Origin of the sequence: Staphylothermus marinus F1 (genome assembly GCF_000015945.1) — an archaeon.
GTDB classification, from domain to species: Archaea; Thermoproteota; Thermoprotei_A; order Sulfolobales; family Desulfurococcaceae; genus Staphylothermus; species Staphylothermus marinus.
In genome coordinates, this window is sequence record NC_009033.1 from 691,183 (window position 1) to 806,525 (window position 115,343).

At 36.3% G+C, this 115,343-nt stretch carries 131 protein-coding genes, 6 tRNA genes and 1 pseudogene (2 of these 138 only partly in view); 90 read left to right on the forward strand and 48 right to left on the reverse strand.

All coding sequences use genetic code 11. From position 1 onward, the window contains the following. Nucleotides 1-285, forward strand: the final stretch of a protein-coding gene (locus SMAR_RS03485) for a PLP-dependent cysteine synthase family protein (RefSeq protein WP_011838976.1). 663 nt of this gene lie to the left of the window's left edge; the window shows 285 of its 948 coding nt (coding positions 664-948); the start codon falls outside the window, past its left edge; the stop codon is at nt 283-285. A gap of 10 nt (nt 286-295) precedes the next feature. Here the strand turns inward: SMAR_RS03485 and SMAR_RS03490 are convergent, their stop codons facing one another. The 4 genes from SMAR_RS03490 to SMAR_RS03505 all read right to left on the reverse strand — a co-directional run bounded on the left by SMAR_RS03490 (nt 296) and on the right by SMAR_RS03505 (nt 2,593). Continuing rightward, a complete protein-coding gene (locus SMAR_RS03490; RefSeq protein ID WP_011838977.1) occupies nt 296-673 on the reverse strand; it encodes a transcriptional regulator in 378 nt (125 codons plus the stop codon). 147 nt (nt 674-820) lie between these two features. Continuing rightward, a complete protein-coding gene (locus tag SMAR_RS03495) occupies nt 821-1,051 on the reverse strand; it encodes a hypothetical protein (protein WP_052833810.1) in 231 nt (76 codons plus the stop codon). After that, nucleotides 1,044-2,300, reverse strand: coding sequence for an aminotransferase class V-fold PLP-dependent enzyme (locus SMAR_RS03500; RefSeq protein ID WP_011838978.1), 1,257 nt, complete (start codon nt 2,298-2,300; stop codon nt 1,044-1,046). Before SMAR_RS03500 ends, SMAR_RS03495 begins: the two co-directional genes overlap by 8 nt. Before the next feature lie 183 nt (nt 2,301-2,483). After that, a tRNA-His gene (locus SMAR_RS03505) sits at nt 2,484-2,593 on the reverse strand. 152 nt (nt 2,594-2,745) lie between these two features. Here SMAR_RS03505 and SMAR_RS03510 point away from each other — a divergent pair. Further along, nucleotides 2,746-3,384: a pyroglutamyl-peptidase I family protein gene (locus SMAR_RS03510; protein WP_425277386.1), complete on the forward strand. Its 639-nt coding sequence runs from the start codon at nt 2,746-2,748 to the stop codon at nt 3,382-3,384. A 4-nt stretch (nt 3,385-3,388) separates the two neighbouring features. Here the strand turns inward: SMAR_RS03510 and SMAR_RS03515 are convergent, their stop codons facing one another. The 6 genes from SMAR_RS03515 to SMAR_RS03540 form a co-directional block, all read right to left on the reverse strand. After that, complete coding sequence (locus SMAR_RS03515) at nt 3,389-4,108, reverse strand: glycerophosphodiester phosphodiesterase (RefSeq protein ID WP_011838980.1); 720 nt, start codon at nt 4,106-4,108, stop codon at nt 3,389-3,391. 113 nt (nt 4,109-4,221) lie between these two features. Then, entirely contained in the window at nt 4,222-4,383 is a 162-nt protein-coding gene (locus SMAR_RS03520; RefSeq protein WP_011838981.1) for a 50S ribosomal protein L40e, read from the reverse strand. Between the two features lie 70 nt (nt 4,384-4,453). Then, nucleotides 4,454-5,653, reverse strand: coding sequence for a sodium:solute symporter family protein (locus SMAR_RS03525; protein WP_244372500.1), 1,200 nt, complete (start codon nt 5,651-5,653; stop codon nt 4,454-4,456). Nucleotides 5,654-5,664: 11 nt separating this feature from the next. Further along, a complete protein-coding gene (locus tag SMAR_RS03530; protein WP_011838983.1) occupies nt 5,665-5,907 on the reverse strand; it encodes a hypothetical protein in 243 nt (80 codons plus the stop codon). Nucleotide 5,908: 1 nt separating this feature from the next. Next, nucleotides 5,909-6,103, reverse strand: coding sequence for a hypothetical protein (locus SMAR_RS03535; protein WP_052833811.1), 195 nt, complete (start codon nt 6,101-6,103; stop codon nt 5,909-5,911). Between the two features lie 114 nt (nt 6,104-6,217). Continuing rightward, nucleotides 6,218-6,769, reverse strand: a complete 552-nt coding sequence (locus SMAR_RS03540) for a nucleotidyltransferase (RefSeq protein WP_011838985.1) — start codon at nt 6,767-6,769, stop codon at nt 6,218-6,220. Nucleotides 6,770-7,108: 339 nt separating this feature from the next. On the opposite strand from SMAR_RS03540, the gene SMAR_RS03545 reads away from it, so the two are divergent. The 5 genes from SMAR_RS03545 to SMAR_RS03565 all read left to right on the forward strand — a co-directional run bounded on the left by SMAR_RS03545 (nt 7,109) and on the right by SMAR_RS03565 (nt 13,144). Next, entirely contained in the window at nt 7,109-8,155 is a 1,047-nt protein-coding gene (locus tag SMAR_RS03545) for a radical SAM protein (protein WP_011838986.1), read from the forward strand. A gap of 89 nt (nt 8,156-8,244) precedes the next feature. Next, entirely contained in the window at nt 8,245-9,540 is a 1,296-nt protein-coding gene (locus SMAR_RS03550) for a BMP family lipoprotein (RefSeq protein ID WP_244372482.1), read from the forward strand. A 139-nt stretch (nt 9,541-9,679) separates the two neighbouring features. Further along, complete coding sequence (locus tag SMAR_RS03555; RefSeq protein WP_011838988.1) at nt 9,680-11,191, forward strand: ABC transporter ATP-binding protein; 1,512 nt, start codon at nt 9,680-9,682, stop codon at nt 11,189-11,191. Next, entirely contained in the window at nt 11,184-12,221 is a 1,038-nt protein-coding gene (locus tag SMAR_RS03560) for an ABC transporter permease (RefSeq protein ID WP_011838989.1), read from the forward strand. The genes SMAR_RS03555 and SMAR_RS03560 overlap by 8 nt, the downstream gene beginning before the upstream one ends. Then, nucleotides 12,218-13,144: an ABC transporter permease gene (locus tag SMAR_RS03565; protein ID WP_011838990.1), complete on the forward strand. Its 927-nt coding sequence runs from the start codon at nt 12,218-12,220 to the stop codon at nt 13,142-13,144. The genes SMAR_RS03560 and SMAR_RS03565 overlap by 4 nt, the downstream gene beginning before the upstream one ends. A 10-nt stretch (nt 13,145-13,154) precedes the next feature. On the opposite strand, the gene SMAR_RS03570 is transcribed toward SMAR_RS03565, so the two are convergent. Further along, nucleotides 13,155-14,156 carry an MDR/zinc-dependent alcohol dehydrogenase-like family protein gene (locus SMAR_RS03570; protein WP_011838991.1) on the reverse strand — a complete coding sequence of 334 codons (1,002 nt, stop codon included), beginning with the start codon at nt 14,154-14,156 and terminating at the stop codon, nt 13,155-13,157. An 84-nt stretch (nt 14,157-14,240) separates the two neighbouring features. Between SMAR_RS03570 and SMAR_RS03575 the strand changes: the two genes are divergently transcribed. The 3 genes from SMAR_RS03575 to SMAR_RS03585 all read left to right on the forward strand — a co-directional run bounded on the left by SMAR_RS03575 (nt 14,241) and on the right by SMAR_RS03585 (nt 17,604). Further along, the gene (locus tag SMAR_RS03575) at nt 14,241-14,957 is read left to right on the forward strand and encodes a purine-nucleoside phosphorylase (RefSeq protein ID WP_011838992.1); all 717 of its coding nucleotides are present in this window, start codon (nt 14,241-14,243) and stop codon (nt 14,955-14,957) included. A gap of 163 nt (nt 14,958-15,120) precedes the next feature. Next, complete coding sequence (locus SMAR_RS03580) at nt 15,121-16,359, forward strand: MFS transporter (protein ID WP_011838993.1); 1,239 nt, start codon at nt 15,121-15,123, stop codon at nt 16,357-16,359. Between the two features lie 84 nt (nt 16,360-16,443). Beyond that, nucleotides 16,444-17,604, forward strand: a complete 1,161-nt coding sequence (locus SMAR_RS03585) for a M20/M25/M40 family metallo-hydrolase (RefSeq protein ID WP_011838994.1) — start codon at nt 16,444-16,446, stop codon at nt 17,602-17,604. On the opposite strand, the gene SMAR_RS03590 is transcribed toward SMAR_RS03585, so the two are convergent. Both SMAR_RS03590 and SMAR_RS03595 read right to left on the reverse strand, forming a co-directional pair. Next, a complete protein-coding gene (locus SMAR_RS03590; RefSeq protein WP_011838995.1) occupies nt 17,585-18,439 on the reverse strand; it encodes a DMT family transporter in 855 nt (284 codons plus the stop codon). The two genes, SMAR_RS03585 and SMAR_RS03590, sit on opposite strands and share 20 nt — an antisense overlap. A gap of 10 nt (nt 18,440-18,449) precedes the next feature. After that, nucleotides 18,450-19,097 (reverse strand): glycerophosphodiester phosphodiesterase, encoded by a 648-nt coding sequence (locus SMAR_RS03595; RefSeq protein ID WP_011838996.1) that lies wholly within the window; start codon nt 19,095-19,097, stop codon nt 18,450-18,452. Nucleotides 19,098-19,239: 142 nt separating this feature from the next. On the opposite strand from SMAR_RS03595, the gene SMAR_RS03600 reads away from it, so the two are divergent. The 7 genes and pseudogenes from SMAR_RS03600 (at nt 19,240) to SMAR_RS03625 (ending at nt 24,366) form a co-directional block, all read left to right on the forward strand. Then, nucleotides 19,240-19,641 (forward strand): hypothetical protein, encoded by a 402-nt coding sequence (locus SMAR_RS03600; protein WP_011838997.1) that lies wholly within the window; start codon nt 19,240-19,242, stop codon nt 19,639-19,641. A gap of 130 nt (nt 19,642-19,771) precedes the next feature. Continuing rightward, nucleotides 19,772-19,909: pseudogene (locus SMAR_RS08735) on the forward strand (P-loop NTPase); the annotation flags it as partial. 33 nt (nt 19,910-19,942) lie between these two features. After that, nucleotides 19,943-20,566, forward strand: coding sequence for a 4Fe-4S binding protein (locus tag SMAR_RS03605; protein ID WP_244372484.1), 624 nt, complete (start codon nt 19,943-19,945; stop codon nt 20,564-20,566). Then, on the forward strand, nt 20,563-21,552 hold the full coding sequence (locus SMAR_RS03610) for a P-loop NTPase (protein ID WP_011838998.1): 990 nt from the start codon (nt 20,563-20,565) through the stop codon (nt 21,550-21,552). The genes SMAR_RS03605 and SMAR_RS03610 overlap by 4 nt, the downstream gene beginning before the upstream one ends. Nucleotides 21,553-21,569: 17 nt before the next feature. Next, a complete protein-coding gene (locus SMAR_RS03615; protein WP_011838999.1) occupies nt 21,570-21,899 on the forward strand; it encodes a NifB/NifX family molybdenum-iron cluster-binding protein in 330 nt (109 codons plus the stop codon). A gap of 123 nt (nt 21,900-22,022) precedes the next feature. Then, nucleotides 22,023-23,405, forward strand: a complete 1,383-nt coding sequence (locus tag SMAR_RS03620) for an alpha-glucosidase/alpha-galactosidase (protein ID WP_011839000.1) — start codon at nt 22,023-22,025, stop codon at nt 23,403-23,405. A gap of 16 nt (nt 23,406-23,421) precedes the next feature. Next, nucleotides 23,422-24,366, forward strand: a complete 945-nt coding sequence (locus SMAR_RS03625; protein ID WP_011839001.1) for a GNAT family N-acetyltransferase — start codon at nt 23,422-23,424, stop codon at nt 24,364-24,366. Here SMAR_RS03625 and SMAR_RS03630 read toward each other — a convergent pair. From SMAR_RS03630 to SMAR_RS03640, 3 genes are read right to left on the reverse strand one after another with little or no spacing between them, the layout of a single operon-like run. Beyond that, nucleotides 24,363-25,553, reverse strand: coding sequence for a protein O-GlcNAcase (locus tag SMAR_RS03630; RefSeq protein ID WP_011839002.1), 1,191 nt, complete (start codon nt 25,551-25,553; stop codon nt 24,363-24,365). The genes SMAR_RS03625 and SMAR_RS03630 overlap by 4 nt on opposite strands. Nucleotides 25,554-25,561: 8 nt before the next feature. Continuing rightward, nucleotides 25,562-26,377 (reverse strand): PIG-L deacetylase family protein, encoded by an 816-nt coding sequence (locus SMAR_RS03635; protein ID WP_011839003.1) that lies wholly within the window; start codon nt 26,375-26,377, stop codon nt 25,562-25,564. A 28-nt stretch (nt 26,378-26,405) separates the two neighbouring features. Beyond that, a complete protein-coding gene (locus SMAR_RS03640; protein ID WP_011839004.1) occupies nt 26,406-27,695 on the reverse strand; it encodes an MFS transporter in 1,290 nt (429 codons plus the stop codon). Between the two features lie 157 nt (nt 27,696-27,852). Between SMAR_RS03640 and SMAR_RS03645 the strand changes: the two genes are divergently transcribed. Continuing rightward, nucleotides 27,853-27,930, forward strand: a tRNA-Val gene (locus SMAR_RS03645). A gap of 276 nt (nt 27,931-28,206) precedes the next feature. On the opposite strand, the gene SMAR_RS03650 is transcribed toward SMAR_RS03645, so the two are convergent. Then, nucleotides 28,207-29,190 carry a hypothetical protein gene (locus SMAR_RS03650; RefSeq protein ID WP_011839005.1) on the reverse strand — a complete coding sequence of 328 codons (984 nt, stop codon included), beginning with the start codon at nt 29,188-29,190 and terminating at the stop codon, nt 28,207-28,209. A gap of 606 nt (nt 29,191-29,796) precedes the next feature. Between SMAR_RS03650 and SMAR_RS03655 the strand changes: the two genes are divergently transcribed. Further along, nucleotides 29,797-30,294 carry a transcription elongation factor gene (locus SMAR_RS03655; RefSeq protein WP_011839006.1) on the forward strand — a complete coding sequence of 166 codons (498 nt, stop codon included), beginning with the start codon at nt 29,797-29,799 and terminating at the stop codon, nt 30,292-30,294. On the opposite strand, the gene truD is transcribed toward SMAR_RS03655, so the two are convergent. Then, on the reverse strand, nt 30,281-31,408 hold the full coding sequence (gene truD, locus SMAR_RS03660; RefSeq protein ID WP_148676742.1) for a tRNA pseudouridine(13) synthase TruD: 1,128 nt from the start codon (nt 31,406-31,408) through the stop codon (nt 30,281-30,283). The two genes, SMAR_RS03655 and truD, sit on opposite strands and share 14 nt — an antisense overlap. After that, the gene (gene pth2, locus SMAR_RS03665) at nt 31,399-31,710 is read right to left on the reverse strand and encodes a peptidyl-tRNA hydrolase Pth2 (protein WP_052833920.1); all 312 of its coding nucleotides are present in this window, start codon (nt 31,708-31,710) and stop codon (nt 31,399-31,401) included. The genes truD and pth2 overlap by 10 nt, the downstream gene beginning before the upstream one ends. A 155-nt stretch (nt 31,711-31,865) precedes the next feature. Here pth2 and SMAR_RS08400 point away from each other — a divergent pair, with 155 nt between their 5' ends. From SMAR_RS08400 to fen, 6 genes are all read left to right on the forward strand, one after another. Then, the gene (locus tag SMAR_RS08400; protein WP_212577000.1) at nt 31,866-32,081 is read left to right on the forward strand and encodes a zinc finger domain-containing protein; all 216 of its coding nucleotides are present in this window, start codon (nt 31,866-31,868) and stop codon (nt 32,079-32,081) included. A 12-nt stretch (nt 32,082-32,093) separates the two neighbouring features. Then, a complete protein-coding gene (locus SMAR_RS03670) occupies nt 32,094-32,366 on the forward strand; it encodes an elongation factor 1-beta (RefSeq protein WP_011839010.1) in 273 nt (90 codons plus the stop codon). A 36-nt stretch (nt 32,367-32,402) separates the two neighbouring features. Then, nucleotides 32,403-32,555: a hypothetical protein gene (locus SMAR_RS08545; RefSeq protein ID WP_169696937.1), complete on the forward strand. Its 153-nt coding sequence runs from the start codon at nt 32,403-32,405 to the stop codon at nt 32,553-32,555. A gap of 2 nt (nt 32,556-32,557) precedes the next feature. Continuing rightward, nucleotides 32,558-34,774 (forward strand): CDC48 family AAA ATPase, encoded by a 2,217-nt coding sequence (locus SMAR_RS03675; protein WP_011839011.1) that lies wholly within the window; start codon nt 32,558-32,560, stop codon nt 34,772-34,774. A 76-nt stretch (nt 34,775-34,850) separates the two neighbouring features. Further along, nucleotides 34,851-35,102, forward strand: a complete 252-nt coding sequence (locus SMAR_RS03680; RefSeq protein ID WP_011839012.1) for a hypothetical protein — start codon at nt 34,851-34,853, stop codon at nt 35,100-35,102. A 44-nt stretch (nt 35,103-35,146) separates the two neighbouring features. After that, on the forward strand, nt 35,147-36,199 hold the full coding sequence (fen, locus tag SMAR_RS03685; RefSeq protein ID WP_011839013.1) for a flap endonuclease-1: 1,053 nt from the start codon (nt 35,147-35,149) through the stop codon (nt 36,197-36,199). A 12-nt stretch (nt 36,200-36,211) separates the two neighbouring features. On the opposite strand, the gene SMAR_RS03690 is transcribed toward fen, so the two are convergent. Then, nucleotides 36,212-36,889 (reverse strand): protein-L-isoaspartate O-methyltransferase, encoded by a 678-nt coding sequence (locus SMAR_RS03690; protein WP_011839014.1) that lies wholly within the window; start codon nt 36,887-36,889, stop codon nt 36,212-36,214. A 75-nt stretch (nt 36,890-36,964) separates the two neighbouring features. Here SMAR_RS03690 and SMAR_RS03695 point away from each other — a divergent pair, with 75 nt between their 5' ends. After that, nucleotides 36,965-37,435 carry a DUF371 domain-containing protein gene (locus SMAR_RS03695; protein ID WP_011839015.1) on the forward strand — a complete coding sequence of 157 codons (471 nt, stop codon included), beginning with the start codon at nt 36,965-36,967 and terminating at the stop codon, nt 37,433-37,435. Here SMAR_RS03695 and SMAR_RS03700 read toward each other — a convergent pair. Then, nucleotides 37,382-38,368: a class I SAM-dependent methyltransferase gene (locus SMAR_RS03700; protein WP_011839016.1), complete on the reverse strand. Its 987-nt coding sequence runs from the start codon at nt 38,366-38,368 to the stop codon at nt 37,382-37,384. The genes SMAR_RS03695 and SMAR_RS03700 overlap by 54 nt on opposite strands. Nucleotides 38,369-38,452: 84 nt before the next feature. On the opposite strand from SMAR_RS03700, the gene SMAR_RS03705 reads away from it, so the two are divergent. Both SMAR_RS03705 and SMAR_RS03710 read left to right on the forward strand, forming a co-directional pair. Beyond that, nucleotides 38,453-39,283: an NAD(+)/NADH kinase gene (locus tag SMAR_RS03705; RefSeq protein WP_244372486.1), complete on the forward strand. Its 831-nt coding sequence runs from the start codon at nt 38,453-38,455 to the stop codon at nt 39,281-39,283. Then, nucleotides 39,249-39,803 (forward strand): NOB1 family endonuclease, encoded by a 555-nt coding sequence (locus SMAR_RS03710; RefSeq protein ID WP_244372488.1) that lies wholly within the window; start codon nt 39,249-39,251, stop codon nt 39,801-39,803. The genes SMAR_RS03705 and SMAR_RS03710 overlap by 35 nt, the downstream gene beginning before the upstream one ends. 1 nt (nt 39,804) lies before the next feature. Here SMAR_RS03710 and SMAR_RS03715 read toward each other — a convergent pair whose 3' ends face one another. Together SMAR_RS03715 and SMAR_RS03720 are read right to left on the reverse strand one after the other, a co-directional pair. After that, nucleotides 39,805-40,959, reverse strand: a complete 1,155-nt coding sequence (locus SMAR_RS03715; protein ID WP_011839019.1) for an RsmB/NOP family class I SAM-dependent RNA methyltransferase — start codon at nt 40,957-40,959, stop codon at nt 39,805-39,807. After that, a complete protein-coding gene (locus tag SMAR_RS03720; RefSeq protein ID WP_011839020.1) occupies nt 40,956-41,606 on the reverse strand; it encodes a class I SAM-dependent methyltransferase in 651 nt (216 codons plus the stop codon). Before SMAR_RS03720 ends, SMAR_RS03715 begins: the two co-directional genes overlap by 4 nt. A 103-nt stretch (nt 41,607-41,709) precedes the next feature. Between SMAR_RS03720 and SMAR_RS03725 the strand changes: the two genes are divergently transcribed. Together SMAR_RS03725 and SMAR_RS03730 are read left to right on the forward strand one after the other, a co-directional pair. Next, nucleotides 41,710-42,030 (forward strand): hypothetical protein, encoded by a 321-nt coding sequence (locus SMAR_RS03725; protein WP_011839021.1) that lies wholly within the window; start codon nt 41,710-41,712, stop codon nt 42,028-42,030. Nucleotides 42,031-42,069: 39 nt separating this feature from the next. Next, complete coding sequence (locus tag SMAR_RS03730; RefSeq protein ID WP_011839022.1) at nt 42,070-42,303, forward strand: DUF2283 domain-containing protein; 234 nt, start codon at nt 42,070-42,072, stop codon at nt 42,301-42,303. Nucleotides 42,304-42,308: 5 nt separating this feature from the next. Here SMAR_RS03730 and SMAR_RS03735 read toward each other — a convergent pair whose 3' ends face one another. Then, complete coding sequence (locus tag SMAR_RS03735; protein WP_052833812.1) at nt 42,309-42,617, reverse strand: hypothetical protein; 309 nt, start codon at nt 42,615-42,617, stop codon at nt 42,309-42,311. 25 nt (nt 42,618-42,642) lie between these two features. Next, nucleotides 42,643-42,942 (reverse strand): NifB/NifX family molybdenum-iron cluster-binding protein, encoded by a 300-nt coding sequence (locus SMAR_RS03740; RefSeq protein WP_011839024.1) that lies wholly within the window; start codon nt 42,940-42,942, stop codon nt 42,643-42,645. 77 nt (nt 42,943-43,019) lie between these two features. Here SMAR_RS03740 and SMAR_RS03745 point away from each other — a divergent pair, with 77 nt between their 5' ends. From SMAR_RS03745 to SMAR_RS03775, 7 genes are all read left to right on the forward strand, one after another. Continuing rightward, a complete protein-coding gene (locus SMAR_RS03745) occupies nt 43,020-43,883 on the forward strand; it encodes an N-glycosylase/DNA lyase (RefSeq protein ID WP_148676743.1) in 864 nt (287 codons plus the stop codon). Between the two features lie 54 nt (nt 43,884-43,937). Further along, entirely contained in the window at nt 43,938-44,627 is a 690-nt protein-coding gene (locus SMAR_RS03750; protein ID WP_011839026.1) for a creatininase family protein, read from the forward strand. Between the two features lie 25 nt (nt 44,628-44,652). Beyond that, nucleotides 44,653-45,099, forward strand: coding sequence for a hypothetical protein (locus tag SMAR_RS03755; protein WP_052833813.1), 447 nt, complete (start codon nt 44,653-44,655; stop codon nt 45,097-45,099). 218 nt (nt 45,100-45,317) lie between these two features. Next, entirely contained in the window at nt 45,318-46,871 is a 1,554-nt protein-coding gene (locus SMAR_RS03760) for a GNAT family N-acetyltransferase (protein ID WP_244372490.1), read from the forward strand. Nucleotides 46,872-46,972: 101 nt separating this feature from the next. Further along, complete coding sequence (locus SMAR_RS03765; RefSeq protein ID WP_011839027.1) at nt 46,973-47,596, forward strand: Maf family protein; 624 nt, start codon at nt 46,973-46,975, stop codon at nt 47,594-47,596. Further along, nucleotides 47,568-48,707 carry a radical SAM protein gene (locus SMAR_RS03770; RefSeq protein ID WP_052833814.1) on the forward strand — a complete coding sequence of 380 codons (1,140 nt, stop codon included), beginning with the start codon at nt 47,568-47,570 and terminating at the stop codon, nt 48,705-48,707. The genes SMAR_RS03765 and SMAR_RS03770 overlap by 29 nt, the downstream gene beginning before the upstream one ends. Nucleotides 48,708-48,734: 27 nt before the next feature. Further along, entirely contained in the window at nt 48,735-49,166 is a 432-nt protein-coding gene (locus SMAR_RS03775; protein ID WP_011839029.1) for a hypothetical protein, read from the forward strand. Here the strand turns inward: SMAR_RS03775 and SMAR_RS03780 are convergent. After that, nucleotides 49,139-50,488, reverse strand: a complete 1,350-nt coding sequence (locus tag SMAR_RS03780; protein WP_052833815.1) for a glycerate kinase type-2 family protein — start codon at nt 50,486-50,488, stop codon at nt 49,139-49,141. The two genes, SMAR_RS03775 and SMAR_RS03780, sit on opposite strands and share 28 nt — an antisense overlap. Before the next feature lie 105 nt (nt 50,489-50,593). Between SMAR_RS03780 and SMAR_RS03785 the strand changes: the two genes are divergently transcribed. Further along, nucleotides 50,594-53,041 (forward strand): valine--tRNA ligase, encoded by a 2,448-nt coding sequence (locus SMAR_RS03785; RefSeq protein WP_011839031.1) that lies wholly within the window; start codon nt 50,594-50,596, stop codon nt 53,039-53,041. A 28-nt stretch (nt 53,042-53,069) separates the two neighbouring features. On the opposite strand, the gene SMAR_RS03790 is transcribed toward SMAR_RS03785, so the two are convergent. Further along, nucleotides 53,070-53,756, reverse strand: coding sequence for a PHP domain-containing protein (locus SMAR_RS03790; protein WP_011839032.1), 687 nt, complete (start codon nt 53,754-53,756; stop codon nt 53,070-53,072). Nucleotides 53,757-53,785: 29 nt separating this feature from the next. On the opposite strand from SMAR_RS03790, the gene SMAR_RS03795 reads away from it, so the two are divergent. Then, complete coding sequence (locus SMAR_RS03795) at nt 53,786-53,974, forward strand: 4Fe-4S binding protein (protein ID WP_052833816.1); 189 nt, start codon at nt 53,786-53,788, stop codon at nt 53,972-53,974. 3 nt (nt 53,975-53,977) lie between these two features. On the opposite strand, the gene SMAR_RS03800 is transcribed toward SMAR_RS03795, so the two are convergent. Next, nucleotides 53,978-54,217, reverse strand: a complete 240-nt coding sequence (locus SMAR_RS03800) for a hypothetical protein (RefSeq protein WP_011839033.1) — start codon at nt 54,215-54,217, stop codon at nt 53,978-53,980. Between the two features lie 89 nt (nt 54,218-54,306). Here SMAR_RS03800 and SMAR_RS03805 point away from each other — a divergent pair, with 89 nt between their 5' ends. Beyond that, entirely contained in the window at nt 54,307-55,050 is a 744-nt protein-coding gene (locus SMAR_RS03805) for a metallophosphoesterase family protein (protein WP_011839034.1), read from the forward strand. A gap of 7 nt (nt 55,051-55,057) precedes the next feature. After that, nucleotides 55,058-55,846, forward strand: a complete 789-nt coding sequence (locus SMAR_RS03810; RefSeq protein WP_011839035.1) for a rhomboid family intramembrane serine protease — start codon at nt 55,058-55,060, stop codon at nt 55,844-55,846. 5 nt (nt 55,847-55,851) lie between these two features. Here SMAR_RS03810 and SMAR_RS03815 read toward each other — a convergent pair whose 3' ends face one another. Then, nucleotides 55,852-56,724 (reverse strand): hypothetical protein, encoded by an 873-nt coding sequence (locus SMAR_RS03815; protein ID WP_011839036.1) that lies wholly within the window; start codon nt 56,722-56,724, stop codon nt 55,852-55,854. A gap of 84 nt (nt 56,725-56,808) precedes the next feature. On the opposite strand from SMAR_RS03815, the gene SMAR_RS03820 reads away from it, so the two are divergent. Further along, entirely contained in the window at nt 56,809-57,426 is a 618-nt protein-coding gene (locus SMAR_RS03820) for a DUF1614 domain-containing protein (protein WP_011839037.1), read from the forward strand. Nucleotides 57,427-57,503: 77 nt separating this feature from the next. Here SMAR_RS03820 and SMAR_RS03825 read toward each other — a convergent pair whose 3' ends face one another. The 6 genes from SMAR_RS03825 to SMAR_RS03850 are packed head-to-tail and all read right to left on the reverse strand — an operon-like array spanning nt 57,504 to nt 61,789. Continuing rightward, nucleotides 57,504-58,394, reverse strand: a complete 891-nt coding sequence (locus tag SMAR_RS03825) for an ATP-grasp domain-containing protein (RefSeq protein ID WP_052833817.1) — start codon at nt 58,392-58,394, stop codon at nt 57,504-57,506. 21 nt (nt 58,395-58,415) lie between these two features. Continuing rightward, nucleotides 58,416-58,763 carry a hypothetical protein gene (locus SMAR_RS03830; protein WP_011839039.1) on the reverse strand — a complete coding sequence of 116 codons (348 nt, stop codon included), beginning with the start codon at nt 58,761-58,763 and terminating at the stop codon, nt 58,416-58,418. A 19-nt stretch (nt 58,764-58,782) separates the two neighbouring features. After that, a complete protein-coding gene (locus SMAR_RS03835) occupies nt 58,783-59,700 on the reverse strand; it encodes a hypothetical protein (RefSeq protein ID WP_052833818.1) in 918 nt (305 codons plus the stop codon). Further along, the gene (locus tag SMAR_RS03840; RefSeq protein WP_011839041.1) at nt 59,667-60,491 is read right to left on the reverse strand and encodes an S-methyl-5'-thioadenosine phosphorylase; all 825 of its coding nucleotides are present in this window, start codon (nt 60,489-60,491) and stop codon (nt 59,667-59,669) included. Before SMAR_RS03840 ends, SMAR_RS03835 begins: the two co-directional genes overlap by 34 nt. Nucleotides 60,492-60,502: 11 nt before the next feature. Next, a complete protein-coding gene (locus SMAR_RS03845) occupies nt 60,503-61,189 on the reverse strand; it encodes a phosphoribosyltransferase (protein WP_011839042.1) in 687 nt (228 codons plus the stop codon). A gap of 48 nt (nt 61,190-61,237) precedes the next feature. Then, nucleotides 61,238-61,789, reverse strand: a complete 552-nt coding sequence (locus SMAR_RS03850; RefSeq protein WP_011839043.1) for a flavin reductase family protein — start codon at nt 61,787-61,789, stop codon at nt 61,238-61,240. 448 nt (nt 61,790-62,237) lie between these two features. Between SMAR_RS03850 and SMAR_RS08550 the strand changes: the two genes are divergently transcribed. Continuing rightward, the gene (locus SMAR_RS08550; RefSeq protein WP_169696938.1) at nt 62,238-62,411 is read left to right on the forward strand and encodes a hypothetical protein; all 174 of its coding nucleotides are present in this window, start codon (nt 62,238-62,240) and stop codon (nt 62,409-62,411) included. Between the two features lie 582 nt (nt 62,412-62,993). Here the strand turns inward: SMAR_RS08550 and SMAR_RS03855 are convergent. Together SMAR_RS03855 and SMAR_RS03860 are read right to left on the reverse strand one after the other, a co-directional pair. Continuing rightward, complete coding sequence (locus SMAR_RS03855) at nt 62,994-63,272, reverse strand: hypothetical protein (protein WP_011839045.1); 279 nt, start codon at nt 63,270-63,272, stop codon at nt 62,994-62,996. 41 nt (nt 63,273-63,313) lie between these two features. Further along, a complete protein-coding gene (locus tag SMAR_RS03860; protein WP_011839046.1) occupies nt 63,314-63,883 on the reverse strand; it encodes a hypothetical protein in 570 nt (189 codons plus the stop codon). A gap of 160 nt (nt 63,884-64,043) precedes the next feature. Here SMAR_RS03860 and SMAR_RS03865 point away from each other — a divergent pair, with 160 nt between their 5' ends. From SMAR_RS03865 to SMAR_RS03945, 18 genes are all read left to right on the forward strand, one after another. After that, nucleotides 64,044-64,373: a YbjQ family protein gene (locus SMAR_RS03865; RefSeq protein WP_011839047.1), complete on the forward strand. Its 330-nt coding sequence runs from the start codon at nt 64,044-64,046 to the stop codon at nt 64,371-64,373. Between the two features lie 23 nt (nt 64,374-64,396). Continuing rightward, entirely contained in the window at nt 64,397-65,062 is a 666-nt protein-coding gene (locus SMAR_RS03870) for a hypothetical protein (RefSeq protein WP_011839048.1), read from the forward strand. After that, complete coding sequence (locus SMAR_RS03875) at nt 65,055-65,507, forward strand: hypothetical protein (RefSeq protein ID WP_011839049.1); 453 nt, start codon at nt 65,055-65,057, stop codon at nt 65,505-65,507. The genes SMAR_RS03870 and SMAR_RS03875 overlap by 8 nt, the downstream gene beginning before the upstream one ends. A 20-nt stretch (nt 65,508-65,527) precedes the next feature. After that, nucleotides 65,528-65,920, forward strand: a complete 393-nt coding sequence (locus tag SMAR_RS03880) for a PadR family transcriptional regulator (RefSeq protein ID WP_011839050.1) — start codon at nt 65,528-65,530, stop codon at nt 65,918-65,920. After that, nucleotides 65,883-66,446 carry a DUF1648 domain-containing protein gene (locus SMAR_RS03885; RefSeq protein ID WP_148676746.1) on the forward strand — a complete coding sequence of 188 codons (564 nt, stop codon included), beginning with the start codon at nt 65,883-65,885 and terminating at the stop codon, nt 66,444-66,446. The genes SMAR_RS03880 and SMAR_RS03885 overlap by 38 nt, the downstream gene beginning before the upstream one ends. Before the next feature lie 188 nt (nt 66,447-66,634). Further along, nucleotides 66,635-67,066, forward strand: a complete 432-nt coding sequence (gene mntA, locus SMAR_RS03890; protein ID WP_011839052.1) for a type VII toxin-antitoxin system MntA family adenylyltransferase antitoxin — start codon at nt 66,635-66,637, stop codon at nt 67,064-67,066. Next, complete coding sequence (locus SMAR_RS03895; protein WP_052833819.1) at nt 67,038-67,274, forward strand: HepT-like ribonuclease domain-containing protein; 237 nt, start codon at nt 67,038-67,040, stop codon at nt 67,272-67,274. The genes mntA and SMAR_RS03895 overlap by 29 nt, the downstream gene beginning before the upstream one ends. A gap of 10 nt (nt 67,275-67,284) precedes the next feature. Next, nucleotides 67,285-67,467 carry a HepT-like ribonuclease domain-containing protein gene (locus tag SMAR_RS08740; RefSeq protein ID WP_425277388.1) on the forward strand — a complete coding sequence of 61 codons (183 nt, stop codon included), beginning with the start codon at nt 67,285-67,287 and terminating at the stop codon, nt 67,465-67,467. A 648-nt stretch (nt 67,468-68,115) separates the two neighbouring features. Next, entirely contained in the window at nt 68,116-69,834 is a 1,719-nt protein-coding gene (locus SMAR_RS03900) for a class I SAM-dependent DNA methyltransferase (protein ID WP_011839053.1), read from the forward strand. A gap of 7 nt (nt 69,835-69,841) precedes the next feature. Beyond that, entirely contained in the window at nt 69,842-71,233 is a 1,392-nt protein-coding gene (locus SMAR_RS03905) for a restriction endonuclease subunit S (protein ID WP_011839054.1), read from the forward strand. 16 nt (nt 71,234-71,249) lie between these two features. Further along, nucleotides 71,250-74,279, forward strand: a complete 3,030-nt coding sequence (locus tag SMAR_RS03910; RefSeq protein ID WP_244372502.1) for a type I restriction endonuclease subunit R — start codon at nt 71,250-71,252, stop codon at nt 74,277-74,279. Next, entirely contained in the window at nt 74,263-74,820 is a 558-nt protein-coding gene (locus SMAR_RS03915; protein ID WP_011839056.1) for a M48 metallopeptidase family protein, read from the forward strand. Before SMAR_RS03910 ends, SMAR_RS03915 begins: the two co-directional genes overlap by 17 nt. A 147-nt stretch (nt 74,821-74,967) precedes the next feature. Next, a complete protein-coding gene (locus SMAR_RS03920) occupies nt 74,968-75,216 on the forward strand; it encodes a hypothetical protein (RefSeq protein WP_011839057.1) in 249 nt (82 codons plus the stop codon). Between the two features lie 339 nt (nt 75,217-75,555). After that, nucleotides 75,556-75,975 carry a ferritin-like domain-containing protein gene (locus SMAR_RS03925; protein ID WP_011839058.1) on the forward strand — a complete coding sequence of 140 codons (420 nt, stop codon included), beginning with the start codon at nt 75,556-75,558 and terminating at the stop codon, nt 75,973-75,975. A gap of 220 nt (nt 75,976-76,195) precedes the next feature. Further along, nucleotides 76,196-76,283: transfer RNA gene (locus tag SMAR_RS03930), tRNA-Leu, on the forward strand. 432 nt (nt 76,284-76,715) lie between these two features. Continuing rightward, on the forward strand, nt 76,716-77,936 hold the full coding sequence (locus SMAR_RS03935) for an IS200/IS605 family accessory protein TnpB-related protein (protein WP_052833822.1): 1,221 nt from the start codon (nt 76,716-76,718) through the stop codon (nt 77,934-77,936). 270 nt (nt 77,937-78,206) lie between these two features. Further along, the gene (locus SMAR_RS03940; protein ID WP_011839060.1) at nt 78,207-78,617 is read left to right on the forward strand and encodes a HEPN domain-containing protein; all 411 of its coding nucleotides are present in this window, start codon (nt 78,207-78,209) and stop codon (nt 78,615-78,617) included. Next, a complete protein-coding gene (locus SMAR_RS03945) occupies nt 78,598-79,005 on the forward strand; it encodes a nucleotidyltransferase domain-containing protein (protein ID WP_052833823.1) in 408 nt (135 codons plus the stop codon). The genes SMAR_RS03940 and SMAR_RS03945 overlap by 20 nt, the downstream gene beginning before the upstream one ends. Before the next feature lie 142 nt (nt 79,006-79,147). On the opposite strand, the gene SMAR_RS03950 is transcribed toward SMAR_RS03945, so the two are convergent. Next, nucleotides 79,148-80,023, reverse strand: coding sequence for a hypothetical protein (locus SMAR_RS03950; RefSeq protein ID WP_011839062.1), 876 nt, complete (start codon nt 80,021-80,023; stop codon nt 79,148-79,150). 355 nt (nt 80,024-80,378) lie between these two features. Here SMAR_RS03950 and SMAR_RS03955 point away from each other — a divergent pair, with 355 nt between their 5' ends. The 11 genes from SMAR_RS03955 to SMAR_RS04005 all read left to right on the forward strand — a co-directional run bounded on the left by SMAR_RS03955 (nt 80,379) and on the right by SMAR_RS04005 (nt 88,239). Then, nucleotides 80,379-80,588, forward strand: a complete 210-nt coding sequence (locus tag SMAR_RS03955; protein WP_148676749.1) for a hypothetical protein — start codon at nt 80,379-80,381, stop codon at nt 80,586-80,588. Between the two features lie 296 nt (nt 80,589-80,884). Next, nucleotides 80,885-81,223 (forward strand): hypothetical protein, encoded by a 339-nt coding sequence (locus tag SMAR_RS03960; RefSeq protein ID WP_011839063.1) that lies wholly within the window; start codon nt 80,885-80,887, stop codon nt 81,221-81,223. A 110-nt stretch (nt 81,224-81,333) separates the two neighbouring features. Continuing rightward, nucleotides 81,334-82,659 (forward strand): signal recognition particle protein Srp54, encoded by a 1,326-nt coding sequence (locus SMAR_RS03965; RefSeq protein WP_011839064.1) that lies wholly within the window; start codon nt 81,334-81,336, stop codon nt 82,657-82,659. Further along, nucleotides 82,656-83,231, forward strand: coding sequence for an RNA methyltransferase (locus SMAR_RS03970; protein WP_011839065.1), 576 nt, complete (start codon nt 82,656-82,658; stop codon nt 83,229-83,231). Before SMAR_RS03965 ends, SMAR_RS03970 begins: the two co-directional genes overlap by 4 nt. Then, a complete protein-coding gene (locus SMAR_RS03975; protein ID WP_052833825.1) occupies nt 83,197-84,510 on the forward strand; it encodes a tRNA pseudouridine(54/55) synthase Pus10 in 1,314 nt (437 codons plus the stop codon). The genes SMAR_RS03970 and SMAR_RS03975 overlap by 35 nt, the downstream gene beginning before the upstream one ends. Nucleotides 84,511-84,633: 123 nt before the next feature. Then, on the forward strand, nt 84,634-84,933 hold the full coding sequence (locus SMAR_RS03980) for a 50S ribosomal protein L21e (protein ID WP_011839067.1): 300 nt from the start codon (nt 84,634-84,636) through the stop codon (nt 84,931-84,933). Nucleotides 84,934-84,982: 49 nt separating this feature from the next. Then, a complete protein-coding gene (locus tag SMAR_RS03985) occupies nt 84,983-85,345 on the forward strand; it encodes an RNA polymerase Rpb4 family protein (protein ID WP_011839068.1) in 363 nt (120 codons plus the stop codon). A gap of 124 nt (nt 85,346-85,469) precedes the next feature. Then, entirely contained in the window at nt 85,470-86,111 is a 642-nt protein-coding gene (locus SMAR_RS03990) for a DUF655 domain-containing protein (RefSeq protein WP_011839069.1), read from the forward strand. A 33-nt stretch (nt 86,112-86,144) separates the two neighbouring features. Beyond that, nucleotides 86,145-86,951, forward strand: coding sequence for a 16S rRNA (adenine(1518)-N(6)/adenine(1519)-N(6))-dimethyltransferase RsmA (gene rsmA, locus SMAR_RS03995; RefSeq protein ID WP_011839070.1), 807 nt, complete (start codon nt 86,145-86,147; stop codon nt 86,949-86,951). 47 nt (nt 86,952-86,998) lie between these two features. Next, nucleotides 86,999-87,559 carry a methyltransferase gene (locus tag SMAR_RS04000; RefSeq protein WP_011839071.1) on the forward strand — a complete coding sequence of 187 codons (561 nt, stop codon included), beginning with the start codon at nt 86,999-87,001 and terminating at the stop codon, nt 87,557-87,559. Beyond that, entirely contained in the window at nt 87,544-88,239 is a 696-nt protein-coding gene (locus tag SMAR_RS04005; protein ID WP_011839072.1) for an RNA methyltransferase, read from the forward strand. Before SMAR_RS04000 ends, SMAR_RS04005 begins: the two co-directional genes overlap by 16 nt. 5 nt (nt 88,240-88,244) lie before the next feature. Here SMAR_RS04005 and pyrH read toward each other — a convergent pair whose 3' ends face one another. After that, the gene (gene pyrH / locus SMAR_RS04010; RefSeq protein WP_011839073.1) at nt 88,245-88,919 is read right to left on the reverse strand and encodes a UMP kinase; all 675 of its coding nucleotides are present in this window, start codon (nt 88,917-88,919) and stop codon (nt 88,245-88,247) included. Nucleotides 88,920-89,036: 117 nt separating this feature from the next. On the opposite strand from pyrH, the gene glmS reads away from it, so the two are divergent. Beyond that, nucleotides 89,037-90,875: a glutamine--fructose-6-phosphate transaminase (isomerizing) gene (glmS, locus tag SMAR_RS04015; protein WP_011839074.1), complete on the forward strand. Its 1,839-nt coding sequence runs from the start codon at nt 89,037-89,039 to the stop codon at nt 90,873-90,875. Between the two features lie 65 nt (nt 90,876-90,940). Further along, nucleotides 90,941-92,158, forward strand: a complete 1,218-nt coding sequence (locus SMAR_RS04020) for a nucleotidyltransferase family protein (RefSeq protein ID WP_011839075.1) — start codon at nt 90,941-90,943, stop codon at nt 92,156-92,158. Between the two features lie 824 nt (nt 92,159-92,982). Here SMAR_RS04020 and SMAR_RS04025 read toward each other — a convergent pair. From SMAR_RS04025 to SMAR_RS04035, 3 genes are read right to left on the reverse strand one after another with little or no spacing between them, the layout of a single operon-like run. Then, a complete protein-coding gene (locus tag SMAR_RS04025) occupies nt 92,983-93,831 on the reverse strand; it encodes a mechanosensitive ion channel family protein (protein WP_011839076.1) in 849 nt (282 codons plus the stop codon). Beyond that, entirely contained in the window at nt 93,832-94,026 is a 195-nt protein-coding gene (locus tag SMAR_RS04030; RefSeq protein ID WP_052833826.1) for a hypothetical protein, read from the reverse strand. A gap of 55 nt (nt 94,027-94,081) precedes the next feature. Continuing rightward, nucleotides 94,082-94,555, reverse strand: coding sequence for a DUF432 domain-containing protein (locus SMAR_RS04035; RefSeq protein ID WP_011839078.1), 474 nt, complete (start codon nt 94,553-94,555; stop codon nt 94,082-94,084). Nucleotides 94,556-94,676: 121 nt separating this feature from the next. Here SMAR_RS04035 and SMAR_RS04040 point away from each other — a divergent pair, with 121 nt between their 5' ends. After that, nucleotides 94,677-94,892 carry a MoaD/ThiS family protein gene (locus tag SMAR_RS04040; protein ID WP_011839079.1) on the forward strand — a complete coding sequence of 72 codons (216 nt, stop codon included), beginning with the start codon at nt 94,677-94,679 and terminating at the stop codon, nt 94,890-94,892. Nucleotides 94,893-94,911: 19 nt separating this feature from the next. Continuing rightward, nucleotides 94,912-95,181, forward strand: coding sequence for a MoaD/ThiS family protein (locus SMAR_RS04045; protein ID WP_011839080.1), 270 nt, complete (start codon nt 94,912-94,914; stop codon nt 95,179-95,181). Between the two features lie 6 nt (nt 95,182-95,187). Here the strand turns inward: SMAR_RS04045 and SMAR_RS04050 are convergent, their stop codons facing one another. From SMAR_RS04050 to SMAR_RS04060, 3 genes are read right to left on the reverse strand one after another with little or no spacing between them, the layout of a single operon-like run. Beyond that, complete coding sequence (locus SMAR_RS04050; RefSeq protein WP_011839081.1) at nt 95,188-95,928, reverse strand: HesA/MoeB/ThiF family protein; 741 nt, start codon at nt 95,926-95,928, stop codon at nt 95,188-95,190. Between the two features lie 57 nt (nt 95,929-95,985). Beyond that, nucleotides 95,986-96,786 carry a GTPase gene (locus SMAR_RS04055; protein WP_011839082.1) on the reverse strand — a complete coding sequence of 267 codons (801 nt, stop codon included), beginning with the start codon at nt 96,784-96,786 and terminating at the stop codon, nt 95,986-95,988. A 2-nt stretch (nt 96,787-96,788) separates the two neighbouring features. Beyond that, a complete protein-coding gene (locus SMAR_RS04060) occupies nt 96,789-97,373 on the reverse strand; it encodes an adenylate kinase family protein (protein WP_011839083.1) in 585 nt (194 codons plus the stop codon). Between the two features lie 60 nt (nt 97,374-97,433). Here SMAR_RS04060 and SMAR_RS04065 point away from each other — a divergent pair, with 60 nt between their 5' ends. Further along, nucleotides 97,434-98,456, forward strand: a complete 1,023-nt coding sequence (locus SMAR_RS04065) for a DUF1152 domain-containing protein (protein WP_011839084.1) — start codon at nt 97,434-97,436, stop codon at nt 98,454-98,456. 16 nt (nt 98,457-98,472) lie between these two features. On the opposite strand, the gene SMAR_RS04070 is transcribed toward SMAR_RS04065, so the two are convergent. Further along, complete coding sequence (locus tag SMAR_RS04070) at nt 98,473-99,729, reverse strand: phosphoadenosine phosphosulfate reductase domain-containing protein (RefSeq protein WP_011839085.1); 1,257 nt, start codon at nt 99,727-99,729, stop codon at nt 98,473-98,475. A gap of 164 nt (nt 99,730-99,893) precedes the next feature. Between SMAR_RS04070 and SMAR_RS04075 the strand changes: the two genes are divergently transcribed. The 4 genes from SMAR_RS04075 to SMAR_RS04090 all read left to right on the forward strand — a co-directional run bounded on the left by SMAR_RS04075 (nt 99,894) and on the right by SMAR_RS04090 (nt 102,419). Beyond that, nucleotides 99,894-100,211: a hypothetical protein gene (locus tag SMAR_RS04075; protein WP_011839086.1), complete on the forward strand. Its 318-nt coding sequence runs from the start codon at nt 99,894-99,896 to the stop codon at nt 100,209-100,211. 121 nt (nt 100,212-100,332) lie between these two features. Next, on the forward strand, nt 100,333-102,027 hold the full coding sequence (tes, locus tag SMAR_RS04080) for a tetraether lipid synthase Tes (RefSeq protein WP_011839087.1): 1,695 nt from the start codon (nt 100,333-100,335) through the stop codon (nt 102,025-102,027). A 106-nt stretch (nt 102,028-102,133) separates the two neighbouring features. Then, nucleotides 102,134-102,235, forward strand: a tRNA-Gln gene (locus tag SMAR_RS04085). Nucleotides 102,236-102,345: 110 nt separating this feature from the next. Further along, a tRNA-Lys gene (locus SMAR_RS04090) sits at nt 102,346-102,419 on the forward strand. Between the two features lie 3 nt (nt 102,420-102,422). Here the strand turns inward: SMAR_RS04090 and SMAR_RS04095 are convergent. Next, nucleotides 102,423-102,998, reverse strand: a complete 576-nt coding sequence (locus SMAR_RS04095; protein ID WP_011839088.1) for an endonuclease dU — start codon at nt 102,996-102,998, stop codon at nt 102,423-102,425. After that, entirely contained in the window at nt 102,995-104,176 is a 1,182-nt protein-coding gene (locus SMAR_RS04100) for a Cdc6/Cdc18 family protein (protein WP_011839089.1), read from the reverse strand. The genes SMAR_RS04095 and SMAR_RS04100 overlap by 4 nt, the downstream gene beginning before the upstream one ends. Before the next feature lie 138 nt (nt 104,177-104,314). Here SMAR_RS04100 and SMAR_RS04105 point away from each other — a divergent pair, with 138 nt between their 5' ends. From SMAR_RS04105 to SMAR_RS04145, 9 genes are all read left to right on the forward strand, one after another. Further along, nucleotides 104,315-104,983, forward strand: coding sequence for an HAD family hydrolase (locus SMAR_RS04105; protein ID WP_011839090.1), 669 nt, complete (start codon nt 104,315-104,317; stop codon nt 104,981-104,983). A gap of 15 nt (nt 104,984-104,998) precedes the next feature. Beyond that, nucleotides 104,999-105,925, forward strand: coding sequence for a hypothetical protein (locus SMAR_RS04110; protein WP_011839091.1), 927 nt, complete (start codon nt 104,999-105,001; stop codon nt 105,923-105,925). Next, nucleotides 105,913-107,028, forward strand: a complete 1,116-nt coding sequence (gene menC / locus SMAR_RS04115) for an o-succinylbenzoate synthase (RefSeq protein ID WP_011839092.1) — start codon at nt 105,913-105,915, stop codon at nt 107,026-107,028. Before SMAR_RS04110 ends, menC begins: the two co-directional genes overlap by 13 nt. Nucleotides 107,029-107,088: 60 nt before the next feature. Next, nucleotides 107,089-107,165 (forward strand) — tRNA-Ala (locus tag SMAR_RS04120). Between the two features lie 219 nt (nt 107,166-107,384). After that, nucleotides 107,385-107,660, forward strand: a complete 276-nt coding sequence (locus SMAR_RS04125; RefSeq protein WP_011839093.1) for a DNA-directed RNA polymerase subunit H — start codon at nt 107,385-107,387, stop codon at nt 107,658-107,660. 7 nt (nt 107,661-107,667) lie between these two features. Next, on the forward strand, nt 107,668-111,138 hold the full coding sequence (locus tag SMAR_RS04130) for a DNA-directed RNA polymerase subunit B (RefSeq protein WP_011839094.1): 3,471 nt from the start codon (nt 107,668-107,670) through the stop codon (nt 111,136-111,138). Between the two features lie 85 nt (nt 111,139-111,223). After that, complete coding sequence (locus SMAR_RS04135; RefSeq protein ID WP_425277389.1) at nt 111,224-113,812, forward strand: DNA-directed RNA polymerase subunit A'; 2,589 nt, start codon at nt 111,224-111,226, stop codon at nt 113,810-113,812. Then, nucleotides 113,809-115,074, forward strand: coding sequence for a DNA-directed RNA polymerase subunit A'' (gene rpoA2 / locus SMAR_RS04140; protein WP_011839096.1), 1,266 nt, complete (start codon nt 113,809-113,811; stop codon nt 115,072-115,074). The genes SMAR_RS04135 and rpoA2 overlap by 4 nt, the downstream gene beginning before the upstream one ends. Before the next feature lie 7 nt (nt 115,075-115,081). Next, a protein-coding gene (locus SMAR_RS04145) for a 50S ribosomal protein L30e (RefSeq protein ID WP_011839097.1) crosses the window boundary here: on the forward strand, nt 115,082-115,343 show its 5' portion. Its footprint extends 62 nt past the window's final position; the window shows 262 of its 324 coding nt (coding positions 1-262); it begins with the start codon at nt 115,082-115,084; its stop codon lies off the right edge, out of view.

Here is a 115,343-nt window from a genome sequence, read left to right on the forward strand (position 1 = left end):
ATACCCGGTATAAAGAGGCTAGAAACAAATCCCAAATGGTATTCCAAAGACAAAGTAGATAGAGTTATTGAAATTACAAAGGAGGAAGCAGTTAAACAAGTACTAAAAATAGCTAGAAAAGATGGATTACTTCTTGGATTAAGTAGTGGAGCCGTAGCTGCAGCCTATGAACATATAAGACAAGAATATGATAGAGGAGTATTTATACTGGTGTTTCCCGATGATTCCTTTAAATACCTTGAGATCTTTGGAGACTACCTAAGGATGCATCCAAATAATGTTTAATAAACTATCATCATCCCTGGAAAATACATTCTGGATAAATAATGTCCTTAGGATTTATCCCTAGTAAGTTGAGTATGCTTTCAATCCCCTTCATCCTTAGTTCTGTACATAAATCACAGGGAGTAATATTAGTACATTTCCTCTTTACTAAGCAATCAACCTCTTTTTTTACAATATCTCTAATTAAGGGATCCCTCTCAAGAACAACAATATATTTTGGCCTCCTTCTCCCACTGATATAATAATTTAAAAAAGGCTGGCTAACACCAAGAAGCTTAGAGATCCCCAGTTGCGTATACCCATATTTCTCAAGAAGTTCCTTAGCAATTAATATTCTAATAGCTGGGAGAATTCTCTTAACATAGACTTCGCAATAAGAATACTTCAAAATATCACCAAATAAATTGTAGTAGATAACACTGTTATAAACATCATGGTTTATACGAACTATTGCTTTATCAACAAAGATCTTGTATAAAGTAGTTTTTATTCAGTGTCTCTAGTTATGTTTAATAAAAATGATGACAGTTTGTTCCTATGTATTTTTTGTGACATAGACTTCATAGTATTCTCCATGATCTTCATAATCCTTTATAGAATATCCAAGCTTTCTCAATAAAATCTCTAGAACTACTCTAGGGGCATCACTATGTTTTACAATAATTTTTAATTCACTATATCCTTCCCTTAACTTCTTATTTATAATAACTAGAGGTCGTTCTGTACACCCAGGTCCCCGATCCCTTAGATCAAGTACTTCAACCATATATCTTCACCATAAGCTCCTTTAATGAAGTAACTAGTTTTTCTATATCCTCCATGGTATTGTATATGTAATAGCTTGCTCTAACACTACCATCTAGCAAACCAAGGTATTCATGGAGAGGTTCGGCGCAATGGAATCCTGCTCTAACACAAATATTCTTCGACGCCAACCATGTTGCTACTACTTCAGGTTTTACATTATCTCTGAAAGTAAATGCTACAAGCCCTGTTCTTTTGGTAGGGTCAAGTGGGCCAATAATCCTGATGCGATCTCCAAAGGCTTCCTGTAATTCCTTAATAAGAGTCCTAGATAATATGATCTCATGACTTCTTATGTTATTATATCCTATTTTATTAACGTATTCAAGAGCGGCTTTTAATCCTACGGCTCCAGCTACATTGGGGGTGCCTGCTTCAAATTTCCATGGTAGGTCATTGTATTTTACTTTAGTTTCCATGGTATCCCTGTTGATCAAAGTAACATTCTTTACCATATCCCCGCCCAGCATTACTGGGATCATGTTTTCGAGTAAATCTCTTCTACCCCATATTACACCAATACCCATTGGCCCAAGGATCTTGTGGGCACTAAATACTGTAAAATCAATTCCTAGGTCCCGAACATCTAGTCTTAAGTGTGGTATGCTTTGGGCAGCATCCAATACTGTTATTATATTATTCTTTCTTGCTAGACTAGTTATTTTCTTTACACTGTTTATTACTCCTGTAACATTTGATGCATGGGTAAATGCAATAACCTTTGTTCTTTCAGTTATTAAGTTTTCTATATGCTTTACTAGAACACCTTCTCTCTCACTAACTTTAGCTATCTTAACTTTTATCCCATAGGTCTTGCTCAACCTAAGCCATGGAAGAAGATTACTATGGTGCTCCATAATAGTTGTTATTACTTCATCACCTGGTTTAAGAAAACTAAATGCTAGAGAATATGCTATTATGTTTAATGCCTCACTAGCATTTCTTGTATATATTACTTCATCCCAGGAACTAGCATTAAGGAATTTGGCAACATACTCCTTGGTGTCCTCATATAATTCTGTACTTTTCTCACTTAATTCGTACAGTCCCCTGTGTATGTTAGCATTATATTCTCTATAATAATCGGTAATGGCGTTTATGACATAATAGGGTTTCTGTGTAGTAGCAGCATTATCTAGGTATACTATATTATATCTATGTAACAAAGGAAAATCATTCCTTATTAGATAGGGGTCAAGCGATGTAGTCACCTATAACACCGTTATAGATAATACTATATTAGCCTAAATTAAATTTTATGTCGATGCCGTTCCTTCAGCCCTCCTCAAATGTGAGCATATAGTGTTCTCGCTAACGAATAATTGAACCAAGCCCTCCACCATCTAATCGGTTTTTATATAAATAAAGAGGAGGGCCCCCAAACTAATTTTAAGGGCCCGGGCCGGGATTTGAACCCGGGACCTCCGGGTTTCTGTCTTTTCCCCTCTTTTATCATTGGGGGTTTGTCCACAGCCCGGCGCTCTACCGGCTGAGCTACCCGGGCCACTTATAATGGTTGCCGGGCTGTGGTTTTGTGGCCTGGGTTCTTCATCGCGTTTTTGCTCTTAGTCCGGGCCCTTTGCTGTATTCTATTATTTGTTTAGGGGTGTTTTTATAGTTTAGTATGTTTTTGACTTGTTTATGTGGTGGGGGGTGGTGTTTGGTTTGGGTGGTTGTTGGTTTATTGTTTCTGGTTTTGATTGGTATCGTGGGAGGGGTGGTTGGGTTTTGTATTATCCTAATCCTTCTGGTGTTGTTGCTTCTCTGCTTGATGGAGTGGTTGTTGGGGATTGTAGTGTTCGTGGTGTTGTTTTGGATGTTGATTATTCTAGTATAGTGAGGCTTAACAGGGTCTTAGAGGAGCTTAGGCCTGTTGGTGTTGTTGGGCTTGGTCTTCACCCTCTTGCTAGTGTTCCGTTGTTGGAGGCTTCTGCTGTTAATATTTGTTTCGAAAACCATGATGGTGAGAAAACTGTTTCTAAGCTATATAGTGATTCGCCTCTGAGTATTAGTGTTCAAATAGAATTGTTTGATTTATTAAAGTATTTGTGGAGTAGGGGATACGATGTTGCACCATCAAATACTACTGGGCTTTATTTATGTAATGCTGTAGCATATACAATCTATAGGTATGCTTCTAGGAATAATTCTAAAGCATTATTCATACATATACCACCAGTTGGTATATTAAAGCATAGACTTAGTAGAACATATGTGAATATGTGGAGTATTGATTTGTTGAAGCAACTAGTAGTTGATGTTTTAAAGTATATGGTTAAAATAAGTGATAAGTGAATAGTTAGCTAGATAGTTTCTTCCTAATATTTATTAAGAGGTCTGGGTAATCACTAGCAATACCATCCACTTCTCTCCTAATCATTTCATAAACTAGTTTCTCATTATTAACTGTCCAAACAACTACTTTGAGCTTAAGCTTATGTGCTAGCTGATTAGCTTTTAATGATGCTATATTATAGCGTGGAAGCACAATATTTGCTCTGAGTTTTTTAGCATCAAATAATCTACCGGGAGGCTTAAAATATATTAGTCCAGTAACAATGTTTGGAATCAATTGTTTAGCTTTTACAAGTGCTTCATCATGAAAGCTAATGATTGCTACATTATTTACCATGTTATATTTATTGATGAGCTCCACTACTCTACGAGTAATATTTGGCTCCTTTATCTCAACAAATAAGCCAACACGATCCTTAACAAGCTCTAAAACTTCGCTCAGTAAAGGTATGTGTTCACTATCAAGCCTCAAATTATTTCTTATCCATGAATAATCCAGTTCATTAATAGATTTATTTATTCCAAATAATCTCTTAAGATCGGGGTCGTGGAAAACAATTATTTCCCCATCCCTCGTAGCCCTAACATCTACCTCAACTATTTCAACACCCAAACCAATAACATACTCTATTGATTTCAAAGTATTCTCAGGATACCTACCAGCAGCTCCTCTATGACCAATAACTGCGAAAGGCTTAATATTTAAGAGATCAATTATACTCAAAACAAGTTCCTCGAAAAAGTTTTATCTACGATATAATCTGTACTTGCTGAGTAAAATATCTTCACATAAATAAAACATAGGATAAGCTAGCTAGAAGGATTTATAGAATGATTCTACTTTAGTTTAAAGCCTTTCTTAGGCCTCAAATTCTTACTCTTACATCTCCTACACTTTGTGGCTGTGGGCGGGTTTAATGCTCCACATTTACGGCAAACCTTCTTGTTTAGAACTCTATTATATACTATTTGTAGTTTTACCGGGTCCGTTATAGGCATTATTATCTCCTCCCCAAACTATTCCCTATTATTACTTTCCCAATTATGTTGTGGCTCGTTTATTGCTTTATTATTGTTTACCCTTTATAAGTTTCTTGATTAAAAGCATTATGCTCAATACTAGTAGGTTTGCAAGTAATCCCCAGAGTCCCTCATATATGTTCCATATTCTCCCATAATAATATTTCACATATCCAACCACTATCATTCCAGCAGACATTGCTGTTACAGCAGTATATTTATCTATTAATCCAGGCTTCTTCAACGCTATAATGTATTCTGGGAAAAACTGTACTATTCCAGCATATCCTACAAGTAATAAATAAATTAATGCTCCGGGAGCATATATTGCTAGTATAAGGCTTATCAACGCGATCAAGCATGTGAATAATCTAGCATATATTAGTAGTTGTTTCTCGTTTTTGGCGAATACAATATTCTTTGAAAACAACGCACCAGATACGTGGAGAATTGCTGCAGCAGTAGATATTGAAGCAGCCAATGCTCCAGCACCAATTAATCCAACTATGAATGGGTTAAAGAGGGTTCTAGCTACAAGCATGAAGCTTTGATCAGCATATTCCTTTACATGTATAGGAACATTTAGTAATCCCTTAGCAACTAAGCCCACAGCAGTTAAGCCAACAAGAATAGCTGGTATTTGGCTCAACTGGTAGATCCCAACTAAAACCATGTTTCTCTTAACAGTTTCCTCATCTCTAGCGCCGAAAATGTTTTGAACACGGTTAGGCCAAAGCCAGAAAGCCATTGGTGCAATAAGGATTATCGAGTATAGAAAGTATAGATCACTAGTTGTAGGATATAAGTGAAACTTAGCACTTGGAGGTGGATTATAGCTTGTTAAGGTATTGAATAACTTGTCTATTCCGCCGAAAGCAACTATTGGCGAAACAATTCCTATAAACCATATTGCTATAAGCATTATTGCTCCTTGCAACGCATTAATGCTTGCAACACTGACTAGTCCACCTATGATCACAAATATTGCTAGTAATGTGAAAGCCACTACTTTAGCTGTTAAAGGATCTATGTATCCATAACCTGAAACCTCAATAATATAACCCATCCCCTGGATTTGGAGCTGAACATATGGTATACTCCACAAAGCACCCGTTAAAGCAACAAATCCAGCAACAAAACGTGAATTATAGAGGTCTCTGAAGGCATCAGCAAGAGTTAACCAACCCCTCTCCTTAGCATCGCGCCAAAGCCGTGGTATTAGCCAGAACCCTATGAGATAACTAATCATACCATACAATGTTATAGCCCAAACACTAAAACCCTCACGCCAGCTAGTCCTGGAAGACCTAGGAAAGTATATGAACTATAAATATTTGCTCCAAGACTAAGCCATAATATTATTAATCCAAGTCTTCTCCCAGCAACAAACCATTCAGACGCTTTTCCCCTAACTCTTCTCCTAGTAGCTATGTAGCCGTATCCAAAAGTTATCGCTAACCATCCAGAAATTATTGATAAAGAAATTATTTCCTCAACCCCCAAGCTAGGCTCGCCTCTCTCGACTTATAAGATACGCTGTGATCAAAAGTATGAATACGAAGATCACCCAGAACAACATATATAACCATGCAATAACAGGGTTGCCTGAAACACTAGAATACTCCATTATCAAAGGTAATAATAAGCCGGGAATGTAAGCGAGTATTAGTAGAATAACTGGGTTCTTATGAGAACTCATTGTTTCACCAATGATAAAATTAGAAAAACCCATGGATAATAAATATATGTATTGATGAGGTTTTCCGGCGGAACTGAGCATTCCGAAGCGATGATGTACTCTTCGCTGACCCGATCAGAAACTTATTCCGATCGATGATAATCTTTCGCGAATCAACGATTGTTCCTCTTCAGGGAATGCCTCAATAGATTTCTCGAGAAGCCTCTTATCAAGACTGCCCAGTTTCTTATAGTATTCTGAAAGCTTATCAAGATCAACACCTTGCCGTGCTTTCAGAACAAAGTAGTGCTCGGGTCTAAGAACCCTCACTTTTACACCTTTAACATTAATTGTTCTAGCTTGGCCAAGTATTTCCTCAGGTATCTCTATATCCATGAAGTTCTCGTATAGCTCCACAATAATTTCTTTCTCACCGACACGAGCAATGATCCTAGGTGTTCCTAGCTCAGTTGTCGAAATACCCCAGTTCTCCTTCTCAACTATTTCACGGTAGAAATCCTCCTCCACCAAGGGGCTAGGCTCATAAACAAATAGATCAACATCTCCCGTGAACAATTTAATTCTAAGAGCAAGCTGTACAACAGTATCACCTATAACAACAAACTTCACCCCATAACTACTAAGTTTGCCGAGAACAACTGCTAGATCCTCAAGAGTATAAGTCAACCATACCACCTCCGCTCCTATTTTTATAAATGCACATAATACTATTTTTGATGAACTACTCATTTGTTAGTATATTTTAACTATTTTGAATCTTTGGAAACCCTCGTTGTCTAAATATATTTTGGCTACTAAGCTCACATTACGCTGTCTACGAATATTCTATTGTTGAGCATTCTGTGTGATTTTAAATAGTTGATATAAGGTCTCGATTGCTTCCTTAGTATAAAGAGGTTAAAAATTCCTAGTTTAAGAATGGGTAGTTGCTTAAAATAATATTTACAATTATAAATCAAAATATATTGGTTGTGGGGAAAACTAGAGGATTAGAAATGTGATAATATGGTTTATGAGAAAGAATATGTTAAGCCTAGCCCGTTTTATGAAGTATATGATGAGAAAAAGAAGATTATTAGGTGCACGGTATGTGAGAGAAGATGCGTATTAGCGCCTGGATTAACGGGTATTTGTTGGAATCATAAAAATATTGGTGGTAAACTATATAATATAGCGTATGGATTGCTCAGTGCTGTTGAGCCTAGACCTATAGAGATCAAGCCATTATTTCACTACTACCCTAATAGTATAGCATTAACGTTTTCTGGTTGGGGATGCAATTTTCGTTGCCCATGGTGTCAGAATTACCACATTAGTTGGAGTAAGCCAGACCCAGATAAATCAATCTATATGGAGCCGAGAAAACTAGTTGAGCTAGCTAAGAAACTAAAAAATCACGGGTTATGTGCAAGTTTTAATGAACCAACTATTCATTTAGAATATCTCCTCGACGTAGGCGAATATGCTGTTAAACAAGGATTATATTTGACCATGGTAACAAATGGGTATATGACTCTTAAAACAATTAAATACTTGTTAAGACACGGCTACACAGGGTTCAGCATTGATATCAAAGGTTGCCCCTATACATATAAAAAGTATCTATCAGCTAACCCGCTCATAATATATAGGAATACAAAAACAATACTGGATCACGGCGGTCATGCGGAAATGGTTTACCTAGTTGTTCCGAAAGCTAATGATTGGAGAGAATGTTATGAATGGATAATTGATAATCACCTTAAATATCTAGGGGAAAATGTTCCATTACATATTAACAGGTATTATCCAGCAAACAAATACTATGAACCCCCGACGAATATATCCAAACTAGTAGAGATCAAGCGTGAAGCGGAGAAAGCTGGAATAGATTACGTGTATATAGGGAATACTCCATACGAAGAATACGAGTATACACGATGTCCTAGATGTGGTAAAGTATTAATTGTTAGAAGAAACTATAGAGTTATCAAGTGGAATCTGACAAAAGATCATCGTTGTCCCAGATGCGGATACAAGATCAATATCTATGGAGAATATATACATAAGTAAAATAAATACATGTAAACCAAATCGATAGATTTATGTGTTCTAGGTACATATATGTAAAAGTATACAAAGCCGTAGAAGAGGGTTATGGTTTGAAAGCTATAACACGTATGGGTATGGCTATTTTAATAGTAGTTATAATTGCTATAGCATTAGCTGGAGTATACTATTATACCACACAAACGGCTCCGCAAACTACCAAAACAACAACCACACAATCAACAACGCCTACTACAACTACAGCTACAACTACAACTACTCAACAAGCTAAAAAGATCAAGGTTGCAGTGGTATTTGATGTTGGTGGAAGAGGAGATCTAAGCTTTAATGATATGGCATATCTTGGAGCAGAGAGAGCTAAGCAGGAGCTCGGTGTTGATGTAGAATATTTAACTCCTAAATCACTAAATGATATGCAGCCACTCCTAGAACAACTAAGTAAGAGCCACGAATACGACGTTATAATTCTCATAGGCTTCCTATGGACCGATCCATTAAATAAGACCGCCGACAAGTATCCTGATCAAAAATATGCATTAATAGATTCCACAACAGGTGTTGTGAGAAACAATGAGGTAGACATGCTTTTCCGCGAACAAGAATGTGCAAGCCTTATAGGAATACTAGCATCTGCGATGGCATATCAATTAAACGGATCAACAGTTGGTGCTGTTGCTGGAATGGATATTCCTCCATTATGGAAGTTCCATATAGGATACCTATTCGGAGTAAAATATTTTGAGATGAAGACGGGTAAGAAAGTAAACTTTCTCTGGCAATACACAGGCACATTTACTGATCCACAAAAAGGATACCAGACCGCGATGCAGATGCTGCAACAAGGAGCAAAAGTCCTATATGGAGTAGCCGGTCTCACACATCTAGGAATGTTTGACGCAGTTATTGATTGGAACGAGAAAGGATATGGTAAAGCCTTTGCTATAGGACAAGATGCTAGCCAGGAATGGTATAATCCAAACTATATACCATTAAGCGGTGCTAAAAGAGTAGATGTCGCAGTATATACTGTTATAAAAATGGTTGTTGATGGAACATGGAAAGGAGGAATACATACACTAGGACTTAAAGAGGGCGGTGTAGGAATCTGGGATCTGGACGGTGTTAAATATTTTGCTAAAATAGCATACAATGAGGGCAAGCTACCAAAGGGACTAACTCCTGATGACGTTGTTAGAATAGTTAACCAGACGAGACACAAGTACATACCCCAGTATGCATGGAATCTAGTCAATGACTTAGAACAGAAGATTAAGAATGGCGAAATAGTGTTTAAGACCCCGCAGACACATGAGGAATATGATCATATTATCCAAGAGCTCTTGCAAGGAAACTTAAATGCAGCACTGGAGAAGGGAAGTGTTAGCTAAGAAGTCTTCTCATCCAATTAAAATACTCAATAAAATATTTTTATTCTCACTTCATTAAATACTTATACCTTGTAATTTAAGTGATTACCCGGTTAAATTATTGTTTAAATTTCGATCTAAGGAGGTTTGATGCATAGATATGTCTGAAAAATATGCTGTGGAGATGGAGGATATTCATAAAGTATATCCTGATGGAGTAGTTGCTTTAAAAGGAGTTGATTTTAGAGTTAAAAAAGGAGAAATACATGGTTTGCTCGGCGAAAATGGTGCCGGGAAAACCACTCTTATGAGAATATTATATGGTGAAATAAAGCCTACTAGAGGAAAGATAAAGGTTTTCGGTGAAGAAGTAAGTTTCCATGGTCCATGGGATGCTATAGCGAAAGGTATAGGAATGGTTTATCAACACTTTACACTTGTCCCCACATTTACTGTCGAAGAAAACCTGTATCTGAGCCTACTTAGTATAAATCCGAAAGCAACTATAAATGAAGCAATTGAAAAAGCTAAAAAAGCTATAGAAGCTACAGGTTTAAAGATACCGTTTAATGAAGTCATAGAAGATCTGCCTATAGGTGTTCAACAAAGAGTAGAAATAATAAAAGCATTGATTCGAGACGCTAAAATACTTATTCTCGACGAACCCACTAGTGTATTGACGCCTATAGAGGTACGCGAATTATTCAAAGCATTGAAAAAGATGAAATCTATGGGCATAACAATTATTTTTATTACTCATAAACTCAAAGAAGTATTGGAGATTACTGATCGAATAACTGTTCTTAGAAGAGGAAAAGTTGTTGGAACAGTAGAAACAAGTAAGGTTGATGAAAAAACACTTGCTAGAATGATGGTTCAGAGAGAAGTAGTGTTTAAAATTGAGAAGAAACCAGGCAAGTATGGTAGGGAGACTCTAGTAATCAACGATCTATATGTTAATGATGATAGAGGATTACCTGCTGTAAAAGGTGTTTCGTTAGCGATTAGAGAGGGAGAAATACTTGGGTTAGCCGGCGTTCAAGGTAATGGGCAGAGAGAACTTGCTGAAGCTGTTGCTGGTATAAGGCCTGTTGTTCGTGGAAAAATAGTTTTCGATGGGAAAGATGTCACGAATCTAGATGCATATAATAGATATAAGATCGGTATCGCATATGTTCCTGATTCTAGAAAAATTGGCCTTATAGGAGAAATGAGCATTGTTGAAAACGTTGTTCTCACAAATCTGTATAGAGTACTAAGTAGAAAGTTTAGAATGATAAGTTGGGGAAAGGCTTCAAGTATTGCAGATGAAGTGGTTAGGAAGCTTGAAGTAGTTGCGCCAAGTATTAATGCTCCGATTAAGTACTTGAGCGGCGGTAATCAACAGAAAGTAATGGTTGGCAGAGAGATTGTTCGTGAACCTAAGGTTTTCATTGTTGCAGAGCCTACGCAGGGATTAGATGTTGCAGCAACAGAGTTTATTAGGAAAACTCTTCTCTCGCTACGAGACCGTGGTAAAGCAGTTTTATTGATATCGACTGATCTAGATGAGATTCTTCAGTTAAGTGATCGGATAGCTGTTATATATGAAGGTAAAATCATGGCTGTAGGTAAGCCTGAAGAGTTTACACTTGAGAGACTGGGCTTGTTAATGGGTGGTGTTCATGGCTAATCTACTAAGTCGTTTCATCGAGAAAATACGTATTAAATGGGCAGATTACATAATTGGAGCGTTGGAAATAATTTTATCGGCTCTAATAGGCTTCTTAGTCGCTGGATTAGTATTGTGGGGTCTAGGATATGATCCTTCGAGAGCGTTCTCGATAATGATAAGTTATGGATACTCTGACCCAGTATATTTGATTGCTAAGGCAACACCTTTGATAATGACTGGTCTAGCATTTTCCATTCCATTATTAGCGGGTGTATTTAATATTGGTGGTGAAAGCCAACTATATCTTGGAGCATTAGCTGGTTTATTGACTGCATACTATACTGGTAACTGGTTCTTAGCTATTATAGCTGGGTTCATAGCTGGTGCTTTATGGGGCGGGTTAATAGCTGTGCTTAGAATATATAGGGGAATAAATGAGGTAATCACAGCTATAATGCTTAACTGGATAGCATACTATACAATTATTTACCTAGTCATAAAGTATTTTGCAAATCCTGTACTGCCTCAACAAAGCGTCGAAGTTCCTCCCTCGGCACAGTTATCGCCGTGGATAGGGTTTTTACTTGGAATAATAGGTGTTGTGATAATTTATTATCTATTATACTATACTGATATAGGATATAAGATGAGAGTATCAGGTTTATCTCCTAGATCAGCTAAGTATGCTGGTTTCAACCCTATAACATCTATTCTATACTCAATGCTTATAGGAGGAGGAATGGCAGGGTATGGTGGAGCATTACTAGTATTAGCTGTTAGCCGCAGCATAGATGTAACAATGTCGACTCTATATGGATTAGGATTCACCGGTATCGGTGTTGGTTTGCTCGGCAGGAATCATCCAATAGGCATAGTGTTTTCTGCTCTATTCTTCGCCGGACTAATAATTGGTGGGCAATTCGTTGAATTAAAAACAGGTGCTCCACCCATGTTATCTGATGCAATTACCGGTACAATTGTGATTGCCTTATCAGCTCCATACGCTTATAGGGTTCTCATAAGGTATTTTGGGGGGAGAGGAAAATGATTGAGGACGTTATTAATCTTTTATCAGCTACATTATTCTCTATGACACCTATACTATTAGCTGCAACAGGAGAGATAATTACTGAGAAGGCTGGAGTTGTTAATATCGGGTTAGAAGGAATATTTATTGTATCAAGTTTCTCAGCAGCTGTTGCAACTCTAGTGTTAGGTAATAATCCATTGCTTGGATTATCGATTGGAGCATTTATTGGTTTATTAGCAGGGGTTCTCCACGGGATCATAAGTGTTTATCTGCGTGGTGACCAAATAATTGCTGGTGTTGGATTCAATAGTTTTGCTTATGGTATAAGTGTTCTTGGAATGATAGGGTTATGGGGAAGCTATTCTAGCAGTCCTACTGTGAATAAGATGCAAAACATACAGTTATCTATGGCTAAAAATACTGTATTAACAATTCCGCCTTTAGCGTTACTAGCTATACTCGTAGGTATTATTGCTTGGTGGTTTCTAGAGAAGACTAAGTGGGGATTAAGGCTTAGAGCATGTGGTGAGGAGCCTAGAGCAGCTGAAGCTATGGGTGTAAATGTTTTCAGGACAAGATTCTATGCTACAGTAATTGGCGGTACACTTACAGGTATAGGTGGTGCATTCCTAGTTGTAGGATGGCTTGGATCATTTATTAAAACAATATCTGCTGGCAGAGGCTTTATAGCTTTAGCAATAGTTGCATTCTCTAACTGGAACCCGTTAATGGCTATTCTAGGTGCTTTCATATTCGGGTTCTTCGATGCCTTATCAACGTATTTACCATTAAAAATACAAAGTATAACAGGACAACAATTTACTGCTGAAGCAAACCTGTTCCTAACAATACCATATATTGCAACACTAGTTATAGTGGCAGCAATAATGAAGCGTGTCAAAATGCCTAGAGCACTTGGAAAACCATATATTAAAGAATAGAGCGGTAAAACTATATTTCTAATTGAACCTTCACATTTTCTCTTCTAAAACCAGCTTCAAAGGCTTCTATCCCCTTCTCCAAGGGATAGACAGCTGTTATAAGTTCTCTAACCTTAACAAGTCTTTTACGTAGAAGCATAATTGCTTTATCGAAGGGGCCGCATCTACTACCAACTATTCTGACTTCTTTAACAACCATTAATGTATAATTAAATGATACATTGGATCCATGGGTTGATTTAGCAGCTATTACGCCTCTAGGTCTGGTTAGTTTTAAAGCCATATCTAATCCTTTATAACTACCTGTAGCTTCAACAACATAATCGAATCCCTGTCCCTCGGGAGTGTGTTGCTTCATGTATTCTAGTGCTTCTTCATACGTTAATACTTCATCTGCTCCAACCATGTATGCATATTTTATCTTTGGAGAATCTCTACGAGCAATAGCGACTATTTTGTCTGGATGAAACAATTTCAAGACCTGAATAGATAATAGGCCTATAGGCCCTATACCGAGTACTGCAATGTTTGATAACGGCTCCACCCTCTGCATCTCGATCATTTCAACAACTGCTGCTAAGGGCTCAATAAAAGCTATGATGTCAAAATCTAAATCATCAACTACATGTATGAGATCTTTCCTAGTCAATACATATTCTGCCATGCCCCCGTCACGAGTGATCCCTATTGTTTCTCTGTAGGGGCAATGAGTATACATTCCATGGCGGCAATACCAGCATTTTCCACAATAAACATTGATTTCTGTAGTTACCTTATGTCCTATGAGTGAATCGGGAGCATTTTCACCGACCATATCGATTATACCAGCAATTTCATGGCCTGGAATCAATGGTTTCTTCATTAATTTATATGTGCCCTTGTAGAATGCTTTATCTGTTCCACAAATACCTATTCGTTTAACTCTTATACGGACCCAATCATTTTTAGGTATGGGATCATCTACTTCTTCAAGCCTTAGATCATAGGGGCCATGTAAGACTAGTGCTTTCAAAACTATTCTCCCACCATATTCTTATTATGGCTACTACATTATTACTTCCCGGTTTAAAGTTATTATTTGTGGTGAATAGATGATATGAAGCCTGCTCTTCTAAAAGATGTTGCAGGGGTTAGTGATCTAGTTATTGTAATGGGTGATCCTGATAGAGTATACTTATTATCAACATTGCTGGAAAACCCCAAGATCATATATGATAGGAGAGGAATAGTTGTTGTTAATGGAGAATATAAGGGTAGAAAAATAACACTTGCCAGCCACGGTATTGGTTGTCCAATGGCATCAATTATATTGGAGGAACTGGGTATGCTTGGTGCTAAAACAATTATTAGAATAGGCACAGCTGGCTCACTTGTTGAAAACATTGGTTTAGGCGATATTGTGTTAGTAGCGGGGGCTGGGTACATGCTTAATGGGTGTGGAAACAATATGTATTCTCCCGAAATAAATGGAGGAACAAGCCCAGATCCTCTACTGCTCAGCGAAATCTATCATTATTTATCACATTATAATATTAAGCCACATATTGGACTAGTATTTACAAGCGATGCATTCTATGCGGAAGAAAATATAATTGATAAACTAACCAATAAAGGATTCATCGCTGTTGATATGGAGACAGCAATTCTATACATGCTTGGATGGATGAGGAAGTGGAGGACACTATCAATACTGGTAGTAAGCAACAGCCTCGTGAAGAAAACACCGTTGCTTACAACATATGAGCTCGCAGAGAAGTTTGTTGAACTAGCAAAACTAGTATTAGAATATCTTGCAAGAAACACTCAGCACTAAATACTGTGTTCACAAACACACAGACATACCTGATCCAGCAATGCTTTGGCTTAGATGATGCTTCAAAAAACTATCCAAGCCATTATTCTTCCCGAAACAATATTTTAGCTTTATATAAATAATACATGATTTATTAAAGATGATTAGTAATGGGTGAGGATATATGAATTCACGTCATTGGCTCATGGTCGTGCTTGATACATTGCTTATAGCTGTTGGTCTAGGAACTCTTACTATGATGAGTGTTGCTAAGCCCGAGATCATGTCTTTTTTCGGTGTTGATGAGAAACTATATGATCTACAATACATATCATATGCAGCCGGGCTCTTCGTAGCTTTTTTCCTCGGCCATACAAGACTGTATGAGGGGGGCTTTAAGAAGGATGTATTATTAGCTGTGAGCTTTGCCGCAATCCCACAGTTCCTGATCCCATTGATCAGATGGTGGAGCGTTGTTGTTATTCTAAGATTCATACAAGGATTCATTCTCAGCCTCATACCATTATTCAGCGTGCAAGTGGGTAAGTATTTTCTGGCTGAGAGACCCTTTGCTAAAGGAATAATATTATCAGGCATTTTCTGGGGAGGATTTCTAGGAGCATTTACTGCTGGATCCCTTATGCAACTAGTTGATTGGAGAACAACATTTATTTTAACAGCTGTTCTAATGTATGTGATGCTTATAATATGGTGGATTCCAGCAGAGGACTTCACATTAATACGTGAAAGCAGAGGAGAGAAAAGAACAAATAATGTTTGGAAAATAAAGTTTACATGGATTATGGGGTTCACGTTCTTTCCGGCTATATGGGTTATATTCACAATAGCGGGGTTCTCAGCATCTCTGGGATATAGTATTGGTTGGTCGAAGAGCCAAGTATCCATGATCAGTAGTCACCTCAACATTGCTTTAGCTATATGGTCAATAGTGTTCGGCTACATAGGATATCAGTTGTCAAAGAAAAACACTAGTCCACGAGGACTATTTAGGGCAATAATAATAGTTATGCTTATATCTTACACTTTGTCATTCATAGGCTTGCTCCTATACAGCTACGCCATGCTCACTGGAAACTATGTATTAGCACTAATAACAGTCTGGATTGTTGGAACAATACAGGGTACAGGCCCAGCATTCTGGACAACAGCACCAGCGACTTATCCGAAGGAAATATTTCCCAAAGCATCTTTCGCACTAGGCGTAATATCCAATGCACCAAACCTCATAGCTCCAACAATAACAGAGCTTCTAGCTCAGATATCAAATATTCTAGCATTAAGCGAGTTAACAGCTATGCCAGTTATAGGAATAATAATACTAGTAATAACACTACATACTACGCTACCAATAGAAGAATTGAGAAAACAACTTCTACATCAACAAACCAATAAACAAGATTGATAAGAAAAACAAAAACACTACTAGATCCTCTACAAGACTGAAAAATGTATTGATAAGGTTTTCATGGTTTTTAGGCGATAATCCTTGGATCCGGTTAGAATAGCTAGAGAGTTGGTTAGGACTAGGAGTTTGTCTGGTATGGAGAGAGATATTGCTTATTTAATAAAGGATCTTTTGAGTAGTAGTGGTGTTGATAACGTATTTATTGATAAGTATGGAAATATTATTGGGTATTTGAGAGGTGAAGGTAGGGGTATTCTCGTTTTTGAGGGTCACATGGATCATGTTCCTGAAGGAGATGCTAGGTATTGGAGCTATGATCCTTATGAGGCTGTAATTGTTGATGATAAATTATTTGGGCGTGGAAGTGTTGATATGAAATCTGCTATTGCAGCAATGATTTCTTCAATAAATAATATTAGGGGAAAAGATCTCCCAGACATATACTATGTCTTTGTACCTTTCGAAGAAATATCTGAGGGAACATTGTTTAGGTTAGCATTAGAGGATACATTAAAGATTAGACCAGACCTAGTAGTTCTTGGTGAAGCAACTAAGCTGAATGTTCATAGAGGTCATAGGGGTAGGAGTGTTTGGAGAATAGTTTTAAAGGGTAGATCCTCGCATGCAGCAATGCCTGATGAAGCTGTGAACCCTATACATGCGCTATCATCGTTCATTATTGAGCTAGGTAAGAAACAATTACCTAGACATGAAGTACTGGGTAAAAGCACTCTTACTCCAACAATAATAGATTGCAACCCTAAATCAACACCATTAATACCTGATACATGTGAGGTATACATAGATTATAGAATGATTATCGGGGAAAAAGAGGAATTGATCAAGAAGAACATTGTAGATGTATTGGAGAAGCTGAGAAACAATAAGCTACTAATCGACTACATTGTTAACATAAATAAGGGTGTTGCCAAGATGTGGACAGGAGTTTCGATAACGTATAGAGATTATTATCCCGCATGGCTCAACAATGATGAGAAAACATTAATGAGTACATTGAGAATTATTAGAAAACATAATCCCAAAGCATCTATTAGTATTTGGAGATTCAGCACCGATGGAGTCTACTCAGCTGGACAAGCAGGCATCAACACCATAGGCATTGGTCCAGGAGATGAAATACTAGCACATAAACCAAATGAGCATGTTTCTATAAAGGAAATTATACAAGCATCAAAGATCTATAGCGACATAGTTTTAGAGTTTAGAAGTATAGTCCGATGAATATTCCTGTTGAAGTTATTATTGTTCCTAGGTATGTTTTTGGTGATGGTTTTTCTCCTGCTATGTATTTGGCTAGTATTCTTCCTAGGACTGGTGTTAGGCTTGTGGCTAGTACTGTTGCTGAGACTCCTATTGTGTTGATTGCTGTTAGGAAAAGCGTCATTCCGATGCCGAATCCTATTCCTCCGGTGATAAATGCTGTTATTTGAACTTCTTTGTCGAGAAATACTTTTTTTACAGAATTATATGTTATTGGGAGGAGTGATATTGTTGTAGATAAGTTTCTTAGTAGAGCAATTGTTACTGGATCACCATAGTTTAATGCGAGCTTGCTGAGAGTAGCACCCATACCCCAAGATAACGCTGCTCCAAGAGCTGCTAGGAAACCTATGATTTTTATATCGTTTCTCTGCCCACTATATACGAGGTAGACTCCTATAATGGCAATAAATGATCCTAGAATCAACTGTATCCTTAATTGTTCACCATATAGTAAATAAGAGTAGAGCTGTGCAAAGAAAATGTAAGTATAAGATATTGATACAGCGTTTCCCCCACCAATATGTTTAATGCTGTGAATATATAGTGTATCGCCTAGTAAGGGACCGAAGAAAGCACTTATATAAACTATGAGAATTCCTTCAGGAACAAACCATCTATCATTAATTGTTAGGAGAAAAATAAAGAATAAAACAAATACTGCATGAAGACTCCTCAACATATTCAATGTTATAGCATCTACTCCCTTACCATATCTACTTATCAATCCTGGAGATAAGCTCCATATAGAACTAGCTGTTAAAGCAGATAAAACACCAATTACTTCCATCTGCATAACCATCACATCAACATCTTCGATACAAGATTATTTTTGGATTATCTGAGATTACTGCATCAACACTTAGGTTCTCAAGTTTACATGCTGTAGCTGTGTCGTTAACTGTCCAAGCATAAACAATATAGTTATTACTATGCAGTGTATCTATAAGCCAATCCTCTATAAAAGCATAGTTTATTGAGACTCCATCAGCGAGGGAATCACTTATTATATCAATAATGCTTATTGGTAAGGAATCAATGCTTACTAGTGCTTTATAATTTGTAGTTTCCTTCACGTATCTAATGGCGAAATGGTCTTTGGAGGTGAAAATAATGCTGCGCGGAAGATTATTTAATTCTAAAATCCTAACTATGGTATTGATATCTTTTACGTCTAGAATCAGTTCTAAACCTCTCTTCCGTATAATTCCAAAAATATCTTCCAGCGATATGCTAAGTGATCTAATATATGGATCTCTATAGAAGAAACGGTAATCAATCCAGCCCATAATCTTACCTAGCAAACTAGGCCTCACTATCGGGCTAGGACCATGCATAATCATTACTCTATTATTTTTAACTGAAACATCCACTTCTAAGCCATCAATATTCTTAAGTGTCAAATACTTTTTCAATACTAGCTTATTATTAGCTCTATGGCCGTAAATCTTCATCAATATCTCCCAAACAAATATTCTCTCTTAAAGCGTCTTCGTAGACGCTACTGTGTTTTATCACTAGGTTTAAACCTCATTATTCCAATATTAATTATGCTGTATAATATGGCATTGTTAGGGAAACCTAACGGTGAAGCCTATGATCGGGTTGGAGAAAATAATAGAATATATATTATCGGAAACAGGATGCATACACCCATTCAAACTAAGCAGGATAATAGCGTTGGCAGAACTAGAATACTATGAAGAATACGGTGAGAGACTAACAAATGCTGAATACAAGGGTTTCGACAAGGTATTCTATATAGAAGGAGTTAAGGAGTTATTTGAAAACAATAAATGCTTTAATAGACGAGAAGGAGATCCGGAAAAAGGTATTAAAGGATGCGTCGAATACACCTGTCAAAAACCAGTTATTCCAGAAAAGTATAGGCAGTTCATTGATAAAGCAATAGCGCAGGCAAAGAATCTTAGAGATGAAGAACTTAATGAACTAGTATTTAGAAACTCATTATTCAATAAATTCTTACAATCAATGTAAGTCTTGAACGACAATCACATGCGAATGGTGGAAGAGATATGCGAAAACAAATAACTGTTACTGGGGGTAAGGGGGGACAGGTAAGAGCTTTGTAGCAACTAATTTAGCAGTCTTATTATCAGATAGATACCCCACTGTACTAGCCGATCTCGATCTAGAGGCCCCAAATGATCATATACTACTTGGAGTAGAGAAACTAGAGAACGAAGAACCTATCAAGGCATTCCTACCCTTCATAGATACGAAGAAATGTACAAGATGCGGTGTATGCGCGAAAATATGTGATACTGGAGCAATACTTATGCCACCAAATAGTCTCCCAGTAATATTTCCTAGATTATGTGGTGGATGCAAAGCATGCTACTATGCATGTCCCTACAATGCTATATTGAAGGGATACCATGTACTAGGCTATAGCTATGTGACAAAAGTCACCATAGATAATCATAGTTTCATACTTGTCACCGGCATATTGAGGGAAGGAGAAGAACATACCCCGCCAGCAGTGGTTGCTACTAAGAATAGAGCTAAAAAGATTGATCATGAATTAATGATTGTAGATACTGGGGCGGGAACAGGTAACCAGATATCAATAGCGCTTCAAGGATCAGATCTAGTCATAGCTGTAACTGAAGCAACCCCGCTGGGACTACATGATCTCGAATCAATATTGAAGGTTACAAGCGATATGGACTTAGAAACAATAGTTGTAATCAACAGGTATGGTTTAGGCAGAATCGACAAACACGTGGAGACTATGAAGAAATATAGTGTGAGAACGTATTTTAAAATACCATACCATGTCGATGCTGTTGAATCATATATTAAAGGAAAACCAATTGTTATATACAAGCCTGACTCAATTGTTTCTAAGAGCATTCATCAAATACATGAATACATTGTTAAGGAGTTGCTTGGGAAATGAGTAGTGGAGGACTCGAAATAGTTGTGGCAAGTGGTAAGGGAGGAGTTGGAAAATCAACAATAACATCTTCATTAGCACTAGTCTTAGCTGAGAAAAAACTTGATTTCATAGCCGTAGACGCTGATGCTGAAGCTCCAAACCTAAACATTGTTCTAGGAATAACTAATTGGGACGAGATAGAACCATATTATGAAGGCAGATACGCTGAGATCGTACAGGAGAAATGCATTAATTGTGGAGAATGTATGAATGCATGTCCATTTAACGCTGTTGAGCTTATCAATAATAAATATGTTATTAACAAATGGATATGTGAAGGCTGCTATACATGCAGCTTTGTATGCCCTACAAAAGCTATAAGAATAATCAGGGATATTGTAGCTGGCTATGTTAGAATAAAATATAGAACACCCTACGGATTCCCCCTCGTATCAGGCGAACTAGTGCCTGGTAGGCCTAACTCGGGTAAACTAGTGACCGAGGTAAAGAATAGAGCAAGGAAGATTGGTGGAAAAGATGCTATTCTACTAGTAGATGCTGCTGCAGGTATTGGTTGCCAAGTAATATCTAGTCTTGCCGGAGCACATATGGCGATCCTTGTAGCAGAGCCTACACCAGCTAGTCTAAGCGATCTCAAGAGAATACATAAATTAACAAAACACTTCATGATACCCTCCGCACTAATAATTAACAAATACGATATGAATCCAGAGTATTACGGGATCATTAAGGATTATGCTTTAAAAGAAAACATTGATTACCTAGGAGAAATACCCTTCGATGATCACATTGCTGAATCAATTGCAAACATGGAGCCACTACTAATAAAATATCCTGATTCACCAGCTGCAACAGCTATAAGAAAGATAAGTTTGAAAATTATAGATATACTTGAGAACTATAGGGAATGGAGAATAAAGCATCTACCTCCAAAAATGGAGCCATTCATACCCATAGTTATAAAACCTAGAGAAACACATACATAGATGAAAAGGTGGTCAACATGGTTAGAATAGCGTTTCCAACAGATAAGGGTGGATTAGATGATTACATATATGATAGGTTCGGTAGAGCACCAACATTTACAATTATAGAAGTAGAAGATGGTGAAATTAAGAATGTTAAAATAATTGAAAACCTAGGACATCGAGCAGTTAGTGGTGCGGGAATAAAAGCTGTTCAGAAACTTATTGAGGAAAAAATAGATGTTGTTGCAGGACCCAATCCAGGCCCCAATGCATATATGGCTTTACAACAAGCAAATATCAAGGTTATATCAATGCTTGGATTAAAAGTTAAGGATGCTATCGAACACGTGATTAAACAACTTTAAAGAAACCTGTATCGACGCAAATATTTTTCGTAAGCATATAATTCTTAATATATACTTTATTTTTATAACTGAACAAGCCAATATAATTTCTCGAATAAATACATATTCAAGGTTGAATAAGCTTTGCCTGAATCATCCAAGATCAAAATAAGTATTATAGGTGCTGGTTCTGCTGTATGGTCTATTCCTGTATTAATAGATATAATGTTGAAGAAGAGCTTAGCTAATGCAGATGTGTATCTCATGGATATTGATCTTGACCGGTTAAAGCTTGTATATGGATTTGCTAAGAGATATGCTGAAGAAATACATTCAACAGTAAAATTTCACATGACCACTGATAGAGTAGAAGCGATTAGGGATGCTGATTTCGTAATAAATAGTGCTATGGCTATGGGTCATTCATACTATGAGAGAATGAGGGAGATCAGTGAGAAACACGGATACTATAGGGGAATAAATAGTGTTGAATGGAACATGGTGAGCGATTATCATACTATTTGGGGATACTACCAGTTCAAACTCGCTATGAGTATTGCAAGGAATATAGAGGAGTATGCTCCAGACGCGTGGCTGTTAAATGTTGCTAATCCAGTATTTGAATTAACAACTCTAATTAGTAGAAAGACAAAAGTGAAAATGATCGGTTTATGTCATGGACATATGGGGTTCGAGAATGTTATACGAGAACTAAAACTTCCCAAAGATAAAGTAGAAGCTGAAATAATCGGTTTCAACCATGTGATTTGGCTAACAAAATTCAAAGTAGACGGTGAAGACGGCTATAAGTTCTTGGATAAATGGATAGTGACAGAAGCTGATAAGTACTGGAAGAAATGGAGAGAAACAACAGCTAACCCCTTCGACATAGACTTATCCCCCGCAGCCATAGACATGTATAAAAACTACGGCTTACTCCCAATAGGAGATACTGTTAGAGGAGGAACATGGAAATACCACTGGAACCTAGAAACAAAGAAGAAATGGTATGGACCATATGGAGGGCCGGATTCAGAAATAGGTTGGGCAATGTATGTTGCTTTTCTGAAAATGAGACTATACGAAATCTACAAAGCTATAACCGATACATCAAGGCCTCTAACACTATTATTCCCGCCTAAACCCAGTGGTGAACAAGTTATTGAACTAATTGATTCCATGGTGACAGGTACACCTAGAACTTTTCAAGTCAATATATTAAATAATGGATCAATACCTGGTATACCAGATAATGTAGCTGTTGAAATGCCAGCTGTAATTGATGATAAAGGTGTTCATAGAAAAACATTCCCTCCATTACCATCGAAGATACAGAAATATGTCATATATCCCAGAATGATGAGAATGGAATGGGCTCTCGAAGCCTTCCTAGAAGGTGGTAGAGATAAATTATTTGAGTGGCTAATCTATGATCCAAGAACAAAATCTACTAGACAAGTAGAGGAAACAATAGATGATCTATTAAAAATGCCTGGAAACGAAGAAATGGCTAAACACTATTCATAAAACATTAGGTGATTTTTTGGGGCTGGAAATCTATACATTAGATGAGATAAGTTTAAGCAATAAAGAAGTATTGGAGATTCTAAACAAGATATTCGTTTATGACCATATAGATATAGAGCTTTATAGGAGAACTATAGAATTAGATCCTAATCATTCAAATAATGAATTCTTCTTCTTCACTGAAAACAATGAAGTTATCGGAGTAGCTTACCTAGTATATTTAAAAGAAAAAACCAAATCTATCCTAGGCGGATTAAACAAGTATACTGATCATATATGGTTAAAATTGTTAGGTGTTGTTCCAGGAAAGGAAGAACTCCTAGAAAATATAATAGATTACATCGAAGATTATGCTGGAAGAAACAATAAAAAAATAATACACATATATGGGTATGCACCATTCTACTTTGCTCCAGGAATAGATCGTAGATACGAGATAATAAATAGGAAACTATTTGAGAAAGGCTATGAGTTGGAGAGCAAGGTTGTAAACTATTATGTTGACATGGATGAATACTATGTTCCATTAGAAGCATTATGGCTACAAGAAAGAATTAGTAGGGAAGGATATGTTGTTAGGGAAACAGGGATTGATGAATATGATAGAGTGACTACATGGATAAAAGAAAAATTCGGGATTATCTGGGGACTAGAATCGTTAATCACTAAAAACTATGAGTGCTCAGGGATCATTATAGTTGAGAATAAAGAGGAGGAAATAATAGGTTTTAATACTTATGGGGCATCTGCGCCTTACAGATATGGTCCTGTGGGTGTTTGGGAAAAGTATAGGGGTAGAGGGTTTGGAAAAATACTTCTCCACTATACACTAAATAAGATGAAGAAGCTTGGACTGCGCATAGTTGAGATTCCATGGACTACTCATTTATTCTACTATGCAGGAGTGCCTGGACTATATAGGATTAGGTTGTTTAATATATATGTTAAAAAAATTAATTAAATCCAAATTCTTCTTTTTTCAATTACTTCGCCGAAGAAAAACTTCATTTCTTCATCATTCATCAATGGATCATAATCTCCCGCAGTTTGTATTCTCGGCTCTACCCTTATTCTCTGCCCTTCTAATAATGCAGTTATTGCTTGGAGCTTGGAAATTATCCATGAGGTTTCCTCTAATAATTTCTTATTATTTATATTATTTATTTCATTTAGCATCTTCTTTAAGCGGGCAACATCGTTTTTACTTGGTACATAGTCTCCTAATGGGTTGAAAGGTGACGCCTTATTTAATTCTATAAATAAACGCATTGTTTCATAGTATTCTTCTGGGTATAGGTGTTTGATTGCATTAGTAATTGATTCTTCAGGATCATAGTTTTGTTTTCTCCTATACATTTCAGCTAATGTATATAATGGGATTTTGGAGGCTTCAGCTTCTATCATTGGGTTAGCAACGTATCCTGATACATAGTTCCATATTTCTGGTTCTCTATTAGTGAAGGGGCCTAAGTGTAGTCTTGCAATACCTTTTAATAAGAAATAATCATTTACTGGGTAATTGTCCCAAATAAATGGTTTCCTCCCAGTGATCTCATGGAATCTCTTAACATCTTCTAATCTTATTTTTCTAGATACTATTGCTGGACCGGTCCACATTATATATACGTTGTTCTCAAGCAGTGATCTGAGTTCTCTAAGATAGTCTTCTCTGAACCCCCAATAATATGTGGGGCAGAAAAACATGTTTTTAGGAGATAATTCATGGATAACATAGTTTACTAGATCAGCTTGTGCTTCGCCCAGTGTTTTATAGCCTTTGCCTCTAAGAACTGGAGGAATATCATCTAGGAAAATAGCTATGTTGGTGAAACCTATCTCCATTAATCCCTCGAGTTTTAATATGATTTGTCTACGATCGTTTTTGTCCGAGTAATTAATTGTAAGACCTGGTGATAATGCATATACTATTTCAACCCCCTTCCTATTACCAGCATCAATTAACTCCGTGAACATGTCTGTGTAGCTTCTAGGATAAGGTGTTCTCCAACGAGATCGATGATAAGGATCCCATTTTGGACCATAAATATATATGTTCAATCCTATTTGTTGCATAAACTCGATCATTAATAACCTATCTATTTTATCCCATAATGGACCATAGAAGCCTTCAACTACTCCAACATACATGTTATCGCCTAAATATACTCGGTAAAGGGTACAGCATGTAATAGTATTGTCGGAACAAGCTTGACTGCGTCAGCGTATTCAACATTTATTTTTCTCCCATAGATTGCTCCTAATATACGTATGAGGGCTTCAATAAGCATCCATGATTCTTTAAATTGTGATTCATGTTTCCTTAATGCTTCCAGTTTTTTCTCAATAACATCTGTTATATCTATATACATGTTTGGTCTCGAAGTATAATAGTAGGCTATATATCTTATGCTATGTGGAGATAAACCCGTCTCTAAGTCTACACGATTATATAGGGGCATCCCCGAGAATATTGCGGCTGTTGATGCTGCTCTCCCAGTATTTAAATGATCAGGATGGGCTTCATAGGGTAGAGAAGGATCAGGAGCTAACACTATATCTGGTTTGAGAAGCCTATATAGTGTTACAAGCTTGTTTATTACCTCATAACTATATGGTAGTTCTCCATCAGGATAATTTAGCCAATAAATATTCTTAACGCCTAAGACCTTAGCAGCTTCTTCCTGCTCTCTTTTCCTAATTAATGCTACCCTACCCCTCGTCATTCTTGGATCACGTGTTCCTCTGGAACCATCAGTCATTACTACTAAGTATACATCCTTGCCTTTTCCAGCATATTTAGCGATTAACCCACCCACTCCTACTTCGCAATCATCTGGATGTGGTGAAATACATAGTATTTTACGAGCATTATCGAATGCTTGATCAAAGTCCTTTGCAATATATTGCTTCACAATAGTCCTGTATACTTCTTGTTCCGGTAATTGCTTTATTAGCTGGAGAATTTCAGACATCACATTAATTCACCTATACACTATACAATTATTTTTCTATGGGGTACTTAGTAAATATTAGTGCTGCAGGTATTAGTAGTAGTGCTCCAACAACATATACGAGGCGAATGCCTAGATCATTGCCTGGAGCATAACCGAATACTCCTAGTAGAAACGATACTGTTACACCAGCTATTCCAGCCATTGTCTTAGTTATTAGTCCTTGTGTTCCAAAATAAATTGCTTCTCTACGATAACCAGTTATTTGTTCATCAACATCGGTTATGTCAGCGATGATTGCGTTTGGAAGCATTAGTAGTGGAGTAACAAATGCTCCTGCTATAACGCCTGTTATTAGCAAGTATATTTGGGGATCAATTGGTACATAGCCTATGAAGGCAATCATTAGTGTTGGTATGAGAAATAATAGCATACCTAACAAGTATACTTTCTTCTTACCAATTGTTGATGCTAAATGTTTGTATATTGGTAGTGTTATTATTGAAACAATTATGAGTGGTAGATAGAATAGTGAAACATGTTCTTTTTCTAACCCAGCTGAAACAGTTACGGCATATGATAATGCCGTTTGCAACATTGTTGTTGAGAGTACTAGTAGTGCTGTTGGTACGAGGTATAGGAGAAATGTTTTATTAGTAGCTGTTATTTTTACTGCTTCCCACAAATTCATCTTAGTAGCTATTTTTTCAACAGACCTTATTCTCTCCTTAACACCTAGAACAATTGAAAACATAGCTGTTATTCCTATCAGTGTAAGAACAATTGCAGTATTGAGGAAACCAAGTATTCCTAGGAGGATAGGTACTATTACACCACTAATAATTAGTGATACTTGGCTGAAGAATGCTTGGAAAGTTGATAATTTCACTCTATCCTCCTTAGTAGTAGCTATTTCAGGTAATAATGCGAGATATGGCGCAATAGCCGCTGTAAAGCCAAACCAGAACACGCCGAGAAGTATAGCTGCATATAATACGTTTATTATAGATACCCCGTGAACAATCGGTATCCATATAAGGATCTGGCTAAGAGCCATCAATATGAAGCCCATAACAATAAAGGGTTTACGCCTCCCCCACTTTGAAATTGTTTTATCGCTCCAATAGCCAATCAATGGATCAGAGACTGCATCTACAATTCTACCAAACAATATAACGGCGCCCATAGCAATGATCGGTGCTAAAGGCATTAATCCACTATTCTCTGGAGGAGAATAATAGTATAGTAACCACTGAACAATAAGTGCCGAACCAACACCCATAAGATTACCATAACCATAAAGCAGAGCTTTAAGAGAAGAAATCCTCTCCTCAGACAACTAAACCCCCCAACAGTCCCACAAAAGTTAAATAAATATAAAAAATAAAATTAAAATATTGCCATAAAACCCCACAGCCTCACCAAGTATTCTCCGCAAGAATTCAACGTAAAAATATAATATCCTGGGAAAAATAGAACATAAAAGACATAAAGTTGGGCCCGTGGTCTAGCCTGGTTAGGACGCCGCCCTCACACGGCGGAGGTCCGGGGTTCAAATCCCCGCGGGCCCACCATGCAATCCTACATTAACAAACCATATGTTAGCATAACCTAGTTTTCCTCCTTTAGAATTAGATCTATATTTTATTTAAGAAAAGAAGCTTGTAATAATGATTCTTGCCTTAATACACTGAATACACTGTAGAGGTTTAATAAAAATGATTAAGAAAAGCTACTATATGAATGTATTGCTAAAAACTATTTTTCTTTTGCTCTCCTAGCCTATATGGTTTCTAGTATGATTAATATTGATCTCATCTTGTATTGATGTTATTCTTTCTATTTATACACTAATACGTTCCTGGTTGTATTTGTATTACTAGTTCTACTGCTCCATTGTCTTCTATTACTATTGTTAGTAGTCCCATGAACATTGCGGGTGCGCCGTTTATGGTTGTATTATAGTATCCTGCAATGTGTATTTCACCGCCTGATGATACTAGTGTGGTTGTTACCCATCCATTATTTGCTAATGTTGTGTTTAATTCTTGTAAATAGTTAGATGCTTCCTGCGGATTATAGTTTTGTATATGGAATGATGCCGCATATTGTTGGTTAACTACTCCCTGGAAATAGCATTGTAGATTTGATTCTCCGAAAACTGTGGCTGCTGCTTGATACATAGACTGATACGCTGCTTGATACTGTGTGGGCGGATTAGGTATGCATCCGGGGGCTTGTGTGGTTGTCGTAGTACCTGTTACACTTTGAGTGGTTGTTGTAGTTGTTGTAGTTGTTTCTGATGGTATCTGTGTCGAGGAAGATACTTTTCTACCGCTCCACTGTCCATTATCCATATTATTTGTGAAATGCCATGTTCCAGATGCTTGTGTACCATCACCTGATACTGTACCGCTAAATACTACGGCTGCCATACCGCCATAGTTTCCTACAGTACCAACAGTTATTTGGTTACCATCAACTGTTACCTCGATATTTATCCATCCACCGGTAGGGTATACATCTGATGTTTTTAAAACACCAGCATACTTGTTAGAGCTTACTCGGTGAATAATCCATGTCCAATGACCAGTACTACTCGGACCCTGCCATGCATGAGCAGTAAATGTGCCTTCCCATGTACCAGATAGGTCCGCGCCAGAGTATCCACTGGTTGTAGTAGTTGTCTGTGTTGATTGTTTTGTTGTAGTTGTTGTTTCACTTAGTGTACTAGTTGTGCCAATGTTTATTGAGGAGGCGTTATAGTATATTATAGCTGCTCCAACGCCCACTAGGAGAGCAACTACTACTCCTACAATTAATAATGTATTCAAACACTTTCCTCCGGCCGATAATGTATGTATTGACCTAAACGCTGTTATCCTTATAGAGGTTTATAAGGGTTTTACAACATCGTTACTTTCATTAAAAACCCATCTACACCGATGAAACCATAAAATGGGTAGAGACAATATAAATAAGCTAAGCCCCTCAGAAAAATAGCATAAAAAGTCACGATAAACAAGATAGTGCTTCCACTATATAGGCCAGATAGTAAAGCATATATTTCTAGAAAGCAAAGTTTTTCAATGTCCCCCGCTCCCCGGCAACAGAGCCGTATAGGCTTAGGATGAGCCGTGGGGTTCCCGGCCTTCAAAACACTTCAATTTGACTGTTACTGGGATAAGGAATATAATGGATACTATATTCTTCATATTTATTGAGTGATGAATCCTCCTCTCACATAGACCGCGTAGTAGCGGAGTGAAGATCCTCACGGTAACTGATCATTGCTTACCGATGAGGAGCCTATACCCCTCAATGATAGATGATTAATGCACCGGTTGCCGAGGGAGGAATATATAATATATTTATTTAAACCTTTTAATCATAAGGTATTCAAAGACTAGTAAGAACATAGATGCGGTGATGAGAAGGAGTTGAAGTATCCCCTAGATAAGATATGTGTTAAAAGCGGCATACTCTGTCCTAACTGCCAGAGAAAAGTAGATACTGGAATCGTGGGTAAATACGAAATCTCAATTATGAAGGCAATGATGGAACTTGAAGATGAAATGAAAGAATTACGTAGAGGAGAATATATTAAAGCATATGAAGTAAATGGCTTGGTTATAGTGATAGTAAAAGATCACTGGGAAAAAGAAGAAATCGAGAAGATCTCGAAATCATTATCGGCTAAGTTACGTAGAAAAGCAAAAGTAGTAGTTGATACAGGAGATAAGAAGCTATTAGTTGAACAAATACTTTATCCAGCCACACTATTGGGCTTAAACACTCTATGGCTCCCTGATGGAAGCGAGCAAATGATAATTAGAATCTCTAGGAGAGACCATAGATTCATTGGGGGACGAAAACACGCATATGAATCACTACTATCAAAGCTGTTGGGTAGAAAAGTTAGGATCAGGTTTGAGTAAATAATAAATTATCTTTAAACAGCTCCCGCATAATAATTGAAGCATACATTCCAGACTCCAGTAAAAAAGATATTTTTAAAGCATCACCAATTAGAACAAGACTAATATTGCTAGGTCTAAATATTCCCCTTCTATACCAGCAACCCATACGTTTCATAACATTTTGATCCAAACTTTCAACACTAAATATGTCCTTATAAAAATTTATTCCATCAAAACAACCAGGCAAAGGCAATACTTTATCCAGACCAATCCAGCCCTTCTCCTCTATTATCTTATTTAACAAAAGATTATAGAGATAAGCAGCATAAGCATCAACGAGTATGTTTCTAATCATCCGGTTAACCTTGTTTACTGCTTTGAAAATATCCTCAGTATCAACAAGTATTTTCTCATACAATAACTTCTCAAATCCGAGAAATATTCTGTTATATATTGATTCATTGCTTTCACTAGGATATATACCTTTTAGAAACTCTCTTATAAAGAGATCGATCCTGTCGATGAGAAGGTATTTTCCTAATAGGTGGGAATTGAATCTTTTCAAACCAAATCTTTGATAACCATAGTATGACGGTAATCCATATTTTGCTATCTTATTTAAAATATTATTTGCTATATCACGATCTTTTTTATCAGTGTCTTTAACTATTAATACAAATTTATTACCTGTTAGATCTTTTCTTCTAGGCTTTCTATGCACGTATCCTATAAACACGTATTCTAGATCTCTATGAATTGTTTTCTCTTTGGAAAGACGATTATATATGATGTTTTTTCTAATGAAAAAGAACTGTTTGGATCTTGAATCTCTATCCTTGAACCCCAGGAATAATATGTTTTGTTCAGGTATACCTAGATCTTTTGCAACTATTCTTACAGCTTTCAATGTATCTATGTTTTTCTTTCTTATTTCGAAAACAGCGTAGTCACCGTTTTCTTTTGAAAAACCTAGCTTTTTCCAATCGATAATTTCTTCGACTATAAAGGTTTCTGTGGATGGATAGTATTTTGTGTTTAGCTTATTACATGTTAGATAGTATTTTATAGCTGAAACATAATCTAATGGGTGAACATATACGTATTCTTTACAGGGAGGTGTTTCTAGAGTAATTTTAGATCACCAGTTATTTCATCGATTTTCCTAGAGGGGCCAGGACCTATCCCTACAGCTGTTAATGTATTTGGGGGGAGCTCTGTTAATCCAGCATCTCTTATTATTGCTACAGGTAAATCTTTCTTCTTAGCCATTTCAGCATATTTCAATAAATCTCTTTCACTTCCCCCTTTAACAACTATTTTTTTCTGACCAGTAGCCCACCATTCTAGAAACCATTCTCTCTTCTTCTTATATGCTTCGAAAGCTGCTGAAACCGCTGCATGGGCTACTTGTACAGCTAGTTTTCCTTTGCTCATCTTAATATCTGTTCTCACAATTATTACTTGTTTATACTCCGTGTTTCTCAGCAAAAATATCTCCTCCCATGGGAATATTTTTAAGCACCTATCCACGTTGTATGGTATAGCATTGGGGGATTTAGAATATTGACTAGCTAATATGGTGAATGGTTATGGCGTCAAAATATAGTTTGACCAGCAATATATCGATGCTTGAAGCAGCAAGCCCTCCTGTTTGTAGTAGTTGTCATAGAATCATTCCGCCACATGAACATGGAACAGAGTTTCTATGTCCAAACTGTGGCCAAGTAATAATTCGTAGATGTAAGAAGTGCAGAAAACTATCAGTTCCCTATGTTTGTCCAAATTGTGGTTTCCGCGGTCCATGAGGTGAGCAGTGTATGGCTAAAGTACTTGTATTATTGAAGGTTTTACCAGAAGATATAAATATTGATCTAGAAGAGTTGAAGGAGAAGATACGAAAAGCTCTTCCCGAAGGATACGAGATAAAAGGATACGATATAGAACCAATAGCTTTCGGATTAAAAGCATTGAGACTATACATATTCATGCCCGAGGAAACAGAGGGCGGAACAGAACCGCTGGAAAACACTGTTATGAATGTTGAAGGAGTAAGCCAGGTAGAAGTAGAAGCTGTACATAGAATTACCTAGCATTAATGTTTTTCACAGTAGCAAACTTGTTTGATCATGAAAAGAACATATTTATCTGTTTCCCTCCTACCTATACAATACGGGTTATCATTACATAGTCGTAAAACTATCTATCCAACACTATTTAAGGGTATATTGATAGTAGGATTAATAGGATTAATAGTTAGCGGCGAATGCATGGTGCTTTAGCTATGAGCTTGTCGACACCAAGCAATAAATCCGGTAAGATAAAAATTACACTAAGAGTTCTTGAAAGCGAACCAAGAGATGTAGGTAAGGGAATAGCAAGAGTTGATCCAGCGATTATGGAGAGATACGGAATAATAAATGGCGATATTCTACTTGTTGAAGGAAGGAAGAAAACCGTTGTTAGAGCTGTTGAGGGATACGAGAAAGATCGTGGATTAGGCATTATCAGACTAGACAAATTCTCTAGGCAAAACGCAGGTGTAAAGATAGGGGATAAAGTAATAGTTGAGAAATTAGATGAGAACGAAGTCCAGAAAGCAATAACAGTTAAATTAGCCCCCACAAAATACTATGCACCAATAGATCCAGGCACGATTGGGTATATTAAAAATAGACTACTAAACCGTCCCGTATTAGAAGAAGACCTAGTAGTTATTCAAATACTTGGACAAACAATACCCTTCAAAGTAATCTTGACAAAACCTAAGGGACCAGTCATAATAAAGAGGAACACAAACATAATAGTATTAGAGAGACCAATGGATCACGCAGTTCCTAGAGTAACATATGAAGATATTGGAGGCATGAAACACATTGTACAACGAGTAAGAGAACTAGTAGAGCTACCGCTAAGACATCCAGAGCTGTTTAGAAGACTCGGAATAGAACCACCCAAGGGGATCCTATTATATGGTCCTCCAGGTACTGGTAAGACATTATTAGCTAAAGCTGTCGCTAACGAAGCAGAAGCATATTTCATAGCAATCAACGGACCTGAAATAATAAGTAAGTTCTATGGTGAATCAGAGCAGAGGCTTAGAGAAATATTTGAGCAAGCAAAAAAGAATGCTCCAGCAATAATATTCATAGACGAAATAGACGCTATAGCTCCTAAAAGAGACGAAGTCATGGGAGAAGTTGAAAGGAGAGTTGTAGCACAGCTTCTAGCATTAATGGACGGGCTTGAAAGCCGTGGAGACGTAATAGTAATTGCCGCAACAAATAGGCCTAACGCATTAGACCCAGCACTCCGTAGACCTGGAAGATTTGATAGAGAAATAGAGGTTCCACTACCAGATAAGCAGGGAAGACTGGAAATTCTACAAATACATACACGTGGAATGCCTTTAGCAAATGATGTTGACCTAAATAAATTAGCAGAAATAACACATGGATACACGGGAGCAGACATTGCTGCACTAGTCAAAGAAGCAGCTTTACACGCGCTTAGAAGATATATGCCTGAAATAGATTTGGAAAGTGAAACTATACCTGTAGAAGTCCTCGAGAAAATGGAGGTTAGAATGGAGGATTTCCTAGCAGCATATAAGGAAATAGTGCCTAGTGGTCTACGTGAAATATATGTTGAAGTCCCAGAGGTTTCATGGGACGATATTGGTGGGTTAGAAGATGTTAAACAAGAGCTTAGAAGAGCTGTTGAATGGCCTATGAAGTATCCAGAAGTATTTAAGAGACTTGGAATAAAACCTCCCAGAGGAATCCTATTATATGGTCCTCCAGGTACTGGTAAGACATTATTAGCTAAAGCTGTTGCTACTGAGAGTGGTGCAAACTTCATAGCAGTAAGAGGACCAGAAATACTAAGCAAATGGGTAGGAGAATCAGAAAAAGCGATCAGGGAGATCTTTAGAAAAGCGAGACTCTACGCTCCAGCAGTGATTTTCTTCGACGAAATAGACGCTATAGCTCCAGCTAGAGGATATGCTTTCGATTCAAGAGTAACTGAGAGAATAGTTAGCCAGTTATTAACGGAAATGGATGGAATCAATAGATTGGACAACGTAGTAGTTATAGCTGCAACTAATAGACCAGACATACTCGATCCAGCACTGCTTAGACCGGGAAGATTTGATAAGCTAATATACGTGCCTCCACCAGATCTAAATGGTAGAATAGAGATCTTAAAGATTCATACACGTAATATGCCGTTAGCTGATGACGTAGACTTATATGAAATTGCCAGATTAACTGAAGGATATAGTGGTGCTGACTTAGAAGCATTAGTTAGAGAAGCCGCTATGAGAGCATTAAAGGAGAACATAGAGATTAACAAAGTATATATGAGGCATTTCCTAGAAGCAATGAATGAAGTAAGACCCTCGATCACCCAAGACATAGTGAAGCTATACGAGGAATGGGGGAGAAAGGCGAGGCAGAGATTACCAAGAGAATATTTAAAGCCCGCAATGTATACATAACTCCTATATGAGTATACTCTAACTATAACATTCCATTTTACATAGTTTCAAAAACAGTTTTCTAAGGTGCAATATTATGAGCAAAAATATTTGGCGGAACCATCCATTATTCAGGATAATACTAGAAGAACTAATAAATAAGCCGACAGGCATGTCTGAAAGAGAATTATTAGAAGTTATCAAGAAAGAATATGGATATGAAGTGTCAAAGGTAGAACTTTACCAGATACTGCTTAAATTAGAATTGAGAGGACTTATCAGAGTTGAGGAATTAGGCCGTGATCTAATAGTTAAGATCTCCCCTGATTTCAGCAAGATCATACAGTAATCTTTATGGATTAATCAGTAATATTTTATTCTTGGTGAAGTATCTTGGGTGTTAATCTTAAAGATTTAATCCCCGAAGAAGCAAAGATGACCATAGAAGATCTAAGGATGCTTAGGGGAAAAATCGTTGTTATCGATGGATACAATGCATTATACCAGTTCCTAACAGCTATTAGACAACCAGATGGAACACCTTTAATGGATAGCCAGGGTAGGATAACAAGTCATCTAAGCGGATTATTTTATAGAACAATAAATATTTTAGAAAACGGGATTAAGCCTGCATATGTCTTCGATGGAAAACCACCAGAAATAAAGGCTAAAGAAATAGAGAAGCGTAGAAAAATACGTGAAGATGCCTCTAAAAAGTACGAGGAAGCACTTAGAAAAGGAGATATAGAAGCTGCTCGAAGATACGCTATGATGTCTGCAAAGTTAACTGATGAAATGGTCCAGGATGCTAAGAAATTATTAGATGCAATGGGTATTCCATGGATACAAGCTCCTGCTGAAGGTGAGGCGCAGGCAGCTTATATTGTTAGTAAAGGAGATGCATGGGCTAGTGCTTCACAAGACTATGATAGCTTATTGTTTGGATCACCGAGGCTTATAAGAAACCTTACAATTTCTGGTAAGAGAAAACTGCCTAGGAAAAACGTATACATAGAGATCAAACCAGAAATCATAGAGTTAAAGAAACTATTAGAAAAACTGGGATTAACAAGAGAACAACTAATATATGTAGCTATACTGATCGGTACAGACTATAATCCTGACGGTGTAAAAGGTATAGGTCCTAAAAAAGCTCTTCAACTAGTAAAAGCCTATAAAACACTAGATAAAATACTCAAAATAATACCGAAAACAGAGTTTCCCATAGAACCAGAGAAAATAGTTGAATACTTCTTAAACCCACCGGTATCAACAGATTATAAGCTAGAATGGAGAGCACCGGACGAGTCCAAGATAAGAGAGATTCTCGTAGAAGAACATGATTTCAACCCTGAAAGAGTCAAGAATGCTGTTGAAAGACTAGTTAAAGCTTATCGTGAACATATAAAGAGCAAACAATTGGGATTAGAAGCATGGTTTTCCTAGATATGATCATGACTAATCTTTCCATCCATACTCACCAATCAATGGAACAAACATACATTCAATACCATGTTTAGTAACATATTCATGTTCCCCAACACGCTTAACACTCAACAATCTCTGTACAAATCTGTCTCCAACAGGAATAACTAGTTTACCACCTACTCTTAATTGTTTAAGCAAAGGCTTAGGCACCTCGGGAGCTGCAGCTGTAACTATTATCCTATCATAAGGAGCTTTCTCTGGATACCCCTTAGTACCGTCTCCAACTATTACTGTAACATATTCTATATAGCCTGTTCTTTCCAAGTTCTTTTTAGCAAACTCTGCCAGTTCAGGTATTCTCTCAACTGTGTAAACATGTCCTCTTCTATTAGGATCCTGTTTAGCGACAATTTCAGCTAAAACAGCTGCTTGATAACCAGAACCCGTGCCAATCTCTAACACAATGTTGCCAGGTTCTGGATCAAGTTCTTCAGTCATTATTGCAACCATGTGGATAGCGCTAATAGTTTGACCAAAACCTATAGGTAATGGTTCATCAATATAAGCATATTCCCTGTACTGTGGAGGAACAAATTCTTCTCTTGGAACACTAAGTAGTGCACGATAAACTTTATCAGATCTAATTATTCCTATTCTACGCAAATAATCAATAACTCTCCTACGTTCATTCTCGAATCTGCTACGCATACTTATCCACCACAGTTATAATTTTATATCTATACTACTTAACTACTTATTAATGAACCATATCGAGGTGAACATTTGAAAGCATATGATATAATAATAGCTCGTGGACACCCCAACATAAAAGCAACACATAAAACAACTATTGAAATAACAAAGGAAAACTATCTAACCCCTAGAGGAGACTGCATAATAGGTGTTGCTAGTAATAAGTCGGCAAATGATCTAAGGCCTGAGCTGAAAAATATTCTAAAACAAGATAATACAATAGCTGTGTTCATACTATATGTCGGCGAATTAATGGATTACATATTAGCTACAGGTTCAAAAAACCTATTAATACAGGATGAGAAGAAACTTATTATTAGGAAAAGCACATATATTGAGCCCGCAACAATAGCTATAAGATCAAATAAAGCCGCAAAAGATATTGATCGTAGAATCGTGGAGAAACTGAGGGATCCAAACACTATTCTGAAAATCTACATAGTAGGATTAACGCTTGACGAGATCAAGCCTATAAATATAAGTATAGGGAGCATAGTCTAATACTCTCGTAGCTTTCTCTAAAAACCACTTATCACTATACTTGCCAATTCTCTCCAACACATCTTCCAAGCTTTTCCCAATAATATATAAGTGCAAGATCCCGTTTTTCCTAAGCAAGTAATCGTAGACATACATATATTCAATGCTTTTATGAGGGAGATTAGCTATTAATCGGTCAAAGTATTCTTTAAGACTTGGAAAATTCATAAACTCTTTAGCATCAATCTTTGTAACAGCTATGTTTCCCCTAAGTTTTTTTCTATTTAATAATATATTATCAATTATTGATACAAATGCATAAGGGTTAAGATCATTAGCTAAAATAAATGATTTATGCATCGAAGCTATATGTATTGGAAATCCTCCTATACCGCTGAATAAATCTATTATTTTTTCATTATCACCACTAATAGTAGCAATCCTCCTATGTTCTTCTGATAATCGTTTATTATAGTATACTTTGCCCAGCATTATCCTGAATAATAAACCATATTCTTTAACAATAACTGATCCTACTTCTACTCCCCAAATTAGTTTTAGCTTTGGTAAACGGAACTCATTAATGGTTTTCTCCTTAATATAAATAGCTTTAATATGTGGATGTAGATCAAGTAATGTATTAATTAGTTGTTCTCTACTAATATTTTCCAGTACATTTTCTCTCACAACAACTATGTCTCCCAATAGATCATATGATGGGATATATTTGTGATCTCTATGTTTTCTCCTCTTTTCCAGTAAACAATCAATTAATTCATACTCGAATTCTTTAAGTATAATATGTACTTTATCATCTGATCCTTGAATAATAGGTATATATACATACTCTTTATCATGTGATACTTTATATTCCCTATTTAGAAGCCCGTGTTTTTTCAGTAAAGCTAATACGTTATTAGCGTATCTCTTATATATTTTAACGCATTTAGTCATTTCCAATACCAGTAAAACACTAAAGAATAGGGTATTATAATATCTTTCAATAACAAAATAATATCTTTGAGAGAGTGAAACAAAATGATGAAAGAAGTTTTTAGGAGAGCTTTGATAATTTATCGACCAACACCAATCTGCCTAGATAAGGCAAAAAAGATCATCGAGTTATTGAGAGAGTACGGATTAGCAGTTAATTCTTTCTGGGTAGATGACTTGATCAAGGAGATGAAAATCAAGACAGACTTAATAGTAAGTATTGGAGGTGACGGCACATTATTAAAGATCTCGAGAGTATTCCAAGACACAACTCCATTAATACTACCGATACCTTGTGGTAGGAGAACAGCATTATATGAACCATTTGATACAGATGATCTAGAAAGAATTCTTGACATGGTAATGAATGGGTTATTCACTATACAAACACTTGGCAGAATAGATGTTGTATTAGATAATAATAGATATACTGCTTTAAACGAAGTAGCATTGATCTCTATAGATAGAGGTAGGGTTATAAGATTTAAGATAACGGCGAAAACTCCAGCATTTATATCTGAGTATTATTTGGAGGGAGACGGAATCCTCATAGGAGCTTCTCCAGGATCTGCAGCTTATAATTTATCGACGAGAGGGCCATTTATAGATTATTTTCTAGAAACAATATTTATTACACCATTAAACCCTATGGAACTAAATATTTCACCAATCATAGTTCCCTCGTTATCTAAAATACTAATTGAAACAATGGGGATAATGGAAATATATATTGATGGTGAAAGAACCGATATACTGGGGCCGCATAGAAAAATACTTGTTGAGCATAGTAATAGGGATTTTAGAATTATAAGAGTCTATGGGAAAAAAGATTTCATAAGGGATGTATTTGAGAAAAGAAGAATATCGCATCCATAATAAAAATAATAGTAGGAAGCTAAATATAGTGTTTGACACCTCTGCATTTCTAGCAAAATACCATTTACAATTACCAAGATACATTGTTAAAATATATACTGTTCCAAGAGTAGTTGATGAGGTAAGGGATCAGGAAAATAAGGAAGCTCTCGAACTAGGTATTGAGACTAAAATGATTGAAGTAATTGAGCCAAGAGAGGATTTTAGAAGAAAAACCATAATTAAAGCTAGGAAAATAGGAGAACATGTATCCTTATCTAAAACAGATATCGATGTAGCAGCACTTTCTCTACAATTAAAAACAATACATGATAAGGTAATTGTTTTCACAGATGATTACTCTCTTCAAAACCTCTTATACCATATGGGGATTCCATTTAAACCTTTGAGAACGAAGGGTATTAGAAAAGCTAGAAAATACCGAGTATACTGTCCCGTTTGTGGATACGTTCCAGCAGACCCCTCAGAAGATACATGCCCAATATGTGGTTCTAAACTTGTTAAGAAACATATGAAATAATCTATTTTCTTCTTAGAACAGCTACAAAGAATCCAGGCATATCATAGCCTAGCGGTGAAAACCTATAAGCTACAATGTCTCTATAATAGATTTTATCAGCATAGGGGATCTTTCCTAAATCAATTGTTTCCAGCCCCAGCTTCCTCACTGCATATATAATGTTTTCTTCGTTCTCCTCCCATGTTAGCGTGCATGTGGAATAAACAATAATGCCTTTTCTAGTAAGAATAGTTGATGCTGAATTGAGAAATTGTCGCTGATACTTACTAAGAACCACTATATCCTCGCCTCTAATATCAATGTCTATTTTAGGTCTAACACCTAAACCTGTACATGGAGGATCAATTAATATCTTATCAACCTTCTCCGAGACGTTTAGATCTAAGTGAACATATCTGGAATCCATAGGCAAAATAATAACGTTCCGTAGAAGACGGAGTCTTTTCAGGGTAGAATATACTTTTAATGCCTTCTTCACATTTCTCTCAAACGCTATAATTCTGCTCCTACCTTGAGATAATTGTACTAGATGACTGGTTTTACCGCCTGGAGCAGCATTCATATCAAATATTAGCTCGCCAGGCTGGGGATCAAGTATTCTTGAAACCATCATAGCTGGAAGACTTTGAGGATAAAATAATCCTAGATCATATTCCTCTAGATCACGGATTGGAGGAGCTTTATAAATTGATACAATGTTTTCGCCGACAATTCCTTTCTTCATATATTTCAGCTTATCCGATGAAACAAGCGTTCTAACAACGGCTATTATTCTTCCATTAGTAGCTTGAATATTAACATACTCATTCTCTTTAAAGCGATCAAATCTTACTATGCCTGGTCTATAAAGATTTGCACCAATCATTATGGATTCAGCAGCATATTTATCGACAATGATTTTTTTGTCATAAACAGGTATCTTATTAGGCCCTTCTAATTCAATGAATACTGCTTCTTCAACATAGGGATCCTCCTTTACATTAATACCACGCTTTTTCAATCGTTCAACTAGTTCTTCTCGAGTGATAAGCATAGTATTTACACGTAAGTAGAGCCGTTTAGGAGGCAATAATATTTTGTCTAATAGAGAATAAGTTAAGCTTCCATAAACTTTTCTCAAAGAAGCAATTAGGCCATAATCAATATTCTTGCTCATTTTTTCTCAGCTCTAATACAAACAAAGCCTGAATCAGGAACCAGAGATTTAACAGGTACCTCATATGTTGGAGGAGTGCTGGGAGGATATAATAGTGTTGAACAAGTATCTTTAACTATGAATCCCGTAATTGACAACATATAGTATAGTTCTTGAATAGTATAGAATCTAGCATATTTATAGAATAAGCTCTTACCACTATTCTTTAACCACCTATAATAAATTCCCCAACTACTCTCTTTAGGGACAACACACGTCACCAAAGTACCATTCTTCTTTAAAACCCTATTGATCTCAGACAACATCTTCAATGGATCATTTACAAAACATATCGTGACAACCACTATGACGGAGTCGAAATAATTATCAATAAATGGGAGATCCTCCCCAAACGAGTTAATAGTCAAAAACCCTCTTCTACTAGCATACAACAACATTTTCTCAGAAGGATCAACACCTACCATAGACTTAGATAATCCATACGTTAAAATACCTGTACCAACACCTACGTCTAAAATCTTACCATATAAACCAATTGATTTAATACAGTCTCTTTCAGCCTTCATAATATTATAGTTTCTAAGATACCAGTTCTCATATTTCCAGTAATATTTATCGAAAACTCTATACGAACTATTCATTTCCATGAATAGATACCCCAAAATGAAAGGATATACTTATAAGAATTAAAACATATTTGAAATAATGATTAACCACATCCATAAATGCTTCTAGAGAGGTGTAACTAAGATGATCCCAGATGTTAGAATAGAGGATCACGAGCTACAAGAAGCTCTCGGCAAAGTCGAGAAAAAAGAAGAGGTTGACGAGAAACAAAGATGGATACAGAGAATGATTAGAAGCGCTAAACACCACCACAAGATCTGTCCATACTATGATAAAAAAACTGGAATGTGCTTCCTCACACTAGGAGAAAAATGCACACGTGATGGAAGATACGAGACATGCCCCGTGTTCAGAGAGTTTCTGGAGAAGAAATATGAAGAGTATAAATCTAAAGGTTTACCTTTACCAGTTGACTTCGCAGATATAACAATTATGCCGTTCTAATATTAATTGGTTCACTAAATACATAGAGATGATCAATAAATGAGCGGTGAGGAAAAGGTAAAGGAGTATAAAATAAGTGATCTAGATAAGATCTGGATGGAATATGATAGACAAAATGATATCTTGTACATTAACTTCGGATACGATATCGAAGATGCAGATGAAGAATTCCTCAGCGGAGACGGCGACATAGTGGTAAGAATAAAGAATAGAAGAGTAGTCTCAATAATGATAATGAATTTCAGCGATAAAGCAAACATTATCGTGTATTAATAGTATTATCTGGGAATACCTCGCGGAATCATATGTATTAATACTTTGTTTTTAGACACTACCTTAAACAAGTATTCATTAAGTACTCTAACACATGCATCTTCGCTTCTGCACATTATATTTACTAGATAATTCTTATCGTTGTAATATAGCTCTAAGAACTCGTTTTGGCAAAGATACATTTTGAAATTCATGGAGGAGTCCTCATAGCTATAAATTTTCCTACACATATTGTTGAGAATACCGATAAGATCGCTAAATGATTTCTCATCGATCTCCAGATCTATCGCTAGAGTGATCAATGAATTGTTCATAAAGCTACATCCACCATATAGGTTATTAAAGGAATAATTCACGTATTAAATCATCTATTCTGCGTGGCTTAACAACATATACTTTCACACCATTCTCCTCAATATCATATGCAAGTTCTTCGCTTATTTCGCCAGTTATAATAATTGCTGGATCATATTTATCAAACACTTCCTCAAGAATCCAGAAACCATCTTTGTATAGATTATTCAATTCCTCTATGACAACGTGCTTGTCAGCATCATAAACGGCTATTTTAGAGGCTCTATCCAGTGAAGTCACATATCCATCATTATTAATTGTTATCATAACTATATTATTACCCATATAGAGCACCTAATCAGTATAAGATATTTTTATAGGTTTATAATGCTATGCTTCACAATATTCAGAGAGTGAAGAACATGTATAAAGTAGATGTTAAGCGAGCTGAGTTCATAGGCTCTTTAATAAGTAAGATTAGAGATTTCATAGATTTATTAGAGAAAAATGATCCACAATACCATGCTGTATCAGAGCTTGTGAGACATTATGGAAAAGAACTAACCTCAATAATAGTGGTTGCAAATGCTCTCATAAGTTATCAATTATCTAGTCGAGGAGAAGAATACTGGTCTGCATTGTCAAAATGGTTTATTGATAGAAGAGAAAAAATCAAAGACATAAATAATATTATAGAGAACCACATAATGTTCTTGAAAATCACAAACTATAATAGAATGGGTCTAAAACACAAGATCAAAAGATTACAAGTATTCTACAATAGTAGCTTAGCAAAAAACCTAGTGAACTCTCCACTAAAATTCTGTAACCAACTAGATAAATTAGTATATATGATCAGTAAAATCCTAAAAACCGATCCCACAGCGAAAACCGTGGTTTTTGCGGGAAAAATGTATTATTACTTTTGCTTAACATGTAAGGCTGAGATAAGCGGTGAAATACCCATACCGGTGGATCGTAGAAATTCATTTCTTGCAATAACCAGTTGTATAGTGGGATGCAAGAACAATACATCCACATGTGTAAAAGAGCTTATGACCCCTAAAAACAGAGAAATAGTTATAGAGGCTTGGAAAATAGTATCTGAAAAAGCAAACATACCTCTATATAAACTTGATTCCTTTACATGGTTATTAACAGGTATGATTAGACAACTAAAAGAACCTATTAAGATCTATAGAACAATTTGTAGTAAATATAATTATTGTAGAGAAGAACTTCGGGAGATATTGAAAGAGCTTATACATTGTAGAGGTAAATATTGATTATATTCCTACCATAATACCTAACATAGTATAATCGCCTAGGTGTAAGAAAAATTGACATTGTCTAGACACAATAGTATTTCTACTCATAAAAACTTACATATAGCTATAATACCTACTGGTAGCTATGAGTATCACGGTGAAGATCTCCCACTTGATACTGATAGTGTTATAGCTGAAGAAATAGTTTCTCTATGCATTAACAATTTCAAGTATGAGAAGAATATAAATATACATATCTATCCTGTTCTAAAATATGGTTATTCCATAGAATGGCTTAAATATCCTGGAACGATCAATGTTGATCCTAAAATTTATTTAGACTTATTAGATTCCATAGTGGATTCCATAGAGAAGAACATTTCTCCAGCCGGCTACATATTTGTTAACGGGCATGGAGGAAACTATTCTCTCCTAGAAGTTTTCTCCCGTAAAAAATTCTACGAGTTAAAGAAACCATTTATCATAATTGATATATGGAGAATTGCTTCTGGGTATGGATTAAAATATTGTCATGGATGCTTGTTTGAACAACAACTATACAGTTGTTTAACTAGTAAATCAATAAAGGAAAATTATAGGGAAGAACAAATATGTTCTAGTTATAATGAACTACTTAAAGGATATATAGAAGAATTAAAGATCGGTGGTTGTGGAGATATCAATATTGAACCCTGTGTTTTTGTTAATAAGATCTGTATGCTTATTGGTGAGGCAATAAAAATTATTATTGATCACTCATAGAATTAATTATGAGGTGCATTCCTAATTGGCAGAACAACTAGGCGTTAAAGGATACATTATAACTACTAAAATAACACGTGATCCCTACAAGTTGATGAGCAGACGAGGATATAAATGGTTCGGCATAATACCGGTGGAGATAAAGGGGCACGAAGTATTTCTTTGGACAAGCGGCGTTATTGCTCAATGGTTCAGTAAAGATGAGATTGTAAAGATTGTATTGAAGGATGAACCTAAAAAGGTGGGTGATACATGGATTCTTGGGCCAAACGACTACGATTTATACAGAGTATATAGAGGCGAAGAAATACCTGTATGGCCTGTTTGGAGGAAAACATATGTTTTAGAGAGAAAAGATCCGTTAAATATTAGAAAAGTATATGAATACAAAGTTGTAGCTCGTGAAGCAATGAGTGAAGAAGACTATTTGCTTATTTGGATACTATACCATGGTTGTTTTGGAAAATTATGAAAACCATGATTGTTTTGATAGATTGGCGGGGTTCGCTTTATAAACCCTCACTAATATAATGGTTAATAAAAAGCAGATGAAGGGCTCAAAAGTGGTCTGTGTGGAGCCCCGATAGCCCCCTCGATGAAGGGATGAAGCCCCAACCCAAGAGGGGGAAGCCCGTGCAGATATCCAAAGTTTCCAAAACAACCAAAAGATAAAGCACGGGCAACCACTATATGGAAATAGTTAATCTTGAACAACACCATTATGCTAGTAAAGAAGAAATCGTTGCTATATGGAGATGTTCCATATGCGGATACTATATGGAGTCTAATATTCAGCCAAAATGTCCTAAACATGGAGTGCCCATGAAGCTCCAAGAGATCAGGGGAAGTATACCGAGTAGCAGGTTTCTAGTATTAGGGCTTCTAGGTAGAAAAGAATATGAGCCTAGAATAGTTGCTTATGTTAGAGTTGATACACCTATTCCATTAATGAATCGTAGATTACCTAATGGCAAAGTTGAGAAGATGATTAGAGAAAAAGTTTTCCCGAAGGAATGGTTTCACCCAACATTCTGGCCCACAGCATTATCTGAGAGAAGAAACATTATTTCTAGATACAAGTATTTAAAAACAACTTATGGTAGAAGGCTGGCAAGAGCTATTGTTGGCGAAGAGGTTAGTGAGCAAGCATTAAAGATCGCCAATACTGCAGCCGCAAGAATAGCTAGAGTAGTAGTTCATCCTGATTATAGAGGAGACGGGCTAGGAGTATTATCTGTGAAAGCAGCTATTGAATGGATAAGAGAGCGTAGAATACCTGAAATGAAGAAACGTAAACATATTGTTGAAACCATAGCTATGATGGCACGTTATAATCCATTCTTCGAGAAAGCCGGCTTCTATTATATGTGGGATACTGGGAGTGGGAGACCTGTTTTAATGTATCCATTAACACCAGAGGCGGAGAAGAGGATAAGAGAATTCCTAGAAAAAGATCCTTATGCTAAGATGCATGGCGGAAAACTGTATAAGTCTAGGTATGGTACTGTGGAAAAGATGAATGGCCCTATTATCATTGAAAACTTGACAAAAATATATTCTAGCATACTCGATGTTAAAAGACTGCCACCAAGACTTAGAGACGTATTATTAGCCTTCGGAGTTGAGAGAAGAGTTGTTGAGAAATATGTTTTGAGAAATGTGAACATAGTGATCGAGCCTGGCGAGATAGTCGTAGTAGTTGGTGCAAGTGGTGCTGGTAAAACAACTTTTCTAAGAATGATAATTGGAGCGGTTCAAAAAGAACTACAATCCCAAGACAAGTATAAGCCTACTGAAGGAACAGTTAAGACGCCGCCAAATACTAGGTTACAAGCCCTATTACCAGGCGAGCTGGAACCAAGTTTTGGCTCGGAAACACTATTAGAACATGTAACTATGAAAATAGGTGATCCTGCAGCTGCGGTAGAAGTATTAAATATGGTGGGGTTAAGCGATGCAGTATTCTATAGAGCAAGATTCGCAGAGTTATCAACCGGTCAGAAGGAGAGAGCAAAACTTGCAAGTCTCCTCGCAGAAAAACCTAACTTATTAGTGATTGATGAGCTCACAGCACATCTCGACACCTTAACAGCACAAAGAGTCGCTAGAAAAGTAGGTTTACTAGCTAGGAAGGCAGGTATAACTCTAATAGTAGCTACTAATAGAAGCGAAATAATAGAAACACTAAACCCGGACAAGATAATCTATATAGGTTATGGAACAGCATTTCCCACGAAATCCTAACATTTATGGTAAATAATGTGTTTGAATTATACAAAATAAACCCTTTTAACAAAAAATCTTTCTGGACAAAGAATACCAGGAAAGTTAATAGGTTGATCAAAATGAAGATCCTTGTCCTAGCTAGTAGTAGTCAGCGAAGAATAGAATTGCTAAGAAAGCTTGGAGCAGACTTTATAGTTATCCCTCCAAGAATTACTGAGAGAATATATGATGACCCAGCTAAGACTGTATTAGAAAATGCGTTTTCAAAAGCTAACTATGCTCTAGTATATGCCCCTGAGAACTCGATCATTATTGGGATGGATACTGTAATTTTCTCTCACGAACTAGGAGTCATTGGTAAGCCTACAACAATTGAGGAAGCAACACATATACTTAAACTACTACGTGGAAAATGGCACTCCGTATATACTGGTGTATATATTATAGAAAAGAATAATCTCAAATACAAATCATTTATTGAAGAAACAAGAGTGAAAATGAGGAATTTCAGCGACGAAGAATTAACACTATATATTTCAAGCCTCGAACCACTCATGAAGGCAGGCGGTTATGCCATACAAGGACTGGGAGCATTGCTTATAGAAACAATTGTAGGCGACTACTACAACGTTGTAGGAATACCTATTACAAAACTCTACATCACGTTGAAGAAGTATTTCGGAGTAGACCTACTAAGGGAGGCGGTGAGGAAACGTGTTGTTGGAAAAACTAGAACCATATGAAATATTTACTCTGAGACCAGATGCGTTCTGGATATGGAATAACGAAGAAGTCAAAGAAAGGCTTTCTTGGTATTATCAAGTAATGATAAATAAGAAACCAGCAAAATTCATCATAGCTAAACATATAGAATCACCTGTTAACCCTTATGAAGTAGAGGATCAGAGGGAATTATGGAAAATACATGACAGTTTAGAAAAGGAATTCGTAAAAATCTATAAAGAGATAAGAAATGATCGATTGAAACTTGAAGAATTACATAAGCCCAAATATAGTTTTCTAGACGTTAAAATAGCATTAGCTAAATCATATCTTAAAAACTGTAGACTATGTGAGTGGAAATGCGGAGTAAATAGATTAAGCGGTAGACCAGGAATATGTATGATGGATAAAGACTGTATAGTCCACTCTTATTTCCATCACATGGGAGAAGAAGCCCCACTAGTACCTAGTGGGACAATATTTTATGGAGGATGTAATTTCAGATGCGTATATTGTCAAAACTATGATATAAGCCAATTATATGCTAGGCATGGTGAAAGAGTTGATTCGAGGAAACTGGCTATTATACAAGAGACTCTGAGGAAAACAGGTGCTAGAAACATTAACCATGTTGGGGGAGAACCGACTCCACATATACCCTTCATAGTTGAGAGCTTCAAATACTTAAACATTAATGTTCCACAACTATGGAATAGCAACATGTACTTGTCACTGGAAGCAATGAAGATCATAAAGGACCTAATAGATATATGGTTACCGGATTTCAAATATGGAAATAACCAGTGTGCTTGGAGATATTCTAAAGCTAGAAACTACTGGGAAATAATTACTAGAAACATAAAAATAGCTTATCAAAATGGAGACATGATAATTAGACACCTCGTTCTACCGAACCATATAGAATGTTGTACAAGAAAAGTTCTTGAATGGATAGCTAAAAACACTCCTAGAGCATTAGTGAACATAATGGACCAATATAGGCCTGAACACTTAGTCGCTAAATATCCCGAAAAATTCCCTGAGATAGCTAGGAGACCGTATAGAAATGAAATATTGGAAGCATATAAAATAGCTGATGAGCTAGGAATACTATATAAGCCAATATCATAGATAATCATAAATTCTCGGTGGACAAGCTTGAGTAAAAATGCCGAAGAAGAAAGTATTTATGAAAAAGTATCTGAATACTGGTTTCTGGATCATTACCGCGTCCTATTTGTGAAAGTAGATGAAAAAACAACTGTTGTATCAGTAGATGTTTATAGGAGGAGATGGCCGTTTGACAACTATGATGAAGAAATATGTGTTTCGGAGAATAAGTACTGTATAGTATATAAGAACATAGATAACCATAGAGAACATATAAATGCTGATATAGAAAAAATCGTTGTAGCAGGGATCAAAACTCCTGAAGGAATAGAAACAGTTAATGTAAGATGGTTTATTACTGGAAATATTAGCTTTAAAGATGCTGAAAAACTATTTTATGAATCATGGAAGCTTATAGGTTGTAAGGGTCCAAAAAATGATCCCTGGCATACTTATTGCCCCGAGGATTTTGATCCGTGAATAATTACTGCTACAACAATATTTACATTAGTCCCCGTAGGCCCTGTTATTATTAATCCGTTATATTTCCTGAAAAACTCGTATGAATTATGTTCTCTGAGATAACTCCATGGAGAATCCCTGTTTTTACTCATATTTTCCCATACCTCGTAATCTCCGTAAGCACCTGCAGCATCTGAAAAACCATCCACTCCATCAGTATCAAATGCAATTATAGATAAGTCTCTCCTACCCCTAGTAGTTGCTAAAAATGATAATACAAGTTCTTGGCACCTACCACCTTTCCCGTATCTCTGCCCCTTCAAACTAACATTTGGTTCTCCACCAAGTAGTAAAACCAGAGGTTTCTGTCCTAAAAGGTCTCTATCGCTTATATCCATAGCTATTGATGCAAGAACTTTTCCGACCTCGGAGCTTTCTCCTTCAAGCCTAGTAGTTAGAATATATGGTGTATATCCTTTATCTCTAAAGTATTCGCTTAACTTTCTTAGAACAGTATAGTTTGACGCTATAATCTTATTGATAGTTTTCCTAAATACTGGGTGATCATGTTTTGGGGTTTCTTCTATTTCGCCGCGAATTCCTTTCTCAATAACTATTCTAACGCTTTCCGGAACCTTATCCCATAAATCATATCTCTCTAACACGTTTTTAGCATCAATATATGTTGATGAATCAGGAACTGTGGGGCCTGATGCTATATATTCTGGATTATCTCCTGGCACATCACTTATCATTAATGATACAATATATTTCGCCTTGCCTGCTTTAACAGCTAAGCGTCCACCCTTTATTTCTGATAAATGTTTTCGAACAATATTTATTTCTCGTATATCAGCGCCGCTCTCCAATAGAAGCTTGTTTGTTATTTTTAGGTCATCTAGGGTTATTGGCTGAATAGGTTTCTCCATTAAAGCGGATCCGCCGCCACTGATTAAACTGATCAATACATCGTTTTCCCCTGCTTTCCCAGCTATATCTAGGATTTTCTCAGCCGCCTTAATACTTCCCTCGTTGGGTATTGGGTGACCGGCTTCAACTAATTGTATTTTCTCAAGCTTGTATAGGTCAGACATATAGTAAGGTATAGCAATAACTCCTTTCTCTATTAGATTACCCAGTATTCTCTCAATAGCTAATGCCATTTTTCCACTAGCTTTACCAGCTCCTACAACATATATTTTTCCATTTTCAAGACAGATCCTTCTACTATCAATATATAAGCAATTATTGTCTCGGCGAATATGGAGTGGAAGAATTTTTTCCGGATCAGATACTTTGATAGCTACATTAACTATTTCTCTATAAAACTCCTTATCTATAACTACTCACCCGGGAAACCTTATTTTACTCTGTTAAATAACTATTCTTTGACATATATAATATGGTTGCATCGGAGAAAAGAACGTTAAACAGGTTGAGAAGAATTGAGTGAACAACGTTTTAAGCCGTTGATCGAGGAGAAGAGATGGAATATTAAATGGGAAAAAGATCTTTATAAGAAATGGGAGGAAATGGGTCTTTTCAAGTTTACGTTTAGAGAAGATGATCCTAGAGAAATAATTGCTATAGACACTCCACCCCCATATGCCAGTGGTAAATGGCATGTTGGAGGAGCTGCTCATTATGCCCAGATAGATATGATTGCTAGGTATTTCCGTATGAAGGGATACAATGTCTTAGTCCCCTTCTACGCTGACCGAAATGGTTTACCAGTAGAAGTTCAAGTTGAAAAAACATATGGTATTAATCCACATGAAATCTCAAAAACTCCTGAGGGTAGAGAAGAGTTTCTAAGACTTTGCAGAAAATTCTTGGATAAAGCCGAAGAAGACATAGTGAAGATCTGGAGGATGCTTGGATGCAGTTTTGATTATTGGAGAAACGGTACAGACAGCGAAGAATATAGGAAGATTACCCAAGCCACATTCATAGAACTCTACAAGAAAGGATTAATCTATGAAGCAGAAAGACCTGTTAACTGGTGTCCTAGATGTAAGACAACACTAGCTGATGCAGAGCTGGAGCACAAGGAGGCGGAGGGATACTTATACTATATCAAGTTCAAAGTAAAAGAGACCGGGGAAGAAGTAATAGTAGCAACTACTAGACCTGAAATGCTGAGAGCTTGTAAAGCACTAGTTTTTCATCCAGAAGATGATAGGTATAAGCATTTAAACGGGCTACATGCGATTAATCCACTATACGGGCACGAAATGATCATCACGACATATCCAGAAGTAGATCCCGAATTCGGCACAGGACTTGTAATGGTTTGTAGCTATGGTGACCAAACAGATGTTAAAATGTTTAGAGACCTCGGATTAAAACCCACTATAATAATCGATAAGGATGGAAGACTAACACAGGTAGCAGGACCTTTAAGCGGATTAAAAGTTGAAGAAGCTAGGAGAAAAGCAGCCGAGATCCTAGAGGAGAAAGGTCTTCTAGTTAAGAAAGAGAAGATCAAGCACAGTGTTCCAGTGTGTTGGAGATGCAAGACACCTATACAAATAATACATACTAAGGAATGGTTTTTGAAACAACTAGATTTCAAGGATGAAATTAGGAAAATTGCTAAAACTATAGAGTTCAAACCCGAAATGCACCGTAAAAAACTACTAGACTGGATAGATAGTGTATCATCCGACTGGCCTATAAGTCGAGACAGATACTATGCAACCGAAGTCCCAGTATGGAGATGCAGAAAGTGTGGCTCAGTACTACTCCCCGAACCAGGCAAATATTATAGGCCATGGAAAGACGAGCCTCCATGGGATAAATGCCCTGTTTGTGGAGCTCCGAAAGAATACTTGGAGGGGGAAAAGAAGGTTTTCGATACATGGTTTGATAGCAGTATATCAGTATTATATGTTACCGGGTATAAGAGAAACGATAAATTGTTTAGAAAAGCATTCAAATATACTCTAAGACCTCAGGGACAAGACATTATACGTACATGGCTCTACTATAGCTTACTAAGAGTATACCAGTTAACAGGTAAACCAGCGTTTAAATGGGTAAGAATAACTGGTATGGGATTAGATGAGAAAGGAGAAGCAATGCATAAATCTAAAGGTAACGTAATAGATCCAGAACCATACATAGAGAAATATGGAGCCGACGCCTTCAGATACTGGGCTGCTGCTTCTGCTAAGCTAGGATACGATTATAGATTCTCAGAACAAGTCATTAGAACAGGATTCTTATTCGCTACAAAACTATGGAACATTGCACGTTTCATATCAATGTTTCAAAAACCTGAAAAGAAACCTATGCTGAGACCATTAGATGAAGCTACAATAGCTTATTTCAATAATATGTTGAAAGAAATAGATGAAGCTTATAGTAACCTAGACGTTTTCGAACCAATAACAAGTATTTACCAGTTCATCTGGAACTATTTCGCATCACACTATATAGAACTAGTAAAGTCTAGAGCCTACAATAGAGAAAACAAGTATAGCCGAGAAGAACAAGAAGCTGCATGGTATACATTACACTATATTCTGAACAGGACTCTGAGAGCACTAGCACCAATAATGCCCTTCGTAACAGATGCTCTGTATACGAGGCTTTATGGTAAAACTGTTCATTTAGAAAAATTCCCTGAACCAGAAAAAGAATGGCTGAATAAAGACTATCAACTAGCACTACTCGTGCAAAAGATTAACTCAGCAATTTGGAGCTATAAGAAGAAAAACAATATAAAATTCAAAGAAAAACTAACAAAGAAAATATACTTACCCATAGAAGCTGAGAAAGCTTTGAAAGAAATCGTTGACTTACACAAGCTGGTGAACATAGAATTCCATAGTGGATCCCCTCCTGCAAACGCTGAGAAAATAGGTGAAGAAGTATATATTGAGAAATAAATACAACCTTATCTAGATACGTTATATTTTATCTTCCAAGGAATTTCCGGATTCTTCTCTCTATACTCCACTCTACCTTCTTGATAAATACTTTAAAAGGGGGGTATCCAAAATGTGGATGTACATTTCCATTCTTTATAGCTTTGAATACTGATTCTACAGATAATTCATCTAGTTCTAGAACTGTATATGCCGAACCGATTGCTTCGGGGATGTGGGCGTCACTATTAGCAATACCCGGTAATCCTAGGATTTTTGAAGCTCTTAATGCTTCACGATTAGCTCGTGGATCAGCTGAGGCATTCCAAACCTCGATAGCATCCCATCCATTATACTCGAATAATGCATCTCCTATACCAAGTCTTAACGTATCAAAAGGATGTGCTGGCACAACTAAACAGTTGTTCTCGTGGGCTTTATCTATTAAGTAGTCTATTCTTCTAGGCACATCTATTGGTTCATAACAATATACTAGTATGTCTCCTTTATCTGTTCTAACTTCATTACCAATTATGACTAGGAGTTGTTCATCATATTCTCTAACTAGATCCTTTGCTAGTCTACTTGCTATAATAGATCCTTGGAAGGAGTTGTGATCAGTGATTGATATAATATTTAAACCCTTATATATTGCTGTTAAAATAATTTCTTTAGGACTAGCTCTTCCATCACTATATGTTGAATGAATATGCATATCCGCTAATGCTTTAAACAAACCATCTTCACCACGTGGTGTTATATTAGTTGGTTAACATCATCATAGATAGTGAAAAATGTGATCTTTGTAGTTTATGCGTTGAATACTGTCCTACACATGTATTCTATATAAGAGCTAATAGAGTTTTTGCAGATAATAATAAATGTGTTGAATGCTATGCTTGTATACCGTTATGTCCTAGAAATGCTATAACAATTAAGAATTCTGATCCGTAGAGATTATAAATAATAAGGCTTTAATTCTCCGCCACAATACGGACATCTATAATGCAGTCTCTTAGCATCTGCTGCACAGAAGAATGCTTCTCTCCCATTAGCTAAGCATTTCGGACAATAATATGCATCGCCTGTATCAACTGCTTTAAACAAATCAATGTCTTTATGACAAATAGAACACTTAACAGTAGTCCATCCCTTATGACCGCTCTTATTAACACCCTTAAGCAAACCTATAGTCATACCTATACACCGCCATAACCCAGCTATTGCTAGGGAAAATAAATAATCAATGACCTAATAAATGTTTATCTTAGAGGTGTTATAGAATATTGTTGAAGATATTGGCAACAGCCGATATACATAGTCCGCGATTTCTCGATTTATTCATTAAGTCGTTAAATAAGGTAAAAATAAGACCTGACTTAATAATATTGGCTGGCGACCTTGTTGATAAAAACAATATTTATGCTCTAAAACATGTATATGAAATATTAATTAACAAATATGAGGAGATACCGATCATTAGTGTTTTCGGTAATGAAGAATACCGTGGATTCGAGAATAAATATCGAGAAATGTATCCTGTTTTCAAATGGTTGGACGATGAATACATTATTTTAGAGATGAAAGAGTTGAAGATAGGAATAATTGGGACTAGAGGAGCACTTGACAAGCCTACTCCATGGCAATCACGACACATGCCTTGGCTGTACAATTATTATCGAGAACTACCATTAAAGATCTCGGCGATGATAGATGAAGCTAGAAGTAAAGGAGCCAAATACATATTCCTAGTATCACACTATGGGGTAACATATAAGAACCTCGAAGGCGAGCCCAGAAATATTTGGCCTTACCTAGCAAGTTCTAGAATGGAGAAGATTATAAAAGATAAGAAAATAGATCTTGTTATTCATGGACATACACACAATGGTGTTAGGGATAAAATAAATATAGACGGTGTAGAAGTTTATAATGTATCATTACCTGCTCGTAGAGAAGTTGTACTTATAGATTTTACCCCGAAGAGTAAAGTGTTTGGTCTCGAGAAATGGCTATATAGTGGAGGGTGAGTATTCGTTGGGTATACCTGTTCATCAAACTGCTCCACGTAAATTCCCAGCAGTTACTCTATTTATAATCCTGATCAATATTGTTGTGTTCATATTAATGTATATTGAGCCACAACTCCTAGTACCTGGGGCAACAAATGCCTATGAGGTTCAAAGACAGCTAGCAATGATACCGATCGCTATTGTTAGGGGCGAGCGGTTGTGGACTATTTTCACGGCAATGTTCACTCATGCAGATATTTATCATTTACTGGGTAACATGATCTTCTTATTCTTCTTCGGAGGACCCGTTGAAAGCGTTATGGGTCGTAAAAGATATTTGTTATTCTATTTTCTAGGCGGGATTATGGCTGATATTTTCCATATATTAAGCATCACAATCATACCTAGCCAATACTTGATTACTGGTAAAATAATTATTAATCCATGGGTAACCCCAACACTAGGTGCTTCAGGAGCTATTAGCGCGGTTATGGGTGCTTATCTAATCTATTATCCTAGATCACGTATAACAATGGTTTACCCAATATGGATAATACCGTTAATCTTCACGTTGCCTGCATGGGTATATATTCTAATATGGTTCTTCTACCAATTAGTAATGGGTCTGATCACACTGCTAGGATTTGCTTCATCAATAGCTTTCTGGGCACATATAGGAGGTTTTATATCTGGAATAGCATTTGCACCATTCTTCATGGAGCCAGCAATTAAAGAGCAGATAAGAATGTATAAGGCAATGCTAAGAGAATATATGGTGGAGGAGACACCGTATTATGAGGAAGAATTTTACTAGGTATTTTATGCTCTCAACCCCTCATAGACAGCTAAACCAGTAATTATACCTAGTAAACCAACGTATTCATCAAATGATATGCCATGTTTCCTCAGCTTAAGATCTAGTTCAAATAATTTCTTGCTTCCAGCACGACTAGTCATTAATCCCTCCTTAAAAGCTTGTTCAACATATGGTTTTGCCCATGATGGGAGCTTGGGCATGATTATTTCTAGGTATAATGCTATTATAGCATTATTGGAATCTCTAAATTTCCTATAGTATTCTAGGAGCTTCTTAACATATTCATATGTTTTACTCTCCCTCGTATCTAAGCTAATGAATGCATACCATTTACTACCTAGAACTCTGAAAACATCTCTAAAAGACAATCCCTCCCCAATACTTGCGATATGCGATATTCCAGCAGAGCTTAAATGATCATACATGTCTTCACGGTGAACCCCCCTTAAAGCATCTATAAAATACTTTATTTCCCTCCAAGAAGTTGTACTTATAAATAAATCTAGAGACTTAACTAGCTTACCATGATCTCTGATAATACTATCTATATCAGAATGACTTATAGCTAGAGAATATATTATTTGTGGAACTATAAAGGACGGATAAACATTATTGGGTAACCATCTATATGCTTCTCTAAGGCTTTTAGACAATAATCTACCTAAACCCAGACTGGTTGCTGCCAAGTCTCCTCTACGAATCTTCTCTCCATACTCTATTGCATCAATAATATAGTTTATTACTGCAATTGTGTTTGAAACATAGTATTCAATTCTCTTATCCACCCTTAGCCGATGAATTGTCCCAGGCTTTATTGTCGCATAAACTGATAAATGAACTCCTTCAATCATTGATTTAAGTATGGTTGGATCCAATCCTTAAACACCATTATTTATAGTTCAGAGTAAAATAATATACATAAAGAATTATAAACAAATACTATATAATGGAAGATCGCGTTGAAACTCTTAAATGTATTCACAAAAATAACACTATATATTATCTCTGGAATAGTAGTGTTTTTATCTCTATCAACAGCTACAAATACCTACTACGCTGTTCTAGAAGCAACAATAATTATTGCTGTAATAATAATTGGTGATCTAAAGGGAAACTTTATCAGAATAAGTAAAAGTATTGGTTTAAGCATAACAGGCTTCATTATACCATTTATTTTCAGCATAGAATTAATTCTTAGACTATTCACTGTTTTCTATAGTGTTGTATGGGATTTTTTCATAGGATTAATTATCTGTATTATCATAAATTATCTGAACTCTATTACCTATAAGAAGCTAGGAGTATTATTGCTTGATTTATTAATACCTTTATTTACGATATCAGCAGTTTCAGTTATAATAATTACTAAAAATAATCTCGACCCATTAATTGTTATTCCCTTCTCCATAGTTCTTGGTTCTTTTTCATCAATTATAGGATTAGATCTGCTTAACATTAGGAGAGAGCCTGGGAAAATATATGTTTTTGGAGGAAACAATGTTTTGGATGCTATATTTTTAGAAGCCTTCTTATCTCCAAGCCTCTCCTATGCAATCCTAGTATTAAGCACTACGTAACCGGTTTATTGAGAGGGATTATTCAGTGTGAGAGCTCGTCATCACTGCCTTAACCGGCTCTGATGGTTTGCTAATCATCATCTCTTAATAATATCTATTAAGTGCTTAATAATATGGATAGCAGGATCTACTCCTGTAGCGGCTTTTAATCCTCTCCACTGTGGAAACGCGTTTACCTCGATAATATAGTATTTATCATTTACTGTATCATATACTACGTCTATGCCGGCATAATCTAGTCCTAGAGTTTTAGAAGCTTTTAATCCTAAATCAAAAACCTCAGGATAATCCTTTTCAGAAATCTTCTCGCCTCTAGCACCTTGGAAAATATTTGTTTTCCAAGATACTCCATGTCTCTTCATAGCACCGACTACTTGGTTTCCCACAATAAATACTCTGAAATCATATCCTGGCTTCTCAATATAGACTTGATAATAACTTGGAAGATTTAAGTTAAACATTGTTCTCGTGATATGGAATGCTATATCAGGATCTAGGATAAGCGATGAACCTAACCCCAAGCTTCCCATTAACGGTTTAAATACTGCTTTACCATGTTTTTCCACGAACCTCTTAGCTGTAAAGGGGTTTTCTGTAATGATTGTTTCTGGAACGGGTAAACCATGTTTTGATAATTCAACTAGGCTTCTCCACTTATCTCTAGCAATCATTATTGCTTCAGGCTTATTAATTAATGGAATAAGTTGATTTAGTGCTTCTAATAAACCAATCCTGTGCATAAATGTTTCCAGTGTAAGTCTTAACCCTATTCCCCGAATAACTCCTCCATCCCCCTCTATGATTTCATCATGGTGTTTCACAGTGATTTCTCCACTAGATGTTATTTCTGCATCTAAGTTATTGATTCGTAAATATATTGGTGTATGGCCCAGCTTAATAGTTGCATTTTCTAGTTCTTTAACGCTCCATGGAGGCATTGCTCTATAGTGGAGTAGGAGAATCTTCATATCCATTACCAAGCTATGAACTCATATCTTATATATTCTATTAACAAAGTATAGAATCAATAATATGCTTATAGTCATTGTTAAAGCATATATTGAAGCCCCTATATTATTGTAGCCGCCAAATATGATGCCAGTTATTAATCCCAGTATTAACGCAAGTGATGTAAATACTGTCAATGCTAATACTTCCTTAGCACTTCTGTGATTATGGGAATAATAAGCTAGATAACCAAGTATTATAACAGATGTTATTGTTCCATATATTAATACATCCCTGTTGAAAACAGCTGTAACATAAGCAATATCAATGTATAATATGAATAATAAGAGGCTAAGCATTTTTCTTGAATACAGTATTTTCTCGAACACCGTGGGGATCACCATATTATTAAGTCTTACTCCTACTATGAACAAGGTAATATGCTAGAACAGCATAATATATCTGAGCCTCCAATGGATCAGTATTTATTGGTAAATGTATAGTTTTAGTATTCATCATGTTTAATTTAAACAATATTTCGCGAGCATAGTATTCTTCAACACTAGTTGTCAACAATAATACATTAGCAGGCCCAACAATTTGCTCCGGCGCTTCATAATGTGTTTTAACACCTATTCTCCTCAAAGCCTCGACGAAAAATAGTGAGGAAGGCTCTAATATTTTAGAGGAAGAAACTATTACTTCTTTCAGCATAGAAATCTTCTCTAACTGATCCATATATTTCTCGAGCAACTCATTAATTACTATTGTGAATCCTTCTAGGGAGTGCTTATATAGTCTACTCCCCCTCCTACCTAACTTATCCTTATAATGTTTAGATGCAGCATGATAAGCAGCCATAGACATTAATAGAGAAGCTTCCAGCTCATCGTTAAGCTCTATATAGATTGGGTCATATTTAGATAACATATCAATAAGTCTTAGATCGGCTGGTTTGGGTGTGATGAAAAACACTTTATTACCTGTTAAACTAGATGATTGCAACAATGTTATTGTTGCTCCAGAAAACGGGTTTGTCGCTAAAAACAATGCTTTTCCCGGTTCTCTATAAGCGACTATATAGTATGAAACAGTGTTTGCATCCCCGAATACAACCCTGCTCTCAGGCTCCATTGTCACTATAAACCAGTATAGAATAGATGCAGGTAGATATCCCTGCCTATTATAAGTTATAATCACGTATTCTTTGTTAAGGTTTAGAAAATCAATTATCTTCTCAGCTAATATGCGGGATTTATGCTCTAATCTCTCAATGTGTTTCACATATTTATTTATACTAGCGCTGTCTCTAAGCTTTTGCAACAACTACACTTATCCTCCAATGGTTTCTCCGGTATTTTCTCTATTATTCTAGGCAATAACTTCTTTGCTTTAACAGTATTTTCATTCATTACTCTTATTACCTCCTCTGCAGTAACAGGTTTTTCAGCCCATACATCATAGTCTGTGATCATAGCTACTGTTGCATAACAGATCTGTGCTTCACATGCAAGATTTATTTCGGGGACTAGAGTCATACCTATAATATCTGCTTTAAATACTTCTTTCCAAACCCTGCTCTCAGCTCTTGTCGAGAACCTTGGCCCCTCAATACATATATATGTTCCCTTATTATGAAGCGTTAATCCATTGATTTCTTTCGCAGCATCTATAATTATTTCTCTTAAATGATCGCAGAATGGATCAGCCATGCTTACATGCGCTACTACTCCTCCCTCAAAGAATGTCATAGGTCTTATTCCTTTAGTCATATCTATGAATTGATCGGGGACTACGAAGTCTCCTGGCTTATAATCTTCTCGTAGACTCCCAACAGCTGAGAAGGCTATGATCCATTTTACACCAATGCTTTTAAGTGCCCAAATATTTGCTCTATAATTTACTCGGTGGGGAGGTATTTTATGTCCCCTACCATGTCTTGGCAGGAAAGCTATTGTCCTACCTTTCAGTTCTCCCACTACTACGTTATCGCTTGGCATACCATAGGGGGTGTATATTTTGTATTCACGGATATTTTGTAGACCCGGTATTTCATATAATCCACTGCCACCAATTACTCCTATCTCAGCTTTTACAGGAGGCTTCACGAGAACCATAAGTTTCACCATTACATAGTTAATAAGACATATTTATCGTTTGCTTCATCATACTTTATGAATTGTTTCTCGATAAGTATGTTTAATGCATCCTTATAGTATCTATCACCAACATCTATACCATACCATTCCTTAAACCCATCAATAATTTCTTTATAGCTCCACTCCCTCTTCCCAGTCTCCTTATATGTTTCAGTCATCATTCTCTTAATGAACTGATATGTATCTTCAAGCCTTGTCCATGGATACTGGAACCATGTCCAATCCTTAACCTCAATATAGTAGTAGTCAGGCTTAAACTTGGCTACCGGACTAATCCATTGTAGCGCGGCTGTTTTAAGTTCTTTCGGCTTCCAATTCTCAGCGACGAAGTCTCTTGCAAGCTTTAAGGTGTCCCCAGTATCAACTATATCATCAACCACTAGGACACGGTAATTGTGTAAGTCGACTGTGTATGGAAACTTTATAATAGCTTTCTCCTCAGCTTTAGCAGCTTCTGTCCAGTGTTGGCTCTGAATACTTAATAAGTTCTCTACATCTAAAAAATCACATAACAATCTAGCAGGCACATAGCCTCCGCGTGCAAGAGCAACTATTACATCAGGTTTATAACCATCATTCTTAATTATTTTGGCTAGATTCCATGCCCAATCAACTATTTCATCCCAAGAAACAAGTTTAACCTTGATCCTAGCCATATTTTTCACCGAATAATTAATCGTTTAATATAAAATAAAGATTTGACGCTACTTCTTCTCTGCAAAAACAAGTTTTCCAGGTACAACAAATACTCTACCCCTCATATGTAGTAGTATTCTTGCTTTTCGCAGGTTCCATCCATATTTCTCGTATAGATCACTTCTAACATGGATAGCTTTCGGTTCACACATGAATAGATCGCATTCTCCAGCTCTAAAAGTGTTTGAAACAACACATTCTATGTATCCATAACTACCCTGAATACCTGGAACACTTATGTATTTAGAGGGGGCAGGCTTTAAGCCCAGCATCTCCCATTTATTAATTTTCCTGCCAGAAACTGTTCCAGCCTTATAAACTATGTTGACATGTTCCTCGCCAACAATATTAATTGTGAACTCTTTAGTATCCAAAATGTTTTCATGTGTCTTATTGCCTCGTTCAATAGATAATATAATATAAGGCGGCTCTTCACTAACAGGCATAACCCATGAAGCAGCCATAACGTTTAAGACACCATCACGACTCCTAGAAACAATTAAATAAGCTGGTCTAGGATGCAATACACGGTAATCACTAGGATCAATATCAACATACATAAATAAACACCCACGAAATACTTATACTATGCTTCAACATAATTCATTATTACTTCACTATTATAATTTATAATATGAGTATTCACACTAATACAGTTCAACCAGAAAACTCTGTAGTATTGATTAATAATGAAGCTCCACCACTATATAATAAATGTCTTCATAGACTATATGTATGATGTTGATAATTATGAATTATGTGATAAACACTATAGTCTGATGGGATATAAAACACCCTTAGGCTTCTTCGAGAAGAAAAGGTAGCGTGAAAATATAGAGAAAATAATATTGCCTGATAATCCATGTGGAAAACTAGGTATAGACAGGGCTTCTATCTTCGCTCTAGACTCAAGGGTTTACCGAGATTAAAATAATAATATTAACTGGAAGAGTACTTGATGGAGAAGTATATATAGGTGACATACTTAAACTACCCGATGGAAGATTAGTGAAGATGAAATCTATTGAGAAGAATCACGAGAAAGCCGAGAAAGCAATTAGAGGAGAAACTATAGGCATCCTAGTAGAGGGTGTTAGCTGGAAACTCGATATGGAAGATCTAAGACAATACGAGACCCCTAGAGCTATAGAAGAGTTTAGAAAGAAATATATGAGGAGATAAAGAAAAACACAGACTACTCAAAAGGCTTAATAGAGAAAATTATGGTGGAGGAGGCTAAGAAAAGCGTGGGGAAGATAATAGATTCGAAAACTATATTAGCATACCCTAATATAATGATATGAACTCTAGGCTGTTGCTCTACATTATTTTCGGATACTATAATTGTTTTGGGCACTATTTATATGGGCCTCCCTCCTTAGCCACCTTATCTTTATTAGTGATTCATTGGGGCTTTATCAACGGGTACCACGGAGTTAGCCTTACGGTTAATTAAATATATTCTCCCACTCCTAATGGCTACTTTACCTTCAACGAAGCATTGAGACATTAATAAAGAAGCAGATAGCTAAATACTATAAAACATACTATAATTCACCTAACAGCTTTAGTACTTAAATAAGTGAATTACCTACTAAGGTTAGCGAGGAAAAGGCTATTTTATAATGAGCATTTAAGAGGTTTGGGGACAATTAGGAATTGTAGCAATCATGTAGTAGCAGTATAAGTAATCATAACTTGTGGATAATAGTGTTTAGAATAGGTTATGGCATGGTTGTTGCTTTATCTTAGATATAATTAAGTTTAAGCATTTAAACAGGTGCATATACATTTTCTAACGATTATGTGTTCTCTCAATTCTCTTTGTTCTAGTTCGTTTAAAAGATTTTCAAGCATGTTGGATGGGATGAGGTAAGTGCCTGGGGAGAGAATTATGCCATTATATTTTTGAATAAGTCCTCTAGATCTATATCTTCTACCCTTAATAGTCACAGTTGTTCCGCGGAGGATCTTGGATAATTTGTTCTTCAACCTCTTAGAAGCATTTGATGATATTTTTATAATAACATATGTTTCAAACAATTATGTATCGCCTTACACATTTATACTGTAAAAGATATAATTCATTTACTACTCTCCTGCTCCACAACTTCTTCAAGACATAGGTCCTCGCGGCACCTCACACTTGCATCTTCTACTATATTTGATAATGTTTTGGCTTGAGATATTAGTTTTTTAAGTGATTCCAACACACCCTTCCTTACCTCGAGAAGTATTTGTAGCTGTGTATTTAAGCTGGCGATATTATCGGTACCCCCCTCCCTGATCTTTCTCAATATCTTCTCTATAACTTCATCAGTATGTATGAGTGCAGTGGTTAAATGCTTTAATGTACACCAGATACTCTCCCAAGAAGTCCTAAACTCTTCTCCACCCTTCTCCCTAGCCTCCAGCCTCTCTATCTCAAACATTACTTGTCCAGCTTTCTTTCGAAGCTCACGTATCTCATCAACAAGGTTACCGAATACAGGGTAGCCTATGTATGCATCAGCCTCGATTAAATGCTGTTCCGAATGGTTTAAATGCCCAACTAAGTAGATGAACTCCTGGATTAAAGCCTCCTCCCAAACAGGACTCTCAGTTATACGCTTCGACTGCCCCACCTTCCTCTCTTCATATGATGTAAGAGCCATACTATCCCCCCTTTATGCATCTAGAAGCATAAAATAGATTATAAACTTAACTATCGATCACATAATAGAAACATCTCTACATAATACCATACGTAGAAACAATGAGTTATAGAAAATTTTTATATACATCGGAGTCCGAGGTAGTTAATGGGGACTGTTCATGAAGGATATACTCCTTACTACCACGGAGAACATTCCAGGATACAGAATTGTAAAAGTATTAGGCATTGTTTCAGCAAATACTGTTAGGGCAAGGCATATTGGAAAAGATTTTGTTGCTTCTCTAAGAAACATTGTAGGGGGAGAGATAAAAGAGTATGCTGAGCTACTCCAGCATTCTAGAAGATATGTTCTGGATAAGCTTAAGGAAGAGGCTAGAAAACTTGGTGCTAACGCTGTTGTTGGTCTAAGATTTAGCACGGCATCGATCATGCAGCGTGCCGCGGAAATACTTGCATATGGTACAGCTGTTGTTGTTGAGGAATCCTAGCTTATTAAGGGTGTATATTGTTAATGGTGTTATTGTATCCATTAACTATAATAATAGTTTCCATTATAATACTTCTAATACTATATAGGGTTACTAAGAGTTTTTCTATTGAAGCATTTCTCATAGGGATCGGGCTCTTAATCTTGACCCTAATAATCCAGCCACCGATCCAGCAACTTCCCATATTGCTTCTACGAATTAATCCTGAAGCATCAATATATACTCTTATACTAGTCTTATTCTATGCCGCATTAGTATCTGGTTTTCTACAGGAGTTATTGAAGCTTATAGGGGTTAGGGGGAAGAATATAGTTTATGCTTTATGGCTTGGTGCAGGGTTTGGTTTCGGAGAAGCATCACTTGTTGTATTAAACCAATTTATGAATATGTTAGCAGGTGTAAATATTCCGTTATTTCTAGGTTTAGTCAGCTGTTATGAGAGATTTATTGTTTTATTATACCATGTTTTCTCTGCTACACTACTGTTGCAATACTATATTAGAGGGAGAGTATTGTTTATATACATAGTTATAGCTTTAACACATTCATTAATGAATTATCAAGCTGTTTTATTAATTAAACTATATGGTTTATCCTTACCTGTATTATTAATTGTTTACTCAGTTATATCTGTAGTAGTGCTATTTCTCTACACAATTTATCGGCAGGGGATGAAAAGACTTGGTTGAGAGCAAATATGTATTATACGGCTTAGTATCCGGAACCGTTTCCGGACTAGTTGCTGGAATATTAACGTATCTAACATTACCATCTGTGGATGATGTGCTTGAACAAGTTAGATCCAGGATAAACATTACTAGTCTGTCGGAGGATATATTGAGAAATTATATTAGCCTCGGCCTCTTATTAGCACCATTCATAATATTCTTTATAGCCCTAATACTTGGAGCATTATTTGGTGCACTCTACGATTTCCTAGACCGAAAAATCCCAGAATCACCTATTATAGCGGCATTACTGACCGGCACCATATATGCTGGAATACTTGTACTACCAAACATTGTTTTAGAGAGCAGTCAACAAAATATTATTGTCAATTCAGGACTAACAATAACTTATACATTAGTCTTAATAACATTAACCATCTATAAGAATCCGAGGAAGCAAGGCTGAGTAGATAAGGTATATACAGGTTGAGAGATAAGAACATCGAGAAAATATTGAAAAGTCTAAGAACAGGATTTTATACAGTAATAATTCTAGGGCTCCTCAAAAAACATGGCCCTCTATACGGCTATAAGATAAAATCACTAATCAAGCAATTAAGCAACAATACACTAAATCCTAGCGAGAGCACAATATATGAGACATTGAAAAACATGGATAAAAACAAGTTGATAAAATCATATTGGACGGAATCAAACCTGGGCCCACCGAGAAAATACTATGAAATAACAGATAAAGGATTAAAAACACTTGAAACATTGAGAGTGGAACTAGAGAAAATAATTGAAACAATAAATTGTTTCAACAATAACTTTATCTTATATGGCTTCAAGAGAAGCTGGGCGAGAACTAAGCTTTAAAACTATGGGTTTAGGAGTTGTTGAGGAGAAGATTAAGAAGATTTTGCCGGTTAAGCCTTCTCCTCTAAGAATATTATTAGCTATTCTACCACCAATCATTTCAATAATGCTTACCCTCTACCTACTTCCCCATCTCCCAAACCGTATCCCAGTACACTACGATATTAACGGCGTACCCAATAGATGGGATACTCTAAACGATTTCCTCAAAATAACATTACCATTCATAGTTGGCATAGAGTGTTTACCCCTCATCTTTATGCTTATAGAATCCAAGGCCCCAATGATATTCTATGCTCCAAGACTTCCAAAGAAGAAACTCGTAAACCTACTATACGATATAGGAATCATGATGGCATGGTTGGTTATGCTAGCATATATTGATATATTATACTATGCAATTAACAATAAACATTTAATACCGATAACTATGTTTACAATACTGATCACAATAATAGTAGTAGTAATAATACTGGAAATAACGCGATTATCGATTAAATGGAGAAAATACATCAGAGAATACTAAGAAGAATATAATAATCCATAAGACCATTCGCTTATCCGGATACCATAGTTGTTTTGGGAATTATGAAAATTATGGTTGTTGTGCTCGCTTTATAAACACTCTATAGTATGAATGGTTTGAGAAACGGAGATAAAGGGCTCGAAACAAACAATAAAAATTGAAAGTTATAGATTTTGGTGTATAGATTATTGAATAAGTCTATTATCGATAATGTATCTTCAAAGCTTAAAATATTTGTGAGGAATAAATATAGTGATTATATCGTATATGTATACCTATTCGGATCTATTATTGAGGAGAGAGCTACTCGAGAAAGTGATATAGATATAGCCATACGCTTCTATGATCATGTATCTCGTGGGGAGAGATGGAGAATCATTAAGGAGCTTTTAAGCATGATTGACGAAGACATAGATATAGTTGATCTTGGCAGAGCCTCGCCGGTTCTACGTATGGTTGTTTATAGTCGTGGAAAACTAGTCTATTGCAGGGATCGATGGATCTTATTCCTAGATCAGAATAGAACTGTAAAGCAGTACAATGATTACCTATACATCGCTAAGCCTTATTACAAGAAGATGGTGGAGTATCTTGAGAAAAGAACTGTTAAGAAGATATAATAGGTTTAAGAAAGCTATTGATCTCTTAAGCAAATTATCGTTAATGAATGCGGAAAGTATTATTGAAGACTATGTTTTAATATCTAGTTTAGAGCGTAACATACAAGTTGCTGTAGAATTCATCATTGATTTATCAAATTATATATTGTCGGAGACCATAGGAGAAATCCAAGATACTTATAAAGAGCATAGTCAACCGCGTCAGTAAAATCTGCGGGATCGAAAATGAGCTTGTCAAGGAAATTAAGGGAATAGTTGGATTAAGAAATATAGTAGTACACCTATACGCCGATCTAGATTATGATATAGTATTGCAGGAGCTACCAAATATTATAAATAACTTATCTAAATATTCATTAAAACTCTTAGAATGCATTGATAAACTAGAAATAGATCCATAAAATAAGTATGGAATAACAATATAAAAACAATATTTTCACATATTATAGAAGTTGCATGTTGTCGAGGGATTACATAGCTATGCTTAATTTTGTGCTGAATACAATCCATAACTACCGAGTGATCCATGTGGTTCACTATTAATAAATACATCATACAATTATAAAACTACATAAGCATTTCCCATAATCAGCAAAACAACGCACAACTAAAAACAGTACCTTAACAACTACAACAACCCACTAAATCCCTGAGAACAGCACCAACAATACTTATATGGCAGGAGTCAGCACAGCAGGTTCTTGGTTCCACAATTTTTAAAGAGGTTTCACAGCCTCTTCATTCCTCTTAGAAGACGAGAACCGGGGGGTTTCGGTCACATAAAGTCCTTCTTCACATAGAAAAAGCCCCCTCTAAGTTCTCATTGATTATTTATAATTATGCAGATCATTGTACTAAGAATTGTTTTAACTCTGTGTAGGTATGTGAATGAATAAGTATTTTAGTATTTTTCGACTTAGGTCAATTAATTATTTATTAAATCTTATAAGCATATTAAATTATCTGGTAGAATGCAGGATCATAGTTATGGAGACCTAACCGATAATTTTTTATGTTTAGGTATCTAACTATTATTTGGTGATAGTTAGGTGTCGAAGACTCTGCCTTCTTGGATGCTTAATGACTATATAGTTCTTCGCTCCCGTTTTGGCGAGAAACCTTTCACTGTAGATGAAGCTTCTAAAGTTCTTGAACGCCCAGTGGATAGTGTAATGACTCTGCTTAGTAGTTTGAGAAAATATGGACTAGTGATCGTAGCGGTAGACCCGAGTAATCCTAGGAGGAAAATATATTCTCTCCGCTCAATACCTGTGACGAGGGGAGATCTAGAATCTATTCTGAAAAAGGCTGCCGACCTGATAAGGACGCGTGTGGATTATTCATTCATATTGGTGCTTTTATTCTATAAGAAGATAAGTGATCAGTGGAAGCTAGAGTTTCAAAGAACATATAAGGAGCTAGTAGAGCAAGGATATGCCTCGGAAGAAGCGAAGGAACTTGCTAGAGGTAAGTATTTTCACCAGTTCCAAATACCAGAGGAGTATTTATGGGATAATATTGTTAAGCATAAGGGGGAACTACACGAATACTTCTCTAAAGCATTGAAGAAGATAGGTGAGCTAAACGAGGAACTGCGCCCAATCTTTGACAACTTCGACTTCCATATTTTCGCATCGAACAGGGAGAACAGCGAAATACTTAGACAACTAGTAGAACTCTTCGATTCTGTACCCCTAATAGATACTTCGCCAGATATACTTGGGGATGCTTATGAATGGTTATTAATGATGTTTGCCCCGACAAAGGCTAAGGAAGGAGAAGTGTTCACGCCTAGAGAAGTGATTAGGCTACTAGTAGAGATTCTTGATCCCAAGCCAGGCTATAAAATACTTGACCCCGCAGCTGGTAGTGGGGGCATGCTGATAATAAGCTATAAATACATAGAGGAAAAACATGGGAGGGAAGAAGCCGATAAACTCTATCTCTTCGGGCAAGAAGCTAATGCCAAAACAGCTGCACTAGCAAAAATGAACATGTACATACACGGCATAGCTAATCAAAAAATAGAGGTAGGAGACTCCCTCCTATACCCAAAATTCGAACTAGGAGAATGGGACATAGTATTAGCCAACCCACCATGGAACCAGGACGGATACAATGAACAAGTATTGAAGAAGAACGAGAAATACCGGTTAATATACAAGTATGGATACACCCCCTCACAAACAGCTGATTGGGCATGGATACAGTTAATGCTAGCAGCAGCTAAGCCCCAGGGAAAAGTAGGAGTAGTAATAGATAACGGCGCACTATTCAGAGGAGGGAGGGAAAAGAGTATAAGAAGCAAGATAATAGAAGAAGACCTAGTAGAAACAGTAATACTTCTACCTGAAAAACTATTCTACAACACAGGAGCACCTGGAGCAATAATTATATTTAATAAAAACAAGCCGCAGGAGAGAAGAAACAAGATATTATTCATAAATGCAAGCAACGAATACGAAAAACACCCAAACATAAGAAGACTGAACAGGCTAAGCAAGCAAAACATTGAGAAAATAGCTAAAACATATTACGAATACAAGGAAATACCAGGATTCTCAAGAATAGTAGGACTAAGCGAAATAAGAGAAAACAACTACAACCTAAACGTAACCCTATACGTAACACCACCCATAGAAATAGAAGAAATAGACCTAGAAAAAGAACTACAAGAACTAATAGAAATAGAAAAACAAGCAAAGACGGCGAGAGACAAAGCAATACAGTACATACAACAAATAATACAAGCAAACAAACAAAGGTGAAAAATAAATGCCCCACAAAACACTAGACGAATACCTAAAACAACAAATAAAAACAACCACAAAACAAGAAACACAAAAAGAAATAGAATACAAAATAATAGGTTTCTACAAGGAGACAGACTTCAAAGAAACACCAATAGGAAAAATTCCAAGGGACTGGAACATTATGAGATTAGATGGTCTCGTTAAAGTCGAAACTGGAAAAAGAGCTAAGGGTGGTGGATTATATAAAGGAAACATAGCAAGCATAGGCGGTGAACACATAGATGATGAAGGAAATATTCGATGGAATAATATGAAATTTATTACAGAAGATTTTTATAATTCCTTGAGGCAAGGTAAGATAAATATAGGAGATATTCTACTAGTAAAAGATGGCGCGACTACTGGTAAAGTTGCAATAGTCAGAGAACTAAAATATAAAAAAGTAGCCGTAAATGAACATGTATTTGTAATAAGAAGCATAACAAAGAAACTGATAAACGAGTTTTTGTTTTATTTTCTCTACTCAAAGTTTGGCCAGATGCAAATTAAAACAAGATTTCATGGTATGATAGGCGGGATTACAAGAAATGACTTAAAATCAATTCTGATACCGCTTCCTCCCGTCTTAGAACAGCGGAGAATAGTTGAGGTTCTTTCTATTGTTGATGAGGCTATTCAGAAAACTGATGATGTTATAGCGAAGGTTGAGAGGTTGAAGAAAGCTCTTATGCAGGAGCTTTTAACTGGAAAAGTGAGGATTAAAGTTGAAGATGGAAAAGCTAGGTTTTACAAAGAAACGAATTTTAAGGATACCAAGATTGGAAAGATTCCAAAAGATTGGGAGGTTATTAGGTTAGTTGACCATGTTTATGTGCTTAAAGGTTACGCTTTTAGTTCAAAGTTCTTTAACGAAAAGGAACGTGGGATCCCTATAATAAGAATAAGAGATCTAGGTAAAAATAAGACTGAAGCATATTATTCTGGTTCATACGACCCAAAGTACATCGTGGAAAAAGGAGATTTGCTAATAAGTATGGACGGCGAGTTCAATATATTTCTTTGGAAAGGTCCAAAAGGACTCTTAAATCAAAGAGTGTGTAAAATTTGGACTAAAGATGCGACAAAATTAGACAACATGTATCTCTATTACGCACTTAAAAAACCACTTAAACTCATTGAAGCTCAGACAAGTCAAACAACAGTCAAACATCTTCTCGATAGAGACTTAGAGAGAATTAAAATTCCGCTTCCACCGCTCTCAGAACAACAAAAAATCGCTGAAATCCTATCAACAATTGATAAATGGATTAGTCTTGAGCATAGACGAAAGGAGAAATTGAAGGGTTTGAAGAAGGGTTTGATGAATTTGTTGTTGACTGGTAGGATTAGGGTAAGGGTTGAGCGTGTTTCTTAGAGGGGGTGGTTTTTTGGTGAGAGAGAGGGGTCTTGAAGACTTTATTGTTGATGAGCTTGTTAAGCGTGGTTGGAGATATATCGATTCTATGAGTCTTGGCAGAGAGGGGTTGGATAAGCCTCTCATCTATAGTGTTTTGAGGCGTAAGATTAGGGAGTTTAATCCTGGTGTTGGTGAAGAGGATGTTTCTGAGGCTGTTTCTCTTCTTGAGGGGCGTGGTTTTGGGGCTAGTGGTGCTCGTGAGGTTTTAGAGTATCTTAAGTTTGGTGTCCCGGTTAAGCTTGGTGGGTCGCGTGTTTCTGCTAGGCTTAAACTAATAGATTACAGTGATCTCGGTAGGAATGAGTTTGTTGTTTCTAGACAAGTTATTCATAGGGGTGTCCGGGAGATCAGGAACGATATTGTTCTATATGTTAATGGTATTCCCCTGGTCAGTATTGAGGTTAAGAATCCTACTGAGCCAGGTGTTTCTTGGCGTGATGCTTTTCTACAGATTAAACGTTATGAGCATAGTGTTCCCGAGCTGTATAAATATGTTCAGATCGGTGTTGCTATAGGGGCTAGGGCAAAGTACTTCCCCATTATACCATGGGCTGATCCCGGCAAGGTCCCTATTTATGAGTGGAGAGAGGAGGGCTTGGATTCTATAGGTTCGGTCATTGAAATGCTTCGGCCCCATAGGTTCCTGGATATTCTAAGGTTTTATACGTATTTTAGGATGGAAGAGGGTAGGGAGTCGAAGGTTATTGCTAGGTATATGCAGTATAGAGCTGCTAATAAGATTGTTGATCGTGTATTGAAGAGGCTTCGCGGCGAAGACAATATTGATCGGGGCCTTATCTGGCATTGGCAGGGTAGTGGTAAAACTTTGACAATGATTTTCGCCGCTATGAAACTCTACTGGTTGCTTGAAAACCCCATGATCTTCTTCGTTGTTGACAGGATAGAGCTTCAAAACCAGCTATACTATGAGAATCTCACTAAGCTTGATCTAGGTCCAGAAGTTAAGCCGAAGCTAATCGATAGTATCGATAGGCTCCGACAGGTTTTAAGCTATAATGATTATCGTGGTGAGCCGGGGGTGTTTGTGGTTACTGTGCAGAAGTTTCAGCCTAGTGAATTCGAGGAGCTCGAGAAATTTCTCAAAGCTATAGCTATGTCTAGGCCCGGCACTGTTATGGATAGAATGGATATTATCTTATTGGTTGATGAGGCTCATAGGACACAGTATGGTGTATTAGCTGAGCAAATGATGAGGCTTTTAAGGAAAGCTAATTATTTCGCATTCACAGGCACACCTGTTCCTAGAAGGAATCCTTTGAAGAACACTTTTGCAAAATTCAGCCCGCCGGGCGAGCTATATCTTGATAAATACTTCATACTAGACTCAATAAGAGACAAGTATACTGTGAAAATCGCTTATCAGCCAGGCCCCTTCGATTATAGTCTTAATAAAGAGTTGCTCGAGGAATTCCTGGAATCAGAGTTTGACGAGCTACCCGAGGAAGTTAGGAGGAGGGTTGAGAGACATGTTGGTAAGGAGCTTGATATACGGAAGTTTAAGGTTTTCCTAGAAAACCCTGAGAGAATAGATAGGATTGCTAAATATATAGCGGAGCATTTCAGAGAAAATGTTGACGGCAAGTTTAAAGCTATGGTTGTAGCATCTAGTAGGAGAGCCTGCGTACTATATAAGAGAGCATTAGACAAGTATTTGCCTCCTGAATACAGCGAGGTCGTGATGACGTTTCAAAGCAATGAAAATGATACACTAATAGAGGAGTATAAGAGTGAATTAACGAGTAGATACCATGTAATGAATCCTAGGGATGCTGTTCAAAAAATTATAGAGAATTTTAGGACAGAAGATAATCCAAGAATACTGATAGTTACAGACATGCTTTTAACAGGTTTCGACGCCCCTATACTTCAAACAATGTATCTCGATAAACCATTGAAGGGGCACAGACTCCTACAAGCTATAGCGAGAGTTAACAGACCCTATCGTGGAGTTAAAGAATATGGGCTTGTCATAGATTTTGTAGGCATTTTTAGAGAGTTGGAGAAAGCTTTTGCTATGTATGAGAGAGAAGATCTTAAGGGTGCAGTATTTGATGTTGAAGAAGTTTTAAGAGAGTTTAAGGAAACACTTCAGCACCTCCTACAACTCATTGGTCCAAAACCAGTTGTGGAGAGCGATGAGGAATTATTTAGATATGTGAGGATTAAGGCGGAGGAGCTAGCTAGGAATAGGAGTTTGGAGAAAGAATTCACTGGGAAATATCGTGTGCTCCGCAGATTATACGAACTCATCTCTGCAAAGCTTTCAAGAGACGATATTGAACAGTATAAGTGGTTTTCAAACATATATGTATTCTATGTAAAAAACTTTGTAGGCTCTACTCCAGAAGAGGAACTGGCCGAGAGATATTATAAGAAAACTATTGAAGCTATAAGTCATTCGCTCCAAGTTTTAGAGAAGGAAGCAGAGTTTTCCCCCATTAAAATAGACCGTGAATTCTTCGAGGAGTTTATACAGAATAAAAACATTGGGCTTGAAGATAAAGCATCAGCTTTAATCATGGGTATTCATAAGTTTAAACTGTATGCGCATAATGATCCCATCTATGTTTCGGTTGCTGATAAAATAGAGGATCTCATGAGAAAATGGAGGAGGAGGCTGAAGAACAGTCTCGAACTCTATGAGGAGGCTAAGAGGCTTTGGGAAAAAATATATGCTTTGAAAGAAGAACAAACAAAACTACGTTTTGGACGCAGAGAATACCTAGTTTACCGCACACTGGTTGATGCTGGTTTTAAGGAGAAGCATGCATTAGAGGTTACAAATAAGCTTATTGAGAAGTTGAAGGATAAGATCAGCTTGCATGGCTGGAGCAAGAATCCCAAGCTCGTTCGTGACGTGGAGAGAATAACTGCTTTGACAATACTGCGAGAAGCCCGCATAGCTGGTTTTACAATAGACCAGGCAAGGAAACTAATAGACCTATTGGTTAAGAGGCTTGAGAAAAGTGACATCGAACAATGAGAATATGTGGAGAATACAGATAAAATATTCTATGAACAAGAATCCCAAGCTCGAGGTTAAACCATGGGGAATACAGATTATACTCCCAGAAAACATGGATAGAAGAGAGGCATATAGTATTATAGAAAAACATAAGTCATGGATTAAGAAGAAAACGATGGAACTCCAGGAAGCATTAGAGCGTTCAAGAAATATTAAATTGGTAAAGAGAAGCAAAGCAGAGTTCAAGAACCTTGTCAAAAAGCTTTTAGATCAGGTGGCAAGAGATGAACTAGGAATAAATCCTTGTAAAGTCGTTATAAGGAAAATGAAAACTAGATGGGCTAGTTGTAGCCCGAAAGGTGTTATCACAGTAAATTCGCTTGCCAGATATCTTCCCGACAACTTGGTATTATATATAATATACCATGAAATCTGCCACATAATTGAGCCAAAACACAACAAAGATTTCTGGACATGTGTTCAAAAATATTATCCAAACTATAAAGAACTAGAAAAAGAACTGCTAGCATATGAAGTGAAGTTATTGGTGCAAATGTAAGATAAAAACGAAAAATGATAAAAATCTTAGTGATCAGTGGTAAACCGCTATAAAAGCTAATATATAAAATATAAATTATTAGAAATATATTTTGATGGAGCACTGGTAATTCTTGGCTAAGATCTAAGATTATAAGGTGATAATATAATGAGGGTTGGCGACGCTATATTGCTTATTACTGGTATCCTAGGTAGTGTTAGAGGTACTACTAGGTTACATAAGCTAGTTTTCCTCCTTGCTATAGAAGGTAAGATCGATATTGGAGCCGAATTTATACCTTACTATTATGGGCCTTGGTCACCTGATGTTCAAGAAGCTATTACTTCTCTGATTAAAGAAGGTCTTATTAGTGTTATTAGTGAGAATGATCAACTAAGAATATCTAGACACATCTAGTTCTATACAGTTGAAGACTATTCGCTTATCTGGATACTATGGTTGTTTGGTTCACTCTAGTTAAATACATCATACAATTATAAAACTACATAAGCATTTCCCATAATCAGCAGAAACAATACATTAACAACTATAATAACCCACTAAATCCCTGAGAACTACACTAACAATACTTATATAGCAGGAGTCAACACTAGCATTACCAATTATAAAACAAATGATTTTCGCCGCTATGAAGCTTTACTGATTGCTTGAGAACCCTCATGATCTTCTTCGTTGTTGAAAATACGTATAGACATATTAGTCGGTACAGTTATATCTATTATTCGGGTGAAAAGGTTGGCTTCTAAAAAGTTGTTGGAATTGTTAAATGAAGCTATAGCTAGAGAGCTACAGGTTTCGATCCAATATATGTGGCAACATGTTCTTTGGAAGGGTGTGAAGGGGTTTGCTGTTAAGGATGAGTTAAAGAAGATTGCGATTACTGAGATGAAGCATGCGGAGGCTATTGCTGAGAGGCTTGTTTATCTTGGCGGCATACCTACAACTAAGCCATCACCAGTATTTGTTGGTGAGAACCTCAAGGAAATGCTGGAACAAGATGTGAAAGATGAGGAGAAAGCAATACAGTTGTACAAGGAAATAATAAAAGTTGCTAGAGAAGAGGGAGACATAACAACAGCTAGATTATTCGAGGATATCTTGGCCGATGAAGAAGAACACCATGACATATTCACGAGTTTATTAGAGGAAATATAGAAACACTACACTAAATAACTAACACATATAGAGGTAGAAGAGGTTTTTTTATTATAATAACATTCCTAATTACCATATTAAAATAACAAAAATACCGATACCAGTAGGCAATGAAGATATTAATATAACAGGTTCTAAACAAGCAATAAAAATATCTTTATCCAGGCCAAAACCGTATAAAAGATTTAAACCCATAATGATAAACTAACAATATAATGGTGCGGGGGTGCCCGAGCCTGGTCAAAGGGGCCGGGTTGAGGACCCGGTGGCGTAGGCCTGCGTGGGTTCAAATCCCACCCCCCGCACCATAAAATCTCCTCTAACCTCTTAATAATGAAAATCCCTTCATCACTATGGTGGAGAATTCTCATAAGCTTAGAAGGGGGTTGTAGCATATATTTTATGTTACTGATTTATGAAAACCGGAGAAGTTCTTTTAGGGACTTCGCATCAATCACAAAAATCCTCAATCCTCCCATTTTACTTTTAACTCGTGTATAATGAGAGGAAACGATTAATTAGTGAAAACAGCTAACATGAGCTAATAAGAGCTCTAGATTTCTGATAGAAAAGCCTCGCTCAGCAACTCTAAGATGAAGCCATATATTACTAGACTATTCGCTTATTTGGATACTATGGTTGTTTTGGAAATTATGAGAACTATTATTGTTTTTGTAGTGTTTATATTTATGTGTTCTCTTTGTATATTCTTATGTAATATTTTATGGTGGGGGTTGGGGGTGAGGGTTTATGCAACCGTTAAGGTTATGGGGGTTGCTCCTGATCCCAGCCTCCACCACAAACTCTATTTATTTCTTAGATCATATCGTGACTGGACACAGTACATTATAGACCAGATATGGTCCTGTGACAAGATTCCTTCTATGAGAGAGCTGCACAGTAGATTCTATGGTTTATTGAGGAGCATGGGTTTTCGTGCACATCACTGTCACAAAATTGAGCGTCGTGCCAAAGAAATTGTTAAAAGTGTTAAGAAGAATAATGGTTCAAAACCAGTATTAAAGAAACTAACAGCTAGGTTGGACTATGAAGACTACAAACTAGATCTTGAGAGTAAAACACTAAAGATAGCTGTGCTAGATAATGAATGGGTTATAGTGAAGCTGAAATGGTATAGTTACATAAACAAGTATCTTAATAGTGATTGGAAGCTTAAGGAAATACTTGTATCTTTTAGAAACAATAATATATGGGTATACTTGGTTTTTGAGAAACAAGTCATTCCCAGAAAGCTTAGGACAGTTATGGGTGTAGATATTAATTTCGATAATGTAACATATACTATTCTGGATATGAATGGTAAACTAGTAACGATGGGTACTATACCGTTTAAAGGATTGAGGAAGGCTCTGCATTATAAGAAGCTCGCTGAGAAAATTCAGAAAAGATATCCTAGGAATTGGAGATATGTTAAATGGGTTAGGAGGGTTAGGGGTAGGTGGTTGAGGAGAGCTGGGAACATATTGAGGGATACATCACACTATGTAGCCAAGAAAATTGTAGGGATAGCTGATGAACATGATTCAGTAATAGTACTGGAGGATCTAGAAAACATTAAATCAAATAATAATGGTAAAAGGTTTAATTGGAGAATACATTTCTGGGCTTACCGCAGAATACAAGAATACATCTACTATAAAGCATTGATGAGAAATATGCTAACAGTATTTATTGATCCAAAATATACATCTAAGAAATCACCTATAGGAGGAAAACTAATTTTCTTAAACTATAAATACGTTAAACTACCAAATGGCTTTATTGTTACAAGAGACCTTATTGCTTCATGGAACCTAGCACTCAAATACCTGCAGATGAAGGGCTCCAAGTGGTCTATGTGGAGCCCCAATAGCCCCCTCCGTGAAGGGATGAAAACCCAACCAAAGAGGGGGAAGCCCGTGCAAACAATTCCCAAAATAACCATAGTTTCTAAAAGATAATGCACGGGCAACCACTAGTGCCTATAACCACTACTATAGTAGCTAATGATTTCCGGTTCTTCCTCCACAATATATATGTCAATATATAGGTTAGTGGCAGAACAACATACCAGTAATTAAAACACTCTAGCCCAGTCTTTACAATAAGGTTTCCTATAGCATAGAGGCTACTAAGGACACTAATAAAATATAGTTACATGATTATATGTTTTTAGAGACAAAAACGAATGTATAGGACCACTATATATTAAATTCTATTAGGGGATCTATGTGAGAAATGAAGCGATTAGATGGCTTGATGAAGCTTTATGGGATTATGAAACGGCATTAATACTTCACCGGGAGAGAAGATACAATGCTTCAGCATTCTATTCTCACCAAGCTGCTGAGAAAGCTGCTAAGGCACTATTATATTTTATCAATGAGGCTCCGTGGGGACATAGTGTCAGAACATTACTGCTAAGATACTTTGAGAAAGTAGGCATTAACCCCGATCAGGAATTATTAAGATGTGCACGTGAACTTGATAGACACTATATTCCCTCAAGATACCCTAACGCTCTACCAGTAGGAACCCCTCATGAAGCTTATGATGAGGAAACGTCGAGGAGAGCTTTGGAAGCATCAAAAAAGATAGTTGATTATGCTAGAAAGGTGATACATGGTGGTAGAAGAGAATAAACTTCTAGAGAAAGCTGTAAATCGTTTAGTTAAAGTATTGAATGTGAAGGGAATAATATTATTTGGTTCTAGAGCGCGGGGAGACTGGATGCCTTGGAGCGACTACGATATACTCATCATAGCTGATTTCAAGGAGAAATACCTTGACAGAATAAAAATAATCCTCGACATAATAGGTGATATACCATTAAATATAGAACCACATCCATACACGCTAAGCGAAGCCTTAGATATGCTTAAGAGAGGAAACCCTATTATAGTGGATGCACTAGAAGAAGGAAAAATACTTTATGCAACAAATGATCTAGAAGAAATAATTAAAGAATACGATAAGCTTAAAAAGAAAGGTTTAAAGCGGACAAACACAACGATACTAATACCTAGATAATATATTAAAAACACTATCATCTTAAACACTTTAAAAACACCAACAGAACAAAGCTTGTAGTGATACAGACTGGATCCACTATGCGACTATGGTCTTAGCATAGCATCGTAATAGGAACATTAAAACACTTAAACAAACCATACTATACACTAGGCCCAGCTTGTTCACCTATTATTTTCGGGTAGTTGCTGTATAAAGCTAATACTACTATGCTTGTGGTTTCAGTGTTCATGTCTCCTTCTATCACTATTTCCCCATCCACAAATCTATAATCAGTATGAACCCCTCCATGTTTTAGGTCTTGTGCTTCACTTATTATTTTTAGGCATTTCTCATATATGTAGTGGTAATTATTAACAATTTTTGAACCCGCACATTCTAATGCTTTATACAGATATATGAATAATGCACACTTATACACAGCATAGACTCCAGTCTTATTCACAACTATGTCTCTAAAACCATAGCCGTCCCACATCTTGGTTAGGTTAAGAAAAGACTGCTCAGCCTCAGATCTAGAACCTCTTAATAGTTTATCTAATGCATAGTAGACTAGTAGATCAGCGTAGCTATACCAATTAGTTATTGGTGAAGAATAGTTCAGCTTCTCCCACACTATCCTATATCCATCTACTTCTTTAATGAGTTGATCATAGCTAGAATAAAATTTATCGGGTATGTCTCTGCCCAGTAAAACATCTATTTTACCATTCCATCCCCCGCTAAAATTATTATTCAAAACAGTAAGGACTTTAGAGGCTAGTGGAGAACCTAAAACCGCTAAAGCCCTGGTAGCCAAAACATTATCGTTAGCTATATAGATCGTTACATTATCTGGATATGTAGTAGTTGATGCCCTTAAAAGCCCTATGCTTGAAACATACTGGCTCTCCAGAAAACGCCTAAGCCCGTTCTCATCAATGCTATAAACTAGTTGAGAACTAGGGTTATAAATGGTTATTCCAAGACTTCCAACAACTATTGCCATTATTAAAGCGATTAAAACCCATTCCCTCAAGCTTCTCCGCCAATATTTTATAGGATAGAAGAATATTTTGAAGATTTTCGCCGATTAAATCTTTTGCTCGAATAACAGTTGAGTATCTAACAAGTTATAAAAGAGTTCGTTTAAATTGTTGTTTATAATAGGTCGGAATTGAAAAATGTTCTAGTTGTTTATACTACTTCATTATTATTAGCCGTAAATTATGATTTGATAGTGGGGCTTTATTATTTGAAAATATGGATTCTAATGTGCTATGGCACGTAATATGCTGAGTAATATTAGATAATGTGTAATAACATAAAAGGTTTATGGGAAAATGCTCAAAATAATATATTGAAGATGTGATGAAGTATGCCTAGGTATGGATGTGGGTATGGAGCAGGATTATTCGTTATATTATTACTCCCTAATCCTCGATGTCCTCATGCTTCACCCGCTAACATATAGTAGGCCTGAGAAAGCATCTTACGAGCTATATTATATCGGATCATTATTGCTTATCATAATTGGAGCATTCATCCTCGTATTACTAACATTATTGTTGATAAAGGCATTGCTTAGACCGCGACCTCTATAATGAGGCACCAGCATTATTTCGACGCGTTTTTCTTAAACTCAATAATTTCTAGGCATATACTTATTAGCTTTCTATTCAACGCTTCACATAAATATGGCAGGGTCAAACTCCACGAGACTTTATCTATTCTTTACATACTTGAACAACTCCTAATCACATTGTTGATCACTGATCTTTATATTGGTATAAGAACGAGGTCTATGTTTTCCACCCAGCTATAAGTTATTGTTTTCTTAGAGGATAAACGATATAATGATTGTAGGCTAGAAGAATTTCTATATGGGGAGGATGCTTGTATGTATAGGTTTTTGAAGCGTGTACTTGTTGAAGCATTGATTATACTAGTTACTGCTGCTATACTGGATTATTTGTTTAATGGTTTTAGTAGGTTATTTTTCAAGTATTATTTCCTATACACCTTGATTGCTGGATTATTAGTATTATTGGGTGTATTGTTTTCATCTTTTTACCCAGTAGTTGATTTGGGGAGGAAATCAATAGTTTATCCAGAGCTTGCTGATAAAACTAGATCTGCTATGTTTGTTGGTCACAATGAGCTATCGTCAATACTGTCTATATTGTTAGGAATGCTTCTAGCTTTACTGATTGCTTATTTAATTAGTATGGTTTATTAGTTTAGATTATTATGTATCTCTGTATAGTATTTCTATTTAAGGGTTTAATCACTATATGTTGATAGGTTGTTTGTTTAGGAGTGTTTGGATAAGTAGTGGTGTTGATAGATATGGTGTTGGATGGTGTTAGGAAGGCGTTATCAAGATTTCTCAGCGGTAAGGGGGATTATGAGAGAGCTGTTAAGGAGTTTATTAGGGATCTTCAGAAGGAGCTTATAAAAGCTGATGTTAATGTCAAGCTTGTCTTAGAGCTTACCAAGAAGATCAGGGAGAGAGCTCTAAAAGAAGAACCCCCGCCAGGTATTACTAGGCGTGAATGGTTTGTAAACATAGTATATGAGGAGTTATCAAAATTCTTTGGTGGAGACAAAAAGCCGGATATAAAGCCTAAGAAGAAGCCATGGGTCATGCTCCTCGTAGGATTGCAGGGTAGTGGTAAGACAACAACTGCTGCTAAGCTAGCATATTATTATAAGCTAGAAGGATACCGTGTAGGATTAGTTGCTGCAGACACATATAGGCCTGCAGCTTATGACCAGTTGAAACAATTGGGTGAACAAATAGGTGTTCCAGTATATGGTGAACCAGACAATAAAGATGCAGTAGAGATTGCTAGGAGGGGTGTAGAATACTTTGTATCGCGTGGATTCGACATAGTGATTGTTGATACCGCTGGCAGGCATCATAGAGAGGAAGACTTGTTAAGGGAGATGAGAGAGATAGCTGAGAACATTAAGCCTGACGAAGTGGTTCTAGTAATAGATGCCGCAATAGGTCAACAAGCACATGATCTTGCGAAGAAATTCCATGAAGCAACACCGATAGGATCAATAATTGTTACAAAACTCGATGGCACAGCGAAGGGTGGCGGAGCATTATCAGCTGTAGCAGTGACTGGTGCAACGATCAAGTTTATAGGTACTGGTGAGAAAATAGATGAGCTAGAAGTATTTAGGCCCCCGAGATTTGTTGCTAGAATACTGGGCATAGGGGATCTTGAAGGATTAATTGAGAAGGTTAGAAGGATCAAGGTAGAGTTTACAGAGAAGGATGTCGAGGAGTTTTTGTCTGGAAGATTAAATATGAGGCTTGTTTATAAACAACTTGTTAGCTTAAGGAAAATGGGTCCTCTGAGAAAAATACTACAAATGATCCCGGGGCTAAGCCTGAAAATACCATTAGAAATAGAGGCTGGGAAAGCAGAGGAGAAAATCAAGAAATGGCTTGCAATCATAAATTCTATGACTTATGAAGAACTAGATAAGCCCGAAATAATTGATCGGAGAAGAATTAGGAGAATAGCTTATGGAGCAGGTGTTAAGCCTGAAGACGTGCGCGAATTATTGAAACAATATGAAATGATGAAGAAGTTATCTAAACAACTCCGCAAACGCAGGGATCTCCTTGAAAAACTACAGCTCGGCTTTAAACCATGAATTACAAGCCTCATAGAACAGTTATTGTCTCAATAAATAATCCATGCAAAAACCTTGAGACTGTAAAAAACATTGTTCTCCACAGCCTACTTGTAAGTCACGGGATAAGAATTGATACAATACTATACATACTAGATCATACTAGAAAAATAGCTTACTCACTAAACGGATATAAGTTAAGGCACCTATATGCGGAAGAGAAAAGTTTGAGAGGCTTTATCAACAAGTTTTTCTGCGGAAACAAATTGTTTGTTGGAACAAATATTTATCCTTCATCAATATTCTCTATGGAAAACAATAGCTATGATCTCGTCTTAACTAATAGTAGCAAATATTATTTAGACGAAAAATTAATTGCTTGGAGCCCGTTAACTAATACATTATTTAATATATTGATAATTGATAATTACTCAATGAAACATTTATACCAATTAAGGTATTCCACTATATTAACGGTTAAAGCACCGGATACAGTATCATTCATTATTTTTAGTCACCACATAATCGATAAAGCGTTTGGTGGGTGGATTAGGCGATATGGAAGAATCGAGTATAGAGAACCAATCAGCTAAGATGATTAGGACAGCTAAGGCTTTGTTGGCAAGGTATCCTCTATGCCATCATTGTTTAGGCAGACAATTTGCTAAATATGGTTTGCAACTAAAGAATTCTGAGAGAGGATATGCTATTAAGACAATTCTACAAATGATCCTTCATAAAGAACTCCAAGATAAAATAATTGATAAAGAAACTCTTAGAAAATACGCTGTAAACGCTGGAGACCCTATTACGAGACTGTATGAGAAAATATATGAGGAAAAAATAGAGCCTGCAAAATGCTATATTTGCGGAAATAAGCTAAGCGAAGAATACTTTGAATATCTTGCTAGAAAAGCGGCTGGGCTCCTGGAACAATATAATGCATATACGTTTATAATAGGTGTGTCATTGTCTCAGGAAACAATGCTTAGAGAAATAGAAGTATCGAGTTTTTCCGGGTTAGAAACTAGTGAATCAATTAAGAACGAGATTAAGAGGGAGGTTGGAAAAATAGTTAGGGATAAATATGGTTATATACCGGATTTTGATCGACCAGATGTCATGGTAATAATTGATTATGAAACAGATGAGGTGAGGGCAGTTGTTAATCCAATATTGTTTGAGGGAAGATACTGGAAGCGTGGAAGAAATATTTCACATACAATATGGTTATCTAAAACGGGGATCAAGGAGTACCCTTATAGTTTAGAAGAATTCTTCAATGATAGGCTACGAGAAATATTTGAATCTGAAAGAATAGTTCTCCACGCTTCTGGCAGAGAGGATGTTGATGCTAGAATGCTTGGAACAGGTAGGCCTATGGTTATCGAAGTGAAAAATCCGAGGTTTAGATATGTGGATATGGATTTAATAAATGAACTGCTCAGATCAACTCTTATCGAAGCAGAAATTACTGGTTATTCTTCAAGGGCTAAGATCGAGTATTTAAAGGGTGAGGGGTCAAAGAAGAGGAAGGCATATAAGATCCTAGTATATACTGCTGAGCCTATAACTATTGATAAATTGAGGATGTTAGAAGAAGAGTATAGGAATAGAGTTATTCATCAACGAACACCTAAGAGGATTCTGAGACGTAAAAAAGATACTCTAAGAATAAGAAGAGTATATGAGATTAAGACTAAAATGTTACATGATAAATTATTTGAAGCAATAGTATATTGTGACGGGGGCTTATATGTTAAAGAACTTGTACACGGAGATGATGGCAGAACTACTCCTAGCTTCACAGATATTCTAGGCGTACAAGCTTATCCATTAGAGCTCGACGTATTTGTTGTTGAAACAAAATAGTATATTGGGAGAAAAGAATTCTTTATAATGGGTAAATCTTATTATCTTGAATACTAGTCTATAATGCGGAACAAACACGTGTGGACAAAGTAGTTTATATGGAGAAGTATAGGGGAGAACAACATGGTTAAAGCACCTAGGGGATACAGGCATAGAACTAGGAAGGTCTTCAGTAAACATATTCGTGAAAAAGGAGCTGTTCCACCTCTAAGCTTATTAATGATAGATTATAAGCCTGGAGATAAAGTACATATTGTTGTTAATCCAGCAATACATAAGGGAATGCCTCATAGAAGATACCATGGAAAAACAGGGACAATAATTGGTAAGAGAGGGAAAGCATATATTGTAAAAATCACTCTTGGAGATAAGGAGAAAACATTATTTATTAGACCAGAACACTTAAGACCTGCAAAAGCTTAGCATCAACTATTTATATATTAATAAACATACCTTGATCAGGTGAAGGCTTTTGGCTGAAGAACTAGATGTAGAGATATTAGAGGAGAAACTGTTATCAAATCCCGAAGCATACAAACTTCTTAAAAAAGCTGTTGATAAAATACAGGAGAGAGAAGGATCTGTATCGATGCTACTATCGAAGACCCTGCATTATCTATCTGAGTTCTCGAAAATGGAGCCTGAATCATCTGAAGCTTTAAGGAATGTACTTAAAAATATGGATTTGAAAGATGAAACAATAATTATGATCATAAATATTTGTCCACAAACTCTTGACGAGCTCCGCATACTTTTCGAGCTTGAAGAAAAAGTTATTGATACGGAGACAGCTCAACAAATACTAGAGACTATTAAACCGTATTGTAAAGAATGAACATGATTTTTGACAATCAACATTTTCTCTTTCCTAGTATTGTTTAACATAAAAAATTAAGGCTAGATATACGCAAATATAAGTAGTGTAGAAATACGGGATTTATCTCATCTAGGTGGGTTAAATGTATGCTTATAGGAGAAGAACCGGTAGGCGCGGGGAGCGGCGGTTCTATTGCAAGGAGCCCTACATGATTGTCCTCGACTTCATGGAGTTTGGTAATCCAACTGATAGACACTATGAGCACAGGAACCAGCCTGTTGCACAGGGTATAGGTACAAAGTATTTTACCTTGTTAGAAGCTGTTCCTCTTCCAGCTATTAGGCTTGAAATATTTGAAAAAGTTGATCTAGGTCCTCATTCGAAAGTTCGTAGACCTATCTATATAGTTTACGATGACTTAACTAGTGTTGCTAGGACAAATCTCGAAGAAGCTGTTAAGAGAATTATTTTGGAAAATGAGAAATACTTTGTTGAATTCTTTAATATTGCTGAACCAGTCAATATAAGGCTTCACGCATTAGAATTATTGCCTGGAATAGGTAAGAAAACTATGAGGTCTATACTTTATGAACGTGAACGTAAGAGATTTGAAAGCTTTAAGGATATACGTGAAAGAACAAAAATTGATCCAGTCAAGGTTTTGACAGAAAGAATAATTGATGAGCTTAGGGGAGGCGAGAAATACTATTTATTCATTAAACCTCCTGAAAGGAAGGGTATTTATCTAGGATATTTAGAGAGAATATACGGCGAGATCTTCTAGATCATAACTATACCTCTCCTACAGTGGTTATTCTTGTCTGCTCCTCCACTAACTAGTAGTCGAGCACTATATTTTTGGACAATAAATCTTCTCAGAAAACACGGTATAAGGCCTAGGAAGAAGCTTAGTCAAAACTTTATTGTGAATCCAAGAATTATACATGATTTCCTCAAGCATGTATTGCCTAATAAAACGTTGTTGGAGATTGGGGCTGGTATAGGTTCATTATCTTATTATTTATCGAGAAAAGCTTCGAAATATAGTGTTTTTATAGAAATTGATGAGAGATTATCGAGAATATGCAGGGATCTAATTAGTCCTCGAGGAATACTGATCAATGGTAATGCTTTAGATCTTGATTGGAGTGTTGAACAAGTTATTTCAAACGCACCATACCATATTACAAGCGATATAATTGTTAAAACTGCTAGAAGCAATTCTGTTGGATACGCAGTTTTTGTTTTTCAAAAAGATGTAGTGGATAGATTACTGGCTAGGCCTGGCACTAAAGAATATGGTAGAATTACTGTTTTAACTAGATTAGTCTTCGATATAGAGAAGGGGCCTGTTTATCCACCAATATTTTTTTATCCTAGACCAGAGGTTTCGTCTCAAATGATTATTTTGAAGAGAAAACGTAGATATGATGAGGTTATATCAAGAGTTGAAGAAGTTACTAGATTATTATTTAGTAAGAGAAGGAAGAAAGCTTTAAAGACGATAATGAGTGAGCTGGGTTTAAACATTGACGTGATTCGTAGGCTAGGTATTGATGATAAAGCTAGAGTATATGATTTGTCTCCGGAGGTGTTCTTGAAATTAGCGGAGGAGATAATATAAGATATGTTGTCGACTTAGGTTTCTCTAGGTTAGCTGTATTCTACAATGTGTATGAGCCGAGTGATGATACTTGGTTATTACTGGAGACTATTAGGGATAATGATTATTTCAATAACTGTGTTGATCTAGGTTGTGGAACAGGTGTTGTGGGGTTATATTTGCTTTCAAAAAATATTTGTTCCAAAACATTATTTATAGATATTAATCCAGTTGCTCTTTTAAATACAGTATATAATCTTAAATTAAATAATTATCAGCATAAAGGATTAGTTGCTTCCATAGATAATGATTCTATACTTGAGAATTATTTTGAACTAGTAGTTGCTAATCCACCATATCTCCCAGGTACTCCGGAGAACTTGTATGATTATAGCTTAGTCGGCGGATCTAGGGGGTATGAGGCTGTTCTCGAATTCATAGATTCAGCATATTATCTCCTAGTTGAAAATGGTGTTTTCTACCTAGTATATTCTTCGCTTTCACAACCAATTATTATTGAGAATTATTTGTCTAAGAAGTGTTTTCGTATTGTTAGGAAAAATATTAAGCATTTCTTTTTCGAAGACATCATTGTTGTGGAGGCTGTTAAGAAGTGTATGTTAGAGTAGTTCTTGTAGGGATCGAGGGATCTGTTAATCTAGGATTTATTGCTAGAACATGTGTTAATTTCGGTGTAGACGAATTATACTTAGTTAAGCCTGCCGCTGATCTTGAGGAAGCTCTTAGATATGCTGCTAAGGCAAGTGATTATTTGAAGAAAGCTATTATTGTCGATGATTTAGTGGATGCTATTAAAGATGTTGATCTAGTTGTAGCTACTACGGCTAAAGGCTATAGTGTTGGTGATGTGGTTAGACAAGCTGTTCCCCTCAGAGACTTTGTCGAAATGGTGAAGGGGCGTGTAAACAGGTTAGCTATATTGTTTGGGAGGGAAAGCACTGGTTTAACTAGGAAGGAGCTTAGATATGCTGATGTCTTAGTAACTATTCCCGCTAATCCCGAGTATCCTGTTTTGAATCTTAGTCAAGCTGTTGCAGTGTTTTTATGGGAGATATGGAATATCAGGGGTGTTCGTGCAGAAAATATTCCTCCATCAGCCGGGAGAGATGAGATCGAGTTTATTCTTAAACTTATACATGATATTTCTAAGAAAGTTCTCGTTAAAGATGAGAAGGTATCGAGAATTATGGAGATTTGGAAAAAGATTATTTATAGGTCTAGGATTAGCAAGTATGAAGCTAGACTTTTAACTTATTGGTTAAGAAAAGTTCTAGGTAAGCTAGAATAAGTATTTTATGGATAAATTATTGTTCCCGGGTTTTCTCCTCTTAGTATATCGTATATGGTATTTGGTTTTTTGTAATGTGTAATGATTATTGTTATTTTGCTTCTCTCAGCAATGTCTAGTGCTCTTAGATCTATTAATGCGTATTCTCCTGGTAATTGTTTTTGTCTAAGTATTTCTCTCAGTTTTGCTATTGATATTTTATCGTATGGTTTTGCATCTGGATATTTCAGAGGATCTTTATCATAGACTTTGTCTATAGCAGAGTAATCTATTACTTTACTGACTCCTAGAGCTTCAGCTACTTCTAATGCTACAGATGATGTTGATTGTCCAGGTATTAATCCTCCTAGAACAGCTATTTCATAGTTATTCATTATTCTCAATAATTCTTCTAGGTTGTTTACTGGTTCTGGATAGGCTTTGGGGTATAGGCTTGAAATTAATAAGTATGCGTTTAGTTGTGCTGATCTTATACCTATCATGTCTAGCCAATAATTAGATGATACACCTATTTCTCTCGCATAACCAATGTATTTTCGTGCTAGTCCTCCTCCTCCGGTTATTATTGCTAATTTATATTTTCCGCTTAGATCCTTGAATATTTCCACATATTTCTTTATTAAGGAAGCATTTGTGTCGAATAGTTTTCCAGTAATTTTTATGACTAACGTGTTGCTCAACGCATAGCACCCTATATGTGTGGTAGTGATTATTTATTTATATATTTATAATTGTTGATAGTATTCTTTAAGACAATAATATGGATAGCTAAATATATTGACTGGGTGGTTATTGGTTTGTGCGGTATAATTGGGGTTGTTGCTTTACTTGGTAAGACTCCTTATAGTCCTGGTGTTATGGTTTATCGTGGTTTGTTAAGGCTTGAGTATAGAGGTTATGATTCTGCTGGTGTTGCTTCTGTTGTTGGTGGGTGTGTAAGGGTTTTGAAGGGGAAGGGTAGAATTGCTGATCTTGAGCGTAGAATTGGTTTATCGAGTATTGAGGGTTTAACTGTTATTGGCCATACTAGATGGGCTACTCACGGTACTCCTAGTGATAATAATGCTCATCCACATATTGATTGTTCTGGAAGAATAGCTGTTGTTCATAATGGTATTATTCAGAATTTTAGAGAATTAAAGAAAATGTTGATTGATAAGGGACATGTTTTTAGAAGTGATACTGATACAGAGGTTTTTCCTCATCTTGTAGAGGAACTATATAAGAATACAAATGACCTCTTTAAAGCTTTTAGGAAAGCTGTTGAAATGATTGATGGAAGCTATGCATTAATAATGATCTCTAGTATTGAGCCTGATAAGATATTTTTTGCTAAGAAAGATAGTCCATTAATTATTGGATTGGGTGATGGATTCAATATTTTAGCTAGTGATATTCCTGCTTTACTAGAGTATACTAGGAGAATTATTACTGTTAGAGATGGGTGGTTAGGATATGTTACACCTACAAGTATTTATGTAGAGGATATTAGGGGTGGTGTGGTTGATTGGAGGAAATATGTTAGAGTTGTTGAGTGGAGTCTTGAAGACGCTACCCGTGGTGGTTATGCTCATTTCATGCTTAAAGAAATCCATGAGCAACCTCGTGCATTGAAGGATACATATTATGGTATACTACATGATATTGCTGTTGATGAAACTGTTAAGTTAATGCTTGATGCGGATAAGATATATGTTACAGCTGCTGGTACGAGTTTTCATGCATCATATTATTTTTCATTATTAATGAATACTTTGGGTAAGAGATTAGTTACACCATTTATTGCTAGCGAGTATGAATCCTATTATTTAACTGCTAGTGATAGAGACTTATTAATTGTTGTTAGTCAAAGCGGGGAAACAATGGATGCTTTAAAAGCTTTGAGAGCTTTTAAGGATAGAGGTGTTAGAGTAGTAGCTGTTAGTAATGTTGTTGATTCAGCTATTCCTCGTGAAAGCAATATAGCAATCTATACTAGAGCCGGTCCAGAGATAGGTGTTGCTGCAACTAAAACATTTACTACTCAATCACTTGTATTGTCTTGGCTAGCAATAGCTTATGCTGAAGCATCTGGTTCTCTTAGAAAATCTGAGGCTGACAAGCTTCGTGAATGGCTTGGTAAGAGTGGGGAGGTTGTTGGTAAAGTAATTTCTCGTTCAGAACCTGTTGCTAAAAGATTGGCTGAATGGTTTAGAAGTATTGGTAATGCTTATTATTTAAGCAGATCTATCGGTGTACCAGTAGCTATGGAAGGAGCTTTAAAGCTTAAAGAAATAGCTTATATTCATGCAGAAGCTTATCCTGCAGGAGAATCTAAGCATGGCCCAATAGCTTTGGTTGAAGAAGAATTCCCGGTTGTTTTCACAATTCCTAATAGAGAAGATTTAGAGAAGTTATTGCTTGGAAATATTCAGGAAATGAAAGCTCGTGGAGCAGTTATTATTGGTGTAGCATCTGAGAATACTAGTTTAAGCGACCAGTTAGATTACCAGTTTAAAATACCTGATACACACTGGATACTAACACCAATAACACATATACCACCACAACAATTACTAGCATACTATACAGCGGTTAGTAAAGGATACGACCCCGATAAACCCAGAAACCTAGCAAAAACAGTTACAGTGGAATAAGCCATGTATAAATCAATACTTCTTTTACCCATAATAAACAAATAGTTTATGCAGGGTTATGAATTATGACGTTGAAAAACCTCGTATTAGCAGCTGGAAAAGCTAAACCAGAACTCTCAGTCCTAATACCACCAGGTAAAAATAAGGTATTATTGAGGATCCTAGGTAAACCAATTCTCTATTATCCATTAACAAGTATTCAGAGAGTTAATCGTGGAGAAACAATTCTAGTATATAGGGAGGGGGAGGAAGAAGTTGTTGAAACAGCTAATAGTATTAGTTTAGGAACAATTACTCCGATTAAACAAGTTGTGGGCACAAGTGTTCGTGAAGCAATACTTGTTGCTGAGAACAAGCTTAGAGATACTGATTACTTCTTCTTAGTATACGGAGATATAATAGTTGATCCTGAAGCATTCAATTTATTATTATCAACACACTATAGGGAGGAACCAGATGCTACAATACTTATAGCACCATATGATCCAGAATATGCTGAAACATATGGTTTAGCAATAATAAACGAGGAAGGATACGTTGAAAAAATAATTAGTGGAGAACAAGCTAGAGAAGCTGATCAAACATATATTGTTGGAGGAATATATATACTGCCAACAACTATTCTAGACTACCTAGAAGAAAACAATACCTTACCAGAAGCAATAAACAAGCTAGCAATGAATGGTAAAGTAAAAACAGTTCTATGGAACAAGCTATGGATAGATATAGGATACCCAACAGATATACTGGAAGCAACATACCAGTTATTATCAGAACTAAAACATTCAAAAATAAGTAACAAAGCAGAAATAGAATCAACAACCATAATAAAAGGTCCAGTAATAATAGAAGATAATACATATATTGACCACTATTCAGTAATCAAAGGACCAGCATATATAGGAGAAAAAGTATTCATAGGAGCACATAGTTTCATAAGAGAATACAGCGATGCAGAATATAGGGTAAGAATAGGATCATATAATGAAATAAAGAAATCAAATATACAACCATATACATTATTAGACAGTAAAGTAACAATAGTAGATTCAATAATAGGAGAAAACTGTACAATAGGAACAAACACAACAATCCTAAACGTACTCCCAGAAAAAGAAAAACCACCAAGACTAAGAACACACCTAGTACATCCACCAACAAAAATAATTAGAAAAATGGGCGCAGTAATAGGATACAATACAAGAATAGGAGCATCAACAACAATATCACCAGGAAAAATAATAAAACAAGAATCAATAATAAAACCAAAAACCCTAATATAGTATAGAAATACAAACAAATATCAAAACACATATAAGTAATACCCTAAAAACAGTTACCCCCCACAAAACCCGGAAAACACCTAGGTAAAATATATCAAAAAACCCAGGATCAGGTTGGATCAGTAATACCATATATGGTAAAAGACACATATAAGAAATAAGAATACTATTAAGAATCACTGAAATATTTATTAATTCTATAAAACATATCTGGAACTTATAAAAGTGTCTAATCCCATATGAGTATTACCTATCGATAAAGATCCGGGGATTAAACCGTATTTTTACCTAGGTTCTCACAGCTTAGAAACAGTTGATCATATTGGATCAGTAATATTATCGATCAATTTGAACAATTACCTAAGAATTCAACAGTATCAGGTTTAACATTTACTCATCATGCTATGTATAAGATTTAGTTTAGGCATTAATGTTTAGGAGCTCCATGCTTGATCTATTCATGTATTTATGATTTCTGATCATATTATTGGATAGTGATTAAAATATTAATTATGGTTTGGGAAATCGTATATTGTTCTCTATTTTGAAAAGTATCTTTGAAGATCTGCGAGATCCTTTGGAGATATGTGATCGGGGAATTAACTGTCCTAGATGGAAGTTAATTGGTGATTAACTACCCTATTAAGTCTCCATGAAACATATACACTTCTATTTTAATACATAACACTTATTTAATACATAAAAATTGTTACCAACCCGGCTTGATCATTTATGATCTTTTGCTTAATTAACTTATTTTTCCCTAGATACCTGTATATTGTTGATGTATTTAAACAAAAATACTTGTTAAGAAACAGTATATTTTAGGTTTCCTTAGACTCCTCTAGCCTTATTTTTAATGGTATACGGAACCATACATCATTCTGTATAAAGGGTATTTCTATTCCTGCTTCACTTATTGATTTCTTAATTTTCCACAGCAGATCCTTTATGACTTTGTAGGTTAGATCCCATCTCGATGGAACCCATACTCGCACTAATATGTTTACACTGCTATTTCCCAGCTCATAAACATATATGTCTGGAGGAGGATTAACGAGTACTAGTGGATGTTCATCTATTACTTTCTCAATAACCTTATAGGCTTTTTCAGCATCTTCCTTATATGCTATGCCTACAACGAAATCTATTCTCCTAACCCTAGTAGCATAATAGTTTCTAATAAGTGATTGATAAACTGTTTGATTCGGAATTCTTATTTTAACTCCATCAAATCCTAATATACGTGTAGACATAATCGTTATATCTGTAACCCACCCCTCAATATCGCTTATACGGACTAAATCGCCTATTTTGAATGGTTTTTCCCAGTACAAGAAAAGACCTGAGAACAAGTTAGCTGTAATGTTTTGAAGAGCGAAACCCAGAACTATACCAATAATTCCACCTGCTACAATAAATGCTGTTAAATCTATTCCTAGATAACCTAATGCTAGAACTCCAGCTACGAATACAGTAGAATAGTATATTGCACGTGCAACATTCCTACTGGTAGGCTCTGGTAGGAATCTTATGAATAATTTATAGAATAGTATTCTAAATATCGACGCCGCTAGAACTCCTGCTACAAATATTATCATTGCTATCAATACTTTTAACCAATCAATATTCTCGAACATTTCAACTAGACCAGTTACGTTAAAACCATCCATTTATTTCAAGCCCCACAACATTTCTGTTTTAGCCAGTATACGTGGAGGCTTAAAAGCAGGAGGATCATGAATGGGTTTGGCATTCGCTTCTATTCTTCTACCATAATAAATTGTCGCTGTTATAGGAGAATTCACAGCCATAATTACTACCTGTGTATATGCTGTCCACGATCTAGGAATATAGTATAGCCTCAATATTTGTGAATCAAGCAGTATCTTACCTATCTCAACCCATCCATCATATCTATTCCTATCTATTCCTAATATTTACTAGAGCAATTGCTTCACCCATCATGGGCTCCGGAAGATCTACATTAGGAGGAGATCTCCAATATCTTGCAACAATCCCTCTATCTGGAATACCATACAATGTATACTTGATCTTATTTATGGAAAAGACATCTATAATTTTAAATCTACGATGACGACCATAAGCATAAACTGCCAAGTTAACCGGGATCTTGACGTAAATAGTTACTTCGCCCTTGCTCGGAACAAGAATATTCCTAGACAGTTCGACTAGTATATAATTGGTAAATCTTATAGGCAACATTACTGGATAGAAAGGCACAAGTTCGAAACGTACAGGCTTAACAATTGTTTTAGAAACCCTTACTTCACCATTAACATATCTATAGTAATGAGCTATTTCACCCTCTTTCTCAACAACGATCACATGATTATTTATTGATACCTTATCTTCAATTACGCCGAAACCAGACATATTCTCGAAATACCCCTTCTATAAATTACAAACTATAAATCATGTTTTGACACATTAAAACATATAGTAAACTAGATAATAAGTTCTATACAAAAATATTTCATAAAAAGGTGTCGTTAAAGTGATCAAAATTACTGTTTTACCTGATAGAAAAACCTTTATTGTAGATAAGAAAAATATTAAGGCAAAGGATCTACTGGATCTGCTGGACATAGATGATCCTGACTCTGTAGCCCTAGTTATAAATGATCGGTTAATTGATTTAGACAAAGAAGGGGAAAACATGATAAGAGAAGGAGACAAGGTATTAATAATAAGACAAGCTACTGGTGGATAAATATTTAGTGGTGGTAAATATGACAATAAAGGTTAGAGTCGTTTTCCTAGCACGAGCGGGAGATGTTGTAGGTAAGCATTTTCATGACTTCATATTAGATGATAATGCTACATTAAATGATTTAATAGAAGCTATAGGGAAAGAACTAAGTCCGAGATTTTATAGAGGAGTTAAAAATGGTAGACTTGTTTTCGCCATCTTTGTTAATGGGAAACCCGTTGATGAACCTAATTATAAACTCAAAGATAATGATAGAGTAGTTTTTACAACACCTGAAATGGGCGGTTAGAAAACATTATTTTTCATAGTATTCAGTGCATACAGGGCAATCTGGAGACATGCTAAGCTTTAATACTTCAAACATCCCCGTTAATCCATCATATACTAGTAGCTTATTAGCAAATATTTCTCCTTTCCCAAGAAGAATCTTTAATGCTTCATTAGCCTCGAGAACACCTAATACTCCTGGTGTGGTTGGAATTATTGGTAGAGGAGATACAGTATATGAGGGTTTTTTGGGAAATATACATTTTAGACAAGGAGTCTTTTTAGGAATAATAACTGTTAATTGACCATAGAAACCATGTACTCCAGCATGGATAAATGGTTTGCCAAGTTTATGAGCAATTTTATCAATAACCAGCCTACCCTCCCAATTATCTAGAGCATCAACAACTACATCTGCAACTCTAAAATATTTCATAGCAACGTTTTCATCGAAGAACTCATTAACAGGTATTATTTCTATGTATGGATTAAGTAATCTAAGCCTTTCAGCAGCTACCTCAACCTTTGGTTTCCCAATATCATTGACAGTATAAAGTATTTGTCTCTGTAAATTACTTTCCTCTACCAAGCCGTTATCGATAAGTATAAGTTTCCCAATACCGGATGCTGCTAAATAATATGATGCAGCCGATCCTAGTCCCCCCACACCTACGATAACAACTGTTGATTTCTTAAGTTTTTGTTGCCCTTCCAATCCTATAATAGGTAATTGTCTACTATACCTATCAATTTCTTTCTCAGATAACATGTTAAGCTCTCCAAGAAACATTATTTTTCTACATTATGAAAATAATAGTTATGAGAGTTAAATATATTCGTGTGGTTTAACATAATATGGGATTTTTCCTTTATGGTAATCTCTAATTATTGTTCTAGCAGATTCCTCTATTAATGGTTCTTTAGTTGTTTTATAGTACCAACCGCGTTTAACTGCTAGTTCCTCGAGAATAACGTAGGGGTCTCTGGAAGATATACCATATGCTCTAACAAATGCGTTGGGTGAACACTTAATTATTCTACGAATAAGCTCTACTGCTGGGGGCACTGGATCATCTAGTTGTTCAGGACTTATACCCCTCAATATTCTTTCAAGAGAAGAACCCTCCACAGGGATTACTCCAGGGGTATCTATCATTAAAATATTCTTCTCCACACGGTATAATTGAGCATGATGAGTATAGCCTGGACTGCCGGGTATTGGGCTTGTGGAAGCTGAATGTCTTCCTTTCAACGCGTTAATTATTGAAGATTTACCTGTTTTAGGATATCCGGTAACAGCTACTATAACGGGTAATGCTGGTGCAACTTCTTTAATTCTTCTCCTAAGAATCCTTGTACCCATATGTTTAGTTGCTGCGATATAGACTACATTATATCCTCTACTCCTCAATAACCTAGCCCATTCTTCAACAATAGTTCTAGGTACTAAGTCGCTTTTATTAAGTACAATTATCAATTCTCTTCCAAGCTCATAAACTATTTTTTCTAACTTCCTACTCCGAGTACTCATTGGTTCTCTAGCATCAACAACTTCTAATACTACATCTGCCCTAGACACTATTCTCCTCAGATCATTCCAGCCAGCTAGTATGAATCCCTTAACCATTTCTATTCTTCACCGCTTTTCTCATACCTCATTATATCCTCTGGTTTTAGCAGGGATAACCAATCGATTCTCTGTTTAAACGGCTTAATATATCCTTTAATAATACCTATTATTTCCTCAACAACTTTCTCAGGTGTTTTATTAGAAGTATCTATTTCGAATACCTTGTCCTCGCCAAACCTGTTTATAGCGTTAGATACCACGATAGATAATATTTCAGCCATAACGTTTTCTCTAATCTTTCTCCAAGGCCAGCCCTTCTTCCTCAACCTTTCCTCTAATATAATAGGATTTGTTCTCAAAACGAAAACATATTCTACAATATTAGGAGGTAAGATCTCGGGATAATGTGTATCTATAATAACTATTTTATCGCTCTTCTCAACTAGTTCCAGTAATTTCTTGACAACTTTTTCTTCATCAATAACATAGCTTAGATGCATAGAATCATAGTCTATATATAACTTATTGTCTATAACATATCTGCTAACATCTACATGTACAGCATTTATTCTCTTCGATAATAATCTAGCAATTGTCGTCTTACCAGTCCCCGGAGTGCCAGCTATAATAACTACTCTCCCCATAACTTGTGCACCACTTATTAACTCAGCTCTGTTCTATAGATATCTTTAGGTGCTCAAAATATGTTGAGCATGTTTTCAAGAAACGATAAAGTATTAGTTATCGGTATAGGTGGTGGAGGAGATATAGTATCCGCGGCTGTAATAGCTTATATGTTGAGAAAACTAGGCGTTAAAACATATATTGGCAGTATTGTATGGGAGAGATTCGTATACGATCCTGTTCCTGGACCCATCCACTTAGATGAGATAAGAAAAATTAAACTTGTAGATAAGTATGCGGGAATAATTAATCAGGAATCATATGCTGTACGTCATGGTAGGAAAATTGTTTTCCAAGCAGTAAATGTTTCTAAAGCACTTAACGAAGAAGTATTTGTTTTTGATCTATGGAGCGGTGTCCAGGGATACGTGGAGGGAGTTAGTAGAGTAGATGAAAAATATGGTATAGACAAGATTGTAGGAGTAGATGTTGGAGGGGATGTTCTTGCAGAAGGATATGAAGACAACTTGTGGAGCCCCCTAGCAGACTCTATGGGTTTAGCAATGCTTAACCATTTCAAAAACTCCTATCTAATAGTACATTCGCCAGGTAGTGATGGAGAATTAAGCCAAGAATATGTGTTGCAGAGGCTCAGCATGATTGCTTCAATGAAAGGCTACTATGGAGCCATGGGTCTTGAGCAAAGCGATATAATAGTTTTAGAGAAAATCCTCAAATACGCTAAAAGCGAAGCCAGCAGAGCCGCATTAATAGCCTTCCAAGGTTTCCAAGGAGACATGCCGATAAGGAAAAATACTAGGTCTATAAAAATTAATCTTATCAATACATTAATGTTCATGACTGACCCCAGAATAACTTATGGTTTATCTAAGCCTGCACAATTAGTTAATAATACTTATTCTCTAGAAGAAGCTAATAATAAACTGAATAATGCAGGTATTTATACAGAGTATAATTTAGAAAAAGACATTCAAACTCTAAATGTTGATCCTCTAGAACTCTCAGGAGAAGAAATATTAAATATTAGGAGAAAAGGGATAAGAAGACTTAGAATGATGAACGACCAATCTACCGAGGAATAGATGAAGATAAACGCCCTTACTGATTTCTTCTCCAAAACTCTTTAAACCAATAAAGATCTTTGAGTTCTCTAAACATGTAATTAAACATTACATGTTTTTCTAGAGCAGTTAGTGCTGGACATATATAACATCCGAGCCTATAGAATCCTTTTAAATATAAAGGATTCAGTGGTAGATCATATTTTAAATGATATAGTTGAACAAGGAATGTGCTCCACTGCTTAATAGGTGCTGCTTCTAGATATCCTTCTCTTTTACGAACAGGAGGTTTTCTAGCTCTTAATACAGATTCGCTATCTCTATCACCTACGAGTACGAGAATTCGATCAAATCTTTTCTTATACCATTTAAGCCTCTTTTTGAAAGCATGAGTTTTTCTTAATGTGCACCATCGATTATTTTTTGTAGGTAATCCCTTCTTAGGCAATAATATATCTACATCAGCTCTCACAATATCTATTTCTAAACCAAGCATTGTACTTATTTCTTCAACATATTTCCTAGTATGGGGAAAATCAACACCTGTATCAACATATATGCCTCTAACCATATCTTCTCCATAATGCATTTTAGCCATGTGTAGAACTACTAAACTATCCTTTCCACCACTAAAACTTACTAGAACAATATCTGGTTTACCAAGACTATCGAGAAATCTGCGGGCGACAAATAAGTTCATTAATAATGTATCATTGTTCTTTTTCAATATTTCATCTAGATCTATTGACTCATATACTTTATCTTTATACTTTATACTCTTCAGCATATAGCCTTTATCGGGCACAATTATTTTACCGTGAAGATATGGTCCATCATATACATAGTGTTCTCCAGCGAATCTCTTATTGATCAAAGCATTGATCGGCGGGTTTAAACCAGTACTTAAAAGTAATTTGTGATAATCCTTGCCTAAAGCAAGCCAAACATCATATGCAGGCTTTATCTCGTATTGTTCAAGCATTTCACCTTTTAAGCCAAGCTTGTATGTGTTGTTCCATACTATATGGTTTCTAAGAAAAGCTCTACCTGTTTCTATAATTTTAGCTAATTTAAACTGTTGACCTATAAGTTTGTGATCGAGCTGTATATGTACTGTTATTGGGTCGGTGAGCTGGATAGAGGTTTTCTCCCCGGTTGAAACCACTATATTATATGAGTTATTCTTTTGTTTTCTCGATAGATTAATCCATTTACCATAATATTTGTTCAGAGTTTTTCTTACATAATCCTCTATACTAGGATCCTTTACTACTACATTATACATCCAATACATATATATTTTTACCTTCCATATCTCTATAATAAATAAACTGCTTTATCATTATGGTTGAAAATATTTATTGACTATTAAATATTATATTTCATACCACATGTATCTATACTAGGAGATATTAGCAAATAACAAGTTTATAGGCTTATAATGGAGGCGTATACTATATGAGTGAAGAACTAATTAGTAAGTTGGAAAACCTATTTAATGAGATGAAAGATTGGGAGCGTAGACCAGTTGTAAAATCAGGTAGAATAATTATTGAACTCGTTAAACTACCTGAAAAACAGAGTCGTTCATCAATTAAACCAGCAAGTTTAGCATTAATGATTCGTAGAGAAGATGCTTTTAGAGGAATAATTATTGAATCAGCTGAGGAAATAGATGATCTTAAGACAGCTATTAGTATTGAGAAAATAAGAGATCTTGCAAAAGCTATTAAAGAATTTAATAGGAAAAGAGCTATTAAAGAGTTTGAGATCTAACTGTATTTTTATTGATTAAATTTATAATATTATAGTGGGATAGGAAAAAATATAAATCATGAGAACTAACTATGTGGTAAGACTACCTAGGCTTGTTTATCTATATGTGATGGTGATCTAGTTGACTCTTCAAATAACCAAACATATTGGTGAAATCTCCTATAAGCTTCCCAAGGTTAGGGAAGGAGAAGAATTACTAACTATTACTCAGAGTGTTTGCCCATATTGTTACCGGATATTACCTTCAATAGTTGTAGAGCGTAATGGAAAAGTATATATTAGGAGAGTTTGCCCAGAACATGGTGAGATCGAGGAACTATATTATGGAGACGTAGAAATCTATAAGAAAATGATTAAGTGGGATGAAGAAGGCAGAGGAGCTAGACATATCTATACACCTGTAACGCGTCCATGCCCATTCAATTGTGGATTATGTCCTATGCATAAACAACACAGTGCACTAGTAAATATTGTATTAACTAATAGATGCAATCTTAGCTGTTGGTATTGTTTCTTCTATGCAGAAGCTGCTGGATACGTGTATGAACCAACAATAGAACAGATAGTGTCAATGATTAGACAAATAAAGAAGCAAGGCGTTGCAGTTAATGTTCAGTTAACAGGTGGAGAACCAACTCTCAGAGAAGACCTTATCGATATTGTTAAAGCCTTAAAAGCTGAGGGGGTAAGGCATCTCCAATTAAACACTAATGGTATAAAATTCTCTGAGCTATACTGGGAGGATCCAGTTAAAGCAATAGAGTATGCTAGAGCTCTTAGAACAAGTGGTGTGAATACAGTTTATCTAAGCTTCGATGGCGTATCTCCTATTACTAACTGGAAGAATCACTGGGAAATACCATATATTTTCGAAGTATTCAGAAAGGCTAAGATGACTAGCGTAGTATTAGTTCCAACAGTGATAAATAATGTAAACACACATGAAGTGGGAGCAATAGTGAGATTTGCCGCGAAACACGTTGACATTGTAAGAGCTGTTAACTTCCAACCAGTCAGCCTCACCGGTATGATGAAGAAACATGAAAGAGCTAAGTTTAGAATCACGATCCCTGATGTTATAAAGCTTATTGAAGAACAAACAGATGGAGAAGTACCTAGGGAAGCTTGGTTCCCAATACCTGTTAGTGCGATCTTTTCAAGATTCATTGAAGCATTTGCTAAAGAATTCAAGTTTGAAATGGCTAATCATCCGATGTGTGGAGCCGGCACTTATGTATATGTTGAGCGCAGAAGCGATGGAACAACAAGATTAGTGCCCATAACAAATTTTGTAGATGTTGAAGGTTTCCTAGAATACTTGAAGTATAAATGGGAAGACTTATTATATGGTTCAACAAGGCTCATGGTAGGTATGAAAATACTATATAGCATTCGTAAATTCATTGATCAAAAGAGGGCGCCAGAAGGATTTGATCTCTATAAATTATTGCTGAATATAATTATTAGGAGAAACTATGAAGCTCTAGGAGAACTACACTATAAGATGGTGTTTCTTGGAATGATGCATTTCATGGATCTATACAATTACGATATACAGCGTGTACAGAGATGCAACATCCACTATGCAGCACCAGATGGAAGATTAATACCGTTCTGTGCATTCAACATATTCGAAGACATATATAGAGATAAAACACAGAGAGAATACGGAATACCATTAGAGGAATATAGTAAGAAATATGGATTGCCACCAAAAGTCGTCACAAAGAAATATATTAGAAATAGAAGACTATTAGAATCAACCGAGATATATAAGAAAACCTATGAAGGAATAATAGAATTAACTAAAAGATAAGTTTTTAAAATTAAATTCTTCTCCTAAACAAAACTTCTCCTAAATAATAAATCCTAAATAATAAAGATTTAAAACGGCCAAAAACACCAATACATTAAATAGAAGTAGCCGGGTCGTCTAGCGGCCAAGGATGCGGGGCTTTGGATCACCCGCTCAACGGGTGAGGAGAACCCCCGTGACCGGGGTTCGAATCCCCGCCCGGCTACCACTTTTAACTTTCATCAAAGTTTTCAATAACTCCATTGTCCTCTATCCATTATTCACGAAAGATTAGCTTTATATTACAGTTTTAACTGTTATAGTTTCTAGAAGGGTTATGGGCCCGTAGCTCAGCCTGGTAGAGCGGCGGGCTTTTAACCCGTAGGTCCCGGGTTCAAATCCCGGCGGGCCCGCTTCTATAAATTTTTTCTAAGTATAAGTCTTGAAAGCTGTGATGCTATGTGATCAGCTATTCTTAATGGTTCAGGTATAGGGCTATAAATCATTGTTTGTAGGAGTAGTTTAGATGCCTCTTTTGGATTTATTCCATATGGAGAAAACTCTATTGTTTTCCATCTTGTACTCAGAGGATACATGTTCCTATATATTTTGCTGATTACTTTGTATCTCTTAGACCAGTCTAGAAAATGTTTTTTGAGGGAATACTTTATTCTCTCAAGATCTAATGGGTATTGTTGAACAGTTATTACAGGTATCTGTGTTTCTTCATGTATTTGTAGCGCATCGGCTACATCGAATCCTGCATAAGTTATTCCATCGAGTAGGATTACTTTGCAAGGCTTCAATAATTTTACTAGATCTATTATCGTAGGTGTTGTTTCTCTTCCATCAATAATTACTCGTTTAAAAGCTATTCTTACAATGAAAGAGTTATTTCTAGTTTTAATACATGCGAGAATTGTTCTCCCCTTTCCTCCTTTGAAAAACTGTGGAAAATATCCGTCATCGCATGCTATTATTGTGTTTTTCATAATTTGATTGCTCCTTCAATAATGTCTAAAAGCTCTGAATTTATCTTGATAAGTTTTGTTTTTCCATGCCTACCTCTACTGACAACTACGGCATTTATTAAGCCTATCATGTCCAGCTGTGTTATTATCTCACTTATTCTTCTCTGTGTTAATGGCTCTATTCCATATTCTAATGCGATCTTGAAATATTTATTGTATACTTCGCCGGTAGTACTTGTTCCCTTTTCTTTCATTAACTCTATTATTGCCTTCAACACTAGTTTGGGGTGCAGAGGAAGAGTTGATGCTGCCTGATATATTCTCCCCTCTTCGAGCTCTATTTGTGCTTTCTTAACATGTTCGATGGTTACAACATTGGCTCCTTCACGCTCAGCTATTTCTCCAGCAACTCTTAGTAGATCAAGCGCTCTTCTAGCATCACCATGTTCTCTCGCGGCTAACGCTGCACAGTAGGATATTATTCTTGAAGAAACCACTCCGGGATAGAATGCTTTGTCGGCTCTCTGCTTTAATATATCATATAGTTGTTCTGCATCATAGGGTGGAAAAACTATTTCTTCTTCTCCCAAACTGCTTCTAACACGTGGATCAAGATTTTCCACGAAGTTTATATCATTTGTTATGCCTATTATTGCAACACGCGCTTTTTCGAGTTCTTCATTTATTCTTACAAGCTTATATAATAGATCGTCTCCTTCTCGCTTAACATAGTAGTCTATTTCATCCAGTACAACAATGTGTAGTCCGCCCCAGTTTTCCAATGCTTTAATATATCTGCGGTAAACCTCGCTAATCGCTATACCTGTTGATGGTATGCGTAGTCCTAGTGAGGAAGCAATAGATGCTATTACTCTATATGTTGTATCTACTTTTCTCGTGTTAACATATGCATGTAATAGTCTTGCATTGAGTGTTGGTGCTTTCTCAGCTAATCTCTTAGTCACGTATTTAGCAACAGCTGTTTTACCTGTTCCTGTCAAACCATATATGAGCACATTGCTTGGTCTCTCACCTTTAAGTGCTACAACTAGTATTTCAGCTAGTTTCCTAATCTCTTTTTCACGGTGTGGAAGTGTTTCTGGGATATAGTCCGGGTGAAGTATTTCTTTGTTCATAAATATCTTGCTTTTCTTCTTCAATCTAGACTCTATTATTTCATCTATTATGTCGCTAACCATTAAAACACCTCATAAACTCCAATGAAAGAACTCCAGTTTCGAATGGAAACATATTCATAGAATATGGTTATAGAGAGAAATATATAAAACAATATGTTTCATGAAAACCATATAAGCGGGATTCATAGGAGATGCTTAATGACTAGTACTGAAGTAGTAAAAGCAGTATTATTCGATATGGATGGCACAATCATTAATAGTGTAGAATTAATAGCGGAATGCTGGTCTAAAGCTTTCAAGAAACATGGAATAAGAATAGAGCCTCAAGACATATATAGAGTTGTAGGATTGCCGGCTGATACTATTTTAGAAAAATATACTGGAACAAAAAATCCTCGTTTACATAACTCTATACTGGAACAAGCTAGAAAATGTTTTGAAGAAAAAATGAATCCAAATACTCTCCTATACAATGATGTATTAGAAACTATTAAACAATTAAGAGAAAACAATAAACTATGTGGAATAGTTACTTCATCTTCATGTAAAAGAACAATTGAACTTCTCGAAAAACTCGATATCATAGAATACTTTGATACGATTCAATGTTACCAGGGAAAGCTTAGAGGAAAACCATATCCTGATCTACTATTATCCGCGTTGAATAAACTAGGCATTAAACCTAGTCAAGCCATTTATGTTGGAGATTCATATATTGATTATTTAACCGCAAGAAACACGGGAGTATTATTTGTTTTGGTAAAAAGGAGTTGGAATACACATATCGTTGATAAATGTTCTGAAAAATGTATTGTAATAAGTGATCTTAGAGAAATAAGTAATTTAATAACAAATAAAATCAAGTAATTAAGGGCTCTCTCGATGGCCTGCAGAGTGTTCGAAGAAATAAATATTGATGGTAAACAATTAGTTATAAGAGAACCTTGCAGTATTCGTGATTATAGAGAGTTAATGGATGTTCAAATAAAAATATGGGGTATGCCGGGTTATATCGAAGCAGTTACTTATCACATGCTTATATCAGGGCATAGAAATGGCGGAATACTAATTGGTGTTTTTGATAAGAAAACTGGTGAAGCTGTAGGGCTCACGTTTGGAATCCCCGGTTTTAGAAATGGACAATTATATGTATATAGTCATTTATTCGGTTTCATACCTGAGCTACGAAATAAAGGATTAGGAACAATATTGAAAAAGTATCAGCGAATACTGGCTCTAGAGAAAGGATATGTATTGTTTCGCTGGACATATGATCCTCTTCAAAGCGCTAATGCTTACTTTAACATAGTTAAGCATGGAGTAATAGTTAGAAAGTTTACTCCTAACTATTATGGTTATCTTGAAGACAGTATAAATCGTGGTATGCCAAGTGATAGATTCGAAGCAGAATGGTGGATCAAGTCTCGGAGAACAATGATGGTATTAGAGGATAAAGTTCCTAAGGCTTCCCTACAGGATATTTTAAATCTAGGCGGCGAATACGCTACTAAAACAAGTATTAAGAACAATATAGTTCTACTAGAAAATATAGATTTAGATTCTAGATCTGACATTGTTATCGTAGAGATCCCATACAATATTGCCAAGTTAAGAAGGATTAGTCGAGATATCCTCATGAATTGGAGGCTGAAACTACGTGAACTATTCAACCACTACATAAATGTTAAGGGTTATATTGTTATATGGATGCTTGTTGAGAAAATTAATGGTCTAAATAGGAGCTTTTATGTATTATGGCGTAGAAGTCTTGATCGGGTCTTGGCAGGAGATTTCCCTTGGAGCTCGTAAAACTAGAGATAATTCATTACCGTGCAACGATGAAAGAGGTATTTGAAACTAGTTTCGGCAAAACAAGGATCAGAGACACAATACTGATCCATGTAATTGATTATTCCGGAGAAGAAGGGTGGGGCGAAGCACCAGTTGATATTGGTCCTTGGTACAGTTATGAAACTGTCTACACAGCTATACATATAATCAAAGATTACATTGCATCTATCCTGGCAAAACATAGAGTCATACGTGATCCGTGGCAGTATTATGGATTAGTAAAAATAGTTAGAGGACACAACATGGCTAAAGCAGGAGTAGAGTTTGCATTGTGGGATCTATATTCTAAGCTTCAAAACAAACCTTTATACAAGATAGTTGGCGGTGTTAAAAATAAAGTTGAGGCCGGTCTGAGTATAGGTATAATAGGTGATTTAGACAAATTAATCCGCTATATTGATAAAGGATTGGAAAAAGGGTATAGGAGAATAAAAATAAAGATCAAGCCTGGATGGGATGTAGATCCTGTAAAGAGAATTCGGGAAATCTATGGGGATATTCCTCTCCAAGTAGATGCTAACGCCGCTTATACTCTCGATGATGCCTATATTTTTAGAGAATTAGATAAATATGGTTTATTAATGATCGAACAACCATTACACTATGATGATCTATATGAACACTCTATTTTACAAAGAGAAATAAAAACGCCAATATGCTTAGATGAAAGCATTAAGAATGTTCACGATGCAAAAGCTGGTTATGCACTAGGTAGTTATAAGATATTAAATATTAAACCTGCTAGAGTGGGTGGCCTAGTTGAAACCTTGAGAATTCATGAATTCGCTAAAAAACATAATATTCCTTTATGGATCGGGGGATTACTAGAAACAGGAATAGGAAGAGCATTCCAAATAGCTGCAGCAACATTACCTATGATCAAGTATCCTTCAGACATATCTGAATCAACACGTTTCTACGAAGAAGAAATAGTTGAGCCCCCTTGGACACTAAATAAGGATGGAACATACAATGTACCTGACAAGGCGGGAATAGGAGTAGATGTGTTATACGAAAAAATAATGAAACATACAGTAAAAACAATCAATATAAAGCTATAATTAATAGTTTATTGAAAAACTTATAAGCATTGTAAAAAATCAGAAATATCAGGGTTTTATGGGCCGGTAGCTCAGCCTGGAAGAGCGCTCGGTTGGCATCCGAGAGGTCCCGGGTTCAAATCCCGGCCGGTCCACCATATTACTACGGTTACATTTGATTAGTATTTATAAGATTTATAAGGTAAGTAAAATTTTAGTATATCATATAAAAATATTAATTATTTGGTGAGCGGCTAGCTGTTGACCTATACATTTAAGACGATAGGTTTAAGACTCCCATTTCTAATTGACATGTTAGGATATATATTGCCATACTGGAGTATGGATAGCAAAGATGCTTACGGGTTGAGATAAATATGTCTCGAAAAAAACCCAATATTTTAGAACACGAACTTGTTCCTAAACATGAAGTATTATCTGTTCGAGAAGCTGCTGAGCTTCTGAGAAAACTTAAAATAAAACCTGCCCAACTCCCCTGGATCAGTATTGATGACCCTGTTGTAAAAGCTATTAAAGCAAAGCCGGGGGACATAATCCGTATAATTAGGAAGAGCCCAACAGCTGGAGAAGCAATTGCTTATAGATATGTTGTTGTAGATACACTTAGACCTAGAAAGAAGGAGAAGGTGTGATCAAGCCTTGTCTAGCTCTAATAAGTTCCCAACCCCAGATGATTTATGGACTGTAATGAAGAGCTTCTTTGAAGAATTTGGACTTGTTAGACAACATCTAGACAGCTATAATAGATTTATAGATCATTTATTGCCGGAAATAATAAGTGAACACAAAGAAATAACAATATCGGGCAATAGGAAATTATTGATTAAAGGATACCGTATAGGCAGCGAGCCCAAGATTAGAACCATTGAGGGATTTGAAAGAACAGTTACACCTCTAGAATGTAGATTGAGGAACTTTACATACGCTGTACCTATCTATTTAAAAGTTGCATTACAAGATGAAACCGGTATTTATAAAGAACAAGAAATTAAATTAATGGATCTCCCGGTTATGTTAAAATCCAAAATTGATCCATTAAGTAAAATGACCGCTGAGGAACTAGTTGCTATAGGTGAGGATCCCAAAGATCCCGGTGGTTACTTTATTATTAATGGTAGTGAAAAAGTACTTGTTGCACAAGAGGATCTAGCCAGTAACAATATACTAGTTGATTATGCAAGTGAAGGGTCTTCAGCAACTCATATCGCCAAAGTTATAAGTGTAGCTAAAGGTAGGAGGAGCCAATTAGTTATTGAACGAAGAAAAGACGGTATTTTCTATGCAAATCTCCACGGCCACCGTATTCCCGTTGTTATATTAATGACTGCTCTAGGCTTAGCATCTGAACTCGAGATAACTTATGCTGTCAGCTTAGACCCTGATCTACAAACCTATTTATTACCCTCAATTATGCAGGCTCAATCAGTATTTCCAAGACTAGAAATACCAGAAAACGCTTCTCCCGAGGAACAAAAAAGAATCGAGGAAGAACATAGGAGGAAAACAATAGAGACAGCACTAGACTATATTGGTGCTAGAATAGCTATTGGTAGGCCTAGAGAAGAACGTATAAGAAGAGCGCAAAGAGCACTAGATGAATACTTACTACCACATATAGGCACCGAGCCAACCCCTGAGGTTAGACGTAAGAAAGCATATTTTATAGGGCAAATGGTGAATAAACTAATAGAACTCATTGTTGATCGTAGAAAACCCGATGACAAAGATCATTATCGTAATAAGAGACTTAAACTAGCCGGCGACCTCCTAGCCCAGCTTGTAAGACACAATCTAGTAACGTACTTTATAAGAGAAGTCAAGAGCAGTATTGAGAGAAGCTATAGTAAATATGGAAGACTAGATCTTAAACTGGTTATCAAACCTGGAATGTTAACAGATAGAATACTACATGCAATGGCTACAGGAAACTGGCCCGGCGGAAAAACAGGTGTAAGCCAGTTATTGGATAGAACAAACCTAATGAGCACTCTGAGCCATCTTAGAAGAGTAGTATCTCCACTAAAACGTACCCAACCACATTTTGAAGCAAGAGAGCTTCATCCAACACAATGGGGTAGAATGTGCCCATTCGAAACACCTGAAGGAGCAAATATTGGTCTTGTAAAGAACTTAGCATTAATGGCTCATGTCAGTGTAGGTGTGCCGGAGGAGCATATAGAGCCTATACTATATAGAAAACTTGGAGTAAAGAATTTAGATGAAATTATTGAGGAAATCAAAAAAGCGATCACAGGTGAGGTGGAAGAATATCCTGATTATACTTCTTGGAGCCGTGTATATTTAAATGGTAGATTAATTGGATATCATCCTGATGGTAAAAAACTTGCACAGGAGATCAGGAACCTGAGAAGACGGGGAAAGATAAGTGTAGAAGTAAATGTCGCGCATATACGGGATGAGCACTTAAATGAAGTATATATAAACACAGATGCAGGTAGAATAAGGAGGCCTTTATTAGTTGTTGAGAACGGCAAACTTAAGCTGAAACCAGAACATATTGCAAAGCTCAAGTCTGGCGAGTGGAAGTTCAGCGATCTTGTGAAGAGAGGAATTATTGAATACCTAGATGCAGACGAGGAAGAAGAAGCATATATTGCATTAACCCCTGACCAAATCACGCCAGAACATACACATATGGAGATATGGACACCTGCAATAATGGGTATAACAGCCTCAATAATCCCCTACGCTGAACATAATCAGAGCCCGAGAAATTCTTATGAAGCAGCAATGGCGAAGCAAAGCTTAGGACTTTACTCTGCTAATTTCCAGCAGAGAATGGATACACGGGGTCATCTACTACATTATCCACAAAAACCATTAGTGCAGACAAGAGCTATGGAAGTAAATGGTTACAATGAGAGACCTGCTGGACAAAACATGGTTGTAGCAGTAATGAGCTTCACTGGATACAATATAGAAGACGCATTGATCATGAATAAGAGCAGTGTAGATCGAGGATTAGCTAGAAGCACTTTCTTCAGGCTCTACACAACAGTTGAATATAGGTATCCTGGCGGACAAGAAGATAGAATCATGATTCCTCCAAGCAATGTCCGAGGTTATCGTGGACCAAAAGCATATGAGAAACTCGACGAGGATGGAATAGTTTCGCCTGAAACACCTGTTAAAGGAGGAGATGTACTAATAGGAAAAATAAGCCCGCCAAGATTCATGACGGCCCAAGAATACACTGTAGGGGCAGGAATAACTCGTCAAGATGCAAGTGTAGTAACTAGACATGGAGAAAAAGGTATTGTAGACGTGGTAATGGTTACTACAGATATTGATGGAAACAGACTAGTGAAGGTACGTGTAAGAGATCTTAGAATACCCGAGTTAGGAGATAAGTTCGCTTCAAGACATGGACAAAAAGGTGTAATAGGCTTACTGGTTCCACAACAAGATATGCCGTTTACAGAGGAGGGAATAGTTCCTGATCTAATAATTAATCCACACGCATTTCCATCAAGAATGACTGTTGGACAATTAATTGAAAGCATAGCTGGTAAAGCAGCTGCGCTTGAGGGAAGATTTGTTGATGCAACACCATTCCATAAAGAACCAATAGATAACTTAATGATCACATTGAAGAGACATGGGTACCCAATGAGTGGATACGAGACAATGTACGATGGTAGAACAGGTGAAATCCTCAAGACACCAATATTCATAGGAATAGTGTATTATCAGAAACTACACCATATGGTAGCCGACAAAATACATGCACGTGCTCGCGGACCAGTACAGATACTAACTAGACAACCAACTGAGGGAAGAGCTAAGGAGGGAGGTCTCAGGTTCGGTGAGATGGAAGTTGACTGCCTAGTAGGTCATGGAGCATCATTGTTATTGAAAGAACAAATGCTGGATAAAAGTGATAAAACAACTATATACGTATGTGAATTATGTGGGCACATAGGATACTATGATCGTATACGTGGAAAATACATGTGCCCCATACATAAAGATAAAGGTAAACTTAAACCTGTAGAGGTATCCTATGCATTCAAACTCTTAGTCCAAGAATTAATGAGTATGTGCATAATGCCACGTTTGAAACTAGAAGATATACACAAGAAGATCTAGAGGTGATTACTTAGTGAAAACCCCTGTTCCAACCCGTATTTCAGCAATTAAATTCGGAATTTTATCGCCTGAAGAAATAAGGAAAATGAGCGTTACAACAATTATTACAAGTGAAGTATACGATAATGATGGAGCACCTATTGATGGAGGAGTAATGGATAGAAGACTAGGAGCAATAGAGCCTCGAGAAGTCTGTCCCGTATGTGGAAATACCCGTGAAAGCTGTCCAGGACATTTCGGACACATAGAATTGGCTAGACCAGTTATTCATGTAAGCTTTGTCAAACATATCCATATGTATCTAAAAACAACTTGTAGAGTATGTGGAAGAATAAAGATCAAAGAAGATGAGAGGAAAAGATACTTAGAACTATTAAATTCGCTTAAAGAACTCGGATTAGAATATCTTGTTAAAAGGTTACATGAATATATACGGAGAAAAGCAGCAGCAACTCAGAGATGCCCTCATTGTGGAGCTAAACAATATAGAATTAGACTTGAGAAACCACATAGCTTCTATGAGGATCGTGGCGAGGAGGGATATGTAAAGCTAAATCCCATAGAAGTACGTGCTAGATTGGAGAAGATACTTGATGAAGATGTTAGATTACTAGGTGGAGACCCAATAGATGCCCGTCCTGAATGGATGGTATTAACAGTTTTACCTGTTCCACCACGCAGTGTTAGGCCATCAATACTTTTAGAGACAGGTATTAGGAGTGAGGATGATTTAACACATAAGCTAGTGGATATTATTCGTATAAATAATAGATTAAGAGAACACATAGAGTCTGGCGCACCAAACGCTATTATAGAGGATGAATGGGAGCTCCTACAATATCATGTAACAACATATTTTGATAATGAAGCACCAGGAATACCTGTTGCAAGGCATCGTAGCGGCAAAGTATTGAAGGGTCTTGCACAGAGACTTAAAGGTAAGGAAGGAAGGTTCCGTGGAAATCTAAGGGGTAAACGTGTTGATTTCTCAGCTCGTACAGTGATTAGTCCAGATCCTAACATAAGCATTAATGAAGTAGGTGTGCCTGAAGTTGTTGCTAAAATACTAACAGTTCCTGAAAGAGTGACTCCATGGAATATTGAAGAGATGAGAAGACTAGTTCTTAATGGACCAGATAAGTGGCCTGGAGCAAACTATGTTATTAGACCAGATGGTAGAAGGATAAGTTTGAAATATGTTGATCGAAAAGCAATGGCTGAAACCCTGGCTCCAGGCTTTATTGTGGAGAGACATCTTAGAGACGGAGACATAGTATTATTTAATCGACAACCATCGCTACACAGAATCTCAATTATGGCTCACGTAGTAAGAGTTCTACCATATAAGACTTTTAGATTAAACCTACTTGTTTGTCCACCATATAACGCCGACTTTGACGGAGACGAAATGAACCTCCATGTCCCACAAAGTGAGGAAGCACGTGCTGAAGCCAGAATGCTGATGCTTGTCGAAAAACATATTTTAACACCACGCTATGGAGGACCAATTATTGGTGGTTTACAAGACTATATTAGCGGAGCATTCTTGTTAACAAGTAAATCAACCCTTCTAACACGTGAAGATGTAATAGAGCTTCTAGGAGTAGCTGGTTATCGCGGAAAATTACCGGAGCCAGCAATACTCAAGCCAAAACAGTATTGGACAGGTAAACAGTTAATCAGCTTATTCCTCCCAGATGATTTCAACTATAAAAGACCAGCAAAAATGGCTGGTGCAACAGCATTGAGATGTATAGATGAAGATTGCCCACATGACAGTATTGTTATCGTTAAGAACGGAGTTCTTCTAGAGGGTGTATTAGATAAAGCAAGTATTGGACGCGAAGAACCAGAGAGCCTAATACACTGGCTAGTCAAAGAATACGGAGAAGATATTGCTAGATTATTCATGGACTACGTGTATAAAATGTTTCTAAGATTCGCGGAGAAATACGGATTCACAATGGGATACTCGCACCTACTACTCCCACCCGAAGCTAAGAAGAGAGTGCTAGAAATTATTGAAGAAAAGAAGAAAGAAGTATATGAGTTAATCGAGAAATATCATCGAGGAGAACTTGAGCCTAGGCCTGGTAGAACAATTGAGGAGACACTTGAAGATGAAATAATAGATCTGCTATCTAAGAAATTATTGGATGATGTAGCAGACACTATAATACCATATTTCAAATTGTCAAACCCTGTAATAATAATGGCTCGTACAGGAGCACGAGGAAACCCGATAAACCTTACTCAGATGGCTGCATTATTAGGACAACAAACAATTCGTGGTAGAAGAATAACTAGAGGATACATGCACCGTACACTACCTCATTTCAAACCAGGAGATCTAGGTCCGGAAGCAAGAGGATTCGTAGCACATGGCTTTGTTGATGGATTAAACCCGATAGAAGTATTCTTCCACGCAGCAGCTGGCCGTGAAGGATTAACCGATACCGCTGTCCGTACAAGTCAGAGCGGCTACATGCAGAGAAGACTCATAAATGCACTACAGGATTTAAGAGTAGAATATGATGGAACAGTGAGATTGCCTACCGGAGAAATAGTGCAATTTGCTTATGGAGAAGACGGCGTAGATCCTATGAAGAGTGATCATGGAGAAGCTGTGAAAATTGATCGTGTAATAGAAAAAGTTATAGGGTGGAGAATATGAGGAGAAAAATAAGATCAATTAAACAATTAGAATCCTTGCTTGAAAACGAACTCAAAGGAAAGGTAAGCAATAAAGTATATGAAGAACTCCGAGAAAAACTCAAGGAAGCATATAAAGAGCATGGATTATACATTGAAGAAGTAAAAGCAATAATTAAAGAAACTATAGACAGGTATATGAGGAGCCAAGCAGAACCAGGGGAACCCGTGGGAACAGTTGCTGCACAAAGTATAGGAGAACCATCAACACAGATGACTCTAAGAACATTCCACTATGCTGGAGTACGTGAATTCAACGTAACATTGGGTTTGCCGAGACTTATAGAAATAGTTGATGCTAGGAAAAAACCTGGAACACCAATTATGGAGATACCATTAGATGAAGAGCACAAATATGATGAAGAAAAAGCTAAAAAAGTTGCTAGAATGATTGAGAGCACAACAATTGAAAACATTTCTAAAGAAATCAATGTTGATCCGTACGAAGGTGCAACAATTGTTCTCGACTCTGAAATGCTTAGTGATAAGGGGATAAGTGTTGATGAAGTCGTTAAAGTTCTAGAAAAATTAAAACTTGGAAAAGTATATGTTGATCCAGAAGATCCCTACGTAATCCATATAGCTCTTAGATCGGAAAAGATTGATTATACAAAAGTTGAAAAGATCCGCACTAAAATAGCAAATACAAAGATCAAGGGAATTAAGGGTATTACAAAAGTCATTATCCAGAAGAGAGGAGACGAATATATATTGGTTGCTGAGGGAAGCAATTTAGCGGAAGTAATGAAAGTGCCTGGAGTGGATTATCGCAAAGTATATACTAACAACATCGCTGAAATAGAGGAGATCCTAGGAATAGAGGCTGCAAGAGCCGCTATAATACGTGAAACAAAGAATGTACTTGAAGATCAAGGTTTAGATGTTGATATAAGACACTTGATATTGTTAGCAGACATGATGACATGGACAGGTAAAATTAGACAAGTTGGTAGAATGGGTATTGCAGGGGAGAAGCCAAGCGTGCTTGCTAGAGCTACTTTTGAAATGACTGTTCAAAAACTAGTCGAAGCAGCTGTTGAAGGAGAAGTAGATATGCTTAAAGGCGTGCCTGAAAACGTAATAATTGGGCAACCAGTACCCGTGGGTACGGGTATTGTTGAAATATTTATGATGCCCCATAAAGTTAAAGAAGAGGTAGAAGAATTAGAGGATGAAAGTATAGAAGCAATGATTATTAATAAAAACAATGAGGAGAAAAGGTGATTATTGAATGCCTTCATCTTCAATAGATTTCATAAGAGCACTCCAAATGGCTATTAAGACTGGAGAAGTAATATTGGGAAGTAAAAGAACAATAAAATTAGTACTTCACGGAAAAGCTAAACTAGTTGTTGTCGCAGCAAATGCTCCTCCAGAAATTAAAAGAGACATTGAATACTATGCTAAATTATCAAACATACCCGTTTATAGGTTTCCTGGAACAAATATGGAACTTGGAACTCTTGCAGGTAAACCCTTCGGCGTATCCGCTA

What these genes read in the sequence shown, in the direction of transcription:
- SMAR_RS03675 (WP_011839011.1), top strand. Translation starts at nt 32,558, where the DNA reads ATGAGCTTGTCGACACCAAGCAATAAATCCGGTAAGATAAAAATTACA.
- SMAR_RS03525 (WP_244372500.1), bottom strand. Translation starts at nt 5,653, where the DNA reads ATGATTAGTTATCTCATAGGGTTCTGGCTAATACCACGGCTTTGGCGC.
- SMAR_RS08545 (WP_169696937.1), top strand. Translation starts at nt 32,403, where the DNA reads ATGAAAAGAACATATTTATCTGTTTCCCTCCTACCTATACAATACGGG.
- SMAR_RS03560 (WP_011838989.1), top strand. Translation starts at nt 11,184, where the DNA reads ATGGCTAATCTACTAAGTCGTTTCATCGAGAAAATACGTATTAAATGG.
- SMAR_RS04035 (WP_011839078.1), bottom strand. Translation starts at nt 94,555, where the DNA reads ATGTCTGGTTTCGGCGTAATTGAAGATAAGGTATCAATAAATAATCAT.
- SMAR_RS03600 (WP_011838997.1), top strand. Translation starts at nt 19,240, where the DNA reads ATGATCGGGTTGGAGAAAATAATAGAATATATATTATCGGAAACAGGA.
- SMAR_RS04025 (WP_011839076.1), bottom strand. Translation starts at nt 93,831, where the DNA reads ATGGATGGTTTTAACGTAACTGGTCTAGTTGAAATGTTCGAGAATATT.
- SMAR_RS03495 (WP_052833810.1), bottom strand. Translation starts at nt 1,051, where the DNA reads ATGGTTGAAGTACTTGATCTAAGGGATCGGGGACCTGGGTGTACAGAA.
- SMAR_RS03590 (WP_011838995.1), bottom strand. Translation starts at nt 18,439, where the DNA reads ATGCAGATGGAAGTAATTGGTGTTTTATCTGCTTTAACAGCTAGTTCT.
- SMAR_RS03545 (WP_011838986.1), top strand. Translation starts at nt 7,109, where the DNA reads ATGGTTTATGAGAAAGAATATGTTAAGCCTAGCCCGTTTTATGAAGTA.
- SMAR_RS03690 (WP_011839014.1), bottom strand. Translation starts at nt 36,889, where the DNA reads ATGCGTAGCAGATTCGAGAATGAACGTAGGAGAGTTATTGATTATTTG.
- SMAR_RS04125 (WP_011839093.1), top strand. Translation starts at nt 107,385, where the DNA reads ATGTCTCGAAAAAAACCCAATATTTTAGAACACGAACTTGTTCCTAAA.
- SMAR_RS04100 (WP_011839089.1), bottom strand. Translation starts at nt 104,176, where the DNA reads ATGGTTAGCGACATAATAGATGAAATAATAGAGTCTAGATTGAAGAAG.
- SMAR_RS03765 (WP_011839027.1), top strand. Translation starts at nt 46,973, where the DNA reads ATGAAGATCCTTGTCCTAGCTAGTAGTAGTCAGCGAAGAATAGAATTG.
- SMAR_RS03825 (WP_052833817.1), bottom strand. Translation starts at nt 58,394, where the DNA reads ATGAAGATTCTCCTACTCCACTATAGAGCAATGCCTCCATGGAGCGTT.
- SMAR_RS04075 (WP_011839086.1), top strand. Translation starts at nt 99,894, where the DNA reads ATGAGTGAAGAACTAATTAGTAAGTTGGAAAACCTATTTAATGAGATG.
- SMAR_RS04050 (WP_011839081.1), bottom strand. Translation starts at nt 95,928, where the DNA reads ATGTTATCTGAGAAAGAAATTGATAGGTATAGTAGACAATTACCTATT.
- SMAR_RS03715 (WP_011839019.1), bottom strand. Translation starts at nt 40,959, where the DNA reads ATGAGCAAGAATATTGATTATGGCCTAATTGCTTCTTTGAGAAAAGTT.
- SMAR_RS03970 (WP_011839065.1), top strand. Translation starts at nt 82,656, where the DNA reads ATGAATTACAAGCCTCATAGAACAGTTATTGTCTCAATAAATAATCCA.
- SMAR_RS04095 (WP_011839088.1), bottom strand. Translation starts at nt 102,998, where the DNA reads ATGAAAAACACAATAATAGCATGCGATGACGGATATTTTCCACAGTTT.
- SMAR_RS03635 (WP_011839003.1), bottom strand. Translation starts at nt 26,377, where the DNA reads ATGTCTGAAATTCTCCAGCTAATAAAGCAATTACCGGAACAAGAAGTA.
- SMAR_RS03595 (WP_011838996.1), bottom strand. Translation starts at nt 19,097, where the DNA reads ATGAAGATTTACGGCCATAGAGCTAATAATAAGCTAGTATTGAAAAAG.
- SMAR_RS03800 (WP_011839033.1), bottom strand. Translation starts at nt 54,217, where the DNA reads ATGACTATAGGTTTGCTTAAGGGTGTTAATAAGAGCGGTCATAAGGGA.
- SMAR_RS03745 (WP_148676743.1), top strand. Translation starts at nt 43,020, where the DNA reads ATGTATAAAGTAGATGTTAAGCGAGCTGAGTTCATAGGCTCTTTAATA.
- SMAR_RS04105 (WP_011839090.1), top strand. Translation starts at nt 104,315, where the DNA reads ATGACTAGTACTGAAGTAGTAAAAGCAGTATTATTCGATATGGATGGC.
- SMAR_RS03575 (WP_011838992.1), top strand. Translation starts at nt 14,241, where the DNA reads ATGAAGCCTGCTCTTCTAAAAGATGTTGCAGGGGTTAGTGATCTAGTT.
- rpoA2 (WP_011839096.1), top strand. Translation starts at nt 113,809, where the DNA reads ATGAGGAGAAAAATAAGATCAATTAAACAATTAGAATCCTTGCTTGAA.
- SMAR_RS03740 (WP_011839024.1), bottom strand. Translation starts at nt 42,942, where the DNA reads ATGGGTAATAATATAGTTATGATAACAATTAATAATGATGGATATGTG.
- SMAR_RS03555 (WP_011838988.1), top strand. Translation starts at nt 9,680, where the DNA reads ATGTCTGAAAAATATGCTGTGGAGATGGAGGATATTCATAAAGTATAT.
- SMAR_RS03705 (WP_244372486.1), top strand. Translation starts at nt 38,453, where the DNA reads ATGATGAAAGAAGTTTTTAGGAGAGCTTTGATAATTTATCGACCAACA.
- SMAR_RS03980 (WP_011839067.1), top strand. Translation starts at nt 84,634, where the DNA reads ATGGTTAAAGCACCTAGGGGATACAGGCATAGAACTAGGAAGGTCTTC.
- SMAR_RS03630 (WP_011839002.1), bottom strand. Translation starts at nt 25,553, where the DNA reads ATGTATGTTGGAGTAGTTGAAGGCTTCTATGGTCCATTATGGGATAAA.
- SMAR_RS03700 (WP_011839016.1), bottom strand. Translation starts at nt 38,368, where the DNA reads ATGACTAAATGCGTTAAAATATATAAGAGATACGCTAATAACGTATTA.
- SMAR_RS03760 (WP_244372490.1), top strand. Translation starts at nt 45,318, where the DNA reads ATGGAAATAGTTAATCTTGAACAACACCATTATGCTAGTAAAGAAGAA.
- SMAR_RS03615 (WP_011838999.1), top strand. Translation starts at nt 21,570, where the DNA reads ATGGTTAGAATAGCGTTTCCAACAGATAAGGGTGGATTAGATGATTAC.
- SMAR_RS03850 (WP_011839043.1), bottom strand. Translation starts at nt 61,789, where the DNA reads ATGTATGTTGATATTGATCCTAGTGATTACCGTGTATTGCATCCTAGA.
- SMAR_RS03920 (WP_011839057.1), top strand. Translation starts at nt 74,968, where the DNA reads ATGAGGGTTGGCGACGCTATATTGCTTATTACTGGTATCCTAGGTAGT.
- SMAR_RS04110 (WP_011839091.1), top strand. Translation starts at nt 104,999, where the DNA reads ATGGCCTGCAGAGTGTTCGAAGAAATAAATATTGATGGTAAACAATTA.
- SMAR_RS03605 (WP_244372484.1), top strand. Translation starts at nt 19,943, where the DNA reads ATGCCACCAAATAGTCTCCCAGTAATATTTCCTAGATTATGTGGTGGA.
- SMAR_RS03965 (WP_011839064.1), top strand. Translation starts at nt 81,334, where the DNA reads ATGGTGTTGGATGGTGTTAGGAAGGCGTTATCAAGATTTCTCAGCGGT.
- SMAR_RS03520 (WP_011838981.1), bottom strand. Translation starts at nt 4,383, where the DNA reads ATGCCTATAACGGACCCGGTAAAACTACAAATAGTATATAATAGAGTT.
- SMAR_RS03960 (WP_011839063.1), top strand. Translation starts at nt 80,885, where the DNA reads ATGTATAGGTTTTTGAAGCGTGTACTTGTTGAAGCATTGATTATACTA.
- SMAR_RS04045 (WP_011839080.1), top strand. Translation starts at nt 94,912, where the DNA reads ATGACAATAAAGGTTAGAGTCGTTTTCCTAGCACGAGCGGGAGATGTT.
- pth2 (WP_052833920.1), bottom strand. Translation starts at nt 31,710, where the DNA reads ATGAGCAAAGGAAAACTAGCTGTACAAGTAGCCCATGCAGCGGTTTCA.
- SMAR_RS03730 (WP_011839022.1), top strand. Translation starts at nt 42,070, where the DNA reads ATGAGCGGTGAGGAAAAGGTAAAGGAGTATAAAATAAGTGATCTAGAT.
- SMAR_RS03845 (WP_011839042.1), bottom strand. Translation starts at nt 61,189, where the DNA reads ATGGCTAGGATCAAGGTTAAACTTGTTTCTTGGGATGAAATAGTTGAT.
- SMAR_RS03840 (WP_011839041.1), bottom strand. Translation starts at nt 60,491, where the DNA reads ATGGTTCTCGTGAAGCCTCCTGTAAAAGCTGAGATAGGAGTAATTGGT.
- SMAR_RS03535 (WP_052833811.1), bottom strand. Translation starts at nt 6,103, where the DNA reads ATGAGTTCTCATAAGAACCCAGTTATTCTACTAATACTCGCTTACATT.
- SMAR_RS03885 (WP_148676746.1), top strand. Translation starts at nt 65,883, where the DNA reads ATGGCTTCAAGAGAAGCTGGGCGAGAACTAAGCTTTAAAACTATGGGT.
- SMAR_RS04070 (WP_011839085.1), bottom strand. Translation starts at nt 99,729, where the DNA reads ATGTATTGGATGTATAATGTAGTAGTAAAGGATCCTAGTATAGAGGAT.
- SMAR_RS04020 (WP_011839075.1), top strand. Translation starts at nt 90,941, where the DNA reads ATGACGTTGAAAAACCTCGTATTAGCAGCTGGAAAAGCTAAACCAGAA.
- SMAR_RS03580 (WP_011838993.1), top strand. Translation starts at nt 15,121, where the DNA reads ATGAATTCACGTCATTGGCTCATGGTCGTGCTTGATACATTGCTTATA.
- SMAR_RS03670 (WP_011839010.1), top strand. Translation starts at nt 32,094, where the DNA reads ATGGCTAAAGTACTTGTATTATTGAAGGTTTTACCAGAAGATATAAAT.
- SMAR_RS04055 (WP_011839082.1), bottom strand. Translation starts at nt 96,786, where the DNA reads ATGGTTAAGGGATTCATACTAGCTGGCTGGAATGATCTGAGGAGAATA.
- SMAR_RS04065 (WP_011839084.1), top strand. Translation starts at nt 97,434, where the DNA reads ATGTTGAGCATGTTTTCAAGAAACGATAAAGTATTAGTTATCGGTATA.
- SMAR_RS03735 (WP_052833812.1), bottom strand. Translation starts at nt 42,617, where the DNA reads ATGAACAATTCATTGATCACTCTAGCGATAGATCTGGAGATCGATGAG.
- SMAR_RS03905 (WP_011839054.1), top strand. Translation starts at nt 69,842, where the DNA reads ATGCCCCACAAAACACTAGACGAATACCTAAAACAACAAATAAAAACA.
- SMAR_RS03710 (WP_244372488.1), top strand. Translation starts at nt 39,249, where the DNA reads ATGTATTTGAGAAAAGAAGAATATCGCATCCATAATAAAAATAATAGT.
- SMAR_RS03975 (WP_052833825.1), top strand. Translation starts at nt 83,197, where the DNA reads ATGGAAGAATCGAGTATAGAGAACCAATCAGCTAAGATGATTAGGACA.
- SMAR_RS04135 (WP_425277389.1), top strand. Translation starts at nt 111,224, where the DNA reads ATGAGCGTTACAACAATTATTACAAGTGAAGTATACGATAATGATGGA.
- SMAR_RS03870 (WP_011839048.1), top strand. Translation starts at nt 64,397, where the DNA reads ATGGTGTTATTGTATCCATTAACTATAATAATAGTTTCCATTATAATA.
- SMAR_RS03990 (WP_011839069.1), top strand. Translation starts at nt 85,470, where the DNA reads ATGTATGCTTATAGGAGAAGAACCGGTAGGCGCGGGGAGCGGCGGTTC.
- SMAR_RS03565 (WP_011838990.1), top strand. Translation starts at nt 12,218, where the DNA reads ATGATTGAGGACGTTATTAATCTTTTATCAGCTACATTATTCTCTATG.
- SMAR_RS03860 (WP_011839046.1), bottom strand. Translation starts at nt 63,883, where the DNA reads ATGGCTCTTACATCATATGAAGAGAGGAAGGTGGGGCAGTCGAAGCGT.
- SMAR_RS03945 (WP_052833823.1), top strand. Translation starts at nt 78,598, where the DNA reads ATGGTGGTAGAAGAGAATAAACTTCTAGAGAAAGCTGTAAATCGTTTA.
- SMAR_RS04060 (WP_011839083.1), bottom strand. Translation starts at nt 97,373, where the DNA reads ATGGGGAGAGTAGTTATTATAGCTGGCACTCCGGGGACTGGTAAGACG.
- SMAR_RS03680 (WP_011839012.1), top strand. Translation starts at nt 34,851, where the DNA reads ATGAGCAAAAATATTTGGCGGAACCATCCATTATTCAGGATAATACTA.
- SMAR_RS03720 (WP_011839020.1), bottom strand. Translation starts at nt 41,606, where the DNA reads ATGGAAATGAATAGTTCGTATAGAGTTTTCGATAAATATTACTGGAAA.
- SMAR_RS03865 (WP_011839047.1), top strand. Translation starts at nt 64,044, where the DNA reads ATGAAGGATATACTCCTTACTACCACGGAGAACATTCCAGGATACAGA.
- SMAR_RS03610 (WP_011838998.1), top strand. Translation starts at nt 20,563, where the DNA reads ATGAGTAGTGGAGGACTCGAAATAGTTGTGGCAAGTGGTAAGGGAGGA.
- SMAR_RS08400 (WP_212577000.1), top strand. Translation starts at nt 31,866, where the DNA reads ATGGCGTCAAAATATAGTTTGACCAGCAATATATCGATGCTTGAAGCA.
- SMAR_RS03725 (WP_011839021.1), top strand. Translation starts at nt 41,710, where the DNA reads ATGATCCCAGATGTTAGAATAGAGGATCACGAGCTACAAGAAGCTCTC.